Origin of the sequence: Trichococcus patagoniensis, assembly GCF_003051085.1 — a bacterium.
GTDB classification, from domain to species: Bacteria; Bacillota; Bacilli; order Lactobacillales; family Aerococcaceae; genus Trichococcus; species Trichococcus patagoniensis.
Genome location: NZ_QAOM01000001.1, coordinates 172865 through 263392, shown reverse-complemented (window position 1 = coordinate 263392; position 90528 = coordinate 172865). Strand labels below are relative to the sequence as shown.

82 protein-coding genes, 1 tRNA gene, 2 pseudogenes and 1 riboswitch (1 of these 86 running past the window's edge) are annotated in these 90528 nt (G+C 45.7%); of the genes and pseudogenes, 9 read left to right on the top strand and 76 right to left on the bottom strand.

The genetic code is table 11. The features are described from left to right. Positions 1-195 precede the first annotated feature (195 nt). The 19 genes from C8U37_RS01320 to C8U37_RS01230 form a co-directional block, all read right to left on the bottom strand. On the bottom strand, positions 196-858 hold the full coding sequence (locus C8U37_RS01320) for a thiamine diphosphokinase (RefSeq protein WP_170100142.1): 663 nt from the start codon (positions 856-858) through the stop codon (positions 196-198). Continuing rightward, complete coding sequence (rpe, locus tag C8U37_RS01315; RefSeq protein ID WP_108031479.1) at positions 848-1507, bottom strand: ribulose-phosphate 3-epimerase; 660 nt, start codon at positions 1505-1507, stop codon at positions 848-850. The genes C8U37_RS01320 and rpe overlap by 11 nt, the downstream gene beginning before the upstream one ends. 13 nt (positions 1508-1520) lie before the next feature. After that, the gene (rsgA, locus tag C8U37_RS01310) at positions 1521-2423 is read right to left on the bottom strand and encodes a ribosome small subunit-dependent GTPase A (protein ID WP_108031478.1); all 903 of its coding nucleotides are present in this window, start codon (positions 2421-2423) and stop codon (positions 1521-1523) included. Between the two features lie 105 nt (positions 2424-2528). Continuing rightward, positions 2529-4571, bottom strand: a complete 2043-nt coding sequence (gene pknB / locus C8U37_RS01305) for a Stk1 family PASTA domain-containing Ser/Thr kinase (RefSeq protein WP_108031477.1) — start codon at positions 4569-4571, stop codon at positions 2529-2531. Next, positions 4550-5317 carry a Stp1/IreP family PP2C-type Ser/Thr phosphatase gene (locus tag C8U37_RS01300; protein ID WP_108031476.1) on the bottom strand — a complete coding sequence of 256 codons (768 nt, stop codon included), beginning with the start codon at positions 5315-5317 and terminating at the stop codon, positions 4550-4552. Before C8U37_RS01300 ends, pknB begins: the two co-directional genes overlap by 22 nt. Before the next feature lie 27 nt (positions 5318-5344). After that, positions 5345-6709, bottom strand: coding sequence for a 16S rRNA (cytosine(967)-C(5))-methyltransferase RsmB (gene rsmB, locus C8U37_RS01295; protein WP_108031494.1), 1365 nt, complete (start codon positions 6707-6709; stop codon positions 5345-5347). Further along, entirely contained in the window at positions 6699-7652 is a 954-nt protein-coding gene (gene fmt / locus C8U37_RS01290) for a methionyl-tRNA formyltransferase (protein WP_108031475.1), read from the bottom strand. The genes rsmB and fmt overlap by 11 nt, the downstream gene beginning before the upstream one ends. Before the next feature lie 11 nt (positions 7653-7663). After that, entirely contained in the window at positions 7664-10069 is a 2406-nt protein-coding gene (priA, locus tag C8U37_RS01285) for a primosomal protein N' (RefSeq protein WP_281257472.1), read from the bottom strand. A 362-nt stretch (positions 10070-10431) separates the two neighbouring features. Next, positions 10432-10647: a DNA-directed RNA polymerase subunit omega gene (rpoZ, locus tag C8U37_RS01280; RefSeq protein ID WP_086628158.1), complete on the bottom strand. Its 216-nt coding sequence runs from the start codon at positions 10645-10647 to the stop codon at positions 10432-10434. Between the two features lie 6 nt (positions 10648-10653). Continuing rightward, the gene (gene gmk / locus C8U37_RS01275; protein WP_108031474.1) at positions 10654-11265 is read right to left on the bottom strand and encodes a guanylate kinase; all 612 of its coding nucleotides are present in this window, start codon (positions 11263-11265) and stop codon (positions 10654-10656) included. A 242-nt stretch (positions 11266-11507) separates the two neighbouring features. Further along, positions 11508-12143, bottom strand: coding sequence for a V-type ATP synthase subunit D (locus tag C8U37_RS01270; protein ID WP_108031473.1), 636 nt, complete (start codon positions 12141-12143; stop codon positions 11508-11510). A 6-nt stretch (positions 12144-12149) separates the two neighbouring features. Further along, positions 12150-13526 carry a V-type ATP synthase subunit B gene (locus tag C8U37_RS01265; RefSeq protein WP_086628161.1) on the bottom strand — a complete coding sequence of 459 codons (1377 nt, stop codon included), beginning with the start codon at positions 13524-13526 and terminating at the stop codon, positions 12150-12152. After that, positions 13519-15303: a V-type ATP synthase subunit A gene (locus C8U37_RS01260; protein ID WP_108031472.1), complete on the bottom strand. Its 1785-nt coding sequence runs from the start codon at positions 15301-15303 to the stop codon at positions 13519-13521. Before C8U37_RS01260 ends, C8U37_RS01265 begins: the two co-directional genes overlap by 8 nt. A gap of 16 nt (positions 15304-15319) precedes the next feature. Continuing rightward, positions 15320-15631 carry a V-type ATP synthase subunit F gene (locus C8U37_RS01255; RefSeq protein WP_086985312.1) on the bottom strand — a complete coding sequence of 104 codons (312 nt, stop codon included), beginning with the start codon at positions 15629-15631 and terminating at the stop codon, positions 15320-15322. Continuing rightward, positions 15621-16628: a V-type ATPase subunit gene (locus tag C8U37_RS01250; protein WP_108031471.1), complete on the bottom strand. Its 1008-nt coding sequence runs from the start codon at positions 16626-16628 to the stop codon at positions 15621-15623. The genes C8U37_RS01255 and C8U37_RS01250 overlap by 11 nt, the downstream gene beginning before the upstream one ends. Before the next feature lie 12 nt (positions 16629-16640). Continuing rightward, positions 16641-17231, bottom strand: a complete 591-nt coding sequence (locus C8U37_RS01245; protein ID WP_108031470.1) for a V-type ATP synthase subunit E — start codon at positions 17229-17231, stop codon at positions 16641-16643. A 50-nt stretch (positions 17232-17281) separates the two neighbouring features. Further along, positions 17282-17758, bottom strand: coding sequence for a V-type ATP synthase subunit K (locus tag C8U37_RS01240; protein ID WP_425445653.1), 477 nt, complete (start codon positions 17756-17758; stop codon positions 17282-17284). 28 nt (positions 17759-17786) lie between these two features. Then, the gene (locus tag C8U37_RS01235) at positions 17787-19751 is read right to left on the bottom strand and encodes a V-type ATP synthase subunit I (protein ID WP_108031468.1); all 1965 of its coding nucleotides are present in this window, start codon (positions 19749-19751) and stop codon (positions 17787-17789) included. After that, positions 19738-20058 (bottom strand): hypothetical protein, encoded by a 321-nt coding sequence (locus C8U37_RS01230; RefSeq protein ID WP_108031467.1) that lies wholly within the window; start codon positions 20056-20058, stop codon positions 19738-19740. The genes C8U37_RS01235 and C8U37_RS01230 overlap by 14 nt, the downstream gene beginning before the upstream one ends. A 533-nt stretch (positions 20059-20591) precedes the next feature. Here C8U37_RS01230 and C8U37_RS01225 point away from each other — a divergent pair. Then, entirely contained in the window at positions 20592-20936 is a 345-nt protein-coding gene (locus C8U37_RS01225; RefSeq protein ID WP_108031466.1) for a hypothetical protein, read from the top strand. 317 nt (positions 20937-21253) lie between these two features. On the opposite strand, the gene cls is transcribed toward C8U37_RS01225, so the two are convergent. The 8 genes from cls to uvrB all read right to left on the bottom strand — a co-directional run bounded on the left by cls (position 21254) and on the right by uvrB (position 32731). Then, positions 21254-22702, bottom strand: a complete 1449-nt coding sequence (gene cls, locus C8U37_RS01220; protein WP_108031465.1) for a cardiolipin synthase — start codon at positions 22700-22702, stop codon at positions 21254-21256. Between the two features lie 120 nt (positions 22703-22822). After that, positions 22823-23425: an energy-coupled thiamine transporter ThiT gene (locus C8U37_RS01215; RefSeq protein WP_170100141.1), complete on the bottom strand. Its 603-nt coding sequence runs from the start codon at positions 23423-23425 to the stop codon at positions 22823-22825. Between the two features lie 60 nt (positions 23426-23485). After that, positions 23486-25165 (bottom strand): ribonuclease J, encoded by a 1680-nt coding sequence (locus C8U37_RS01210; RefSeq protein WP_108031463.1) that lies wholly within the window; start codon positions 25163-25165, stop codon positions 23486-23488. A 381-nt stretch (positions 25166-25546) separates the two neighbouring features. Continuing rightward, the gene (locus C8U37_RS01205; RefSeq protein WP_108031462.1) at positions 25547-26587 is read right to left on the bottom strand and encodes an aspartate-semialdehyde dehydrogenase; all 1041 of its coding nucleotides are present in this window, start codon (positions 26585-26587) and stop codon (positions 25547-25549) included. 236 nt (positions 26588-26823) lie between these two features. Next, positions 26824-27387: a citrate lyase holo-[acyl-carrier protein] synthase gene (gene citX / locus C8U37_RS01200; RefSeq protein ID WP_170100140.1), complete on the bottom strand. Its 564-nt coding sequence runs from the start codon at positions 27385-27387 to the stop codon at positions 26824-26826. 612 nt (positions 27388-27999) lie between these two features. After that, positions 28000-30108 carry a polyribonucleotide nucleotidyltransferase gene (gene pnp / locus C8U37_RS01195; protein WP_108031460.1) on the bottom strand — a complete coding sequence of 703 codons (2109 nt, stop codon included), beginning with the start codon at positions 30106-30108 and terminating at the stop codon, positions 28000-28002. Positions 30109-30331: 223 nt separating this feature from the next. Beyond that, positions 30332-30601, bottom strand: coding sequence for a 30S ribosomal protein S15 (gene rpsO / locus C8U37_RS01190; protein WP_086628176.1), 270 nt, complete (start codon positions 30599-30601; stop codon positions 30332-30334). A 138-nt stretch (positions 30602-30739) separates the two neighbouring features. Further along, positions 30740-32731 carry an excinuclease ABC subunit UvrB gene (gene uvrB / locus C8U37_RS01185; protein WP_108031459.1) on the bottom strand — a complete coding sequence of 664 codons (1992 nt, stop codon included), beginning with the start codon at positions 32729-32731 and terminating at the stop codon, positions 30740-30742. A 260-nt stretch (positions 32732-32991) separates the two neighbouring features. Here uvrB and rpsT point away from each other — a divergent pair, with 260 nt between their 5' ends. Beyond that, complete coding sequence (gene rpsT, locus C8U37_RS01180) at positions 32992-33246, top strand: 30S ribosomal protein S20 (RefSeq protein ID WP_068562182.1); 255 nt, start codon at positions 32992-32994, stop codon at positions 33244-33246. 502 nt (positions 33247-33748) lie between these two features. Here the strand turns inward: rpsT and holA are convergent. From holA to gdhA, 22 genes are all read right to left on the bottom strand, one after another. Further along, positions 33749-34783 (bottom strand): DNA polymerase III subunit delta, encoded by a 1035-nt coding sequence (gene holA, locus C8U37_RS01175; RefSeq protein ID WP_108031492.1) that lies wholly within the window; start codon positions 34781-34783, stop codon positions 33749-33751. Positions 34784-34806: 23 nt separating this feature from the next. Next, entirely contained in the window at positions 34807-37020 is a 2214-nt protein-coding gene (locus tag C8U37_RS01170) for a DNA internalization-related competence protein ComEC/Rec2 (RefSeq protein WP_170100139.1), read from the bottom strand. A gap of 122 nt (positions 37021-37142) precedes the next feature. After that, positions 37143-37652: a ComE operon protein 2 gene (locus tag C8U37_RS01165; RefSeq protein ID WP_106448737.1), complete on the bottom strand. Its 510-nt coding sequence runs from the start codon at positions 37650-37652 to the stop codon at positions 37143-37145. 60 nt (positions 37653-37712) lie between these two features. After that, positions 37713-38405, bottom strand: coding sequence for a helix-hairpin-helix domain-containing protein (locus C8U37_RS01160; protein WP_211306090.1), 693 nt, complete (start codon positions 38403-38405; stop codon positions 37713-37715). 150 nt (positions 38406-38555) lie between these two features. Continuing rightward, positions 38556-39071 (bottom strand): pantetheine-phosphate adenylyltransferase, encoded by a 516-nt coding sequence (coaD, locus tag C8U37_RS01155; protein WP_108031457.1) that lies wholly within the window; start codon positions 39069-39071, stop codon positions 38556-38558. 4 nt (positions 39072-39075) lie between these two features. Next, positions 39076-39642: a 16S rRNA (guanine(966)-N(2))-methyltransferase RsmD gene (gene rsmD, locus C8U37_RS01150; protein ID WP_108031456.1), complete on the bottom strand. Its 567-nt coding sequence runs from the start codon at positions 39640-39642 to the stop codon at positions 39076-39078. A gap of 44 nt (positions 39643-39686) precedes the next feature. Then, on the bottom strand, positions 39687-40007 hold the full coding sequence (locus C8U37_RS01145; protein ID WP_107995846.1) for a YlbG family protein: 321 nt from the start codon (positions 40005-40007) through the stop codon (positions 39687-39689). 4 nt (positions 40008-40011) lie between these two features. Further along, on the bottom strand, positions 40012-40455 hold the full coding sequence (locus tag C8U37_RS01140; protein WP_108031455.1) for a YlbF/YmcA family competence regulator: 444 nt from the start codon (positions 40453-40455) through the stop codon (positions 40012-40014). Positions 40456-40531: 76 nt separating this feature from the next. Next, positions 40532-41575, bottom strand: a complete 1044-nt coding sequence (locus tag C8U37_RS01135) for a CAP-associated domain-containing protein (RefSeq protein ID WP_108031454.1) — start codon at positions 41573-41575, stop codon at positions 40532-40534. A gap of 183 nt (positions 41576-41758) precedes the next feature. Then, positions 41759-42928: a putative lipid II flippase FtsW gene (ftsW, locus tag C8U37_RS01130; RefSeq protein WP_108031453.1), complete on the bottom strand. Its 1170-nt coding sequence runs from the start codon at positions 42926-42928 to the stop codon at positions 41759-41761. An 8-nt stretch (positions 42929-42936) separates the two neighbouring features. Continuing rightward, the gene (locus C8U37_RS01125; protein ID WP_086628219.1) at positions 42937-43236 is read right to left on the bottom strand and encodes an Fpa/YlaN family protein; all 300 of its coding nucleotides are present in this window, start codon (positions 43234-43236) and stop codon (positions 42937-42939) included. 217 nt (positions 43237-43453) lie between these two features. Further along, positions 43454-45292, bottom strand: a complete 1839-nt coding sequence (typA, locus tag C8U37_RS01120; RefSeq protein ID WP_106448745.1) for a translational GTPase TypA — start codon at positions 45290-45292, stop codon at positions 43454-43456. A gap of 369 nt (positions 45293-45661) precedes the next feature. Further along, entirely contained in the window at positions 45662-46936 is a 1275-nt protein-coding gene (gene icd / locus C8U37_RS01115; protein WP_108031452.1) for an NADP-dependent isocitrate dehydrogenase, read from the bottom strand. Beyond that, positions 46933-48081 (bottom strand): citrate synthase, encoded by a 1149-nt coding sequence (locus C8U37_RS01110; protein WP_108031451.1) that lies wholly within the window; start codon positions 48079-48081, stop codon positions 46933-46935. Before C8U37_RS01110 ends, icd begins: the two co-directional genes overlap by 4 nt. 53 nt (positions 48082-48134) lie before the next feature. Continuing rightward, positions 48135-50846 (bottom strand): aconitate hydratase AcnA, encoded by a 2712-nt coding sequence (gene acnA / locus C8U37_RS01105; RefSeq protein ID WP_108031450.1) that lies wholly within the window; start codon positions 50844-50846, stop codon positions 48135-48137. 468 nt (positions 50847-51314) lie between these two features. Continuing rightward, positions 51315-52088, bottom strand: a complete 774-nt coding sequence (locus C8U37_RS01100; protein ID WP_108031449.1) for an inositol monophosphatase family protein — start codon at positions 52086-52088, stop codon at positions 51315-51317. 48 nt (positions 52089-52136) lie between these two features. Further along, complete coding sequence (locus C8U37_RS01095; protein WP_068562534.1) at positions 52137-52415, bottom strand: UPF0223 family protein; 279 nt, start codon at positions 52413-52415, stop codon at positions 52137-52139. 102 nt (positions 52416-52517) lie between these two features. Further along, a complete protein-coding gene (gene lpdA, locus C8U37_RS01090; RefSeq protein WP_108031448.1) occupies positions 52518-53924 on the bottom strand; it encodes a dihydrolipoyl dehydrogenase in 1407 nt (468 codons plus the stop codon). 9 nt (positions 53925-53933) lie between these two features. Further along, the gene (locus C8U37_RS01085; protein WP_108031447.1) at positions 53934-55577 is read right to left on the bottom strand and encodes a 2-oxo acid dehydrogenase subunit E2; all 1644 of its coding nucleotides are present in this window, start codon (positions 55575-55577) and stop codon (positions 53934-53936) included. Positions 55578-55683: 106 nt separating this feature from the next. Beyond that, positions 55684-56661, bottom strand: coding sequence for an alpha-ketoacid dehydrogenase subunit beta (locus C8U37_RS01080; protein ID WP_108031446.1), 978 nt, complete (start codon positions 56659-56661; stop codon positions 55684-55686). Between the two features lie 2 nt (positions 56662-56663). Next, positions 56664-57773: a pyruvate dehydrogenase (acetyl-transferring) E1 component subunit alpha gene (gene pdhA, locus C8U37_RS01075; protein WP_108031445.1), complete on the bottom strand. Its 1110-nt coding sequence runs from the start codon at positions 57771-57773 to the stop codon at positions 56664-56666. A 614-nt stretch (positions 57774-58387) separates the two neighbouring features. After that, complete coding sequence (gene gdhA, locus C8U37_RS01070; RefSeq protein WP_108031444.1) at positions 58388-59734, bottom strand: NADP-specific glutamate dehydrogenase; 1347 nt, start codon at positions 59732-59734, stop codon at positions 58388-58390. Between the two features lie 220 nt (positions 59735-59954). On the opposite strand from gdhA, the gene def reads away from it, so the two are divergent. Continuing rightward, positions 59955-60515: a peptide deformylase gene (gene def / locus C8U37_RS01065; RefSeq protein ID WP_108031443.1), complete on the top strand. Its 561-nt coding sequence runs from the start codon at positions 59955-59957 to the stop codon at positions 60513-60515. A 51-nt stretch (positions 60516-60566) separates the two neighbouring features. Here the strand turns inward: def and C8U37_RS01060 are convergent, their stop codons facing one another. Both C8U37_RS01060 and C8U37_RS14795 read right to left on the bottom strand, forming a co-directional pair. Then, positions 60567-61304, bottom strand: a complete 738-nt coding sequence (locus tag C8U37_RS01060) for an amino acid ABC transporter ATP-binding protein (RefSeq protein WP_108031442.1) — start codon at positions 61302-61304, stop codon at positions 60567-60569. A gap of 22 nt (positions 61305-61326) precedes the next feature. Then, a pseudogene (locus tag C8U37_RS14795) lies at positions 61327-63005 on the bottom strand (ABC transporter substrate-binding protein/permease). 192 nt (positions 63006-63197) lie between these two features. After that, a riboswitch (Lysine riboswitch) is annotated at positions 63198-63352 on the bottom strand. A 199-nt stretch (positions 63353-63551) separates the two neighbouring features. Between C8U37_RS14795 and C8U37_RS01045 the strand changes: the two are divergent. After that, complete coding sequence (locus tag C8U37_RS01045) at positions 63552-64265, top strand: HAD family hydrolase (protein ID WP_108031439.1); 714 nt, start codon at positions 63552-63554, stop codon at positions 64263-64265. A 3-nt stretch (positions 64266-64268) separates the two neighbouring features. Then, positions 64269-65228, top strand: coding sequence for a lactate/malate family dehydrogenase (locus C8U37_RS01040; protein WP_108031438.1), 960 nt, complete (start codon positions 64269-64271; stop codon positions 65226-65228). Positions 65229-65301: 73 nt separating this feature from the next. Here C8U37_RS01040 and panD read toward each other — a convergent pair whose 3' ends face one another. From panD to C8U37_RS01020, 4 genes are all read right to left on the bottom strand, one after another. After that, positions 65302-65688, bottom strand: coding sequence for an aspartate 1-decarboxylase (gene panD, locus C8U37_RS01035; protein WP_086628237.1), 387 nt, complete (start codon positions 65686-65688; stop codon positions 65302-65304). A 15-nt stretch (positions 65689-65703) separates the two neighbouring features. Next, complete coding sequence (gene panC, locus C8U37_RS01030) at positions 65704-66546, bottom strand: pantoate--beta-alanine ligase (protein WP_108031437.1); 843 nt, start codon at positions 66544-66546, stop codon at positions 65704-65706. Between the two features lie 14 nt (positions 66547-66560). After that, positions 66561-67400, bottom strand: coding sequence for a 3-methyl-2-oxobutanoate hydroxymethyltransferase (gene panB, locus C8U37_RS01025; RefSeq protein ID WP_425445651.1), 840 nt, complete (start codon positions 67398-67400; stop codon positions 66561-66563). Positions 67401-67880: 480 nt separating this feature from the next. Further along, positions 67881-68624, bottom strand: coding sequence for a hypothetical protein (locus tag C8U37_RS01020; protein ID WP_108031435.1), 744 nt, complete (start codon positions 68622-68624; stop codon positions 67881-67883). Between the two features lie 371 nt (positions 68625-68995). Between C8U37_RS01020 and C8U37_RS01015 the strand changes: the two genes are divergently transcribed. Continuing rightward, a complete protein-coding gene (locus C8U37_RS01015) occupies positions 68996-69421 on the top strand; it encodes a hypothetical protein (RefSeq protein ID WP_108031434.1) in 426 nt (141 codons plus the stop codon). A gap of 357 nt (positions 69422-69778) precedes the next feature. Here C8U37_RS01015 and C8U37_RS14725 read toward each other — a convergent pair whose 3' ends face one another. From C8U37_RS14725 to C8U37_RS00990, 5 genes are all read right to left on the bottom strand, one after another. Next, positions 69779-70309 (bottom strand): hypothetical protein, encoded by a 531-nt coding sequence (locus C8U37_RS14725; RefSeq protein WP_146161792.1) that lies wholly within the window; start codon positions 70307-70309, stop codon positions 69779-69781. A 73-nt stretch (positions 70310-70382) separates the two neighbouring features. Continuing rightward, entirely contained in the window at positions 70383-70607 is a 225-nt protein-coding gene (locus C8U37_RS01005; RefSeq protein WP_108031433.1) for a hypothetical protein, read from the bottom strand. A 256-nt stretch (positions 70608-70863) separates the two neighbouring features. Continuing rightward, positions 70864-71442 carry a hypothetical protein gene (locus C8U37_RS01000; RefSeq protein WP_108031432.1) on the bottom strand — a complete coding sequence of 193 codons (579 nt, stop codon included), beginning with the start codon at positions 71440-71442 and terminating at the stop codon, positions 70864-70866. Between the two features lie 4 nt (positions 71443-71446). Then, complete coding sequence (locus tag C8U37_RS00995; protein ID WP_108031431.1) at positions 71447-71908, bottom strand: Panacea domain-containing protein; 462 nt, start codon at positions 71906-71908, stop codon at positions 71447-71449. A gap of 264 nt (positions 71909-72172) precedes the next feature. Beyond that, positions 72173-72499: a DUF771 domain-containing protein gene (locus tag C8U37_RS00990; protein WP_108031430.1), complete on the bottom strand. Its 327-nt coding sequence runs from the start codon at positions 72497-72499 to the stop codon at positions 72173-72175. A 407-nt stretch (positions 72500-72906) separates the two neighbouring features. On the opposite strand from C8U37_RS00990, the pseudogene C8U37_RS14595 reads away from it, so the two are divergent. Beyond that, positions 72907-73023: pseudogene (locus C8U37_RS14595) on the top strand (site-specific integrase); the annotation flags it as partial. A gap of 113 nt (positions 73024-73136) precedes the next feature. On the opposite strand, the gene C8U37_RS00975 reads toward C8U37_RS14595, so the two are convergent. The 4 genes from C8U37_RS00975 to C8U37_RS00960 form a co-directional block, all read right to left on the bottom strand. Continuing rightward, positions 73137-73209 (bottom strand) — tRNA-Ala (locus tag C8U37_RS00975). Between the two features lie 69 nt (positions 73210-73278). Beyond that, complete coding sequence (locus C8U37_RS00970; RefSeq protein WP_245879735.1) at positions 73279-74061, bottom strand: Cof-type HAD-IIB family hydrolase; 783 nt, start codon at positions 74059-74061, stop codon at positions 73279-73281. Further along, positions 74058-75857, bottom strand: a complete 1800-nt coding sequence (locus tag C8U37_RS00965) for an ABC transporter ATP-binding protein (RefSeq protein ID WP_108031427.1) — start codon at positions 75855-75857, stop codon at positions 74058-74060. Before C8U37_RS00965 ends, C8U37_RS00970 begins: the two co-directional genes overlap by 4 nt. Further along, positions 75854-77584: an ABC transporter ATP-binding protein gene (locus tag C8U37_RS00960; protein ID WP_108031426.1), complete on the bottom strand. Its 1731-nt coding sequence runs from the start codon at positions 77582-77584 to the stop codon at positions 75854-75856. Before C8U37_RS00960 ends, C8U37_RS00965 begins: the two co-directional genes overlap by 4 nt. A gap of 371 nt (positions 77585-77955) precedes the next feature. On the opposite strand from C8U37_RS00960, the gene C8U37_RS00955 reads away from it, so the two are divergent. Together C8U37_RS00955 and rnjA are read left to right on the top strand one after the other, a co-directional pair. Beyond that, positions 77956-78174, top strand: a complete 219-nt coding sequence (locus C8U37_RS00955; RefSeq protein ID WP_086628267.1) for a DNA-directed RNA polymerase subunit epsilon — start codon at positions 77956-77958, stop codon at positions 78172-78174. Then, positions 78171-79847: a ribonuclease J1 gene (gene rnjA / locus C8U37_RS00950; RefSeq protein ID WP_108031425.1), complete on the top strand. Its 1677-nt coding sequence runs from the start codon at positions 78171-78173 to the stop codon at positions 79845-79847. The genes C8U37_RS00955 and rnjA overlap by 4 nt, the downstream gene beginning before the upstream one ends. A gap of 60 nt (positions 79848-79907) precedes the next feature. Here the strand turns inward: rnjA and C8U37_RS00945 are convergent, their stop codons facing one another. The 12 genes from C8U37_RS00945 to C8U37_RS00885 form a co-directional block, all read right to left on the bottom strand. Further along, positions 79908-80216, bottom strand: a complete 309-nt coding sequence (locus C8U37_RS00945) for a HesB/YadR/YfhF family protein (protein WP_106448772.1) — start codon at positions 80214-80216, stop codon at positions 79908-79910. 99 nt (positions 80217-80315) lie between these two features. Continuing rightward, positions 80316-80948 (bottom strand): response regulator transcription factor, encoded by a 633-nt coding sequence (locus tag C8U37_RS00940; protein ID WP_086985367.1) that lies wholly within the window; start codon positions 80946-80948, stop codon positions 80316-80318. 44 nt (positions 80949-80992) lie between these two features. Beyond that, the gene (locus C8U37_RS00935) at positions 80993-82063 is read right to left on the bottom strand and encodes a sensor histidine kinase (protein ID WP_108031424.1); all 1071 of its coding nucleotides are present in this window, start codon (positions 82061-82063) and stop codon (positions 80993-80995) included. Next, entirely contained in the window at positions 82060-82794 is a 735-nt protein-coding gene (gene liaF, locus C8U37_RS00930) for a cell wall-active antibiotics response protein LiaF (RefSeq protein WP_108031423.1), read from the bottom strand. The genes C8U37_RS00935 and liaF overlap by 4 nt, the downstream gene beginning before the upstream one ends. Before the next feature lie 292 nt (positions 82795-83086). After that, complete coding sequence (gene greA / locus C8U37_RS00925) at positions 83087-83566, bottom strand: transcription elongation factor GreA (protein WP_108031422.1); 480 nt, start codon at positions 83564-83566, stop codon at positions 83087-83089. 251 nt (positions 83567-83817) lie between these two features. Then, a complete protein-coding gene (gene udk, locus C8U37_RS00920; protein ID WP_108031421.1) occupies positions 83818-84447 on the bottom strand; it encodes a uridine kinase in 630 nt (209 codons plus the stop codon). A 42-nt stretch (positions 84448-84489) separates the two neighbouring features. Further along, positions 84490-85662, bottom strand: coding sequence for an endolytic transglycosylase MltG (gene mltG, locus C8U37_RS00915; protein ID WP_108031420.1), 1173 nt, complete (start codon positions 85660-85662; stop codon positions 84490-84492). A gap of 276 nt (positions 85663-85938) precedes the next feature. Continuing rightward, positions 85939-86271 (bottom strand): DUF1292 domain-containing protein, encoded by a 333-nt coding sequence (locus C8U37_RS00905; protein WP_108031418.1) that lies wholly within the window; start codon positions 86269-86271, stop codon positions 85939-85941. A gap of 85 nt (positions 86272-86356) precedes the next feature. Further along, on the bottom strand, positions 86357-86773 hold the full coding sequence (gene ruvX, locus C8U37_RS00900) for a Holliday junction resolvase RuvX (RefSeq protein WP_086628277.1): 417 nt from the start codon (positions 86771-86773) through the stop codon (positions 86357-86359). Then, positions 86770-87039 carry an IreB family regulatory phosphoprotein gene (locus tag C8U37_RS00895; protein ID WP_086628278.1) on the bottom strand — a complete coding sequence of 90 codons (270 nt, stop codon included), beginning with the start codon at positions 87037-87039 and terminating at the stop codon, positions 86770-86772. The genes ruvX and C8U37_RS00895 overlap by 4 nt, the downstream gene beginning before the upstream one ends. Before the next feature lie 212 nt (positions 87040-87251). Next, a complete protein-coding gene (gene alaS, locus C8U37_RS00890; RefSeq protein ID WP_108031417.1) occupies positions 87252-89903 on the bottom strand; it encodes an alanine--tRNA ligase in 2652 nt (883 codons plus the stop codon). A gap of 315 nt (positions 89904-90218) precedes the next feature. Beyond that, a protein-coding gene (locus C8U37_RS00885) for a DUF7278 family profilin-like fold-containing protein (RefSeq protein WP_108031416.1) crosses the window boundary here: on the bottom strand, positions 90219-90528 show its end. It continues 797 nt past the right edge of the window; 310 of the gene's 1107 nt are visible here — the last part of the coding sequence; its start codon lies off the right edge, out of view — the gene reads right to left on this strand; the stop codon is at positions 90219-90221.

Genomic DNA, 90528 nt, shown 5'->3' with positions numbered 1-90528 from the left:
GACAAATGAAATCACTCCTTAAAATATCTGGCTTAGTCACCTTTATTTTAACAGAGTATTTCATTTGTCCTTTTTTTTGCACTTTTCACAAAAAAGGTGTTGATGAAATTTACTTCATCAACACCATTTATTATAGAACCCTTTTTTTTGTTTACCGTTCAGAAAAATAAGCAAAGAGGCCGCGGCCTCTTTGCTTTATTTGCGTTTGTCAGCACTTTGGATGACGGCCAGAACACCGGTTTCAAAAGAAAAATGCATCTCGGCCTCTTCAAACTCGTTGCTGACCAAAGCGATCGGGTAATCGTAATCTTTTCCGTTCAAAGGATAGACAACTCCCGTCAGGGTCAATTTCTTGATGGGAGTCATGCCAATGAACGACAAATATTTTTTATCCGTTTCTTTTTCCAGCACATAACTGCCGGGCATATAAAACCGCAAGGTGTTATGCCGATCCATTAGGCTGATTCTGCCTGCCATCCCTTTCACGACCGGATGGAACGCCAACCACAAATTGCTCATCAGATGGTCCAAACGCCCTCCGAAGGCACCCAGAAGAATGATTTCTTCCGGATTGAACGTTTCGATCGCATAGGCAATGGCCGCCTCAGTATCCGTTTCATCTTTTTGCGCAGGAAGGATGCGGCAGACGCGGCTTTTCTTTTTGATTTCTTCCATTTCTTGCGGGGTGACGGAATCAAAATCCCCGATGGCCGCATCGAAATGTGTGCGCAGCTCGGCAAGAGTCAATGCTCCGCGGTCCGCACCGATCAACCGATGACTTTCCGAAAAACGGTGGACCAAGGCGGCGACATCCGTCTGGTCGCCGCCGACCACAATCACCACTTTCTCAGACCGCATTATGGCAAGCATCCTTCAATCGGCTGATGGCCGCTGCTGGATTTTCATCGTCATAAATGTAGGAACCGGCTACGAATACATCCGCACCTGCTTTGATGCACTTGACGATCGTCTCATGTGTAATGCCGCCATCGACTTCGATTTCGTAATGATAGCCATGCTTTTCGCGCAAAGAAGCCAGCTCTTGGATTTTGTCCAACGTGCTTTCGATGAAGCCTTGGCCCCCAAAGCCCGGGTTGACTGTCATGACGAGCACCATATCGACATCGCCCAAAACGGGTTTGATGACGTCTACGCTTGTGCCCGGATTGATGACGACGCCGGCCGCAATGTTTTCATTTTTGATCATCTGGATCGCGCCGTGGATGTGCGCCGTAGCTTCCGCGTGGATTGTGATGATGTCGGCGCCGGCTCTGGCGAAAGCCGGGATCAAATTTTCGGGTGTGTTTACCATCAAATGGCAATCCAACGGTAATTTTGTGTGCGGACGGATTGCCTGCACAACATTTGGGCCCAACGTCAAATTGGCGACGAATTGGCCGTCCATGGCATCGATGTGGATATAATCGGCACCAGCTTGTTCGACCAACTTGACATCCCGCTCTAAATTCGCGAAATCAGCACTTAATATGGATGGAGCAATTTTCATTTTCACACACACCTTATCTCTTATTTTTTTTTATGTACATCGGTTTGCGTCCGACGATTTCCTCATGGAATTGCAGATAGTGTTCGTATCTGTATGGGGCAACCTCTCCGGAGGCAACGGCCTCTTTCACCCTGCAATTCGGCTCGTTGATGTGCATGCAGCCGCCGAATCGGCATTGATCGCGCAGCGCTTCAAAGTCCGGGAAAAAGGAAGGCAGATCGACCGCTTCAATGTCGATCAAGTCGATTGTACTGAAACCAGGGGTATCGGCAATCAGAGCCTCCCCAACAGGATGCAACTCGACATGCCGCGTCGTATGGCGGCCCCTGCCCAAGGCGGTCGAGATTTCGCCTGTCAGCAAATCCAATTCGGGCATCAGTTGATTCAACAAAGTGGATTTCCCGGCGCCGGATTGGCCCATAAACACCGCCATCCCTTTGCCCATGGTCCTGACCAGCGACTCCAAAGACGAGGCTCCTTCAGGATAATCCGATAAAATCATTTTGTATCCGATCGATTCATAATAGGCTTTGTACTGAAGCATGTCCGTCTTAGCTTTTTCATCCAACAGATCAATTTTCGTAACGTAGATGATGGGACTGATGTTGTTTGCTTCCAGGTAAACCAAGAAACGATCCACCAGATAGGAAGAAAAATCGGGTTCGATCGCCGACATCACAATGACGCCAAAATCGACATTCGCCACTGTCGGGCGAATCAATTCATTTTTCCTTGGGTAGATGTCCAGCAGAACGCCCTCCGTTAAGTTGTCACTTTCGAAATCGACAAAATCCCCAATAAGCGGAGCCATGTTTTTCACGCGGAAGTTCCCTCTTCCTCTCGTCTGATACGTTTGACCGTCCACATACACATAATAAAATCCGCTTATTGCTTTCCTGACTTGTCCTTTTTGCAAATCGACAACGCCTCCTAGTTTAGTTCTTTCTCTCTATTCTACACTGTTCTATAAAAAAATGACAAACCATTTTGATGTTTGTCATTTTTTGTAGCCTATTTGTTTCTATTGTGTTAGTTCAGAAGCTTCGTTGATGACTTCGCCATCCCTTTCGATCCGGTAGGAAGCGGAGCTGCCTTCCAGAATACGGAAATTCAACGTCACGACCTCATCCGCCGCTATATCGAACTCACGGAATACGTCACTGAGGGCATGATCTTCGTCCCCTATGTAGATGACGATATGGTTCGGCTCATCAGAAGAGCTACCGATGGCTGCATTGCTGTCCGCATTTCCACTGCCTTGACTGTTGCTGCTCTCGGAAACAGGTTCCGACACGGCTGCTGCGAGATAAGGAATCGTAATGGTGCGGCTGAAGGAAACAACTTGCGGCTCTTCAGGACCTATCGAAATCACCACACTCAAGGCATCGCCGGATACAAAAGCCGTCCCACCGGCGAGACTCTGGCTTATCACCAGGCCGGCAGCAATCGTATCTGAATAAGCTTCAGTGACCGTCAATGCGAGCCCGTATTGCCCTGCATAATCCTCGACGCTTTTTCGCGTATACCCCGATAGATCGCGCATCGTATAGGATTCATTTCCGTCGCTCACAAGAAAAGACAGCGTAGTTTCGCTTGGCCTCACTTCCGCGCCAGGCGCTAAGCTTTGGCTGATGATATTGCCTGCAGCGACTTCGCTGCTGAATTCGTGTGTCCTTTCGATCGTAAAGCCTTCTTTACGCAAGTCTTCCAGAACACTTTCATATTCTTGGCCTTCATAGTCGAGAAGCGTGAACAATTCCTCGCCCAGACTGATAATCAGGTCGATTTCAGCGCCGGCTTCAACAGCTGCACCGATTTTTGGTGATGTTTCAATGACTGCATCTTCTTCGACTTCATCGCTGTGTTCTTCCGTTATATCCCCCAAAACCAATCCTGCGTCTTCCAATGCGAGCCGTGCGCTGGCTTGATCCATATTGGACACATCCGGAACAGTCAGCGCATCTGCTTCCTGGTTATTGTAAAAGAAGAGGAAAAAGCTGGCGATCAGGCCCAGCAGCAACACTCCGAAGAGAACGAATGTCCAGTTCTTTCGTTTTTTCTTGCCTCCAGCTGCCTCTCGCCCTGACTCGTATTCGTGGATCGGTTCAGCTTTCACGCTCGGTGGCGGCGAAACGAGCGTATTACCGCTGTCCGCTTTGGCCACTACTTCAGCGGATAGGGGGGTGAGTACTTTAGTTTCCTGCAACAAGGATACCGGCATAAAAGGTGCTTCGTGCAAGCGTTCCTCATTCAGGCAAGTATCGAGATCCGCCATCATTTCTTCACAGGTAGCGTAACGGTCCAGCGGTTCTTTCGCCGTGGCCTTCAGAATGACATTTTCCAAACTTTGAGGAATCTCCGGATGGCTTTCCCGGATGAAAGGCATCGGTTCCTGAAAATGCTTGAGGGCGACGCTGACGGCCGACTCCCCATCGAAAGGAACCGTCCCGCTGAGCAATTCATACAGGACAACCCCTAAAGCGTAGATGTCTGATTTTGAAGTGGCCATGCTGCCTCTGGCTTGCTCAGGAGACAAGTAATGAACGGAGCCCAACAGCGTATTCGTCTGGGTGATCGATGTTTCCGACAACGCAACCGCAATGCCGAAATCGGTAATTTTGATGCGGTCTTGATTATCGATCAGAATATTCTGTGGCTTGATGTCCCTATGGATGATCCGGTTTTTGTGGGCCAATGCCACAGCCGACAAAACTTGGTGCATGATATGGATCGACTTCTCCGGCGAAACCCTGCCTTGAATGTCGATGTATTTTTTCAGATCCGTGCCATCGATGAATTCCATCACGATGTATTGCAAGCCATCTTCTTCATCCACATCATACACACCTACGATGTTGGGATGGATCAATTGGGTGGCTGAGAGGGCTTCACGTTGGAAACGGCGCAGGGCATCCTTGTTGTCGCGGAAGTCAAAGCGCAATACTTTGATGGCGACCGGGCGATCCAGAATCAGATCATGGCCCAGGTAAACGTTCGCCATCCCGCCGCTTCCGATATGCCGGACGATTTTATAGCGGCCGCCTAATTTCTTTCCTGCCTCCACAGCGCTTCCCCCTCTCTATCCGTAAAATCAGCCAAAAGGGCTGTGATGTTGTCCAGACCGCCAGCCTCATTCGCTTTATCGACCAATGAAAGGACTTTTTCTTCAAGAGGAAGCCAATCCTTCAGAATTTGGGCGATCTCTTCATCATCCATCATGTTGGTCAACCCATCGGAGCAAAGCAACAACAGATCCCCCTGCACAAGCGGCATGGCCATGATATCGATATCCAGTTTCCGGGAAACGCCCAAGGAGCGCGTCAAAATGTTCTTTCTTGGATGATGCTGCGCTTCTTCCGGGGTTATTTCCCCTGATTTGATGAATTCATTCACCAAGGAATGGTCTTCCGTGATTTGACGGAGTTTATAATTTCTGTAGACATAAGCCCGACTGTCGCCGATATTGGCAATAATGATTTCCTTGCCCACGACGGCTGCCGCCACCAAAGTCGTACCCATTCCATCCAGGTCGCTGTAATCCAACGATTTTTGAAAAACCAGATCATTGACGCGCTGGATGTTGGCGATCAGCCAACGGGACAGTTCTTCGCTGTTCGTGAAACGGGATCCTTTCCAAGCTGCACCCAGATGGGATACCCCCATTTCGCTGGCGACATCGCCAGCCTTATGGCCACCCATGCCATCGCATACGATCATGAGCGGCTGCTGGGCTTCATTCACGAAATAACTCACATAATCTTGATTGATTGCTCTATTTTTGCCTCTATCACTTTTGAAGGCTATCTGCATTCTTTCCCCTCAATTCTTTCTTATCATTTACCTTTTTACCATACAGCTGATGAAGAATCCATCAGTTCCGTAATCATGCGGATATATCTGCACAAATCCTTCAGGAGTGAAAGATTTTTTATCCAAATAATCGGAGCGTACCGGGACGATTGCAAATTCGGCATGATTTTCAATGAATGTCTGGACAGTCATTTGATTCTCTTCTTTAGTTAGTGTACATGTACTGTACACTAAACGTCCACCTTTTTTTAGCAACGAACTTACAGAGTCCAGTATCCGAAGTTGTTCTTGATGCAAGTCCAAAAAGTCCTGCGCATTTTTCACATATTTGATTTCCGGCTTTCTGCGCATCAACCCCAACCCCGAACAGGGTGCATCCACGAAGATGGCGTCAAAGGATTCCGGTGCAAATGCTTTGCCTGCTTCTTTTGCATCCATCACCCGGGTTTCGATGCGATCGGCTACATGCAGCCGATCGGCATTTTGGTTGATCAAGCTTATCTTGTGCTCATACATATCCAAAGCGATGACTTTGCCGTTTTCCGAAGCCGAGAGATAACTTGCCATGTGCGTCGTCTTCCCACCCGGTGCGGCACAGCTGTCCAAAACCAGAAAATCCTTTTCCAGTTCTCCAACCGGTGCGACCAATTGGCTCGATTCGTCCTGAATCGTAAGGACGCCCTCTTTGAATAACGGGGAGTCAACGATTTTTCCGCCGCGGATCCGGATGCCCGAAGGTGAAACCGGACTTGGGACCACATCATAACCATCTGTTTGCAACAGTTCAAGAGCTTCTTCCCGGGACATTGCCTGTGACTGCAATCTGACCGATACGAATGGATCTTCCAATAAAGAAAAAGCCATTTTTTCGGTCTCCTCGATACCGATTTTTTCAATGAAATAGGCGACGAGCCACTTCGGCAAGCTGGCCCCTACGCTGATGCGTTTCTTGGCATTGCTGATCGATTTCCAATCGCGCAGCCCATTCCGCTGCACATTCCGCAGTACGCCGTTCACATAACTGGCGATGCCCGCATGGCCCTTAGCTTTAGCTATCTCAACCGCATCGAAAAGGACGGCATGATCCGGAACTTTCGTCAAATAGACCATCTGATAGGCGGAGACACGCAATAAATTAGTGACCCAAGAAAGTTGTTTTTTGGGATCCTTGATGTATGCAGAAAGGCCATAATCCAAAGTCATTTTTCGCTGGATGACGCCATAGACAATCTCAGTCAATAAGCCGGCATCTTTTGGTGACAACTTTTCGGATTGAATGACTTTGTTCAGCAGCAGATTGGAATACGCACCTTCATTCTCTACGCTTTCCAATATATCGACAGCCAGATAACGGACTGTGTGCTTGATTTTGTTTTTAAGTTTATTGTCCATCCGCTTCAAACCTTGTGCCTTCATGGATTTCACAGGCGCTGCCGCGCAAATAGTCTGCCGCTGACATGCGTTTTTTTCCGGCAGGTTGCAGTTCCGTCATTTTGAAGACTGTGCCTTCCCCGCATGCCACATACAGAGCTTCCTTGTCTGTTGCAAACACTGTTCCGGGTTCATCGTTCGTAGTAGGTTCGACAGCCTGTCCAGCCCATACTTTGATCCTTTGCCCGTCCAAAAGCGTATGCGCCACTGGCCATGGACGCATGCCCCGGACTTGGCAGGCCACTTGCGCGGCCGTTTTGGACCAATCGATGCGTTCCTCTTCGCGCTTGATGTTCGGCGAAAAAGTGGCTGCAGATTCATCCTGTTCTTGCGGCACAAGTTTGCCTTGGAAAAAATCAGGCAATGTATCGATCAAGAGATTTTTGCCCAGTTCGCTCAACTTCAGAAACATCGTCCCGACATCATCTGCCTCGGTGATGGGTATGGCTTTTTGCGCCAACACAGCCCCGGCATCCATTTTTTTCTCCATGTACATGATGGAGACGCCGGTCTCTTTTTCCCCGTTGATGATGGCGTAATGTACCGGTGCACCTCCGCGATATTTCGGCAACAAAGAAGCATGCACATTGATGGAGCGGAAACGCGGAGCGTTCAGCAGCTTGACCGGCAAAAATTGCCCATAGGCCGCTGTCACAATCAGATCCGGCTTCAAGGCAAGCAGCTCATCCATTTCGGGTGAACCGGAAATTTTTTCCGGCTGATAGACCGGCAGACCATGCTTCAGTGCGGCTTCCTTCACCGGAGAAGGCGTCAATATTTTCTTTCTGCCTACCGGGCGGTCCGGTTGGGTGACAACTGCGATCACATCATACTCATGCTGCAATAAAGCCTCTAAAATGGGCACTGAAAATTCCGGGGTGCCCATAAAAATGATTTTTTTCATTTGTATACCTCCTAGAAGAAATTGACCGGCTCTGAATCGATCGAAATATAGAGACCGCGTGCATTTTCTTTTTGTGACTCATCCAAAATCTGTTTCAATGCCGGATGTAGTTTGGTTTCCTGTTTGTATTTCACTAATATCTGAAAATAATAGCGGTTGTTCACTCTCGCGATGGACCCTTTGGATGGCCCGAGCATGATCGTGTCAGGCTCAAGCTTTTTTTGAAGAATCTCATGGATTTCATAAATTTTCTTCTGCGCTTTCTTTTCGTCGGGGTTGCTTACGGTGATGAGCGCGGTGTAAAAATAAGGCGGATAACCCGCTTTATGCCGGAGCGACATCTCGGTACGGTAAAAGCCTTCGTAATTATGTTGTTGGGCAAACAGGATGGCGTAATGATCCGGATTGTAGGATTGCACGACCACCTCACCGGACAACTCCGCACGACCTGCCCGTCCGCTGACTTGGGTCAGCAGCTGGAACGTCCTTTCCGAAGACCGGAAATCCGGCAGCCCCAATGAAGTATCCGCATTGATGACGCCGACCAACGTGATGTTCGGAAAGTCCAATCCTTTTGCGATCATCTGCGTACCCAGCAAGATGTCGGCCTCTCCTCTTCCGAATGCCGACAGGATAGCCTCGTGGCCGCCTTTCTTGCGGGTGGTGTCCACATCCATACGCAAAATGCGCGCATCAGGGAAGAGCATCTGCAGTTCTTCCTCGATTTTTTGGGTTCCCGTGCCGTAATAACGGAAATTGTGGCCCTTGCATTTCGGACAGGTGTTGGGGATTTCTTCCTCATGGCCGCAGTAATGGCATTTCATCGTTTTGCTGTCCATATGTAAAGTCAGACTGATGTCGCAGTTCGGGCACTCTAGGACAAAGCCGCAATCCCGGCACATGATGAAAGAGGAGTAGCCTCTTTTGTTAAGCATCAGCACAATCTGCTGTTTCTTCTGTAGACGATCCGTGATCTTTTCCTGCAGCACCATGGAAAAACTGCTGCGGTTGTTCGCTTTGAACTCATCACGCATATCGACAATCTCGACTTGGGGCAGCGCGCGCTGATTGAAGCGTCCCTTCAATTCGACCAATGTGTAAACCTTTTTTTGCGCTCTTGCCCGCGACTCCAGCGAAGGCGTGGCGCTGCCCAAGACAACCGGGCAATGGTTGTGCTGCCCGCGCCAGATTGCTATGTTCCTGGCATGATACTTCGGATTTTCGTCCTGCTTGTACGTGCTCTCGTGTTCTTCATCCATAATGATGATGCCGAGATTCTCAACCGGGGCAAAAATGGAAGAACGCGCGCCAACTACGACATCGGCATCGCCGCGGTGGATTTTGCGCCACTCGTCGTATTTCTCCCCCGCTGACAACGCACTGTGCATCACTGCCACGCGGTTTCCGAAGCGGCTCTTGAAGTGGTTGACCATCTGCGGAGTCAAAGCGATTTCGGGGACGAGCATCAAGGCGGTCTTGCCTTGTTTGATCACTTCAGCGATTAATTGAAGGTAGACTTCGGTTTTTCCGCTTCCCGTAACGCCTTGCAGCAGAAAAATCTCATGCCGTTCTTCCCTGATGCTGGCACCCATCGTCTGAAAAGCTGCCGTTTGTTCGTCCGAAAGGGGCAGCGCTTCGGTTTTTTGGAATAGCCTATCCTTAAAAGGATCCCGGAGTATTTCTCGGTCCGCTGCTTTGAGCCAACCCTTCTCTACGCCGGTCCGGATTGCGCTTGAACCGATGTCGAATTGATCCTTGTATTCCTTGGACGTCAACGGGGTTCCGTTCATGGACATGATTGCCGCCAACAAGGCTTGCTGTTGCTTAGCTGATTTTTTCAGGCTGCGGTAGGCGTCTTCCAGACTGTCCATTTCCAGATCGGAATAATAGACCTGCACCGTTTTTGCCTTCGCCTGGTTTTTCAGGATGTAATTGACTTCAATCTTCCCGGCTCGCTTCAATTCGATCAGTTGCGGCAAAATACCACGGTCGACGGCATTTTCCCAACTCATTTTGCTTTTCCCTTGAAAAAGTCCGTAGAAGGTGCCCTCGTCCAATTCATCGACAATCTCAATTTCTTTTTCGTACTTCGCCTTCATCAAAGGCGGCAACATCGTCTGGTAACAATGGATCCGATAGGCATAAACGGTTTCCGCCATTTCCTCGCCCAACAGAAGCAGTTCTTCGGTCAATGCAGGCTCGATATCCAATGGTTGGATGATTTCTTTCAGTTCCCCTTCAAAATCGGTGTGATCAGAAATTTCCGTGATGAACCCTTGGATGATGCGCTTGTTGAAAGGCACCTCAACGCGCATGCCCTTGCCTAATTTATGCTCCATAGCAGGAGGGATCGCATAATCAAAGGGACGATTGGTCTGCATTGCAGGTATATCGACAATCACTTTTGCAATTTGCAAATAAAGCCCTCCCCTTCATATTCTAACCATTATATTACTAAATTATGCCGATAAAGTCTTCCCTGAGATTTTCGGAATCAGAAAAGCTGCACGGGTTCGTTCAGCCCTGAAAGAAATTTAGGAAATCTGGCCCTGAATGAGCATCGTAGAGCGCAATGGGTCAGATTTATCTAATTTCCGAAGGGCTAACCTGTGAAGCTGGACATCATTTTGGGAAGCACGGAACATTTTGCGAACCTGTGAAACACCTACGGTGATGCACTTTTGGTTTAAAAATGCTTTATAATTTGCTTCGGCATCAAAAAAATAAAACTACTGATTTTGAAGTTCAAAAACAGTAGTCTTTTTTCATTCCTATTCTATTATCTTTCAGGGATGATGGATTTTGGATCGATTTCCAATTCGCCGGCAACTACTTCTTCCAGCGCACGTCCGACATTCTTGAATGACTGGTAAGTGTCCAATAAAGGCTCGGAGCGATCATGCAATTGATGCGCTCTTTTGCTTGAAAGAATGACCATTGAATATTTTGAATCCACTTGCTCCAACAATTTATCGATCGAAGGATATAACATCATAATATTTTACTCCCTTTCATCCGCACAGATGGTATCCAGAATCCGTGAAACTTTCAAGTGTTCGCTTTGGATGATGCCAAGCACTTTCTGTACCGCATTCTCTACTGTGTCGTTTTCTACCGCATAATCATAATACCGCATCAAACTAAGCTCTTCAATAGCCTTTTCCATTCTTTGCTTGATGATCGGCGACTCATCCGTACCGCGATTTACGATCCGTGATTCCAATTCGGTCATATCAGGAGGGGTCAAGAAGATGAATATCCCTTCAGGCATCCGTTCCTTCACTTGCATGGCACCTTGAACTTCGATCTCCAGAAAAATATCTTTTCCCGTATCCAACGTTCTTCTTACATAGTCGATTGGCGTACCATAGTAATTCCCAACGTACTCGGTATATTCCAACAGTTCATTATCGGCGATCATTCTGTCGAATTCTTCTCTTTCCTTGAAGAAATAATCTTTGCCATCCACTTCCCCTTCGCGCGCTTTGCGGGTCGTAGCGGAAATTGAATATATGAACTCCCGTTCACCACGAGAAAAAATTGCTTGTCTCACAGTCCCTTTGCCTACTCCCGAAGGTCCGGATAAGACAATCAACAATCCTTTTTCTGTCATTTAATGCCCACCATCCAATTATATTTTTACAGCATCGTACAGCCTAATGCGGCATTCTGTTTATTATTTCATAGTTTAACACAATTTCGTCAAGGTTAAAACCTTTACTGGAGTCTTCCGCCAACATTTTGTTAGTTAACGTTTTCAGCAACGGCACTCCTGAATGGGACGCGGTTGCCTCACAAAAGCGCCGGAAAGACAAAAGAACAAGACAAGGATATCCCTGTCTTGTTCTTGCGGCATCATGAAGCGCCCATGTCTTTGACTTTCATCATTCGGACGATGCTGGAGCGTTCGTTCTCCTCGAGTTTCATTTGGATGTAACGGATCGTCTCCTGCAACTGCGGAATCATTTTGTATTCCAATGCATTTACGCGCCTTCTTGTCTTTTCGATCTCATCGGCAAGCAGTTGGCATGTTTTTTCGATTTCCGATAATTTAAGCAATTTCGGAAGGATGTCTTCGATTTTTTTGATTGCATCATCCAGTTCACCGTTTGAGTTTACGTAGCCGTACTGCAAATCCGTGGATTTATCGTCTTTGTCGGCTATCGAAAAGTTCATTTGGGGAACGACGACACTCATGATGTTTTTTTCTTGGATGTCCAATTCAACCGCCGTAGCGGGTACAGCGAACAATTCTTCAATGAAAGCCTCATTCAGAAGCGACTTCGCTACCACGAAAGAACGCATGGAGGCGGTCAGTTCTTTTTCGACTTCATCCCTCAGGATATTGTTTTCGCGGATCAGATTGATGAATTGACGCATCAGTTCATCTTGCTTATCCTTCAGCAATTTATGGCCGCGGGTGGATAGCACCAGACGCGATTTCAGGTTGGACAGTTCCATCCGGGTTGGCTTTACATTCAATCTAGCCATGGACGATCACTCTCCCTTCGGCATAAACTCATCGATCATATCGCTCTTGATTCTCTTAAGTTCCGTTACCGGCAGGATGGACAACAGTTCCCAACCCAAAGCCAAAGTCTCTTCGATCGTTCGGTTCGTATAGAATCCTTGATTGATGTATTCTTCCTCGAAACGTTTCGTGAACTGCACATACAGTTTGTCCGTCTTGGACAAGGCGGACTCCCCTAGGATGACAGCCAATTCTTTTGCCTGTTTTCCTTTTGCGTAAGCCGCGAACAACTGGTTCATGGTTGGAGCATGGTCTTTTCTTGTCTTGCCTTCACCGGTACCTTTGTCTTTCAGACGTGAAAGGGAAGGCAGCACGTTGATCGGCGGCTTGATGCCTGAGTTGTTCAACTCACGCGAAAGGATGATCTGGCCTTCTGTGATGTACCCGGTCAAATCCGGGATCGGATGCGTAATGTCATCCTCCGGCATGGAAAGGATCGGGATTTGGGTCACGGAGCCTTTTTTGCCGATGATACGGCCTGCACGCTCATACAAGGTGGAAAGGTTCGTATACAGGTACCCTGGATAACCACGGCGACCCGGCACTTCACGACGGGCTGCCGAAATTTCACGCAAAGCCTCACAATAGTTGGTCATGTCAGTCATGATGACCAGGACGTGCATGTCTTTTTCGTAGGCCAGATATTCCGCGACCGTCAAAGCCATTTTTGGTGTGGCAATACGTTCGATGGCTGGGTCGTTCGCCAAGTTGATGAACATGACTGAGCGATCGATCGCCCCTGTCTTGCGGAAATCTTCCATGAAATATTCTTTTTCTTCAAAAGTGATCCCCATGGCCGCAAATACAACCGCAAATTTTTCATCGCTGTTCAAAACCGTCGCTTGGCGGGCGATTTGTGCAGCCAATTCTTTATGCGGCAAACCTGAACCGGAGAAAACAGGAAGTTTTTGTCCTCTTACGAGTGTGTTCAGGTGATCGATGGCGGAAATACCCGTTTGGATGAACTCATCCGGATAGTCACGCGCTACAGGGTTGATTGCCTGTCCGTTCACATCCAAGTTCATTTCCGGGATGATTTCCGGGCCGCCATCAATCGGATTGCCCATCCCATCGAACACACGGCCTACCATATCCTCAGAAACAGCTATGGAAAGAGGTTTTCCTCGGAAGCGGACTTTGGTGTCTTTGATGTTGATTCCGCTTGGGCCTTCAAAGATTTGCACCATCGCTTTATCTTTGCTGACTTCCAAAACTTGACCATGGCGGATTTCGCCGTTTTGCATTTGGATTTCAACCAATTCGTCGAATTTGACTCCCTCGATCTGCTCTACAACCATCAACGGGCCTACAACTTCGGTTACTGTTTTATATTCCTTAAGCATGGTGCGTCATCCCTCCTTCCGCAACGATTTCATGCAATCTTTTCTTCATGTCTGCCTTGATGTTCTTCATTTCGGCAAGGTCTTCTTCCCTGATGTATTTACTTCTTGCGATCCGGTCGCGCAATTCAACTGTGCCCTCAATGATTTCATTGAAGTAAGCGCCTAAACGCATCGCTTCACGCGCTTCTGTTTCGAAGTCCAGAATCATATCCAGCATCGCCAATTGCTTGTTGCGGGAAGTGTAAGTATCGACATCATCGAAAGCGTTCTGCTGCAGATAGTCCTCACGCAGCGATTCCGCGACCGCCATTGTCATGCGGTCTTTTTCGGACAAGGATTCGATACCGACCAAACGGACGATTTCTTCCAATTCCGATTCTTCCTGCAGAAGGTTCATCGCATGTTGAACCATCTCTGACCATTTTGTCTGTAAGGCATTGTTCAGATATTCCCCGACTTCGGTATTGTAAAGGGAATAGGAAGTCAGCCAGTTCATGGATGGGAAATGTCTTTTTTGTGCCAAATTGGCATCAAGCGCCCAGAAAACTTTAACGACCCGCAATGTATTTTGGGTTACCGGTTCAGAGGTGTCACCACCAGGAGGCGATACCGCTCCAATGGCCGTAATGCTTCCTTCACGATCTTCCGACCCCAAAGCCAACACTCGTCCTGCCCGTTCATAATACTCTGCTACACGGCTTCCTAGGTAGGCTGGATAGCCTTCATCACCAGGCATCTCTTCCAGACGGCCCGACATTTCGCGCAAGGCCTCTGCCCAACGGGATGTCGAGTCCGCCATGATCGCTACACTGTAACCCATGTCACGGAAATATTCCGCGATCGTGATGCCTGTATAGATGGATGCTTCACGCGCCGCAACCGGCATGTTGGAGGTGTTGGCGATAAGGATCGTACGCTCCATCAATGATTCGCCCGTGTTCGGATCGATCAATTCCGGAAATTCGTTCAATACGTCAGTCATTTCATTACCGCGTTCGCCGCAACCGACATAAATTACGATGTCCACATCACTGTATTTTGCGATTTGGTGCTGTACGACGGTTTTCCCTGCTCCGAAAGGCCCAGGAACAGCGGCTGCTCCACCTTTTGTGATCGGGAAGAACGTATCGATGACCCGTTGGCCGGTAACCATCGGCGTGTGCGGGTTCATTTTTTGCTTGAACGGACGTCCGCGACGGACTGGCCATGTTTGCAGCATAGTCAATTCTTTCGGGCCTTCTTCGGTTTCGATGACATATGCCGTGTCATCCAAAGTGTAGCTGCCATCCTGGATGGCAGTCAGCTTACCGGAGATGCCGTAAGGAACCATGATCCGGTGCTCGATGACTTTCGTCTCCTGCACGGTACCGACAATATCACCGGCTATGACGTGATCGCCGACTTTCTTCGTGGCTTTGAATTCCCAGACGTTTTCTCTCTTCAATGGTGGGATATCGGTCCCACGCACCAAATAGTTACTTTGGGTAATTTCACGGAACGTATGCAAAGGACGCTGGATCCCGTCAAACATCTGCGACAGGATGCCTGGTCCCAATTCGACCGACAAAGCTTCCCCTGTTGTGATTACCGGTTCCCCAGGACCAATACCGGAAGTCTCCTCGTAAACTTGAATGGATGCGACATCATTACGCATCTCGATGATTTCGCCGATCAATCCTAATTCGCCGACGCGGCAAATATCTTGGATGTTCGCTTCTTCCATTCCTTCCGCCATAACTAAAGGTCCGGAAACTTTTATTATATTTCCATTTTTCAAAAAAGTCCCCTCCAAATTATAAGATATTCTGTCCAACTGCTTTTTCCACATTCTCCTGAATGCGGCTTTTCCCGATATTCAACGTACCTTTATGGTTCGGAATCAGGATGATGGCTGGTTGGACACTGCTGTCATACCTGCTTACTGTATCAGGTATTTCTTTTGCCATTTCTTCCGTCAGATAAATGATCCCATAATTCTCCATCGCCAGGCGATCTACCGTTTCACGGGCAGTCTGGGCATTATGGCATGCAAATACTGCGAAACCCAAAATCTTAAAAGGAAGGATGGAATCTTTATCTCCCACAACTGCAATATTATGAGCCATATACAGGTCGCATCCTCTCTCTCAATATTTGTTCATCTATCTGATTGTCTTTACCCACTAAAATCAGGCGGATATTGGTGACTTCCTTTTCTTTGGCAAACAGATAACCCAACAAGGGAATCGGACCAAATGGCTGGTACAAGCCTTCCGCAACCAATTCATAGGTCAGTTCATCCACGAGTTTATCCAGCTTCTGTGTATCCACTTCATTTGTTGTTTCGGAAATCATATTGGATAAGCGCGTGCCGTATTCTTTACTGAAATAATGCTTGCGCATGACCGCGCTTGGCCCGTTGATCGATTCTTCAATCAAATCGCGTTTCGAAATCGAACCGGAACTGGATAAGACCGTATAGAGAAAACCGCGGGGCTTACTTTGTTTCAGGCTCCGGATCAAAGTCGAAAGATTATAGAGGTCGATTATGCCGTCCACCATTTTCGTGATGCTCGGATGTTGGATCTTGTCGCTGATGGAGCGCAGATGCCTGAAATAATAAGTATCCATAAAGATAGTGGCCGCTTCGATGCGATGACCTTCATCGAAATCGCGGATCGCCTCTTGAACACCTTCTATCAGAATCGGATGTTCGTCGTTGCCGTCGCCGGTTTCGACCAATTTCTTCAGACTGCCGATGGAATATTTGCCGATAGGTATCAACAGCTGCTCCAGATCCTCCCCCGAAAAACGTTGTTTCAATAACACTTTCAGGTTGTGATAGGTATAGCGCAACGCGAATAATTCCACAATCTCAGCAACCGGCGTGATGCTGAACAAGTCCTGATAGACCTCTGCCAGATGTTTCATGAGAAAACCTTCGAAATTTTTGTTCACCAGTGTTTCCTTCTCGTCAAACTCATAACCGGTACCTTTCAGAACATCCAAGGCATCTTTTAAAGAAGAGGCTTTCAGCATCCGATCGTAATCCGCTTCCGCCAATAGTTTTAATTCATAGGTGCGAAGTATCGTATTGACGCCTTTGTAATCAATCTCTTGCATAGTGCCCCTCCTTTACTTTTCGTCTTGGAATGCTAAAGTTGCCAGCTCTGCTGCAAAGTCGTTCTTTACATCTTCGATCAGATCATCGAAGCAATAGTTGTAGTCGACTCCGCCTTCCTGAAGGATGAATCCGGCTTTATTCGGAATGGACTCCTCAGAAATCTTGACAGCCGGATATTTGACCAACAGTTGCTGCAACTCTTTTCCCTTAAAGTGGGCGATCGATTTTGCGCCCGGAACAATGCTGTAGGCCTTCGAATCGCCAGCCTGAGCAAGCACACCGTTCAGGAATTGCGCAAAATGGGTTTCATCCCACGTGTTCATTTTTTCTAAAGCCTGCTGGAAGACCGATTTAAGGATGACCTGTTTCTCTTTCAAAACAGCATTGCGTTCTTTATTCTTCAATGTTTGTTGCTCACGATCAAAATCATTGGCAACTTTTTTCAAAATGGCAGCTTTGCGCGCCTTTTGTTGTTCAACCAGAGTCAATCTGCTCTCTTCTATCTTTGCGACAGAAATTTTTTCAGCATCCTCCAGCTTGTTTTGTCCTTTTGCTTTTGTCTTATTCAGGATCTGTTCAGACAAGGATTGTAGATCTTTCACGCTTTCTCATCTCCTTACTTTTTCTTTCATTCTTCTGGAGCTTTTGAGAATTAAGCGTTCAATACCATCAAGAATGAGATAACGAATCCTAGGATTGCATACGTTTCAACCATGGCCGCATAGATGATCCCTTTTGTATTTTGGTCTTCTCTCTTAGCCAAGATTTGCAAGCCGGCAGTAGATACACGGCCTTGAGCAATACCCGAAGTCAAGCCAGTGATAGCAATCGGCAGTCCGGCCATCAGATAGTACAAACCTTGAGCGACGGTCATTTCAGGTGACATTTGCAGATAAATCAGGAAGCCGATAACGAATCCGTACAAACCTTGGGTACCTGGCAACAGTTGCAAAATCAATGATTTACCAAATTTTTCTGGTTGTTCCTTAATCAGGCCAGCCGCAGCTTCACCTGTCATACCAACCCCTTTAGCCGAACCTGTACCAGCCAATCCAACCGCCAAAGCAACGCCTAAAGCCGCGAACATCATACCACCATTGTTGTCGATGAAATATTGTAACCATGTCATATTTTCCATTTTATAATTCCTCCAGTAACTAAGCTTCTTTTTTATTTTTTAAGTAAATGTATTTTTCTTCTGTCTTCAACGGCTCCAAGGCTTTTCCGCCGCCTTCATAAAATTTCCCGAAAAATTCGACGAACACAAGCCGTGCGCCGTGCACGTATGCGCTCAGCATGGACAAACCAAAGTTGACGCTGTGGAGTAGCACAAACAAAACCGCGCCAATGGTGAATCTTGCCCCTACTGGCAAGAAGTCGATGATCATATTGAAGGCAACCGCAATACTGCCACCAGCCACACCTAGCGCCATCAAACGTGTGTAACTGACCATGTCGCCAATATATCCGGTGATTCCATAAAGATTATACAATCCGGCACCTACGCCCAACGCTTTGTTGTCTGATGCCATAGCTGTAGCAAGCACGATCGCGACCGCACTTGTGATGGCAACTGCAGCACCAACGGTCACAAGAATCTGACTAGGGAAAAGCATCTGTCCGAACAGGATGAAGATAAGGCCCACAAATATACCCAACCATCCGATACTGTCGGAAATCGCGCCCAGCGGATTTTTATCGCGCAAGGACAGATAGGCTTTTATCCCCAAACCGAACATGATCTGAACAATACCGAACACTACCGATATCAACAGGATCGTATTGGCGTCATTACTCGTAGATAAAAGTACAAACGGCAATTGAACTCCGAAGAAAGAGCCGTAAACTAGCCCCCACAGTATGGCTGGATAGGACAGGATGTGAAAGAACAGCAGATTGGTGCGCATACCTTTATTGAAGTTCAGGAACTTCAATGCCAGCAATGTTCCGATAAGGAGCAACAGACCGTATCCGACATCCGCAATCATCATTCCGAAGAACAAGAGATAGAAAGGCGTCAATAGTGGTGTTGGATCTATTTCATCATATTTCGGCAAACTGTACATGGCCGTGATATTCTCAAAAGGAGTGATCAACTTATTGTTCTTCAAAACGGTTGGAATGACCGAAACATCCGAAGCGTCAGCATCATCAACCGTCAATGCATATTCATTCTCTGCGACAGTATCAGTCAACGCCAGCTTGATTTCTTTGACTTTATCTTCCTCAAGCCATCCCTGGATAACGAAGAGATGTTTCTCGTTGACCAATAATTGTTGGCTTTTGATCCGCTGCAGTTTTGCATAATAAAACTCGGACAGTAGCATTAACTGCCACTCTTCTGCTTTCATGTCGGAAAGATCCGCCAACAACTGTTTGTTTGCTCCACGGTTATCCTGAATGCGGCTTTGAACATCTGCCAAGGCCTCTGCAGGCGGCAAATCATACTCATACGTTAAAGGTTGGAAATGATTGCTGTCCAACAAAGCGTTTACATCAATATCTTTTGACGGATCATAGAAAATCACCGCTCCAAATGAATCTTTGTTCTGGAAGATTTCTTCCGTATAGACCAAGGAATTGGAAGTCACGTTTGTGATGTAATCGTTGGAGAGCGTCTGAGGAATCATGCCCACTTTGACCGCGATGTGTTCAAATGCTGCTGTATCTCTCGGATTGAATGATAATTTTTTCCATAAAAGCAGGAAATCCTCTTGTTCATAAAGATGTTTTTTAGCATCTTCGAGTTTCTTCTGTTCGGCTTTCAGACCCAACACTTTATCCAGAACATTGTCGGAAGAAAATTCGCCAACAGCCTTTTCCAGTTCTTCCAAAGACAAGGATTGTCTAGGGGTTGTATACTGTTTGATCAAAGACTCTTTCTTCAGATATGACTTCAAGAAAGATAAGGCTTCCGTGACATTTTCCAGATAACTTTCGGTCTTCTTGATATTTTGCTCAATTGACTCTCGTTCTTTAGGCGATAAGGATTGCAAATTTTCTTTTGCAGCAGGCAAATCGATGACTTCTAAGCTTTGCAATGTCTGGATAGCCGTCAATAGCTGCTCTTTTTTTTCGTGAAAAGAAATGAGAGTAATTTTTTTCATTTTAGCGATTGCCATATTTCCTCATCACCTCCCCAATAACGGCATTCACAAGTTCTTCTTCTTTCGCTTTAAACCGAGTCTGCAACTTCTCGATTTCCGATTTTTCACTTTCTGCGGAAGCGTTCTTGAGAATTGCCAGTTGCTCTGATTTTTTCACAAGTTCTTCGGATTGAAAAGTAGCTAACTCTTTTTCGATATTCCTTTTCATTTCGCCTATTTTATCTTGCGTATTCTGTTCAAGTTTGCGCAGTTTGTTCTGATAATCCATTTCAAGATCAGTTGCTTCCTGCTCAATCTTTTTAACTTCATCAAATATTTGCATCTTTCATTCCACCCCCATCCCTTATTTGATTCTCCTTAGGAAAAAAATTTTTTCCAATCAGTATTTTCATTATACATTTATTGTAACGGCCATTCAAATCTATTTGAACGCGATTTCGAGCGTTTTCAACAATCACTGCAGATTATCTAATAGGAAGAAACTTTCTTAATTTTACTCAAATTGTTAAATGAACATTTTGTGAACAAAAATCCACAAGAAGCATGCATCAATGCATGCCCTCCTCAGAGAGTCTCTTTTGTGGCCTAATTTTTACGGTGATTCCTCGAAGTACTGTCCGTATCTTTTTTCCTCCTTCAAAGTTAATGGGTGGCCAACACGTTCTTTCCATGCCGCTACTTTACTTGATAACGAGGAGTTTTTGGGCCAGTTGCAGCCGAAACAACAAAACTGCAAGCTGAGTTGCACGCCTGCTTTCCTGAAATTTCTTTGCGCGCAAAATAAATAGCTTGCAAAAAAGAACAAATGTTCTTATAATGGGTATACAAGACAAACACACGTTCGGAGGAACCAACATGCAAAACTACATCTATCCGGTATCCAATAATAACGAAACTCCTTCCAAAAAATCATACCTGCGCCCACTGTCGTCCGTCCACTCCATCAATGAAGCCATCCTGGATAAAGTGATGCCGATTCATCAGGTTGTCCGTTTCGCTAATCAAGCCTTTGAAAATAACACCCCTGTGTATGTTGTGATCGAAGAAAAACAGGGACCGAAAGCATATACAAGAACACTGGTATGGGGCAAGTTCAATTCCCGCGTAACCCTGAAAAGACAGGTTATGTTCACAACCGCGGATAAAAAAGTGACTTATCTGCTGAACATCAGCCAAATCTTGGCCATCCAACTTGGTTGATTCCCATCAGCTGATGATATATTCATAGACAAAAAGGAGTACAAGGCATTCCGTTAAAGACGAGATGCCTTGTACTCCTTTTTGTCATAATACTAGGAAAGTATATAATTTTTTGCAATTAAAAGTGCATCACCGCAGGTGTTTCACAGGTTTGCAAAGTGTTTCATGCATCCAAAAATGATGGCTAGCTTCACGGGTTAGCCCTTCGGAAATTAGATAAATCGGTCCTATTGCGCTCTTCGATGCTCAGTCGGACCGATTTCCTAAATTTCTTTCAGGGCTGAACGAACCCGTTCAGCTTTTCTTATTTCAATTCCCTAGAGTATCGGGGACAGCAATCTGGAAAAAGCCTGTTTGAATTTCCGGCCCTTCGATTGTTTTGCGAAGTAATCATGGGTTGCGCGTATACACTTTTCCTGATCTTCTTCAAAATTCGCGATCAATTCTTCGGCCACTTCACGATCATAAATAAAGGCATTGATCTCAAAATTCAGTTTGAAGCTGCGTACATCCATATTTGCCGTACCTAACGATACGATTTCATCGTCAACCACGATCACTTTTGAATGCAGGAAACCGTTCTGGTACATATAGACTTCGGCACCGTACTCTATGATGTCTTTGGCAAAATATTCCGTTGCCCGATAGACGAAAGGATGATCCGGCTTCGAAGGAATCATGATTTTGACGCTTACACCGGATAAGGCCGCGATTTTGAGCATTTCGTGCAGACTCTCGTCAGGTATAAAATAAGGTGTCTGTATGTAGATCGATTCCTTGGCTTGGCTGATCATCTTCAGAAAACCCATTTTGATGGTCTGATCTTCGTCATCCGGCCCGCTTGCCACAATCTGCATGGCTGTATCGCCTTTTTTATCGGCAATCGGGAAATAGGCCTCTGCATAATCTTTCCGATTCTTTGGCTTGGCAACCGCATTCCAATCCATGAAGAATCGGCTTTGAAGCGTCAGGACCGCATTGCCTTCTATCTTCATATGCGTGTCCCGCCATTCACCGAGTTCCCCTTTCCCCAAATACTCGTCGCCGATATTGAAACCGCCAAGGTAAGCAACTTTGGCGTCCACCACCATTATTTTGCGGTGATTACGATAATTCATCCGCAAATTGACGAAAGGTATTTTTGACCCAAAAAAAACTTCCGTCTTTCCGCCTAATTTTTCGAGGTTATTGAAAAATTTTGAATCATTCCCTCTGCATCCCATTGCATCGTAAACGACAAGAACCTCCACACCGGCTGCTGCCCTGTCTTCCAAAGCAGCCAGAATGCGTTTCCCCAGCTCGTCTGAGCGAAAAGTGTAATAAAGCATATGCACATGATCTTCAGCTTTGTAGATGTCCTGAACGAGCGCATCAAACACACCTTCACCGGTCTTGAATATTTCAAGTTTGTTCCCCTTAGTCAAAATGGATTCATCACTTTCCAGGAACAGGATAGCCGTTTTTTGTGCATAGTCGGTTTCGACCAAACCTTGCGCCAGATCTTCATCCTCCAACATCTCAATCTGGACCTTCGCCAACTGGGACATCCCCAAGCTTTTTTGCGTGCGCATATCATAGATGTTTTCTTTTGACATCTTTTTCCCTATAAAGAGATAGATGATGAAACCCGCCACCGGCAGCAGGTTTAAAGTCAGCAACCATGCCCAAGTGGCAGCGACGTCTCTTTTTTCTTTAAAGACGGTGATGATTGCACCGATTGTATTTAAAATGATGATTGCCGTAAATATTATTGACCAAATACTCATATGACCACTCCAAATCAACATAATGACAAAACATGTTACCACCTAATGATAGCACACGAGCCCACAAAAACAGAAAGACGAAGTCCGGATAATTAAAATCCGTCCTTCGCCTTCCATTTTTCAATCATTTAATAGTTTCGATTTTTCTTTTCTGCTCAGGAAACGGCTGCCTTTTGGAATGTACGCTTTAGGAGCGAATTTTGCAAGCAACACCAGAACGACTGCGCTGACGGCAAAAGTTGCCGCAAACGATAGCGCCTGTCCCGGAAGGAAATGTGCAAAATCAGAAACACCGGCAGGAACTGCTTCCTTGCTGAGGAATATGTCCGAAATCAGCGCCCAAACAAAATAGACAAGCGTTCCGAAAAAGGATGCCGTCACTATATTCAAGGCTGCATTCGGGAAACGTTTATTGTTCAATGTGCGTTGCGTAAATTTCGCGAAAAAACCGGCGATGCCCACGAAAACGAACGGTGCCGCTTGGGTCAGGATATCTGCGGCAACATCCGTCCCCTCTCCTTTGAGCGCAAACAAAGCGAGGCCGGTCAGTGTTCCTGAAACCAGTCCAAGCAATATTCCTCTGCGGAGGGAAACGAAAAGCAACGGCAACAAAGCAAAAACAATAGTGTATTCTCCAAATGGCATGGCCACGTATGCCAAGGCGATCGCGAGCCCAGCAAACAGAGCTGCCTCGATCCAAGCCTTCGTACTATTAGAACCCATAAAGATGAATCTCTCCTTTTCAACAACGATCCGTTTCATTGCTTTTCCGGCAAACGGGCATCAGCTCTTCTTCTGATAATTGGATGCTTCCATGATGATCGGTAAAATGACCGGTTTGCGCTTCGTCTTTTCAAAAAGATAACGGCTCAACGAGTCACGTATCTCTTGTTTTAACTTGGCCCAATCAAAATCTTTCGTATGCAGGTTATCTTCCACTACTTCCCTGACGATATTCGAACTTTCCTTGACAAGCTCTTCGCTGGCTTTCATGTAGACGAAACCACGCGAAACGATTTCCGGACCCGACAAAATTTTGTTCAATCTTCTGGAGATCGTCACAACGACAACGAAGATGCCATCTTCCGACAACAGTTTGCGGTCGCGCAAGACAATATTGCCGATATCGCCGACGCCGATTCCATCGATCAGCACATTCCCGGCTGGGACCTGTCCCGTCATATGCATACGTCCTTTCGCATATTCGATGACATCGCCTTTGCCGGGGATGAATATGTTTTTGAACGGAATGCCGACTTCATTCGCCAACTGGGCATGTGCAGCCTGCATCCGGTACTCGCCTTGGACAGGCACGAAATACGTAGGTCTCAGCAGGTTGATCATCAATTTCAGATCGTTCGGCGAAGCATGTCCGGATGCTTTGTATGTTCCCGAAATTTCCCGCACGGACGCACCGGCGCGGTAAATCAAATTCTTGGTTTTTGCGACTGTTGTTTCCATCGCTGTGGAAGGCGTAGTCGTGATGTAAACCAAATCGCCCTCTTTAAGGTTCACTTGCTTGTGTCTGCCTTTGGACATCCGTTGCAATGCTTCCAACGGTTCCCCGCTATTGCCGGTTTCCAGCACCAAGACTTGCCCATCACGGTAATCATTGATGTTTTTTACATTCACAAGCAGATCTGGAGTCGGCAAGACTAGTTTTCCTAGTTTCATGGCGACGTCGACTGTTTCGACCAAAGTCGGTCCTGTCAAAAAGATCTTACGGTTGGCTTGGAGAGCGACATCAAAAACTTGCTGAATGCGCAAAATGTTGCTTGCAACACAGGACACGATGATGCGTCCTTCAGCATTGATGAAGGTATCAAGCATTTCTTCCTCAATCTTGCGGTCACTGACATTTTCCGTAGTTGATTCGGCATCTCCGGAATCGCTCAATAGTGCCAATACTTTGCCTTCGCCGATATCCGTAATTTTGCCGTAATCGGTCCGATACATCGGGGATGCGCTTTGATCAAACTTGAAGTCACCTGTATAGACGACACTGCCTTCTTCCGTCTTCACACAGATCCCTACAGAATCAGGGATGGTATGCGTGGTTCTGAAGAACCGGACGCTGGTATTTTCAAATTCAATTTCAGTGTTTTCATCGATGATGTGGTAATCCTCAAAGCCTGTAGCCAATCCGGTTGATTCAACCGCCAGTTTAGCCAACGCGATCGTCAAACCTGTACCGAACACGGGTGCATCGATATTCTGCAATAAATAAGGCAATGCTCCTACGGCATCCGCATGACCATGCGTCAGGAAAATACCCGCTATCTTATTTTTGTTTTCCTCCAGGTACGTGAAATCAGGGATGACAACATCAATTCCCAACAATTCGTTTTCCGGATAGAGCAGACCGCAATCCAATACAAAAATTAAATCGTCCACTTCCACTAAATACATGTTTTTACCGCTTTCTCTCACACCTCCGAGAGAAATTATTCTTACTTTACTCATTGTACCACCTCTTATTTTTCAGCTTTCTGTGCTGTTATCTATATTGATCGTTTGAATGCCTTTCTCCGTATTTTCGTCCCTGAAAATCAGCACGGCTGCTTTGCCGAGCTTCCTTCAGAGTCTACAAGCGAACGCGTTTTCTTCGCATCCGGCTAAACGTGACCGATATCCTCTCTGTTATATTATACATGATTATCGGCAAAATTGTAGCATTTGCTTCAGTTTCTGTTCCGGTTTTCTGAAAGTGCAAAAAAAGACCTGCCAAAAGGAACGGACCGGGAAGGTGTTTAACCAAACACCCTTCCCGGTCCATCCTTTGACAGGCCCTGTCATATCCGATTCTTCAGTTGACGCGGATTTGCTCATCCGTATTCAAAAATTCTACAGTAGGCCCATTTCGATCATTTTTTCAGCGATCTGCACAGAGTTCCAAGCAGCGCCCTTCAACAGGTTATCCGAAACAACCCACATATGGAAGCCATTGTCGACATCCACATCCTTACGGATACGTCCGACAAATGTTTCATTCTTTCCGACTGATTCGCGGGCGGTCGGATAGACTTGATTAGCTGTGTCATCCTGAAGCACAACTCCTGGAGCATCTTTCAGCACTTCCCAGATATCTGCGACAGAAACGTTTTTATCGTCCACTTCAAAATAGACGGATTCCGAGTGTCCGGACATTACAGGGATGCGCACGCAGGTAGCAGAGACTTTGATGTCCTTGTCTCCCATGATTTTTTTGGTTTCATTGATCATTTTCCACTCTTCATACGTGTAGCCGCCTTCGCTGAACACATCGATTTGCGGTAAAGCATTGAATGCAATCGGGAAATGCTTCTTATCGCCACCACAAGGCAAGATATGCGCGACCGGCTCTTCACCGTTCAGGACAGCTTGGGTTTGAGCTTTCAATTCTTCCAAAGCATGCAGGCCAGCTCCGCTTACCGCTTGGTACGTGGAAACGATGACGCGATCCAAACCGAATTTTTCGCGGATCGGTTGCAAAGCCACCACCATCTGAATAGTGGAGCAGTTTGGATTAGCTATCAGCCCTTTGTGTTTGCGCAAGTCTTCCGGATTCACTTCAGGAACAACCAATGGCGTTTCCGGATCCATACGAAAAGCACTCGTATTGTCGATGACGATGGCTCCAGCTTTGATCGCTGCAGGGGAGAATTGTTTCGTGATGCCGCCCCCAGCGCTGAATAAGGCAATATCGATGCCTTCAAATGAGTCATCAGTCGTTTCTTCAATCTGCAGTTCCTGCCCTCGGAAAGTCTTCACTTTGCCTACAGACCGTTTAGAAGCCAACAATTTCAAACTTTTTATCGGAAAAGAAGCATCCTCCAACAAGCCCAGCATTTTTTCTCCAACAGCACCCGTAGCACCTACAATGGCAACATTATACTCTTTCATCATTGATCCCTCACTCATTCATTTTCTGTACTATCTATTTTTTTAGGATTTGGATATCCTTCACTTAAGCATTTTACCATACTTTATTAGAAATTTTTAATCTATTTTTTAATTATCCAAAAAAACATTCCACGCAGAAACCCCGCCAGGGCTCTCTGTTTGGAATGCTGACTGTTGGCTATTTTGTTTTTTCCGATGATTCCGTGGATTTTCTGGATGCAATAACTGAACTGGGTTTCTTAATCCAAACGGACTCTTCCATCCTCCTGCAGAATGGATTCGATTTTTTTCTGGATTTCTTCCCTGCTGTGCACATTCGCGTTTTCGCATTCGAATGCTTCATCCCCACAAACCATGCACGTTCTCGGTTCATAGCCTATTTCCATTCGCTGCACCTCGATCATCTTGCCTTCTTCCAGATAAAACACGCTGATCGTGAACAGCTGGCCGAGCAAACTGCCGTCTTCTATCATGATGGCGGCTTGCTTCACAGCAGTCGGATAGGTATCGACGACGACAAAGTATTCCGGCCCTGTATCCAAATCCATCAATTTTTCATAGGTGACTTTCCATTTATTTGTTTGGATCGCATTTTTGACTTCTTGGATGCCGATTTCAGAAATCTGCCTTACGATGGCATTATATTTGACTGGTCCAGGAATATTGCATTTAAGGGAAATCAACGTCTGATTTGCGTTTGTCTTGCTGATTTCCTCTTCAAAAAAGGCACGTTGTTCCCTTGAGGCCAACACTTCCTTGAGCGTCGGCATTTGACCTTGCGAGAAAATAGATTCTGGCACCATTGCACTCATCCTTTACTGTTTTATTTTGTTCTCTTCTAAACAAACGGAACCGGAGCAGCCAGATTCGTTGCTGTTTCCGTTTGGTCCTTCTGCGCCTTCGAGCTGCCCGTGTATCCGACGACCTCGTGCTTCTTTATGATTGAACGACAGATTGGTTGCTGATAATGATGATACCATTATTTGTTACAAAAACTTACATGGAAGCTTCGCTATGTCCACAATTTTGCTACAAAAGAGTCCTGGAGGCGAAATCGGAGCCATTATTTGACTTTGCTGCTGATTGGACACAAGCGAATAATGAAACCACAAAAGCGTTTAAAGCGCTTTCATTAACGGAGACGATATAATCAGAAAATATATCCATAAAATGCAACCGTAAAAATTTGTTTCTCTTTACACTATAATAACGCTTTTATGAAAAAAATTCATTGATTTAATATTAAAATCTATTATTAATCAACATTACTCTATTTGTCAGGATTATTAGAATAATTGTGGCAGGCTTTCTTACGAGCGCGGACCTTAACTACCATCCGCAAAAAGAACAGGCATCGCCTTTTTGTGAAGGTTATGCCTGTTCTTTGCGTACAGTATTATTCTGTTATAAGCAGTTTACTTTTCTTCCTTAGTCAATAGTGCTTTACGGGAAAGATTGATTCTGCCTTGTCTATCGACTTCGATGACCTTGACTTTGACTTTGTCGCCGATGGCTAGGACGTCTTCGACTTCTTTGACACGCTCGTTAGCCAATTCGGATATGTGGACCATACCGTCTTTGCCTTTTGTGATTCCGACGAATGCGCCGAATTTTTCGATGCGTTTTACAGTACCCTCGTAGATTTCGCCGACCTTCACTTCATGTGTCAACTCTTCGATGATTTGTTTAGCGCGGGCAATCATCGCCGTATCAGCTGAAGCGATGCTCACGTTGCCGTCTTGATCGATGTCGATCTTCACGCCGGTTTCTTCGATGATGCTGTTGATCGTATCCCCGCCCTTACCGATGACGACTTTGATCTTATCAGGTTTGATTTGCATCATTTCGATTTTCGGAGCATATTGGGACAATTCTTCGCGAGGGGCTGCAATCGTGCTTGTCAGCTCAGCAAGGATTTCCATCCGCGCTTTTTTCGCTTGCATCAATGCTTCAGTCAGGATTTGTTCTGTGATTCCTTGGATTTTGATGTCCATCTGCAATGCAGTGATGCCTTCGCTTGTTCCGGCAACTTTGAAGTCCATGTCGCCCAAGTGGTCTTCAAGTCCTTGGATGTCCGTCAAGACTGTATAGTTTTCGCCTTCCATCACTAAGCCCATCGCGATACCCGCTACCGGCGCTTTGATCGGTACACCCGCGTCCATCATTGCCAGCGTGCTGGCGCAGATGCTTGCTTGTGAAGAGGACCCGTTGGATTCCAATACTTCCGAAACCAAACGGATTGTGTAAGGGAACTCGGCTTCAGTCGGGATGACTTGTTTCAATGCACGTTCACCCAAAGCACCATGGCCGATTTCGCGGCGTCCAGGACTTCCTGCTCTGCCGGTGCTGCCGACCGAGAATTGCGGGAAGTTGTAATGGTGGATGAATCGTTTGCTGTCTACCATGCCCAGGCCATCGATAATCTGATGTTCGCCCAGTGGAGCCAATGTACAAGTGGACAATGCTTGCGTCTGTCCACGCGTGAACAATCCGGAACCGTGTACGCGCGGCAATAAACCGACTTCTGAAGCTAACGGACGGATCTCGTCGATTTTACGGCCATCAGGGCGGATTTTATCGACTGTGATCAAACGGCGCACTTCGTCTTTTTCCATGTCTTCCACGATTTGGCGGACTTCTTTGGAGATTTGTGCAAAGTTGGCGTCATCCAGATACTTTTCTTTGAAGAACACGATTGCTTCAGCTTTCACATCTTCAATAGCGGCCTCACGAGCCAATTTTTCTTCTGTCATGATGGCTGCCGTCATTTTTTCGCCATAAGCAGCGGTAACTTCGGCTACAAGTTCAGGATTCAAAGATAAAAGTTTGACTGTCATTTTTTCCTTGCCGACTTCGGCTACGATTTTATCTTGGAAATCGCATAATTCCTGGATCGCTTTGTGACCGAACATCAATGCCCCAAGCATATCTTCTTCATTAACCATCGCAGCACTGCTCTCAACCATGTTGATGGCAACTCTCGAACCGGCAACGGTCAACTCAATATCGGATGCTTCATTTTGTGGAACGGTTGGATTCAAAACATATTCGCCATCCACGCGGCCAACATTCACTCCAGCGATCGGTCCGTAGAACGGAATGTCGGAAATCGCCAACGCCAAAGAGGAACCGAACATAGCAGCCATTTCAGGCGCGCAATCCTGTTCAACGGACATGACAACGTTTGTGATCTGCACTTCGTTGCGGAATCCTTCAGGGAACATCGGGCGGATCGGACGGTCGATCAAACGCGCCGTCAATGTTGCGTTTTCGCTCGGACGGCCTTCACGCTTGATGAATCCTCCAGGTATTTTACCGACTGAATACATTTTTTCTTCATAGTTCACAGTCAATGGGAAGAAATCGGTATCTTTTGGTTCTCTTGAACCTACAGCAGCCGTCAACACAACGGTATCTCCGTATCTCACCAATACCGCACCGTTGGCTTGCTTAGCCAATTGGCCGATTTCGACTTGCAGCAAACGACCTGCCCAGTCCATTTGGAACACTTTTTTTTCTGACATGTTATCATTCTCCTTTTGCGATGCTTCCCATCTACCAACTACTAAACAAATGTCAACCTACTGATGACTGTAAGCTCACATTTGTATAGTAGCGGTCTGTAGAGCGGGAGCCTCATTCCATTATAGCTGATTGCTCAGCATTTTTGCACTCATTGTCCAAAAAATCCCAAAAAATAAGCGAGATTCACAGTGGAATCTCGCTTCATATATCTTAGCCACGAAATTAACGACGTAAGCCTAATTTTTGGATTAGTTCACGGTAGCGGGGAACGTCTTTGTTACGCAAGTAAGCCAACAAATTACGACGGTGTCCAACTTTTTTCATTAAACCACGGTAAGAATGGTGGTCTTTTTTGTGAACGCGTGCGTGCTCGTTCAAGTGGTTGATTTCATACGTAAGAACTGCGATTTGCACTTCAGGGGATCCAGTATCTCCTTCGTGAATAGCGTATTCTTTGATGATTTCATTTTTAAGTTCTTTTGAAATTGCCATTTTTTTCACCTCTTTCATAAAGTTACCTTTAACTGAGTAAAACGTTGGTGATTCGTTTAACCAAGTTGAAGGTCGTATATATAATACATGGAACAGTTTAACGTAATTCCTTACCGATTGCAAGTGAAAATCACTTTTTTATAAACCTTTGTATTCAGCTTTCAGCTCCAATACCATGTCACGGATTTCAGCCGCTTTTTCAAAATTGAGGGCTTTAGCGGCTTCCCGCATTTCCCTGTCCAGTTGATCGAGCGCTTCGCGGCGTTGTTCCATCGTCATCGCTTTATAGACGCTCAAAATGCTGACGTCCCCTTCTGCATCTTCAGGTGTATGCGAGATGCTGATGCGGTCACGGACTTCTTTGATGATTGTTGTCGGTGTGATGCCATGCTTAATGTTGTAGGCTTCCTGCGTCGCACGGCGCCTGTTCGTTTCAAATATGGCCCGCTCCATGGAATCCGTTATGCGGTCCGCATACATGATGACCTTCCCGTTCTCATTGCGGGCCGCTCTTCCGATCGTCTGGACAAGCGAGCGCTCGCTCCGCAGGAAGCCTTCTTTGTCGGCATCCAAGATGGCGACAAGCGAAACCTCCGGAACATCCAACCCTTCCCGCAATAGATTGATGCCGATCAATACATCAAATTCTCCCAATCGGAGATTGCGGATGATTTCCGCTCGCTCCATCGTTTTGATTTCGCTGTGCAGATAATTGACTTTGATGCCGACTTCCTTCAGATAATCGGTCAAGTCTTCCGACATCTTCTTCGTCAAAGTAGTGATGAATACCCGTTCATTGCGTTCGACTCGCAAATTGATTTCACTTATCAGATCATCGATCTGACCTTTGATCGGACGCACTTCCACAATCGGATCCAACAAGCCGGTCGGTCGGATGATCTGTTGGGCAACATAAGGACTTTGTTCATATTCGTAAGGGCCCGGTGTCGCTGAAATATAAAGGATCTGATTGACCCGTTCCTCGAATTCCTTCAACATCAACGGGCGGTTATCCAAGGTGCTCGGCAGACGGAAACCGTATGCCACCAGCTGTTCTTTCCGAGAACGGTCCCCGTTGTACATGCCGCGTATTTGCGACATCGTGATGTGCGACTCGTCGATGACTGTCAAATAATCATCCGGGAAAAAATCAAGCAGCGTGTATGGTGGCTCTCCAGGAGCGCGGCCATCCATATGTCTGGAATAGTTTTCGATTCCGTTGCAGTATCCCATTTCCATCAACATTTCCATATCGTAGTTGGTTCGCTGTTCCAAGCGTTGGGCTTCCAGCAGTTTGTTTTCTTCGCGCAGCACCTTAAGGCGATCCTTCAGTTCTGCCCGGATCATATCGACTGCATGCAAGGTCTTTTCTTCATTTGCCACGAAGTGAGTGGCCGGGAAAATGGGGAAATGTTCGACGTCGTTCTTGATTTCTCCGGTCAGCACATCGACTTCCCGGATCCGATCGATCTCATCCCCAAAAAATTCGACACGGATAGCCTCATTATCGCGTGATGCCAGAAAAATTTCGACCACATCCCCGCGCACACGGAACGAGCCACGCCGAAAATCGATATCATTGCGTTCAAACTGCATTTCCACCAGCCTGCGCAGCAGTTCATTCCGTTCCATCTCCATCCCTTGCCGCAACGATAAGGTATGCTCTTTATAGTCCAAGGGATTCACCAGGCCATAGATGCAGGATACGGAAGCCACAACAATAACGTCACGCCTTTCCAGCAAGGAACTGGTTGCGGAATGACGCAGTTTGTCGATTTCATCGTTTACGCTGGATTCTTTCTCTATATAAGTGTCACTGGAAGGAACATACGCTTCGGGTTGGTAATAGTCATAATAACTCACAAAATATTCGACGGCGTTATTTGGGAAAAACTCCTTCAACTCGCCATACAATTGCCCAGCCAACGTTTTGTTGTGCGCAATGACAAGCGTCGGCTTGTTCACTGCCTGGATGACGTTCGCTACCGTAAACGTCTTACCGGTCCCAGTCGCGCCCAACAATGTTTGCGCCCGTCTGCCCAGATTCAACCCATCGACGAGCTCTTTGATGGCTTCCGGCTGATCACCGCTGGGCTGGTACGGGGAAACTAATTCAAAATGATCTTTCATGGACGATTCACCTCTTCACTTACTATTACAAGTATTTTACCACCCAAACATACTTTCGTACACTTTAGAGCTTTCGGCATCGCCTGGCCCGATTTTGACCCAAAAATTTCAAAATTTGTATCTCCAAATTCCAGGTCGCTAGGATTAAAAAAGGAATCTCTTGCATTTTTTATTGCACAACCCTCAAAAATTATGTATAATATGGCATGTTGGCAAAACAGCCTAATAGTTATAGAAATAAGGAAAGAGGGGTGAACCCAATGCCAAATATCGATTCAGCAATCAAACGTGTTCGCACTAGCGAAAAAGCTAACCTAAAAAACAACGCTCAAAAGAGTGCTATGCGTTCAGCTATCAAGAAATTTGAAGCTGCAGTAGCAGAAGGCGCTGAAAATAGCGAAGAATTATTAAAGGCAGCAGTTAAATCTATCGATTCAGCAGCTTCTAAAAACTTAATTCATCAAAACAAAGCGTCTCGCGACATTTCTCGTTTAACTAAAAAATTAGCAAAATAATTTTTTGATTTAAGAGACTTCAAAACGTAAGGCCGAAGACAGACCAGTCCAACTGGTCCGTCTTCGGCCTTTTTCGTATGTAAAGTAATTTGTATAAATTATCAAACTAAGAAGCGTATCACCGCAGGTGTTAAACTGATTTGCAACTTATTTCATGCATCCAAAATGATGTCCAGCTCCACGGGTACGCCCTTCGGAAATTATTTATGTAGGAACCCCTTGTCTCTTCGAGCCAAGGATACTGTTCGACTAACCTGCTGACGCAGGAAGTCTCTCAGCATATTGCGCTCTACGATGCTCAGTTGCATGGGACTCTTAGGGATTCATCCCTTAGAGCCCCAGTACAAGGTGACCGTAGGGAACGTTGCAAGGCACGATTTCCTAAATTGTCATGACTCTTGCGATTTCAATCGCTTAGAGGCATGATACACTTGACCGACTAGGTCACAGTGTACCCTTAATTCAGGGCTGAACGAACCCGTTTCGCTTTTCTGCTTTGATTTTATTGTTTGGGCATTGCGTTTGCGTAACGGATCAGAAACAGCTCAAATTGTATCTCCTTCAGCCCTTGCCCTGTCTTCATGTTGTATTCCGTCTCGACCAATCCCTTAAAAGCATCCGCCAAGACCTTTTCGGAAAGGTTCCTCACTTGTTGGAAAGCAAGTTTCACACGATAAGGATGGATCTTCAATACTTTGGTGATGTCGGTTTGTTGATAACCATTTTTTGAGAGCAGCTTCACTTGCAGCAACAGCCGGAATTGCCCCAAAAGGATAGCGTTGATTTTGATCGGTTCCTCTTTTTGGAGCAACAGATCCCGATAAATCTGGATGGCCAGATACGTGTTCTTGTTCAGAACCTGCGTCACCAATTCAAAAATATTTTGTTCCAGATTTCGCGGGATCAAGTCGATCACCATCTGTTTCTTGAGTTTCTTGTCTTCAGATCCGGCGAGAAACAGCTTAGGAAGCTCCCGCATCCCCCGCGAAAGTTGATTTTCGATCCGCTCGTAAAATAGCTCGAGTGCGTCGCGGTCCATCTGATAGCCTTCATTTTTTATCATATCCCCCAAAAATTTGCGGGCTTCTTTTTCCGCTAAAGGAGAGACATCCACAGTGACGGCCTTCTTAGCCAAGAGTTTCGATAATTTTTTTCTGCTGTCCAATTTTTCGTAAGGCGCAAAAATAGCCAGAATCGTTGTGGGCGAAGGGTTCTCCAGATAACTCTCCAGCCAGCCAAGATCATGCTCCAGCCCATTTTTGGCTTTTTCGGCCGTCAAAAACAGCGGGTTTTCGATGATGACCAAACGTCTCTCCCCAAAAAAAGGCAGCGACTCCGCATCTTCAAGAGCCCGATCCAACACTGTCTCATCCATATTGAATATACCGACATTCAAATCCTTGTCGGCTTCGTCAACCACCGTACGCAGCAACAGCTGCTTCGCTTCTTCTATAAAAAAATCTTCTTTGCCCAAAAATAAATAGACCGGCTGAAGCTGACCTTTTTTTATTTTGGACATCTCCGTTGTATAATTCACGTTTGGACCACCATTCATCATTTTTATTTTTTGTTCTCCAAAATGGTTCGCCATTCTGTTTCCCTTGAACCATACAGGAAGTGGATAGCGCCCTGTCGATCCGTGCGAAATATAGGGATATCCCGCAATTCCAGACGTTCCAGTATTTCCGCATCCGGATGACCATACCGGTTCTGTTTCCCTGCGGATATCAAGGCCAATTCAGGTTGGACATGATCCAAGAAGCCTTCCGAACTGGATGCTGCGCTCCCGTGGTGGCCAATTTTCAGGATATCGGTCTTCAAATCAGGATAAGTGCGCATCAGCAAATCTTCCCCTGCTTCTCCAAGATCACCCGTGAACAGCCAATCCAAACCGCCTATGCTTGTTTGGATGACCAATGAATCCTCATTTCCGCCTTCGCCCGGCGCTAAAGGGGCCAGGATATGAAAAACAAAATCAGCATCAATCTGTAGATCAACCTTGCCCAATAAAGGGAATAGATCCACTTGGTGTTGACTTTGCAGTTCAAGGAGCACTGCGGCGAACGCCGCATTCCCTTCCGCTCCTTTAGGGAAATAAACCGCATCAATCGGCAAACCTTCGGCGAGTTCCCGCAACGAACCGACATGATCCTGATCGGCATGCGTCAGAAAGACCCTGTCCAATTTTTTCACGCCTTCGGCTTTTATGATCGACACAAGCTTTTCTCCGGCTGTGGTCGCTGTTTCCCGGACTTGCCAGGCTTCTTTTTCAAAAGTCAGCATGCCTCCCGTATCGATCAGCACGGCCCGACGATGAAAGGGCGTTATGATCAGAATGGCATCCCCCTGCCCCACATCAAGCATGACGACTTTTCCGGAAGGCGCGAGCTGATGGGCGAAGGAAAACAGGCCGACAGCAGCCATCAGGAACCCGAGCACCCGGATATCCCTTTTTTTCTTTTCAACGCTCAGCAAGAGCAGAATCAAGGCGAGCCAGACCAACGCAAAATAAAAGGCGGGCGGTCTTCCTGTAACCAATGACGCAAAATCCAAATCCGCGGCTGCTCCAGCGAAGCTTTCCAATAAGGTGAGCAATTTGTCGGACACGGTGCAGAGCAATCCCAGCAACGGGGTTCCCGGGGAAAAAAGCACGACAAAGAACAACAACCAAAACAGCGGAAAAAGCAACCAAGAAAAAAAGAACGAAAAGATCACATTCACAAAGATCCCGAGCCACGAGACCTCAAAAAAATGATAGGCGACGACAGGAAAGGACGCCAATGTCATCAGGGCCGTCAAACAGATGTCCTTCAATAGCCCGTTCATTTTCCATTCCGAACTGACCGGAGCCACGAAATACAATACCCCGGCCAAAAGATAGCTCAATTGGAAACTTGCCGAATAGATCAGCAGCGGATTGTAAAAAACAGCAATCATCACCGTAAGCGCGAAGGCATCTTTCGCTTCAACCCGATGGCCGGTGATTTTCCCCATCAAAAGGATAAAATGCGTACAGATAGCCCGGAAGACACCGATTCCCCACCCGGTCAACACACCATAAGCGATCAAAAATACAACAAGCAGCTTATCCGTGGTCTCATGGCTGACTTTCATCCGCAGCAGGATAAAGCGCATCTGAGACAGCAACAGCTGGATATGCATACCGGAGATGGAAAAAAGATGCAATAAACCAATCCCACGATAGGCATCCAACGTATCCCCGGCAATAGCATGCGGCTGATTGAATAACATGGTTTGGATGTAGTCGGTAGTCTGGACAGCAGGCAACTTTTCCAACAGCAAAATGATGGATCTCCTGATGCTGCTGGGCCAGGACCAGAAAGAACGATCCTCGCTCCGGAACTGCATCGCTTCGATCGTGACGACCCAATGGATGCTTTTCGCATTCAGATAATCTTCAAAATCAAATTGGTGCAGATTCCGCTCAGCTTCCGGCTCCTCCAACTGGACTGTGGCAACGACCCGTTGGGGAAATCGCTTTTGTTCCCAGTTGAACTTTTCTTCTTCCGTTTCGATCGTGTAATAGAAATAAACTCTTTCTTCCTTGCCTTCCGATTGCAGCAGGGCTTCCCCTGTCAACAAATCGCCGTTGACCCGCATGTCGTTCGGATCCAACTGCAGCGCAGCCGTTCTGATCGCTTCCGCTTCCTGAGCAGAGAACGCAGATGCACTTGAAAAATCGTGGACCAGCAAGCTCAAAAAACTTGCGGTCACTACCGCGGCAGCAATGACGTTCAAAACCTTGGATTGCATAAAGAAAAGGCGCGCAAAAATGGCAACTAGCAGTACCCATGCAAAAACGTTGGTTCCGTCAAACCCAATAAGGGTCATCGGGAAGACGAGCAAGGCAGGCAAAAGCAGATAGCCTTTAATGGTCAGTCGTCATGATGACCGCAACAAGCAGCAGAGCCATCATCTGATTGTTCTTTTCGTTTCAGTAATTGAGAGAAATAATCCGGATCGAGGGGGACTTGTTCATACGGAATGTCCATTGCATCCAAAAGATGGACAGCGTAGGAGTCATTATGATAGTCTTCCAAATAGTAGATTTTCTTGATGCCGGCCTGCAAAATCATTTTTGTGCATTGCAAGCAAGGAAAATGCGTCACATATATTTCCGCATCCTGGGTCTGGGCGCCGAATTTGGCACACTGCAGGATCGCATTCATTTCCGCGTGGATGGTGCGGACACAGTGCCCGTTCACAACATAGCAGCCCTCATCGATGCAGTGGACATCGCCGGAAACACTTCCGTTGTATCCTCCGGCTATGATGCGTTTGTCTCTGACGATTGTGGCACCGACCTCCAAGCGTTTGCACGTGCTCCTCAGCGAGAGCAGCACGCTTTGTGCCATAAAATATTGATTCCAAGGAATTCTTTCCATGCAGTAACCTCCATCCATATATAAAATTAAGTATACAAGAGCCGCTCCCTTGATTCAATTTTATTTTGCGCCGACCGTGATTAGATTTTTAAACCCCTCGAAGGTTTTTTCACCGATTCCTGAAACTTCCATTATTTCCTCAATCGTCTGGAAAGAGCCGTTCTCCTCACGGTACGCGATGATGAGCACAGCTTTTTTTTCACCAATGCCATTCAATGTCTGCAGCAATACCGCATCTGCCGTATTGATGTCCACTTTCTCGGTTCCAGCCACCCCATTTCCGCTCTCTTGTTCGGCCAGCGGATTTTCCGGCACCGCAATCGGCCGCTCCGCTTCTTCCCCGATTGCAGGAATATAGATCACCATCTGATCCGTCACGCGCTGGGACAGATTCACTGTGTCGGCATCAGCCGTTTCGCGCAATCCACCCGCCAAATCAATGATGTCAATGACGCGCATAGCAGCCTCAGCCTGGTATACACCCGGGTTGCTTACGGCACCTTTGATGTCGACGATGATGATTTCCCGGACCGGCTCCGACTCTTCCGGCTGCTCTGGCGACTGATTTGACTCAGCGGAGCTGGCCGCCACATAGGTTTCATCCAACTGCAGCTCCCCTGTGCCGATTTCTTCCGTATTGCCGTATATCAACCTGCCCAAGCCAAAGAGACATACGACGAGAAACAAAAACAAAACAGCAAACCTGATCACTTCCTGTTTATGGCAAGCAAGCCATTCCCGAATAGCATCCAAGCTATCCCTCCTTTCGCATCCATTGACAACATACGCGAAAAGGCGCAGAAACATTCAGCCGTCCGAAAAAATTATCCGCCTGGTCATCAAAATAAAAAGGTTGGGAAAAGAACCAGCGGCTCCTCTCCCAACCTAATGCAAATGCTCGATTCATTCCGATATTTTTTTACCCTTGAACGCGCTGTCCTGGAATTTCTGAAGGATAGCGGCATTGATGTTGGCCGGCACCAAGGTGGATACATCCCCGCCGAACATCGCGACTTCCTTGATCAGACTGGAACTGAGATAACGATAGTTTTCCGAAGACAACAGGATCACCGTCTCCAGATCCGGAGCCTGCAGTTTGTTCATCGAGGCAATGCTGTGTTCATACTCGAAGTCCTTTACGTTTCGGACCCCGCGCAAAAGCGCGCAGGCACCGACATCCCTTGCCATTTCGATCGTAAGCCCACCGGTATGGCGGATGACACGGACCTTTGGAAAGTCACGCAAAGCTTCGGCAACCAACTGGATTCTTTGCTCACCGTCAAATAAAGATTGCTTGGATGTGTTGGTCGACACTGCAACAACGATTTCGTCGAAAACAATGGCTGCACGGGAAATCGTATCGATATGCCCGTTCGTCAAAGGGTCAAAACTCCCCGCAAATAGCGCTGTTTTTTTCATGGAATCAACCTTCCTGATAGTAGTCGAACATTTCGATAGCGATGGTCCCATAAACGGCACGCTTCCACTTTCCGTACGGGCCGATTTGTTCAGGCAACGTGTTCTCCTTTGCCATTTCACAGACAAATACGGTTTCCTCGTTGACCAACTGCAAGGCAATCATTTCAGTGATGTCAGCCACCGTCTTTTCTTCAGCATACGGTGGATCAAGAAAGACCAAAGAAAATTGCGTGTTTGGATTTTCCGAGGCGAAGACACGCAGATTTTTTCGCGCATCCCCTGCATAAAGGCTGAATTTCTCCGCTTCCTTCGTGACCGCGATGTTTTCCTTGATCGTATCAAGCGCTTTTCGGTTCTTTTCGAACAACACCGCTCTGTCGATCCCTCGGGATACAGCTTCGATCGACAAGCCACCGCTGCCTGCAAACATATCCAGGCTGATTCCGCCATCAAAGAACGGACCGATGATATTGAACAAGGACTCTTTGACCTTGTCCGTTGTTGGGCGTGTATTGCTGCCAGGAACGCTTTTCAATCTGCGTCCCTTGTATTCTCCTGCGATAACTCGCATCTGTCCTCACCTACAAACAAATATTTTTTATTTCGGTATGCATTCTAAAAAGAATAAGTCTTCGTTTCAAAAGCGGACACGTTGTATTCCGCTTCAGGATTACTGCGATCTTTTCTGTCAGGAAGAGCATTCTTCAGGGTCATGTCGATTTCAGGACGATGCGACAATTCCACTTTCCTGACAAAATGCAGACTGTTCAATTTTTCTGCCGTAGCCTGTGCCTCTTCCTGATCGACGTACAACAAGACATACTTCATTCTGTTGGAAACATAATGGATATAACCGTATCTTTTCAAATTTTTGATCTGTCTCAAGGTATAGACCCAGACGACGATGCCCTGCCTTTTGGTCACTTCTAAACTCATATGTTTACCCCCTACTGGAAATATGTATCTGACAAGCTGCAGGCATGTTTGATTCCCCTGATTGAAAAAATGGGTCCCCTGCAGAAACCAATATATTCGGTGAAATAGCATGCGCCAATCGCTCGGAAACCTTGTCCAAAAGCAGTTGTAATTCACGTTCCGCTGTCCGAAAGCGATAGACGGATTCATCCAAGTCCATGATCCGCTTCGCCTGGTAAACGCGTTGTTTGATTTCCGCATAACCCGGTGCAAAGTCAGGGTAGGCTTCGACCCGTTCGTATGCCTCTTTTGCTTCATTGAATGCCCTTATCTTAGCGTTGGCCTCTTCATTTTTTGCCAGAAGACGCTTTGCTTCCTTATAAGATGACATTGTTTCTCCACTGCAGATTGCTTCCACAAGCCGGAATGTTTGGTCTTCCAACGCAAAGTACGCTTCATTGATGATCATCTTATTCGCCTGCCTCGTGTGTTGATGATGTCTACTTTGTAGTATAGCTTGAAACAACGGGCGACTCAACCGTTTTTTATGGCGCTATAGGCTGTTCGCTCAAAAGAATCAATTGGTAATGCTCGTTGCCCGCGACAGCGTAGTGCGTCAGATAGTCATCAAAAATCACGTTATCCACTTGCAGCAACTTCAGGAAGAGCGTAGGAACACTGTAGCCTTCGTCATCAAAAACAAAGGCCGTCCGCGTATCCGGGGCAACTTCCGCTAATTTTTTTTCGATGCGTTGATCAGATAAAGTGAAGGCTGCCGTAAAATCGTTGACTCCTGCTTCACTCGGCATAAGTTCGCCCGCAGCCGAAAGCAACTTTTCGGATTCTTGGAACATCGCCAACCCTCTGCGTTCCCGCAGTACGCCCAAAATGCTTTTGATTTGCAGCACATTTTCCTCATCTGCAGCTACGCTTCGTTCCCAGTCGTCACGTCCGACTTCATAGGATTCGTCTGAAACGATGGAATAATATTCCAAATCCAGCAGCGCCTCATTCGAAAGGAAGTACATCCCATAAACCGTTTCTGTCACGTCATCAAACAGCAAAATCACAAAGCTGTCATTCTCGAACTGAATCAACGGCGTCAATTTTTGTTGTTTTTTAGACAAAGCCAGTTCATAGGGCGTATCGCTGACAGTAAGCTGAAAATTCCGTGCCAGGTAGCCCTCATCGAGTACGTTCTCCTGCGTCATGCCGATTGCGTACATGCCCGTTTCAATTTTGTTCCCCAAAATATACAGGGAGCGGATGATATCATCCTTGACGCCTATTTGGATATAGTCCGCAGCATTTGTTCCGAATATCCACCACTCACTGTCTCCGTAGGCTTTGCCTACACGAATCGGCTCCCCGTGCCTAGCCGTGTAGGCGGCAATGGGCTGGCCGATGTAGGATTCATAGCCCGTAACCGGCAAAGGATACCCTTCATTTTCATCAATGGATGTTTGTTCGTTCCTAGCGATGCTTGTAGGCGGCGGTGTTCGTTCCCCATTGTCCACATAGAGGGGGAGCGCATAGGCTATGAAAGTGAACAAAATGAAAAGTGATACTACTTTGATGGAAAAATTCATCCCTATCCCTCCTTGTGATTTCTGAACGTAAGATGGCAAAGAATACCACGATAAATCCTATTATACTCTATTTTTGTTCGATACGAAAAGCTTTCCGGCAGCTGATGCTCCGAGGCATCCGCTGGTTGGGGAATCGATGCATCCATTCAAAAAAAGAGCCGGATTCCCGGCTCTTTTTCCTGCTTATTTTGGTTGCTTGGAAATCTGATCGTTGATGTACATATTGTTGACCAGTCCGATGGAAACGGCGGATACCAACAAACTGGATCCTCCATAGCTGACGAACGGAAAGGTGACGCCGGTCAACGGCATCAGTCCGGTCGCACCCCCAACATTGATGACTCCCTGAACCAGGAACATAGTGCCGATTCCGATACAGACCAGTTGGGCAAACGGATCTTTTATTTTGATCGCATCCTTAAAAATACGATAGACCATATAGAAAAACAGTATCAAAACGAATGCAACACCCATCAGGCCCAACTCTTCCCCGACGATGGACAATATGAAATCGGTGTGGGGTTCCGGCAGATAGCCAGACTTCTGGATGCTTTCACCGATGCCTACACCGAAAAGGCCGCCCCTGCTTAAAGCGTAGTACGAATTCACCACTTGGTACCCGGAATCCTGTATGTCGGCAAACGGATCGATGAATGATGTGATCCTTTCCATCTGATAGGACTGGAAGAATGGGAGGCTGCTTCCGAATGTTTTCACCACGACGATGATCAGACCATAGATCGCTCCGATTGCCCCAAAAATCATTACCCCATATTTGACCTTGACTCCACTGTGAAGGAACAGCACGAGGCAGATGAAAGCAATGATGGCAGCCCCGCCGAGATCGGGCTGCAAGAAGACCATTATCACCGCTGCCGCCGTAATCAGGAGCGGTTTCTTCATCGTATCGTAAAAAACATCATTGATGCGGGACTGGTGTTTGGAAATGAACCAGGACAAGTAGAGGATCAGATTCAATTTCATGAACTCGGCAGGTTGGAATCCGAAAGATCCAATGTAGATCCAGCCGCGCGCCCCTTTCGTTGCCGTACCAGGCCAAAGCAAAAGGTACGCCAAGATACCGAAAAGAATATACAAAACAAGCATCAGCAGCTTTTCATTTTTGAACAGGCGTTTTGATAGGAATGAAACGAACAGGGCACCGAAAAGACCCAGGACGGCGAATAACATTTGCCTGTAAAAGAAGTGTTCCGAATTATTGTAATCCGTCATGGCGCGGTAACTGCTGGAGCTGTAGACCATCAGTATCCCGAAACCCGACAGGATGATGTATGGGATCAGAAGCCGCCAATCCATATAGGAGAGTTTTTTCTTGATTGCATTTTTAATCATGTAGACAACTAAACCCCTTTGTCGGCGGAATCATTTTTCGATTGATCAAAATAGTTCGTGTACATGGCGTTCAAGGAAGCCTCCAAATCACTCAATATCTTGTGCCCCTCTTCTTTCGAGATGATTCCCAATTTCACAGCATACTCGACTTCACGGGAGAATCCGTACATTTGCGTATCCACCACATCCTCAAAGGCTGGACAGTTCGCAAAGCAGAGGTGTTCTTTTTGGCTATTGATTAATTTGTAGATCTTTTCAGCATCCTGCATCAAGATTTCCAAAGCAGTCGTTTTGTTGATGCTATCCATTTTAATTCCTCCCCTCAAAAGTTACTTCATTCTATCTTGAAATACTCCGCATTCCTTGCGGTTGATACAAAAATTGTATGGTCTTTCTAGTATATTATACCAAACAAACAGGCCGACGCCTACCGTCATTCATCCCCCAACGGATTCCAGAGTAATGAAGAGAAAAAGGCCCGTGGCAATGGTTGCCACGGACCCTTCTTCAGAACTTGCTTTCGGATTATTCTGCTTTTTTCTTGCGTTTAGCAGATTTTTCGCGTTCATTTTTGTCTAAGATTTGTTTGCGCAGACGTACACTTTCAGGCGTCACTTCGCAATATTCATCTTCTCCCATGAATTCAAGCGATTCTTCCAACGTCAATGTGCGTGGGCGTTTGATCACGTTTGTAGAATCTTTATTTGCAGAACGGATATTCGTCATTTGTTTCGCTCTTGTGATGTTAACAGCGATGTCGGTGTCGCGGGCATTTTCGCCTACAATCATACCTTCGTAGATTTCCACACCAGGTTCGATGAAGATCGTTCCACGGTCCTCTACGCCCATGATGCCGTAAGTTGTTGTTTTGCCTGTTTCAGTAGAGACAAGCGCGCCTTTGCTACGTCCGCCGATTTTGCCTGGCAACTCTGGCAAGTACGCTTCAAACGTATGAGCCATGATCCCATAACCGCGTGTAATGGATAAGAATTCAGTAGAGTAACCGATCAGTCCACGTGATGGAACAAGGAAGATGATACGGACTTGACCATTGCCGCTGTTTTGCATATCTTGCATTTCAGCTTTGCGTTGGCTGATTGTTTCGATTACGGAACCCATATATTCTTCAGGGGTGTCGATCTGAACACGTTCAAACGGCTCGCATCTTACGCCATCAACTTCTCTGATGATAACTTCTGGACGGGATACTTGCAATTCGTAACCTTCACGACGCATGTTTTCGATTAGGATGGACAAGTGCAATTCCCCACGTCCGGAAACGATCCAAGCATCAGGAGAGTCGGTAGGATCAACACGCAAAGATACGTCTGTGTGCAATTGTTTCATCAAACGCTCTTCGATTTTACGGGAAGTGACCCATTTACCTTCACGGCCTGCGAAAGGAGAGTTGTTTGTAAGGAAAGTCATTTGCAATGTAGGCTCGTCGATATGCAGAACCGGCAAAGCTTCACGATGATCAACAGGAGTCACTGTTTCACCAACAAAGATATCCTCCATACCGGAAATCGCAATCAAATCGCCCGCCTTTGCTTCTTCGATTTCGATACGGTCCAAACCAAAGTAGCCGAACAGTTTTGATACACGGAAATTCTTGGATGTGCCATCCAATTTAAGTAAGGATACTTGGTCCCCAACTTTGATTGTGCCACGGAATACGCGTCCGATACCGATACGGCCAACAAAGTCACTGTAGTCAAGTAAAGCTACTTGGAATTGCAATGGTTCAGCAGAGTTGTCGATTGGAGCTGGAATGTGTTCGATGATTGCATCAAAGACGTTATCCATTGTATCTTCTTGTTCAGTTGGATCATCTGACATGCTTGAAGTACCATGCATTGCAGAAGCATAGACAACCGGGAATTCCAATTGTTCGTCATCAGCGCCCAATTCGATGAATAATTCCAGAACTTCATCAACAACTTCAGCTGGTCTAGCAGTCGGTTTGTCGATTTTGTTTACTACGACGATAGGAATCAGCTTTTGCTCCAAAGCTTTTTTCAATACGAAACGCGTTTGCGGCATCGTACCTTCGTAAGCATCGACAACAAGCACTACACCATCAACCATACGCATGATACGTTCAACTTCTCCACCGAAATCCGCGTGGCCTGGTGTATCCATGATGTTGATGCGCGTACCTTTGTATTGTACAGCTGTATTTTTCGCCAAGATAGTGATTCCGCGTTCTTTTTCAAGATCGTTGGAGTCCATTGCACGTTCCATAAGCTCAGTTCTAGCGTTCAATGTATCCGATTGTTTCAACAATTCATCTACTAATGTTGTTTTACCATGGTCAACGTGGGCGATGATTGCAACATTACGAATATCTTTTCTAAATTCCATTTGTTGTTTTCCTCCAAAATTTTACTTGTTTTTCACTGCTGTTTGATATGCCAACTGCTACTGCCATTATATAGTCGATCACAATTCTGAATTTGAACTTCCCATCAGTTTTCGTTTGCGGAATAGGTGAAAACCCGCTGAAAACTCATGAAGACAACTATCAACTTGTCCAGTCTATCACCTCCGGAACCATTTGGAAAGAAAAAAGTTAAATGTAACGGCTTTCTTGAAAAAGTTTTTCTTGGGGATGTCACTCCGCCTGGGATGCAAATGGCCAGCACGGATTCAGGGCCCAGCCCTCTTTATGGATTTATCCGCAAAAAGAGACATAATCCAGAATGATTATGCCTCTTTTTTTTTGATTGGGTCCTACATGTTTTTGATGACCAGTTCAGCAAATCCGGAGCAGCTGACTTTTTGGGCAGCTTCGTCCTTCATTAGATAATAGAAATCGCGTGTTACTGTTTTGTTGGCAATCGTCTTTTCGATGCCACGGGTGATTAAGTCACTGACTTCATTCCAGCCGATGTACTCGAACAACATAGCACCTGACAACAACACTGAGGAAGGATTCAATTCATCCAAACCGGCGTATTCCGGTGCAGTACCGTGTGTTGCTTCGAAAATGGCATGTCCAGTGTCCTCATTGATGTTAGCCCCCGGTGCAATCCCGATTCCGCCCACTTGAGCAGCCAACGCATCAGAAATATAGTCACCGTTCAGGTTCAATGTAGCGATGACATCATAGTTCTCAGGGTTCATCAAAATCTCCTGCAGGAAGATGTCAGCGATCCGGTCCTTGATGATCAACTTGCCTGCCGCAACAGCTTCTTCATAAGCTTTATCCGCTACCGCTCTGCCGTCTGCAGCTTTTACGGCATCGTATTGGGCCCAAGTGAAGACTTTGTCGCCAAATTCCCGTTCGGCTAAAGCATAGCCCCATTTTTTGAAGCCGCCCTCTGTGAATTTCATGATGTTGCCTTTATGGACCAACGTCACGGAAGTGCGTCCATTTGCCAATGCATACTGGATGGCGCTGCGGATCAAGCGTTCCGACCCTTCAATCGAAACTGGCTTGACGCCGATTGCTGATGTCTCAGGGAAGCGGATTTTGTCCACGCCGAATTGAGTCTGCAGAATCTCGATGATTCGTTTTGCCTCTTCGCTTTGCGCTTCGAACTCGATCCCTGCGTAGCAATCTTCGGTATTTTCCCGGAAGATGACCATATCGGTTTTTTCAGGTTCTTTCAGTGGTGTCGGCACGCCTTCGAAATAACGGACAGGGCGCAGGCAGACGAAAAGATCCAACGTCTGGCGCAAAGCGACATTCAAGGAACGGATGCCCCCGCCGATTGGTGTCGTCAGTGGTCCTTTGATGGCCACTAAATGCTCACGGATGACATCCATGGTCTCATCCGGCAACCAGGAACCAGTCAAATCAAAAGCCTTACCTCCTGCAAGCACTTCTTTCCAGACGATTTTACGGGAATCACCGTAGGCTTTTTCAACTGCTGCTTCAAATACTTTTTTGGATGCTTGCCAAATTTCCGGGCCGATGCCATCCCCTTCGATGAAAGGGATAATCGGAAAATCAGGTGTATGCAACCCTGTTTCGTTCATAACAATTTTTTCGCCTACTGTCATTGTGCAGTACCTCCAATAGTTTCTTTTTCGGACAAAGGGATGTAAGTCAGGTTAACGGATCCCACGTATTTAGAACGAGGACGGATCAAGGTAGCTTCACGCTTTTGCTCAAATACATGCCCTAACCACCCTGAAACACGGCTCATTGAAAACAATAGTGTGAAGAGATCATGTTCTATCCCAAAGCAGTGATACACAGTTGCAGAGTAGAAATCGACATTCGGAATCAAGCCTTTTTCCTTCAATAGATAGTCCTCCACTTCGCAGGAAAGATCATATAAATCTTCTTTTCCGAATTCCTTGGTCAATTCCTTAGCCATGCGTTTCAAATGTTTCTTGCGGGGATCTTCCGTTTTGTAGACACGGTGACCAAATCCCATGATTTTTTCTTTATTGTCCAATTTTGCTTTCAAGTAGCCTGGAACATCTCTGGTGTCTGATTCCGCTATTTCGGAAAGCATATCGAATACGCGCTCATTTGCTCCACCGTGCAAGGGCCCTTTCAGAGCCCCGATAGCTCCTGTGATGCACGAATAGACATCCGTCAGCGTAGACGCTGCAACGCGTGCAGTGAAGGTTGATGCGTTAAGATCGTGATCGGCATGGAGTACCAAACATTGATTATACGCTCTGACCAAATCCGGATTCGCCTCTTCGCCTGTCAACATATACAGGAAATTGGCTCCGAACGATAGGTCCTCGCGTGGCGCGATCGGATCCAAACCTTTGCGTAATCGGGCGAATGCGGCTACAATCGTCGGAATTTTTGCTTGTATCGAGATTGCTTGAATATAGACAGAACGTTCATCCATATCTTCCGCATACGGATCGAATACGCCCAATAGTGAGACTGTCGTGCGTAATACACTCATCGGGTGCAGATTTTGGCGGCACTGTATTTTCAGGCAAGCAATGACACTTTCAGATAAGGCCATATGCGTGTGAAGATCGTGCTGAAACTCCGCAAATTCTTCACGGCTAGGCATTCTTGAATTCCACAATAAAAAGATGATTTCTTCAAACGATGCATCTTTTTCCACTAATTCGTCGATATTATATCCTGAGTAGGATAATTGTCCCTCAACAATTGCGCTTAGGGAGGTTTCTGATACGACAACGTCTGCTAATCCTTTATGTACTTCCATGATTTTTCTCTCCTCTCAAAAACCTCTCTTCAGCAAATTGGATGGCTTGCTGCTTAGTAAGCAAGCCCCATTTTTTTACGGATCACCATCGGTAGGATGCCTCCGTTACGGTAGTAAGTCATATCCACTTCAGAATCAAAACGGGCAATGGTCGTGAATTTGATTTCTTGGCCATCGGATTTGACTGCCGTCACCGGAATTTCTGCATGGATGCCGACACTATCGTTCAAATCGATCGTGATTTTTTCCGATCCGTCCAGTCCCAAACTTTCTGCATCTTGGCCTGTTTGGTATTGCAAAGGCAATACGCCCATCATCACAAGATTCGAACGGTGGATTCTTTCATAGCTCTTGGCGATGACTGCTTCGACCCCAAGCAGTTTGACACCTTTGGCAGCCCAATCGCGGGATGAACCCATCCCATAATCATCACCTGCAAAAATCACTAATCCGGTTCCGTTTTGACGGTATCTTTCTGATGCATCAAAGATACTCATCTCTTCGCCGGTCGGCCAGTAAATAGTGAAGCCGCCGTCTTTGCCGGATACCAGTTGATTGCGGATACGCATGTTCGCCAACGTACCGCGCATCATCACTTCATGATTTCCGCGTCTTGCGCCGTATGAGTTGAAATCACGGACGCCCACGCCTTTAGAAGACAGATATTGTCCAGCTGGTGTGCTGATGTCGATGCTTCCTGCAGGGGAAATGTGGTCGGTCGTAACCGAGTCACCGAATTTACCCAATACCGATAGCCCATTCAAAGATACGATTGGTTTCGGTTCAGGCGATAAATTCTCGAAGAATGGCGGATTTGCGATGTAAGTCGATCCCTCTTCCCACTGGTACAAAGCGTCATCATTCGTTTCGATCGCATTCCATTCAGCATTGTCATCAAACACATGCAGATATTCCTCTTTGAATATCTCAGGTGTCACAAAATCACGGATCATCGCTTCGACAGCGTGTCTTTCCGGCCACAGATCCGCTAAGTAGACAGGTTGACCGTCTTTACCGTTACCGATCGGCTCGGTTTTCAGATCGATGTTCATCGTACCTGCCAACGCATAAGCGACTACCAATGGCGGAGATGCCAAGTAGTTGGCTTTGACCAATGCGTGGATCCGTCCTTCAAAGTTACGGTTTCCGCTCAATGCGCTTGAAACCAATAAGTCGTTGTTTTTGATTGCTTCTTCCACTTCAGGCAAAAGCGGTCCTGAATTTCCGATGCAGGTTGTACAGCCATAGCCGACAGTATTGAAGCCCAGTTCTTCCAGATAAGGCAGTAAACCGGCATTATCCAAATAAGCAGTAACTACTTTTGATCCGGGTGCCAAAGAAGTCTTGACGTATTTCGGAACGTTCAGTCCCAACTCCACTGCTCGTTTCGCCAATAAGCCGGCACTCAACATTACGTATGGATTCGATGTGTTCGTGCAGCTTGTGATGGCTGCGATCGCAATGTCTCCTGTTTTCATCTTCACTTCTTCTCCATCGAGGATCAGTGAAACTTCTTTTTCTGTTTCATCTTCGGATAATCCAAATCCGGCATTGCCTTTCGGGGCAACCAAGGATCTTTGGAAATCTTCTTTCAATTTCGATACCGGCACCAGATCTTGAGGGCGTTTCGGTCCCGCAACATTCGCCTCGATTGTGCTCAAATCGATTTCAACCACTGTGGTATATTCCGGTTCCGGATCCTCAACACGGTAGTAAAGATCATTTGCTTTAACGTATTCTTTTACTATAGCAACATGTTTTTCATCTCTGCCTGTCAACGTCAAGTAGTTAAGCACTTCATCGTCAACCGGGAAGAAGCCGCAGGTCGCACCATATTCAGGCGCCATGTTGGCGATGGTCGCACGATCCGCTAACGTCATGGAAGATAATCCAGGACCGAAGAATTCGACAAATTTTCCGACTACTTTCATTTCACGCAATTTCTGGGTGACTTTCAATGCCAAGTCGGTTGCGGTAGCTGCTTCCTGCAACGAATTGATGAAGCGTACACCTACGACTTCAGGAACAGGGAAGAAGGAAGGCTCGCCAAGCATGCTCGCTTCCGCTTCGATTCCGCCTACTCCCCAGCCCAATACGCCAAGCGCATTTGCCATCGTCGTATGCGAATCCGTTCCCACCAAAGTGTCAGGGAAAACTAAGCTTCTGTTTTCGTCGATTGCTTTTTCTGTGACGACTGATGCCAAGTACTCAATATTTACTTGGTGTACGATACCAGTAGCCGGCGGTACAGCACGATAGTTGTCGAATGCTTTTTGTGCCCAGCTCAAAAATTGGTAACGCTCCTGATTGCGTAAGAATTCCATCTTCATGTTAGCGATTAAGGCTTGCGGGGATCCGAAGTTATCTACTTGTACGGAGTGATCGATGACCAGATCGACAGGCACTTCCGGATTGATGATTGCTGGATCTCCGCCTAAATCATAGACTGTTTTTCTCAAGGAAGCCAAGTCAACGACTGCCGGCACTCCTGTGAAATCCTGCAGGATAACGCGGGAAGGTTTGAAGGGTATTTCGCCCTCGTTCGTTTCAGTTGCACTCCAGTTAGATAAAGTGACAACATGTTCTTCCTTGATGCCGCTTTCTCCCACTTGACGTAACAATGACTCAAGCAATACTCGGATTGAGTAAGGCAGTTTAGCAATTTTTATTTTTTCATTGTTTTCTAATTTTTTTAATTTATAGTATTCATACTGATGACCATTTAAACTAAAAGAAGCTATGGCATTTTGATTAGATTCTGACATTGTATAACCCCCGTTTATCATCTTTTTCACATCCAACTCACTGAATACGAAAATTATAACCATAATTTAATCAAATGTAAATGTTTTAAATAAAAAAAACACCACAACGATGCAAGAACAACCAGAAAAAGCTTACATGGATTTGTAAGGTTTTTCATTAGAAAAAATGAGAACCACGCTTCATCAGCCACAAAAATGAGAGCCTTCCTAATCTAACTCCATTAAAAAAGCTCATTTCTACTCATTTGTTTATCATCTTTTGGAAATTTCTCACATTTATTATTTTTAATCCAATTCTCTTTCTGAGAAAAGGCGTTTTACTTTTAAACGTAAGTTGACAAAACCGCTTATACTCTGCCTTCTCATGTCATAAATACTGACATCTTTCGTGAACCGAAAAAAAATGAACAAAATGCATTTTTCTGCATCTTGTCCACTCTAATTTTAATGTTGAGAAGGTTTGATCACTCATTGCCATTCGTTCTGGATCTCTTGGAAAGCATATCTGTTGGCGACAATCACTGCATTGTTCTGCAGCAGATTTATTTTTTCTCCCGTAACTTGTCTATAGACCAAGCCTACCTCTTCGGCTATGACCAATCCGGCCGCTATGTCCCATGGGGCCAAGGAAGGAGCGATATAAGCTACCAATTTACCGGAAGCAACCCATGCCGTTTCCAACCCGGCGGAGCCGTTCACGCGCAACCCACTGCTGTTTTTGGCGATTCTGCGCGCTTCATCCGCATCCGAGACCACCAATCGGTTACTGATTGCGACCAATCCCTCAGATAGAGGCAGTTCCTCTACCGTAGGCAGTCTCCGATCATTGCAGTAAGCCCCGTTATGCCGGATAGCAAAATAGAGCTCGTCCCGGACGACATCATAAATATAGCCCAAATGACCGACACCATCCTCATAGATACCGATCATGATGGCAAAATTTGCTCTCTGCTTGATGAAATTGAGGGTGCCATCAATCGGATCGATGATCCAGACAATTCCATCCAGATCCTGTATATCATGTCCTACGCTTTCTTCTCCCAAAATACGCTCATCCGGGAAATGTGCAGTGATTTTCTCATACAGGAACACCTCGATTTCCCGATCCATGTTTGTAACCAGATCCGTTCGCGATGTTTTTTCTTTAATTTCAAGCTCCTGGTTGAACGATTCCCGCAGCAAGTCTGCAGCTTCATGCAACCAAGACTTGATCAGGCTATGCCTTCTATCGATCTGATCCATCCGGCTCCTCCCTTCTGCCGCTCCGCTATCTGCGACTTATCCAGTCATTTAACGCTCCCCTAGGAAAATTTTATTCTTTTCGCTTTTCTTTATTTCCTGCAGCACTTTGTACAAAGAATAACCAGATTCTTTCTCGAACTGATTGCCGTATTTCTTTTCCTGACCGACTGAAGGCAGCACCGTCTTAAATTCACGGTAAGCCTGCATAAAGTCTTCTTTGCTGATTCCACTTTCATAAGCACGCTCGACAGCATTCCATAAAGAGATAACTTTAACGATCTCCTCTTTGGACCATTCTACTTCGAACGGATAGTCGTAATGTTGCATCTTGTTCCCTCCATCTGATTCCTGTTTCTACTATATTATACATGATAAAAAAAATAAAGAGAATCCGGATTCGGATTCTCTCTACTTGTGACTATTTTGGAATTAAATGTGGATCGGCATGCCCAAAGCCAATTCGGCAGCATCCATGATTGTTTCGGATAAGGATGGATGACCGTGGATTGTCAACGCAATATCTTCCGCATTCATTCCAGCTTCAATCGCCAAACCAAGCTCAGCGATAATTTCGCTGGCATTTACACCGGCAACTTGCGCGCCAACCAGAACATTATCTTCTTTTGTCGTAACCAAACGGACAAAACCTTCTGTCTGGTTCAATGACAATGCGCGTCCGTTACCTGACAATGGGAATTTAGATGCTTTTACATCCAAACCTTTGTCTTTTGCTTCAGCAGCAGTGAAGCCGATGGTAGCTAATTCAGGATCCGTAAAGGCAACCCCTGGCATAGCACGGTAATCGACTGCAGAAGGATGTCCAGCAATGGCTTCAGCCGCAATTTTAGCTTCGTAGCTGGCTTTATGAGCCAAAGCAACACCAGGAACGATATCGCCGATCGCAAAAATGTGTTTTACATTTGTACGGCCTTGATTATCGACCTTAACCAAACCACGGTCAGTCATTTCAACTCCGACTACTTCAAGGCCCAAGTCATCCGTATTCGGACGGCGACCGACCGTAACCATTACGTAGTCAGCTTCGATAACTTCTTCTTTTCCGTTTGCTTCATATTTGACGGTTACGCTGTCTCCGTTGTCGATGGCTTCTTTAGCCATTGCTTTCGTGACGACTGTAACACCTTTTTCTTGGAATGATTTTTCAACGAATTTAACCATATCTTTTTCGAATGTCGGCAAAATTTGTGGAGATCCTTCAAGAATAGTCACTTCAGAGCCTAGGTTAGCGTATGCTCCGCCCAGTTCGGTACCGATGACACCGCCACCGACGATGACTAATTTCTTAGGAACTTCCGTCAAATTCAATCCGCCAGTGGAATCGATGACGCGTCCGCCAAATTTGAAACCTTTGATTTCGATCGGACGGCTACCAGTAGCGATGATCGCATTTTTGAAAGTATACGTTTGGGCTGCATCTTCAGTGAAGACACGCAATGTTTCTCCGTCATTAAAGAATGCATTCCCAAGGATAATTTCAACTTTGTTTTTCTTCAACAAGTACTCAACACCGGACGTCAATGTTTTGACTACTTTGTTGTCTTTCCATTCTTGTGTTTTCGAGAAGTCCAGTTTCACATTTTCAGTTGTGATACCGAAAACCGAGGAATCCAAAGCTTCTTGATAATGATGTCCAGCAGAAATCAATGCTTTTGAAGGGATACAACCGACGTTCAAACAAACGCCTCCGATCCATTCTCTTTCGATGATTGCTACTTTTTGTCCTAATTGTGCAGCGCGGATGGCAGCTACATAGCCACCAGGTCCCGCTCCAACAACAACTGTGTCTAATTCAACTGCGAAATCGCCTACTACCATTGTCTATTCTCACCCTTCCATCAATAATAATTCTGGATCAGCCAATAATCTCTTAATGTTGTTCATTGCTTTTTGAGCAGTTGCGCCGTCAACGATACGGTGGTCGAAACTCAATGAAAGTTTCATAACGCGACCGACTGCCAATTCGCCTTCTGCATTGACGATAGCTTGTTGCGCAATCGTTCCAACACCTAGGATGGCCACTTCAGGGTAGTTGATGACTGGCGTGAAGAATCCGCCGCCAACAGAACCGATGTTGCTGATAGTAACAGAACCGTTTCTCATATCCGCAGCTGCCAGTTTGCCGTCATGGGCTTGTGCAGCCATGTTGTTGATTTCATCGGCAATTTTGAACATGCCTTTTGTATTTGCGCCTTTAACGTTCGGTACGTACAGACCATTGTCGGTGTCTGTAGCGATACCGATGTTGATGTAGTTCTTCAACACGATTTCTTGAGCTGCATCATCGATGGATGCATTCAGGATAGGGAAGTCGCGTACAGTCGCTGCCAATGCCTTAACGACATACGGCAAGAAAGTAAGTTTTGTTCCTTGTGCTGCAGCAACATCTTTGAATTTCTTACGGTGATCCCATAATTTGGATACTTCTACTTCATCAAACAAGGTTACGTGAGGCGCTGTATGCTTGCTGTTGACCATTGCTTTCGCAATCGCTTTTCTTGTTGGAGACATTTTTTGGCGTGTTTCCGCTTCGCCCATATTGGAAGAGAATGCTTGAGCTGGCGCTGCAGCTCGTGGTGCTTGAGCCGCTGCTACAGGGGCCGCTTGGACTGCCGCTTGTGCCGAAGTTTGAGCTTGGACTGCTGGAGTCACAGCTTTTGCTGCCACTGGAGCTACTCCGCTGAAGTTATCGATATCTTCCTTCAGGACACGACCGCCTTTTCCAGTCGGTGCAACTGAAGTGATGTCGATGCCTTTTTCGCGTGCGTATTGACGGACGGATGGCATAGCCAAAACTTGTTTGTTAGGATTTGCTGCTGCTGCAACCACGCCCGATGACGTTGGTGCACTTGAAGCTGCTGCAGGAGCTGCTGCTGCTTTTGGTGCTGCTGCAGCCGGGCCGTTTTGGCCTGGTGCATCGATTTCCACCAATACATCGCCGATGACTGCCACTGTGCCTACTGGCGCTACGATGCGGACTACTCTGCCTGTAACCGGAGATGGAATCTCTTCAACAGATTTGTCGTTCTGCACTTCAACCAATGTATCGTCTTCATTGATCATATCGCCTTCTTTGATAGGCCAAGAAACGATTTCGCCTTCCATGATACCCTCGCCTAGAGCAGGCAATTTGAATTGGAACAGTCCTCCTGTTGAAGCAGCAGGTGCTGCTGGAGTTGATGCCGCTGAAGTTGTTGCTGGTGCAGGAGCTGCAGAGCCTTCATCTTCATAACCTGGAGCATCGATTTCCACCAATACATCACCGATGACTGCAACAGTACCTACTGGTGCAACGATTTTCAAGACTTTCCCGGTTACTGGGGACGGGATTTCTTCGACTGATTTATCATTTTGTACTTCTAATAATGTGTCATCTTCATTGATGGTGTCACCTTCTTTGATTGACCAAGAAACGATTTCACCTTCCATGATACCTTCGCCTAAAGCAGGCAACTTGAATTTAAAAGACATTTTCTTAACTTCCCTTCATTTGTCTATTTTTGGATTTCCGACGCACAAAAGCGAACAAATACAATTCTATGGGATATGGAATTGTATTTGTTCAAGCTTTCAGCTCTTAGAAATGATAAGTTTCTCTTACTTTATTCTCGATATCAGTAGCATTCGGTAACCAAATGTTTTCTGCTTGACCGAACGGGAAGACAGTATCCGGAGCAGCTACACGTCCGATAGGAGCTTCTAACGATAACACTGCACGTTCAGAAATTTCGGACATGACCATTGCGCCCACACCAGCTTGACGCTGTGCTTCTTGGACTACTACGACACGGCCTGTTTTTCGTACAGAGGCAATGATCGTTTCGACATCAAGTGGAGCAACAGTACGCAAATCGATTACTTCAACCGAAATGCCTTCTTTTTCAAGTGTTTCTGCAGCTTTGATAGCTTCGCGGACCATTGCGCCGTAAGTGATGACGGACACGTCAGATCCTTCTTTTGTGATGGCAGCTTTGCCGATAGGAACAGTGTACGCTTCTTCAGGAACTTCCTCACGGAATGAACGGTACAATTTCATGTGCTCCAAGAAGACAACGGGATCGTTATCACGGATAGCTGAAATCAACAACCCTTTTGCATCGTATGGGTTCGAAGGGATAACCACTTTCAAACCTGGTGATTGAGCCATCAAGCCTTCCAAGTTATCCGAGTGCAATTCAGGTGTATGCACACCGCCACCGAAAGGAGAGCGGAAAACGATTGGCAGATTACGCGTGCCTGCCATGCGGTAACGTGTACGTGCAGCTTGTGCTACAACTGTATCCATTACTTCAAATACAAAACCGAAGAATTGGATTTCCGCAACGGGACGGAAACCTTCCAACGCCAAACCGAATGCCAAACCACCGATACCGGATTCAGCTAAAGGAGTATCAAACACGCGGTCTTCGCCGAAGCTCTCTTGAAGTCCTTGTGTCGCACGGAATACACCGCCGTTTTTACCAACGTCTTCTCCGAAGATCAAAACGTTTGGATCGTTTGCAAGTTCAATTGCAAGCGCATCAGTGATGGCTTGGATCATAGTTAATTGTGCCATGATTATTTAGTCTCCTTTGCTTCGTAATACGCGATTTGTTCTGCCATAGTTTGGTTTGGTTCTTCGAACATGCTCTTCAAGAAGTCAGATACTTTTTGTTTAGGAGCTTGGTCAGCTTCCTTGATGGCATCTTTGATTTCTTCTTTGACTGATTCGATGACTTCATTTTCTTTTTCTTCAGACCATAAACCTTTTGCGGTCAAAAATTTGCGCATGCGGATCAATGGGTCTTTTGCTTGCCAGCCTTCCAATTCAGCAGTGTCACGGTAACGCGTTGGATCATCACCTGATAAGGTATGCGGACCAAAGCGGTAGCAGATTGTTTCGATTAATACAGGGCCATTTCCTGCAACAGCATATTCTCTTGCTTTTTTAGTTACGGCGTATACAGCCAGCATGTCCATTCCATCTACCTGGATACCAGGGATTCCGGCAGCCATAGCTTTCTGTGCCAAAGTTTGAGCAGCGGTCTGCACGTGGCGAGGTGTTGAAATCGCCCATCCATTATTTTGGATGAAGAAGAGCGCAGGTGCTTTGTAGGATCCGGCAAAGTTGATTCCTTCATAGAAATCTCCTTGCGAGCTTCCTCCATCACCAGTATATGTGATGGCTACATTTTTCTTGTTGCGTTTCTTCAAGCCCAACGCGACACCGGCAGCTTGCACATATTGTGCGCCGATGATGATTTGCGGTGGTAAAGCTTTGATGTCGTCAGCGTATTTATTGCCATCCACGTGGCCTCTTGACCAAAGGAAAGCTTGCGTCAACGGCAACCCGTGTTTGACCAGTTGAGGAACATCGCGGTAACCAGGCAACAAGACATCTTCCTTGTCGATTGCTGCAATACTTCCTAATTGGCTCGCTTCCTGACCGGCTGTTGGTGCATAGAAACCTAATCTGCCTTGACGATTCAACGCAGTTGAACGTTCATGTAAAATTCTGGACCATACCATATCTGTCATGAATTGAACCAATTGTTCATCAGAAAGATCTGGCATAAGGTCAGGGTTTACAATATTCCCTTCTTCATCCATGATTTGGACCATGCGAAAATCTGTGTTCGTGCTGCTTAATAATGCGTCAATGTCGATTTTTGTTTGTTTTGTAGCCATGCTAACACTTTCCTCTCTATTCCCTTGATATTTCATCTCTGTCGATGAGGTTTATACAGATGATTTCAACTGTATCAATTCACAGTTGTTACATGAATAATTTACCACGCATCCGAGATATATGCAAGGCAAAAGGAAAGTTTTCGATTTTTGTGCACAAAATATCTAGTGCTACTTAATTGTAAGCGTTTAACATAGGTGTTTTGTTCATTATTTAACGAGCGTTATTTTTGTCTCTATGTTTTATTATTGATTCATTATTATTACGTATGTTTACAGATTGTCGCAATCAGACACAAGGATTCTGTATTAATCCTACATGAAATCTGTTTCTATCAAAATTATGAAGCATTGATGGAATAGGCTTTCATAAGTATAACAGCCAGTTTATTATAACTACCCCTTTTTGGATAACCAGTTTCAGCAATTTTTCATAACCAGTTTGCTATTATTTTGCGGCTTATGGCCTGCCATTCCATTCATTCACGAAATCACAATCTCGCCACTATGAAAATAGGATTAAAACGCGTGGACATTCCGCTCAAAAACAAAGAAAAAAGGTCATTTCAATTAAGAAATAACCTTTTTTATATAAATTTATGCTGAAACTTGTTTTAAACTAAACCCTGATAAATCATAGCATCGGCAACTTGCACAAACGCTGCGATGTTGGCACCTGCCAAATAGTTGCCCGGTATGCCGTATTCTTCAGCTGTTTTTTCAGCTGTCTTAAAGATGTTTGTCATAATCTCCTGCAGCTTGCCGTCGACTTCTTCGAATGTCCAATGACTATGGGCACTGTTCTGAGCCATTTCCAGCGCGGAAGTCGCTACTCCGCCTGCATTGGCTGCTTTAGCCGGCCCATAAAAAATGTTATTGTCTGCATAGATTTCCACAGCTTCCAAAGTGCTCGGCATGTTCGCGCCTTCGCTGACACAATAGACGCCAGCTTTGACTAATCTTTCAGCTTGTTCTTTGTCGATTTCATTTTGCGTTGCGCTAGGCAAGGCAATGTCATAGTTCAGATCGAAGTCCCATACACTTCCATCTTTATATTCTGCAGTCGCTTTTTCAGAAACATAGGCTGTCAATCTTTCGCGACGAACTTCTTTGATGTCCTGAAGCAAAGCGACATCGATGCCTGATTCATCGTAGATAAATCCATTTGAATCGGAACACGCCACAACCGTGCCACCAAATTCATGAACTTTTTGGATAGCATAGATGGCAACATTTCCGCTTCCGGACACTACCACTTTTTGGCCGGCAAACGATTTCCCGTTCGCTTTCAGCATTTCTTGTGTGTAGTAGACCAGACCGTATCCTGTCGCTTCTGTACGGGCCAAACTTCCGTTCATGACGACCGGTTTTCCGGTCAGAACACCTGTCTCAGCGCCGTTCAAGCGTTTGTATTGGCCATACATGTAGCCGATTTCGCGTCCGCCGACACCGATATCGCCAGCAGGGACGTCCAAAGTAGGGCCGATGTGTCTTTGCAGTTCAGTCATGAATGATTGGCAGAAGCGCATCACTTCAGCATCCGTTTTGCCTTTAGGATCGAAATCAGATCCGCCTTTACCGCCGCCGATCGGTAATCCGGTCAGGCTGTTTTTGAAGATTTGTTCGAAGCCTAAAAATTTCAGGATGCTTTCGTTGACGGTCGGGTGGAAACGCAAACCACCTTTGTATGGCCCGATCGCTGAATTGAATTGGACACGGAAACCTTTGCTGACTTGAACGTCCCCTTTGTCATCCATCCACGGAACACGGAAAGAAACGATGCGTTCAGGTTCTACCATTCTTTCAAGGATGTTCCATTTTATGTAGTGAGGATTCTTTTCCAAAGCTGGTTCGATCGTGTCGAACAACTCCCTTACCGCCTGTAAAAATTCTTTTTGATGCGGGCCTCTGTCTTCAACCTTTTTATAGACTTTTTCAATATAATCTTTAGCAACTGTCATAAAAATCATCTCTTCTTTCGCTATAAAGTTAAAAAAACCTCACACCGTCGTGTAATCATTTTTTCATTTTCCTATTTTACACATACCTCTTCTTTATTACAAGGAAAAAGATGAGTCTAGCTTTTTTTTTTCGAAACGTGTACTATGTAACGTGAAGTGTTTTGTAGTTTGCTAGCCCAATCATTTCAATATAAAAACCAGCAAAAGGAGGAATGCATGCATGATCACTATGGATAACATTATCCGGGAAGGTCATCCTACATTGCGGAGGTCGGCTGACTTGGTCACTTTCCCTTTATCTGCGGAGGATCGGAAAATCGCCGCAGAAATGATGGAGTTCCTTTCGAACAGTCAGGACGAAGAAATCGCCGAGCAACTCAACTTGCGCGCAGGTGTCGGTTTGGCAGCTCCGCAAATCGACGTATCCAAGCGCATCGTTGCACTACTGATACCCGGGGAGTATGAAGATGATCCTCCGGAATTGGCTAAAGTGATGTTCAACCCTAAAATCGTCAGCCATTCCATCGAAAGCGCCTGCCTTAAAGGCGGCGAGGGTTGCCTTTCAGTGGATCGCGAAGTACCGGGGTTTGTCGTCAGACACAGCCGGATTACGGTAGCTTACCAGGATGCCGAAGGAGTGACACACAAAGCGCGCTACAAAGGCTATACAGCCATTGTGGTCCAGCACGAAATCGACCATCTCAACGGCGTCATGTTCTATGACCACATCAATGAACAAGCACCCTTTGCAGTTACGGACGATGTCATCATCATCGAATAAGGAATGAAAAAGAAGAACGGACCTGCATTTGCGGACCGTTCTTCTTTGTTTTTATTTTGTAAGATATCTTTCCAGGAATTGCTTCGTGCGAGCCTCGGTTGGATGATTGAAGATATCATCAGGGGCTCCCTGCTCCAGGATGACGCCTTGATCCATGAAGATGACGCGATCGGAAACTTCCTTGGCGAACTCCATTTCATGCGTCACGACAATCATCGTCAAGCCGCTGTTGGCAAGATCCTTCATGACCTTCAATACTTCCCCCACCATCTCCGGGTCCAAAGCCGATGTCGGCTCATCGAACAACAGCGCATCCGGTTCCATCGTCAAAGCGCGGGCGATAGCGACGCGTTGTTTTTGGCCGCCTGACAACTGATCAGGTTTGGCGTTTATGAAGTTCCCCATCCCAACCTGTTCCAGATAACCCATGGCAATCCTTTCGGCTTCCTGCTGGGTTTTTTTCAGGATTTTCACAGGCCCTACCGTGCAATTATGCAGCACGTCCAGGTTGTTGAACAGATTGAACTGCTGGAACACCATCCCCAATTTGCTGCGGTACTTGAAGATATCGTGCTTCGAGTCCAATACGTTCTCGCCGTTGTAGATGATTTCTCCTGCTGTAGGTTTTTCCAGCAGATTGATGCAGCGCAACAGAGTCGATTTACCGGAGCCCGATGAACCGATGATGCACACAACTTCCCCTTTATTCACGCTGAAATCGATGTCCTTCAGCACTTCATGTTGGCCGAAGTTCTTCTTCAGATGCTGTACGTCAATTACTTTTTCCATCAAATGATTCCTCCTGTGGCAATTAATTTGCTCTGTCTCTTCCTGCTTGTTTTTTGCGAGCCATTAATTCGGGTGTAGTCAATTGGTCTTGGCCTGCACCCATCATCTGATAATTATCAGGGCCTTGCATTTTTCTTTCGATGGCACGCAGGATGCGCGTCACCGTGAAGGTCATGACGAAGTAAATGATTGAAGCCACGAAGAATGATTCGAAGTAACGGAAGTTATTCCCGGAAATCGATTTGGTCGTAAAGAACAATTCCGAAACGGAGATGACGTTCAATACGGACGTATCTTTGATGTTGATGACGAATTCGTTCCCTGTCGCCGGCAGGATATTCCGGATCACTTGCGGCATGACGACATTCCGCATCGTCTGCAGATGATTCATCCCAATCGCTTGAGCAGCTTCGAATTGCCCTTTGTCGATGGAAATGATCCCACCGCGGACAATCTCCGACATGTACGCGCCCGTATTGACCGATACGATCAGCAGCGCTGCGAAGATGCGGTTCATGTCGATATCAAATGCCAAAGCCGCCCCATAATAGATGACCATCGCTTGCACGATCATCGGTGTGCCGCGGAAAATTTCAATGTAGCATGACAGCAAAAAATTCACCACATTGTACACGTGTTTTTTCCATCCTGATTCCGCAACCGGGATCGTACGGATGACGCCGATCATAAGACCGATCCCCAGTCCAATGACGGTTCCGATTAAAGCTATATATAATGTTGTCCATGCACCTGACAAAAACTGTCGCCAGTTTTCTTCGATGATTCGGATAACCCAACTAAACTCCATTTAATTTATGCCCCTTTTTGATGTTCCGTCCGCCTTGGTTATTCAGCTGATGGTTGGTTTTTGATTGCTTCATCCATCATTTGGATGCGTTCTTCTTCGGTGATGCCGCTCAAGATTTCGTTGATCTGATCCTTCAATTCGCTTTCTTTGATCAAACCGATTGCGATTTCCGAATCAGCCGCGGACAATTCGAAGGTATCCGCTTCATCCAATGCGATCATTTTGAACGCGGAATTGGCTGCTGAAGCGCTGATGGCTTCTGGGCGTTCCGATACGTAAGCATCGATTGTGCCTGATTCCAAAGCTACGCGCATGGAAGTGAAACTGTCCATCGCTGGTTGCTTTTGCACGCCTTCAATCTGATCGATAACGCCATAGTGCAACGTGTTCAACTGTGCAGTTACTTTTGCGTCCGCGAAATCAGCCAAAGCTGTCGCATCTGCATAAGCGCCATCCGCTTTGACGACAATCACAAGTTCAGTCGTATAGTAGGAATCCGAGAAATCAATCGCTTCTTTGCGTTCCTCTGTCGGCGACATGCCTGCAACGATAGCATCAATTTTGGATGAAATTAACGCTGGCACCAAGCCGTCCCATTCCGTCTTGACGATGACCAATTCTTTGCCTAGGCCATCCGCCACTTTTTGTGCCATCTGAACGTCATAGCCGTTTGCGTAACCATCAGCGCCGTCGATTTTCACCGCACCGTTGCTGTCGTCATTTTGGGTCCAGTTGAAAGGAGGATAGCCCGCTTCCATTCCGACCGTGAATGTTTCAGAATCCGCTGAACCGTTGGCTGCGGATGAATCATCCGTTGCTCCGCTTCCGCATCCCGCCAAAATAAACAAACCTGTCAATGCCGCCAATGTCTTTTTCCATGTTTTTACTGTCATCTCTGTTTCCTCCTAATATTTATAGTCCTTTATTATGCTCAAAAAATTATAAACTTACCCTTCTTATCCGGTTGCTTTTTTGTCCACCTTTCGACCCATAGAGCGTCATAACAATGCTAATTCAGTCCGTTTTTGTGCAAAAAAATAGACTATAAAGCAAAAGGCCCTATAATCCAGCTTCCTTCTGCCCGCAATACCGAAAGTACTCCACAAACGATTTTGGGCAAATCGTTCTGACAGTGTCAGGATTCTTAACCCTGACCCCAACACAGCAAACGCTGCATTTCGGCGAACACCCCTTTCAAACGGGCATTTTACTCTTGATGTTCGCAGCCTCTTCCATTATTGTATGATCGTATGACATTATTGTATGTTATTATACTGTACGGATTTTTAATTTGCAACAAAAAGCGCTTTGCTCCGCCATCCGACACCCTATGCTCGCCGATGGCCACCCGCACGGACTGTGCCTGTTTTTTTAATTTCAAAAACCGGTTGCTGATGCTATACTGACTGCAACAACAAAAGGAAGGAACTACCTCAACAATGCTTACTATTCTATTCGATTTGGACGATACTTTATACGACACAGCAAGTCCCTTTTTCCGAGTGTTGGCAAATTACCGCTTGGAGAACAGCCACAGCGAGGAAGCCACCTTCGCACTTTTCCGCAAGCATTGCGATGCAGCTTTCGACCTGTTCTCCAATGGGGATCTGACCCTGGCCGAGTCCCACATCATGCGCACACAACACACGTTTGCCGACCTGGGTCTTCCGCTCACTGCCGAAGAGGCGATGCACTTCCAGGAAACCTACCAAAAAAGGCAAGCAGAAATCACGTTAAGCCCAGGGATCGAGCAACTGTTGAATGAGCTGAAAAGTCGGCATATTCCGATTGCGGTCTTCACAAACGGTCCTGAAAAGCACCAGATGAAAAAATTTAACGCCTTGGGCCTGGAGAGATGGGTGCCGCCAGCGCGCATCTTCATTTCCGAAACGATCGGTTTCCCCAAACCCCATGCCGAAGCCTTCACGCATGTGCAGAAGGCTTTGAAGGCGAACCCTGACGAACTGCTCTTCATCGGGGATACCTACGAAACGGACATCATCGGCGGCCAGACTGCCGGGTGGACATCGTTGTGGTTCAATCATCGCCGGAAACCGGAGGATGAAAAAGTCGTGCTGGAGCCAATCTTCTATTCTGTAGCGGAAATGCACCAAGCCATTCATGACAACATCTCAAAACGAAAGGAAATGTGACCTATGTTACAGACAAAATTAGCCATCATCGGGGTCGGACATGTCGGTTCGCAAGTATTGACCGACTGCAGCCACCTCAACTTATTTTCTGACATCGTCCTGATCGACAGCAACGAGGACACGGCAAGAGGCGAAGCCCTGGACCACCGCCATGCGCTGGCCGCCAGCTACCGGACAAACAGCAAAATATATGCCGGTGACTATGCGGACTGCGCCGATGCCGACGTCATCATCATTTCCGCGGGCGTCAGCGAAAAGCCGCGCCCAGGTGAGGAGATGCCCCCAAGAGCGTTGATGGGCAGAGAAAATGCCATTGAAATACGTAAAATCATGGCTGGCATCACCGAGCACACAAAAGACGCCATCATCATCCTGATAACGAATCCGGTCGATACGATCACCTATATCGCCGAAAATGAGTTCGACTATCCGAAAGGCAAGATTTTCGGCACCGGAACGACTTTGGATACTTTCCGCTACCGTCAGATTATCGCTGCCCACTATCAGGTCGATCCAAAGAACGTCAGCGGCTACATCATGGGAGAACACGGCAGCACCGCTTTCCCGGCTTTCAGTAGCACGACTGTCGGTGCACTCGCCCTTTCCCAATGTGATGCCTTATTGGACCCTGCGGAACCATTGGACCAAAAATTCGTCAGCCAGGAAGTGGTGCACACAGCTTCCGATGTCTTCAACTGGAAAGGTTGGACCAATTCAGGCATCGGGGAAGTCGCAGCAGCCTTGGCCAGGGCGGTCATGCTGGATGAGAAAAGCATCTTCCCGGTGACCGCAACCGTCGACGGCTTTTACAACTGCCATGGCGAAGCGGCCTTCAGCATGCCTTGCATCATCGGCAGGAACGGCTTGGAGAAACAGATTCCCTTACCGCTGGATGAAGAGGAATACGAAAAATTGCAGCTTTCCATCAAGGATATTCAGCTCACCCTGCAATCCGTGAGATAAGAAAAGCGCAACCGCATCATGGCCGAGTGGCACCGATGCGGTTGCGCTTCTTTTTGTTCTTGTATGGGCTTGGTTACATGCTGAGTCTGCCGTGTTCTTCATATCTTGTTACGGTTGTGATGGCATTCTGCTCATCCACAAACACCACAAGCGGTTTGTGTTCCTTCGCTTCCTGTTCATCCATCATGCAGTAAGCCATGATGATGATTTTATCGGACACTTGCACGCAACGGGCGGCGGCACCGTTCAGGCAAATCATGCCCGAGCCGCGTTCGCCTGCGATGACGTAAGTTTCGAACCGGGCACCGTTGTCGATGTCTACGATCTGCACTTTTTCATATTCGATCAGCCCTGCAGCATCCAGCAGATCCTTGTCGACAGTGATGCTGCCCACATAGGAAAGCTCCGCCTGGACAACGACGGCGCGGTGTATTTTACTTTTTAGCATATTGAGTTGCATTATTTTTCCCCCCACTTATTCCGTGATAAAATTATCGATCAGACGCGTTTTCCCGATATAGACTGCCAAAGCCACCAACACTGGACGCTCGACGCTGTCCACTTGCTGGAGCGTACGCGCATCCACCAGTTCCACATAATCGATCTTCGCTTTTGGTTCTGCTTGGATCGTTTCCGAAATCGCGTTCCGGATTTTGGCAGCATCCTTTTCGCCGTTCGCAAGCAGCTGCTTCGCTCCTTCGAGAGCTCGGCTAAGCACCAATGCTGCCTTGCGCTCATCCGCTGACAGATAGCTGTTGCGCGAGCTTTTAGCCAATCCGTCCGCTTCCCGGATGATCGGACAACCGATGACTGTGACGTCCATATTGAGGTCGCGGACCATCTGCTGGATGACCGCCAACTGTTGCGCGTCCTTCTGCCCGAAATAGGCGTGGTCCGGCTGCACGATGTTGAACAGCTTTGTCACGACTGTGCAGACGCCCCGGAAATGGGCCGGTCTGCTCTTTCCGCACAAGCTCTCCGTTAGGCCCTGCATGTCCACAAAGCTGCTGAAATCGGGATGGTACATCTCCTTCGGCTCGGGATGGAAAATCAGGTCCACTCCGCTGGCTTCACACAAAGCGGCATCCTTTTCCAGATCCCGTGGATAGCTTTCCAAGTCTTCGGAAGGACCGAACTGCATCGGATTCACAAATATGCTGACAACCACCCGATCGTTTTCGCTGACGGCTTTCTGCATCAAACTTTGATGGCCTTCATGGAGATAGCCCATCGTCGGAACAAAGCCGACCGACAAACCTTCTTTTTTCCAGGCCTTCACGGCACTGCGGATTTCTTCAACCGTTGCTGCAATCTTCATCAGTTATTACCCCTCTAATATAATTTTTCGATGACCGCATCGGACAACGCAAAGGTGTGCTCCGCTGCCGGAAACGCGCCGCTTTTCACTTCGGTTATGTATGCTTCGATGGCTGTCTGCATCTGTGGTCCGATTTCAGCATAGCGCTTGACGAACTTCGGTGTGAAATCGGAATAGAGCCCCAGCATGTCCTGATAGACCAACACTTGGCCGTCGCACCCGTTTCCCGCGCCAATGCCGATTGTCGGAATCGAGATACTCTTTGTGATCAGCTCAGCCAACTTGGCCGGAATGCATTCCAACACCACCGCAAAGGCTCCTGCCGCTTCGACAGCTTTCGCTTGCTCGATCAGGTTGCGTGCCGCTTCTTCATCTTTCCCTTGGACCTTGAAGCCGCCGAAGGCATTGACGGATTGCGGCGTCAGGCCGAGATGTGCCATGACCGGGATGGAAGCTTCCACGATCGCCTTGATCTGCGGGCAGACTTCAATACCGCCTTCCAGTTTGACTGCCTGTGCCCGGCCTTCCTTGATCAACCTGCCGGCATTGGAGACTGCATCATATACGGATGTCTGATAGGACATGAACGGCAGATCGCTTACGACCAACGCATCCTTTACCCCTCTCGCGACAGCTTTCGTGTGGTGGATCATATCCTCCATCGTTACCGATAAGGTGTCTTCATAGCCCAGCATCACCATCCCCAGCGAATCGCCCACCAAAACAGCGTCGATCCCTGAAGCATCGATCAGCTTGGCTGTGGAATAGTCATAGGCAGTCAGCATCGTCAGCCGCTCATTTTTCTGCCTGGCATTGCGGAAAGTCAAAACCGATTTCTTCACCCGAACTCTCATCCTCTCTTCATCCAATCTAATATATTATTCACACATTACGTTCTGCAGGGAATAATGTCAACTACTTTTTTAAACTGGAAGCCCTACCAAAAACATTTACTGTCATGACAGCTGGGTATTCTGATGGAAAAGGTCATCAGCAAAGTAGTCCGAACAAAAAAATAACTCTTAGAGAGTTGAGGAAACAGCGTCCTATCAACGATTCTAAAGGTTATTCCAATATTATGATAGGTTGATTTATCAATCATTGTTTATTAAATAAGCCTTTGCTTAGCGTTTGTTATATAGCAGGAAATGAAAGAATAGTTAATAGAATTAAATGTGTTTAACAAATTACATAGTCAAAAAATCCATAAGGTTATGGGTATTACTTATTAAGAAATGGAAAGTTTTTTAAGACCAGCTATTATCAACTGTTAAATTTCATTGTTTCTACCATATATAATAATCCCCAAATAAGCGCGTTGAGTTCTTATTTTATTAATCACCTATAAATAGTTCCAAATTTACTACAATTTTATTTTTATGCTCTTTCCATAAAGCATCAATAAATCGTATAGATTTATATGGCTCAATATTTCGGTACTCAAAATAATCTTGGTTAGTTTTATATAAATGGGATTTATATAAATGCCTTAAATTATCATTAGTACATTTATGAAATTCCGGATCATTCAAAACATACTCTTTGATTTTGCTAAGTAATTCTAATCTTCTTGGTCTACTTTCTTTATATTCTTGTTCCTTCTTTTTATTATATTCATCTCTACTAAAATATTTATTTACTATTTTGACAAGTTTATCATAATAATCTTCTGTATCCAAATAGTCATCATTATACCGTCCTCCAATGAAATAGCCTTGATAAATAGTGAAAAAACAAAGTTCATACGGCTTTGAAATATCTATAGCCGCAGCCTTTTTATTAAATTCCTCAACCTCTTCCCTAAAAGACTTTATTACACTCTCATCATAGGAACACATCCTTCTACAGACTTCTTCATCAATCTTTTCATCAGTAATCATAATATCTTCTTGGTCATAGTTATAGCAGCAGTAAAAGATATTCTTTAAATCGTTACTTTTAACAAAAGTAATTAAACTGTCGATTTTTTCATCTACAAGATTCATAAAGTTATCTTCATATTCAAACCCATTGTAAATTTCTATCGGCAGAATACCCTGTTCTTTGATTTTTGACTCCAATAAAGACTTATCAATCATAAAAAATACCCCCATCTTATCAAATATGCAAGCATAAATAAACATGAAATCAAAACACAACACCATTGACACTTGCTTTTATTATACTCTTTTGTTAGAAAAAAAATGAAATCGTGCTTTATATTTGCCTAAAAAGCAATAAAAAATAAAAGACTAAATAATAAACAAGGTTGCATTAGGTCCGACTCATCTTAGATAGAATTCCCTGAAATAGGGGTTCACCAAGTTAGGTGGTGAATTACCACACTCTTTTTTAGAGGCTGAAATATTTGGAAGCTCTGCTCTTTTTTGATGGTTTACATCGTCTTTAAGATTTGTTTTATACCATTCAAATAACAGATTTGGTATGATTGCAAAAAAGGAGTGAGAACATGAGTGATGAAATTAATTCTCGGAAATCAATTGATAGCTCAAAGATGAACGATTTTAAATTTGATCTTCCCCATCTTAACAATACGTTCAACTTTCATGATATAGGACTTATTAGCAATCCTACCTACGCTTTAATAGAGAAACAAGAAGAAGCAAACGCACTTTTAGGTCGCATAGTAGAAAATACATCGGTATTAAAAGAGTTAGTTGAAATTAACAGAAAAACCCAACTAAATACTGAAGAGTTAACATATGTTATGCGAGCCATATATAAAGTAGCTAAAGCGAAAGATAAAGAAGAATCGAATGCTTTTTTTACACAAGCATTAAAAGCAATTAACGACTCTGGCGAGGCAGTAAGTAATATTGCAAATTTAACTTCATTACTTATGGGAATATATAGTACAGTGAATACTTTATTTTAGGCATCTTCATATATCATCATTAAATACTAAATTCAATTTGACCTTGTTAAGAGGTTCGATAGTACAAAATATAATTAATCAACCAAAGAGCAGTTGCTGATGCTGTAGTGCTTTTCTGATTTTTGGACCTCCTGAACACGCATCTGCGCATTCGCACTAAAAATAATCCACGAGTAACAACAAACCTACTACTAGTTTTTTTCCATAACGGATAGCGATTTTCAGCAAAACATTTGCCCACCGCATCGAAGCGCTTGAGAAAGATAGGCGCACTCGGTATGCGGTGGTTGTCGTACTCGTTTTGATACCGAATCATGCTCGGGTTATCCAATGTGCCTATCCGCTCCATTTCCGTCTTCAGTAGAGCGAATTCATAACATTTAGCGACAATAAAGTAATAAGGTTTACTTCCGTAAAATACGGTATAATATATTTGTTGAAAAGATTCTTTTTAAGGACAAGAAAAGTAGGTGAACAAAGTGGGAAAATATCAATTGGATTACAAAGGTCAGGCAGCTGTGACGAAGTTTCATGAAAAACAGACGCCTGCCAAATTTGATAAAAAGCAGCAACTTGAAAAAATACGTGCGGAGTATTTGAAAAAGAAACAAAAACAAACAGGTGAACTACATCAGCACTGAAGCAACGAGATTCTGGGGGAACATCCAAAATTCGTCTAGCGAGCGTTTCAGCTCCAAGACAGCGGTTTAGGCTGGTTTTACCAAAGCTTGTCCCAAGCCAAATCGAGAGAATATTTTTTGCGGCGTTTACAGCGCGGTCGTGATGCGCGTGGCAGTTTGGAAAGTCCCATTCGCGGATATCCAAACGCTTAAACCTCTCTGTGCCCGCCTCCCCTTTTTGCCTATTATTGTAATATGGGGATGTCATAGATGCTGCTCCACTTTATTTTGAACACAAAAATGAGTACCTAATTTTAAAAATTAGATACTCTTTTTTGTTATTAAATTTGAAAGACGCCGTCATCCATGATTATCTTTTTCGCGCGCTCCTCGGTTATTTCCTCGAAATCTGCAAAGTGATTCATGACGATTTCTTCGTACCAATAATCGGATGCTTCCCAGGTTTTGCTCTCTGGGACGTACTTGAACATCCAGTCGCCGTATTTCAAAAGGAAATTTTTCCGATCCGCCCTCGTCGTTATGTAATATTTTGTCTTTCTCATCATTTCACCTCTTCCTTTTATTGCCTTTTGATACGCGCCTTTACCTCTGCCATTTTCACTCAAAGGTCACGGCTCCAATATGGCAGCAATTTCCATTTCTCAAATTTCGATAGGAAATTTCTATAATGTTTAATAGGATTCCATACCGTTTTTTAATATGGTATTCAATTCGTATTCAATAATCAGCGGGTAACGAGGCTTTTTTTCTCTTTGAACATAATTCGTTTTCCATTGAAAAAACCACACCGAAAGATGTGGTTCAACTGCCATTATAATTAATCAGAGGACAGTAGCAATAGTTACCGTAGTCATCTTGATTATAGTGCTCATTTTGATGTATTAAATGATGAGGATCTATAAACATAGGATAGAAATAGCAGTTTGCCTTATTATACAGCCCTACCAAACGTAGACTGCTTTTAAAACCTATGTACCACCAATCTATCCTATTTTCATTGAGCTCTTCAAAATTAATGCTCTGAATATCTGGACCGTGGATTTCTTTGGAAATAGCCTCTACCAATTTTCGCTTTTCCCCTGGTATCGGATGACAATGGCCGTAGTGTTTACTTGCATCAAATACGTCTAAAAAATTTTGATACAAGTTTGGGAGAACAACTGTAGTTATTTCAGTAATATTATCTGAAAATTCATGTGCATCCCTTAGCCTATTAGTAAATCCCTCTCTCTTGTAGAACGAATCAGTAGTATTAATCCACTTTGGATAGTATGGATAAAAATAAAATTCGCTCTTCTCTTGTAGCGGTTCTTGCCTCGGTATGTTTAGTGGAACTGAAGTAACTTTAGGAACTCGTGCCTGCCCTTTGTTCTTTGCCATTTTGCTAGCTGACCTTTGATCCGTAAAAATTCAAAATAGTAGTGTCCTTAATTTGATTCTGAGATGAATCCAAAGGACCTAATCCTTTTCTTGCTTCAATCCAAGGATCTTCACTATGTGTAAGGTTTTCTAGTTGATTTCCCGAAAATCCTCCGTAGATACTCCAAACTTGCTCCAAAACATCCGCCAAATCCTCGCCAAAGTCAAAACTAATATTTTCTTTCTTTTCGATGTCACGATAACCATAGCTTCTGTACTCATCATAAAGAGTTGCCACTACAGGACCGTGAACCCAAGCTTCAATAGGTTCCTCAAAAATCCTTACTGGCTCATCATTTTCAGATTCAGTTAACAAAGCCATAGCCCAACTGTACGCATAATAAACTAGCTTTTGTAGTTTCTTTGGTGAAACAGAACCCTTGGAGAGAAAGAAATCAGCAATTTGTTTTGCTGAATAAGTTGTCATATAAAATCCTCCTCTTATAAAGTATTTTTACTTTACTTAACTATATTAAACTACATCTCATCTTTTTTTGATACCTTTTTGATTCATTTTTTTTGATTTTTACGGAACATAAATTACCACTTTTAATCGAGCACCTTTTTCAACGCCTTATGAAAAACAGTTTTTGATTAATTGCGCCTCAGCACATATAATACGTTCAGAAAGGCAGTTCTTTTTCAATCCACCTCATTTATGAGCATTTCTATGTCCCATAAATAAAGACGCTCAGATGGCCATTTTTTGTACCCTGAGCGCCTTCTTTTCACTATCTTTTTTCCTTCCAGCAATCTTATCAAAGTTTTTTTCGATCCATTGTGTTGTCAGGTTCTTGTGAAACTTCCAGGGTTCCCTCTTACCGCTTGGATAGCGAACGAATTTCTCAAGCTCTTTTCGGTACGGGTAAAGGATCCGCTCCTTCACGAGTTCGCCATTCTTAATCTTGACCTGCTCCTTAAACCATGCCAGGGTTTCGATTTTGCCTACTTCCACTTTCCGCTTCATCTCTTCAAACTCAACTCGCGTTATTAGGACGTACTCATCTGGAATCTCCATCGCTAAATGTAATTTCTGAACCAGCGGCTTATGCTCTTAAGGTCCTTGGCTTTTTCCAGCTCTTTAGACAAGGTTTCAGCCATCCCTTTGATCGTGCTCTACGGAAGGTTTCCATAGGTCGTGATATCGAAATGGTTATGGACTACCTCGCTAGACGCCTGGTTCGAGTTGCTAACGCTAGTCGAGCTTCCGCTGCCGGATGATTCCTGTTCTTGAAACTTGCGATCAAGCGCTGAGCCTCGGTACTGCCCTGGGCTCCGGTGGCGAAGTGAGGAATCTCTAGCTTAAAGTCCTTGATACTCGGCAATACTTGTGTCCCTCTCGGAAGGTTCTGATAAAGCGTATCAGTACTCCGAAAAAGCCACAATGGGTCAGTCACGGCTCTTCCTTGCCACCGTCACCAAGCACTGCAGGATCGCCTTGGCCAGTCGGATATCCAAACAACCATGAATATCTATGCCCACGTCACCGAAAAGGCCAAAGAAAAAACGGCGGAAAACTTCGCGAGATACGTCAATTTTTAGGCGAAAAATCAATATGGTATTCAATGTGGTATTCAATACAAAAAAAGAGCCCTAGAAACGATTAGGAAATATTGTCCTATCAACGTTTCTAAGGCTTTTTAATTAATGATGTATGGAGACGATGGGGCTCGAACCCACGACCTCTTGACTGCCAGTCAAGCACTCTCCCAACTGAGCTACGCCCCCAAAATAACAGGGTATCAACGACGTTCGGCAAAAACGCCTTATGAATGATATGATACCCTATTTTCGCTCCTATAACAAGCCTAATTTTTCAAGTGCGTAGGCAATTCCGCCTGAATTGCAGTCTTTCGTGACAAATTTGGCGACATCCTTAACAGGATCGACCGCATTTCCCATTGCGACCCCATAGCCGACGCTGGAAATGAGTTCATAATCGTTGTTTCCGTCACCGAAAGCTATGGTGTCTTCATGCGCAAAGCCCAGATGCTTCGCCATCCACAGGGCAGTCTGTGCTTTTGATCCCGGATTCGGCAACACATCGACACCGGCATCGTGCCAGCGCACAAAACGGAATTCCGGAAAAGCGCCGGCTTCATAGATTGCTTTCTCTTCATCTTTATAGAACAAAAGTGCTTGATAAAGCGGATTGTTCAGATAAAAAGACGCATCATGGTCAGGGACTTCGAACTCAATGCTGCGCATCGCTTCGCTTGCGTTGTTCTCGATCGATTCATGGCGACGAGCCAAAGCATGAGCTGATTCGTAGACCATCTGATGGCCACTCTCATCGGAAATCTGCAGCAATTTTTCGAATGCATCCAGATCCAATTTGTTTTCATACTTAAGTTCATGCTTGAAGTAACCTGCAGCGCCGTTGCAGACGATGTAATTGTCCAATTGGAACGTATCGATGACCTCTTGGGCCAGAAACAGATTCCGCCCCGTCGCGATCGCGATTTCGTGCCCATTCTTCTGCAGTTGGCGCAAAGCTTGGACAGTGCTCTCAAGCGGCATCTTTTCATCGTTCAGCAATGTTCCGTCGATATCAAAGAAAATGAATTTTTTGTTGTTCAAATTTTCTGCTCCCCTTTTTCTGACTCGTTTTTGAATTGGCTGGTGTACAAATCGTAATAAAATCCTTTTCTTTCCAACAACTCTGCGTGTTTGCCATGTTCGATTATTTCGCCTTGATCCATGACGAGAATCAAATCGGCATCGCGGATGGTGGAAAGTCGGTGCGCGATCACAAAACTAGTCCTGCCGTGCATGATGCGTTTCATAGCTTTTTGGATCAAAGCTTCCAGTCTAGTATCTACGGAACTTGTCGCTTCGTCAAGTATTAAGATTTTAGGATCTGCGATGAAGGCGCGGGCGATCGTCAGCAGTTGCTTTTGCCCCAATGAAATATTCGAAGCTTCCTGGTTTATGACCGTATCGTAGCCTGCACCCAAAGTCTGGATGAAGTGATGGACATTGGCTGTGGTCGCCGCATCCACCACCTCTTCGAAGGTAGCATCCAGTTTTCCGAAGCGGATATTCCCTGTGATCGTGTCCTTATAAAGCCATGCGTCCTGCAGAACCATACCGAACTGCGAGCGCAAGTCAGCACGGGTCAGTTCTTTCGTGTCATAGCCATCTATTTTGATGGCGCCCGAATCCACCTCATAGAAGCGCATCAAGAGATTGATCATCGTAGTCTTGCCGGCGCCTGTCGGACCGACGATCGCCACTGTTTCGCCGCTTTTTACGTCGATGTTGAAATTTTTGATCAGTGGATCTTCTTTGTCATAGCTGAAGGATACATTTTCAAAAGTGACATCTCCGCGGATTTCCTTCGGCAAACTCATTTTCACTTCTGCTTGCACCTCCTCCTCTTGATCAATGAGATCAAAGACGCGCTGGATGGAAGAAGCAGCCGATTGGATGATGGCCGATAATTGTGTGATCGTCGAGATCGGCTGGTTCACTTGCCAGACGTACTGCACCATGGCCTGCACATTACCGATCGTCATCGCTCCAGCCATCGCTTGCAGAATCCCGAGCACAGCTATGATGATATAGGAAGCATTGGTGACGAGTGCCACAGCCGGTGACATCAGGCCTGAGATGAAGGCCGCCTTGAAACCATTCCTTTTCAGGGATTCATTGATGGAATGGAATTCATCGAAAGCATCCCCTTCTTTGCCGTAAAGCTTGATGATGGAGAAGCCGGTCAGCGATTCCTGAACAAAACCATTCAGCTTCCCGAGATATTTCGCTTGCCCACGGAAATACGGCTGCGACAGCTGCGTGATCTTTTTGGAAAGGATGGTAGCCAACGGAATCAGCACGACCATGGTGAGAGCCAGCTTCCAACTGATCGCGAACATCATGATAAGCGCAAATGTGATCCCCAAAACGGCATTCAGCACCTGCAGCAAGGATTGCTGCAGCGCATTGCCGATGGAATCGACATCGTTCGTCACTTTGCTCAATATGTCACCGAATTGGTTGCGGTCAAAGTAGGCAATCGGCAGCCGGTTCAATTTGTCGCTCAGATCCTTACGCAAATCACGCATGGCATCCTGAACGACATCCGTCATGAACAATTGCGAATAGAGATTCGTAGCTTGGTAAAGCAAGGCCCGAACAAAATAGATGAGCAGCACTTTCGACAAATAATCGTAATTGATGCCGGCACCTTCCACGCCTTTCAACATATCCGAAACATTTCTGCCGATTTCCGTGATGGCAAATCCGATTATGAAAGGCTCCAGTACGTTCAGTATCGTCATCGTTATGGTCAAAAGGATGGAGCCGAAGAACTTCATTTTGTAAAATTTGAGGTAATCCCATACCCGGAGCAACGTTTTTTTGTCCACTTTTTTCATGAGAGTTCCTCCTTGCTCATTTGCGAGGATGCAATATCATAATAGATTTCACAATTCTGCAACAGGTCTTTGTGGGTCCCCTGACCGACGACCTCACCTTCATTCATTACAATGATCTTGTCTGCATGCATGATCGTGCTGACGCGTTGGGCAACAATGATGACTGTCGCTTTTCCGGTCTCTTTTTTGAGTCGGGCACGCAAGGTCGCATCCGTCTTGTAATCCAAGGCCGAGAAACTGTCATCGAAGATATAAATATCCGGTTTACGGACGATTGCCCTGGCAATGGATAACCGTTGCTTTTGCCCGCCGGAAAGATTGCTTCCCCCCTCAGCCAAATGTTCATCAAAACGTTTTGGTTTGCGCGCTATGAATTCCTTGGCTTGGGAAATATCGGAGGCTTCTTCGATTTCTTTTTTTGAGGCATCCCATTTCCCGTAACGAAGATTTTCGGAGATCGTTCCGGTGAAAAGCAAGGCTTTCTGCGGAATAAAGCCGATTTTCTTGCGCAAAGCTTTCAGATTATAATCGCGCACATCATGCCCATCGATAAGAATGCGCCCTTTGGTGACATCATAAAAACGCGGAATCAATTGGATCAACGTCGATTTGCCGCTCCCTGTGCTGCCGATGAAAGCGATCGTTTGCCCGGGTTCAGCCGAAAAGGAAATATCTCTGATCACCGGGGTATCTGTGTTCCCTGGATACGCAAAACTGACCGCTTCAAACGTCAGATAACCATGAGTCAGGGTTTCCGTGATCCCTTCTTCGTTCTGAGATATGCTGCTGGTTGTTTCCAACACTTCCTGGATCCGCTTTGCGGAAACCGAGGCCCGCGGATACATCATGAAGACGACCGCAAAGTTCAGAAACGAGAACAAGGCATGGAAACTGTATTCGATGAAGGCTGTCATGTCCCCTAACTGCAGGCTGCCCCCCTCAATCTGCTCGGAACCAAACCACATGATGGCGATGATGATCAGATTGATGACATGTGAAAATACAGGTTGATTCCAGGCCATCAGACGAAAGAGTTTTTTTGAAACCACGCTGTAGGCGTTATTGACTCCCTCAAAACGTTCAGCTTGAAAAGCTTCCTGGACAAACGCCCGGATGACGCGCATGCCGGAAAGCGATTCCCTTAAATTCCCGTTGATGTCATCAAGATTTTGCTGTTGCGCCTCGGATAATGGTTGCGATTTTTTGCCGATCACAATGATCATCACAAGCAGTGCCGGAAAAGCCGGCAACAGGATAATCGATAAGTCCGGACTCGTGCGCGCTATCATAAAAGCGCTGGCGAACATCATGATGAAGGTCATCAACCCCATCCGCAACAGCATCTGGGCGAATTGCATCAGGATGAAGGCGTCATTGGTGACCCGCGTCACCAATGAGGAAACGCCGATGCGGTCATACTCTTCGTGGGAAAACGTCTGGATATTTTGGTACATGTCATTACGCATATCCGCTACCATGTTGGTAGTGATTCTGCCGGTTGCATAGGCGACAATGATTCTTCCCACAAAACCGACCAAGGCCAATCCGACCATGACCGCAGTCGTGCGCAGAATATTCTCTTTTCCGCCGCCTGCAACCGTCTCGTTGATCAAGCCTGCAAGCATCGTGGGCAATCCCAATTCCACAAGCACAAAGCCGAAAGCTCCCAACACATTTAATAAAAATAATTTGTTATACCGACTGATATAACGCCAAATTAAAGACATTTCGATACACCTACCTTAAAGGAAACGATTCGTCGGGTTTCTTCAGGACAAAAAAAAAGAACGTTATTATTTTTCTGCCCAGACTTCCAAACCCGCTGTATCCAGTCTAGCCAATTACTGTGTTTAAGTCTACAAAAATATTGATTGCTATCGTTAAAAAAAACAAAAGAGAATTGCCTTACTATTGGAAAGGCTTGCACCTCTGCAAAAATGATTTTACCAGTCATTTCTATACTAACTGCCTTAATTGTGGTAAACTTATAGTACCGATTGTATGAAAAAATACAACTATTGACCAAGTTAACAAACTAAGATTGTAATTTTTAAGTACAGTACTATCAAAAACAAATAAGAAAAATGGAGTGAACTATATGATATTTAAAGTAACATACCAACCAGCAAAATTTGATGCACCTACCAGAGAGAACACGGAATCTCTTTATGTGGAGGCATCCGATATCGTAATAGCCAGAAGATTAGTTGAACAAAATACCCCCTACAACATTGAATTCATTCAACCTTTGGAAGGCAGCCATTTAGAATACGAACAAAAAGATCCTAATTTCAAAATCACGGAGTTCAATGTATGAAACCTAACATAAAAAACAATGAAGTCGGTGTATTTGCTCTCGGGGGTTTAGGGGAAATCGGCAAAAATATGTATGGCATACAATTCCAGGATGAAATCATCATTCTTGATTCCGGGATCATGTTTCCGGAAGATGACTTGCTTGGCATTGATTATGTGATACCCGACTACAGTTATTTGGTGCAAAACCAAACCAAAATCAAAGGATTGTTCATTTCTCACGGACACGAAGATCACATCGGTGGTGTCCCGTTTCTTTTGAAAGAATTGAATGTCCCTATCTATGCAGGCAAACTTGCGCTCGCCATGATCCGCAACAAACTGGATGAGCACGGCTTGCTCAGGGATGCCATCCTGCATGAAATCAATGAAGATTCTGTCATCAAATTCCGTAAAACCAGCATCAGCTTCTTCGGAACAACGCACAGCATACCGGACACCATGGGGATCGTGGTCAAGACTCCACCAGGCAATATTGTGTTTACAGGGGATTTCAAGTTCGATTTCACACCTGCAAACGGCAAACCGGCAAATATCCATAAGATGGCGAAAATCGGGGAAGAAGGCGTCCTTTTACTTCTGAGCGACAGCACAAATGCAGAAATACCTACATTTACGCAATCAGAGCAAATTGTTGGTCAATCCCTTAAAAACATCATTCAAAAAGTTTCGGGAAGAATCATATTTGCTTCCTTCTCATCAAACATTTACAGATTGCAGCAAGTCACTGAAGTCGCGCTTGAAACGGGTCGGAAGATCGCTATATTTGGCCGCAGCATGGAGACGAACTTCCGTACGGCCAGAGAGTTGGGCTTCATCGTGGCACCGGATGATCTATTCATCGACACACGCGAATTGAACAGTCTTCCTGCGGATAAAGTGCTGATCATGTGTACGGGATCTCAAGGCGAACCGATGGCTGCATTGAGCCGGATTGCCAATGGTACGCACAGACAGATTTCTATCCACCCAGGAGATACGGTTATTTTCTCGAGTTCGCCGATTCCGGGCAACACAACCAGTGTCAACCGCGTCATCAACTTGCTTTTGGAAGCAGGCGCAGCCGTAATTCACGGTAAAGTAAACAACGTCCACACTTCCGGACATGGTGGACAACAAGAGCAGAAACTGATGTTGACATTGATGAAACCAAAATACTTTATGCCCGTTCATGGCGAGTACCGGATGTTGAAGATTCATACAGAATTAGCAGAATCAGTCGGAATCCCTGCCGAGAACTGTTTCATTTCCGATAACGGGGAAATTCTTGCTTTGACGGCTGACTCCGCGAGACGCGCCGGCAGCTTTACGGCAAACGACGTTTATGTCGATGGAAAAGGCATTGGGGATATCGGAAACATCGTTCTGCGCGATCGTCGTGTCCTTTCTGAAGATGGACTTGTAGTCGTGGTGTTGACCGTCGATTTCCGCAACAAGGATTTATTGGCAGGACCGGACATCCTTTCCCGCGGATTCATCTATATGCGCGAATCAGGCGATCTGATTAATGAAGCACAAGCAATCGTCCGCCAAGATGTTATTTCTTTGCTGAAGGGAAGCGACGCCATCACCGAGAAGAAATTGAAGGACACCGTCACGAACGCCATTCAGCCTTACCTTTATGAAAAAACGGCGCGCCGTCCTATGATTGTTCCCGTCATTATGGGCGTCTGAACCTGAAAACCTGAACTGAACACAAAAAGAGGGCCTGGATAAAAATCCAGCGCCCTCTTTTTATTTGTCCTCTTTATTTTGTGCGATGAAGTTATACTCCGGTTCGCGTTGTTTTTCATCGAATCCAACATGCAGATCATAGCCATTAAAGAACCAATCATCCGCATCCTCTACATAATATAAAATGCCATTGTATTCGGCTTTTCCGATCGGAGATACTGGCTCATCCACATCAAGCCCAACGGAGAACCCTTCATGTATTTGGCTGCTGCCGTAGACTTTCCCAAGGAAACGAACCCCTTTTTTGCCTGAAATGCCCATTTCCTGTTCAAACCACTTTTGTGCGCGTTCACTGATTTCTATTTTCATCTAGTCGCTGATCGGATAATCAGCCTGCCCCCTCTCACTGCTATCTATCGTATTCATCTTATCATAAGGAAGCATCATTTTATAACACTTTGCTCAAAGTCATTGAATCAGATGATGCTTGAAAGCATAGATCGTAGCTTGGGTCCTGTCATCCACTTCCAACTTTGTCAGAATGTTCGACACATGCGTTTTGACTGTCTTCAGTGTGATGAACAGTTGATCGGCAATGTCCTGATTGGAGTAGCCTTGCGCGATGAGCAGCAACACTTCCCGCTCTCTGGCGGTCAGCTCTTCATGCAACGGCCGGATATTCCTTTTCGAGAAGCGCTCCAGCATTTTATCGGTCACTTCTGGCTCCAGGACAGACTCACCATGGTAAGTGGAACGGATTGCGTCGGCAATTTCATGAGCTGAAGAGGTTTTCAGCATGTAACTGGAAGCCCCAGCTTCCAATGCCGGGTAAACCTTCTCGTCATCGATGAAACTGGTGACGATGATGATTTTCGCTTTGGGCCATTCATTCAATATCGCTTTCGTCGAGGCAATGCCGTCCATGACTTCCATGACCAGATCCATCAAAATGATGTCCGGGCGCAAATCCAGGGCCATTTCATAGCCGATCAAGCCGTTTTCCGCTTCCCCTATTACTTCAATGTCATCTTGGATGGATAAATAAGCCGAGTACCCCAGCCTCACCATCTCGTGATCGTCGATAATCAATACACGTATCAACCTAACCCCTCCTAAAGGAACTTATTTCTGAAACTTCCGTCATCCTATTCAGCACTTGCATCATTTGTATTCACATTGGTATTCGGGATGCGGATTTCGATCACGGTCCCTTTTTTGGGGAAACTGATGATCTTACAGCTCCCGCCCATCCCCTGCACGCGTTCTTTGATGTTCATCAGGCCATAGCTGCCGGATTTTTCAATCGAGGTATCGAAGCCGACGCCATCGTCGTAAACGCGGAGACTGATTTCCTGCAAGGTTTGTTTCAGATACACTTCCAGATGGCTTGCCTTTGCATGCCTCAAGGTATTCGAAAGCAACTCCTGCACAATACGGAAAAAATGATCCTCGATGCCGCTCATCGTGTGGACATCGTCGATTTCCCATTTAATCGCGATTTGGACTTTCGACTTCAATTCCACCAACAACTGTTCGATCCCTTTTTTCAGGGTTTTGCCTTCGAGTTTGGTTGGACGAAGATGAAGGAGCAAAGCTCGCATCTCCGACTGGGATTCATTGATGATGCCTTCTATGAGACGCATCTGTTTCTGGATTTTTTCCGGAAAATCATCGGCTCGTTCATTGACCGCCGACAACATCATCATTGCGGCAAAAAGTTGTTGACTGACGGAATCATGCAGCTCCCTCGCGATGCGATGCCTTTCCTGCTCGAGAATTTCTTCTTTTGTTTCATTGCCGACCTGCTGCGGATGTGCACTCAGGTGCTGCACTTCCCGGGACAGGCTGAGCATCTTTTTCCTGAGCATTTCGATCTCAATATGGATTGCGTTGCAGTACTGGTCCATAAATAATGATTTATCCCGCTTTTTTGTGAATGCCGTATGCTCATAATTGCCAAGATAAAGCCAATGCAACTTATCCTTGATGCGGTTTTCTTGATTTTTCAAATAAAAGTGGGCAATCCAAGTTACAACGATCGCAGCAAAAAGCAGCAATACGATGATGTAAAGGAATGCCGGCACATAAAAACGATCCACCTCGAGCAGTTCCTGATAACTTAAATAAGGCCTCAGGGCAAATAAAACGCTGGCCGCGATAAAAGCAAAGACGCCGAGTATCGTGCCGAACAGAATCAAGATCGCGCTTCTCCTCATAGGTAGATCACCTCCAGATCACCCAGCAGGCTGTTGGACACGATTTTGATTTTTCGGTTTGCCTCATCGTAGTCCCGGCTGTATAATTTGACAGTTTCGTTGGTCAAGTCTATTTCGTCTTCATCGAACAGAAGCTGGCCTTTGATGGTGGAATGATGGACAGCCACTCCGATCCCCAACGGCACGATTACCCTGGTCTTTCCGAATCCTTTGCGGATCAGAATGATATTTTCCTCTTTCGGCAACAACGTATTTCCCAAATCGATTATCGTATCCCCCATGAATACGGTCAGATTGACATCATCCCATTCGTAGACATCCGACCCGATACTGGTGTTTCCGATCCACTTCTGGCGCTTTCTGGAACCGTTCCGCTGTTCCGGTTCTTTCGTTTTGACCGTACGAAACGCTTTTTCTTCCCAAGGAACGTCCACAAAAGTATCCAGCTTCAACTCAGACCAGATCCCTTTTCCATTGATGACAACGAACAGTATGAAAAGAATCAACATCAGCCACACCGAGAAAGTGGAGAGTATGCTCATGCCTACCATAAACCATCCGATCAAGCCCAGAATCTGACGACGCTCGCCTTTTCCGGTGCCGAATTTGATGAATATCAATCCGAGCACAAAGACCAGCAGCAAATCTGTGTCCTGCACCAATTGAAACAGGACAGCCAACCCCAATAGGCTTTCAATGAGCATAAATAGTTTCAAGGCCCTCTTTTTCATCCCAGGCCCTCCTTTCTCTTCGATGTTTCATAAATTTCCGCTGAACGCTGGCTTACAGGCGCGCCAAGCAGGAACGTAAGTATCTGTTTCCATTATAGATTAACTGGATCGCTTTGACAGTGCGCTAAGGGTGGATAATAGGCTAAGACTAAAGTCGTACAGTCCAATTGATTGCATGTACCCTGTCATTCATTATACCCGCTGAGCCAAAAAGAAACATAAACAAACAGAGGATAGGACAGTAAAATCATTCTGAATGATTTTTGTCCTACCCTCTTCTTGAATGCTTTTTTTAAGCTTGTTCCACTCTGACGATTTTCACGTTCATATCGCCGCCCGGTGTGCCAATGGCGACTTCTGCGCCGATTTGCTTGCCTAACAAGGCTTTAGCGATCGGAGAATCGTTTGAAATTTTGCCTTCAAGCGGATCTGCTTCTGCACTGCCGACAATAGTGTACGTTTCTTCATCGCCATCCGGTAATTCTACGAATGTCACTTTCAGTCCAATCGAAACCACATCGCTGTCGACGTTTTGTACTTCAATGATTTCCGCAAAACGGATCATTTTTTCCAACGTTGTGATGCGGCCTTCGACGAAAGCTTGTTCGTCTTTTGCAGATTCATATTCCGAATTCTCGGATAGATCTCCATAGCTTCTGGCAATCTTGATGCGCTCAACGATTTCTCTTCTTTTGTTCACTTTTAAGTCTTCAAGTTCAGCTTCTAATTTGGCTTTACCTTCAGCTGTCATCGGATATGCTTTTTCAATCATAAGAAATATGCCCCTTTTAAGTAATGATTCAATATTCAATATTCAGCACAGGACTGCAGTTCCCTTTTTTTATTGATAGCTGTCCTCGAAAGCCGCACGGATCTGGGACAGGTAGCACGTCATCCAAAGAGAAATAATCATTTCCTGTGGCTCTACATCGTTTATTGGCTGCCTAATTAATAGTGAATTTAAAATACCATTTAATTCCAGTAAAAGCAATTATATTTTTAAAATATTACAGGTATCTATTATTATTCCGCATTTTCAGACAAAATTGAAGCAATTTTGGTAGTCATCAGATCGATTGCGACTTGATTTTGTCCACCTTCAGGAATGATGATATCCGCAAATTTTTTGGTTGGCTCGATGAATTGCTGATGCATCGGCTTGACCACTGTCAAATATTGGTGGATGACAGAATCAAGTGTCCGGCCTCTTGATTCCATGTCGCGTTTGATTCTTCGGATGATACGGATATCATCATCCGTATCCACATAGACTTTGATGTCCATCAGATCGCGCAGGCGTTGATCCTCTAAAATCAGGATTCCCTCAACGATTATGACTTCTTTCGGCTCACGATGGATCACTTTGTCGCTGCGCGTGTGCTTGGAGTAGTCGTAAACAGGTTGCTCGACGCTCTTGTATTGTATCAATTTTTTAAGATCTTCGATGAACAGATCCGTATCAAACGCAAACGGATGATCGTAGTTTGTTTTCAGACGCTCCTCAAACGGCAGATCGCTCTGATCTTTGTAATAAAAATCCTGTTCCAACAGCAAAATGGAAACATCGGTAAACTTGTCTAAGATGGCCCTGCTGACACTGGTTTTCCCGCTTCCCGATCCCCCTGTCACCCCAATAACGATAGGTTTTTTCACTGGTGTATTCTTCCTCTCTTCATGCAGCTCACTTTATTCGTCTTATTCGCTGTCTACGTATTGGCTTTGCAATTGCAAATGTTCTTCATATGTTTCGGAAAAATAAACGATGCCCGTTGTTGTGTCCGCAACGAAATACAGATAGTTCGTGTCAGCTGGTGACAGAGTCGCTTGAATGGATCCTTCGCTTGGGCTATTGAATGGCCCAGGCCCCATGCCTGTGTTTCTGTACAGGTTATACGGCGAATCTATTTCAAGATCCTTGAAAGTCACTAATTCCTTGTGCTCATTCAGCGCATACAAAATACTGATGTCCGATTGGATCGGCATATCGATTTCCAGACGATTAAAGAATACGCCAGCAATGTTCGCACGATCTTCCGGAGTAACGCCTTCTTTTTCGACAAGTGAAGCAATCGTCAGAATTTCATGAAGGGTATGGCCTGAAGAAGCAATCTGTTCTGCATAGGGCGTTAGCACTTCATTCGTCTTCTGCAACATCTGTAAAATCACTTCATCCAAACTATTTCCGGTCATATGATCATAAGTCGCCGGGTAGAGGTATCCCTCCAAACGATAACGCGTATCGGTGCGTTGGGATGCTTCAGTCAAAATATCAGGGTACTGTGCAGCTGCATTCGTGAGGAATTCCGGTTCATTCACTTTCGCCAAAAATTCCTCAGCTGTGAAATCCGTCTTCCCTTCGACTTCCGCTGCGATTTCTTCGATCGTATTGCCTTCTCTTACGATGATTTTGTGCTCGCTCGATTGTGGCACAGGACTTCCGCCCGCTTGAAGCGTCGCAATGATGTCATTAAGGCTCATGGAAGGCGATAATTCATAAAAGCCTGCTTGGAAATCAGAAACATTTTGCGTCTTGATGTAGTAGTTGAAGATGGTTGCGTTTTTGATGACGTTTCCTTCTTCCAACAGTTGAGTGATTCCTTTTGTGGACGTCCCTATCGGAATTTCCACTTCGACGACTTCCGTACTTTCTGGCTCTAATGGCTGAAGTGCGTCTGTTATATATTTGTAGCCGGCAAAGCCAACGATGACTCCTAGAAGGATCCCTATCGTTACGATTGCAAAAACAATTTTCCGCACGAGTGACCGTTCTTTTTTGCGTATTTTCATTTTGTCTACGGCTTCTTTTTCCAACGTAGGACGAATGAGTTTTTGTTGCCCTTGAGGTTCTTGCTGATCATTTTGTGACAAAGATAAGGCCCTCCTTACTTGAGTATATGGCTATTTGTGGATTATTAGCCATTCGACTTCCGTAATTATACACGAAAACCCATATAAATTGAATCTTTTTCGTTATTTGCATAGACATATAGAGCATATTGGACAGTTTTCTCATTATTTTATCAGTTCGGATCCGTTTGGATGCCAAAAGCTCAAAAAGGCGATGCAACAGTCGCAAAACAAAAGAGGATCCAGACAATGATTGCCCCGATCCTCCCTTATTATCCTTACAAGTCACTTACAAATTTATTGAAGGTCTTCGTCTTCCATAAATGTGTTCAGGACTTCTTCGATCATATCCCATTCTTCATCCGATTCGATCGGCTCTAAATCGCCTTCTCCGCCATCTTCGGTTTCAACATAGGAATAAGCCTGCAATTCGATTTCTTCTCCTTCAGGAGCTCCTGCTGGATAAACCAGCACGTAAGACTTTCCGAAATCTTCTGATTCGAAAGTGAATAAGATTTCGAATAACTCTTCATTTCCGTTCTCATCCACGATTGTGATGTGCTCGTGGTTATCTTCGTGGTCATGATCGTGGTCGTGATTATGGTCATGATCGTGATTATGTTCAGTCATGGTATGCACCTCTTTATCTAATTATTATTTTCATCGTTCAAACAAAGGATATTGTAACGCAAACAGGACAAAAAAACCACTCTCTTTACTGGCTGTCCAAATAATTCTGAAGAAGTATGACAGCAGCAAGTTTATCGATTACCTTTTTCCTTTTTTTGCGGGAAACATTTCCTTCATTGATCAACATTTTTTCTGCTTGAACAGTGGTAAGTCTTTCATCAACGTAATCGACCGGCAAACCTAGCTCTTTTTCAAGCAAATTTCCATAGGCGATGGAAGCCTCCGCCCGGAAACCAATGCTGTTGTCCATATTCTTTGGCAAGCCGAGTACAAACTTCTCAACTTCATACTCCTTAACCAATTCGGCAATCCGTTCAAGACCAAATATTCCGTTGGCTTCGTCGATTTTGACGATTTCTATCCCCTGCGCCGTCCATCCCATCGGATCGCTGATGGCCACTCCCACCGTTTTGGACCCGACATCCAAGCCCATGAGCCTCATTGGATGATTCTGCCTGTTCCAGAAAGATAGCTCTTCACTAATTCCTCCATTATTTCATCACGTTCGTGACGGCGGATCAGGTTTCTGGCATCGTTATGACGCGGGATATAAGCTGGATCGCCAGAAAGCAGGTAGCCTACAATCTGGTTGATAGGGTTGTATCCTTTTTCTTCCAATGCGTCATAAACAAGGGCTAATGTCTCTTGGATATTCTTTTTCAGATTATCATCAAAATTGAATAACATCGTTTCATCTTTCGAACTCATAGCGACACCCCAGTTTTCTTTAGTATATTTACCATTTTACAAGAAATGACTAAAAACTACAACAAAGAAATACCGCCGCCCTTTTGCGGATCTGCATCGCGGCTTATCTGATTATCCCTCCTGTTTGTATATTCCGCATTTTATTTCATGCGGATTGACCCAACAAACAGGGACCGGCATCTTTTTGGATGCCCGTCCCTGGGAGAGGATGCTTATTTTGTATTTTCAGCGATCCAGGCCGCAACGTGTTTCAGGGCATCCGGGATGCCTGCTGGGTTATTGCCGCCTGCTTGTGCCATATCCGGACGTCCGCCCCCTTTGCCTCCAGCAAATGGAGCGAGCGTTTTGATCAGATCACCGGCTTTCAGGCCTTGTTCCAATTTATCTTTGGAAACGGCAGCAAGCATATTGACTTTGCCGTCTGTGGCCGAAGCTGCCACGAAAAGATCAGAGACTGCCTTTTTACGCCATTGGTCAGCCAATTGACGCAAAGCATTCATATCCTGATTCTTCGTTTCATAGGTGATGTACGTGACGCCGTTGACGGTCTCCACATTCTCAAACAGATCTTTGGCTTCGGCATTCATGATTTTGGCTTTCAAGGACTCATTTTCGCCTTGCATTTCCTTCATTTCTTGCTTGAGCTGATTGATTTTACCGGCAACTTCTTTTGTTTGTTGGGCTTTCACAAGCTGTGCCGCCTCGCTCAACTCAGCCTCTTTTGTACGGAAATACTGGTAAGCTGCCTGTCCGGTCACTGCTTCGATGCGTCGGACGCCTGCTCCGATTCCGGATTCCGACAAAATCTTGAAGACGCCGATGTCCTGCGAATTTTGTACATGAACCCCGCCACATAGTTCGACAGAGTAGCCGCCGACAGCAACGACTCGGACTTCTTTGCCGTATTTTTCACCGAACAAAGCCATGGCGCCCATTTCTTTCGCTTTATCGACGGTTGTTTCAACCGTTACGACTGGCAATGCTTCCCAAATCTTTTCATTCACGATTTCTTCCATCCGCACTAGCTCTTCTGCTGTGACTTGCCCGAAATGGGTGAAGTCAAAACGAAGTTGATTCGGATTCACAAGTGAACCGGCTTGATTGGCATGATTGCCCAAAACATCCTTCAGCGCTTGGTGCAACAGATGCGTCGCCGTATGGTTCTTGGTGATGCTTCTTCTGCGCGCTTCATCCACGTGCAGGACATATGTTTCGTTCGAATGGATTTCCGTCAGGACACGCGCGATGTGCATCGTTTGGCCATTAGGGGCGCGTTTGACATCTTCGATTTCTGCGATCACTTCACCAGCTTCGGTTTCGATCGTTCCTTTGTCCGCGACCTGTCCACCCATTTCTGCATAGAAAGGTGTTTCGCGGAAAATGATTTGAACGCGATCATCTGCAGCTGCTTTTTCGACGATTTCGTCATTCGCAACCATCACTGAAAGCTCGGACGAAATTTTTGTTTCTGCATATCCGGAAAACGTGCTTGGAACCAGTACTTCAGCCCAGACCGGAGATTGCACGGAGAAAGAGTCTTCCACTTGTCTTGCCGCACGGGCGCGGTTGCGTTGCTCCTGCATCTCTTGGTTAAAGCCTGCTGTGTCGACTGTGAAGCCTTTTTCTTCGGCGTATTCGCTCGTCAATTCCAATGGGAAGCCGTATGTATCATACAGTTTGAAGGCATTCGTGCCATTTACGACTGTTTCGCCCTTTTTGTTCATCTCTTCAAAGACGCTGTTCAGGATATCCATCCCTTCATGGATCGTTTCCTGGAAACGTTGCTCTTCATTCGTGATGACTTTGATGATGAAATCTTGATCCGCTTTGACTTCAGGATAATAAGATTCCATGATAGCTGCCACAACCGGAACCAATTCGTTCAGGAACAGTTTTTCGATACCCAATTTTTGGCCATGCATGACAGAACGGCGGATCAAACGGCGCAAAATGTAGCCGCGGCCTTCATTTGATGGCAAGGCACGGTCCCCGATCGCAAAGCTGACGGCGCGGACGTGATCAGCGATGACTTTGAAGGAAATATCCAATGTTTTGTTTTCACCGTATTTCTTTCCGTCACTCAACGTTTCGATTTTTTCGATGATCGGCATGAACAGATCCGTTTCGAAGTTGGTCGGTGTGTTTTGAACTACGCTCGTGACACGTTCCAGACCCATCCCCGTATCGACGTTCTTGTGCGGAAGCGGCTCATAGGTGCCATCCGGTTTGTGATTGAATTCGGAGAACACTAGGTTCCAGATTTCAAGGTAGCGTTCATTTTCACCACCCGGATACATTTCAGGGTCTCCGTCAGGCAAATCCTGGAAGGACGGTCCACGGTCATAGAAAATTTCCGTATCCGGTCCGCACGGTCCTGCTCCGATATCCCAAAAGTTGTCCGCGATCGGAACGATATGATTTTCCGCCAAACCGACTTTTTCTTGCCAAATACGTTTCGTATCCGTGTCTTCCGGATAATAGGTGACGTAAAGCAGCTCCGGATCGAACGCCAACCATTTTTCATCAGTCAGGAATTCCCAAGCCCAAGGGATCGCTTCTTCTTTGAAGTAGTCCCCGATCGAAAAATTCCCCAACATTTCAAATAAAGTATGGTGTCTTGCCGTCACGCCAACATTTTCGATATCGTTTGTGCGGATGCTTTTTTGAGCATTGGTGATGCGCGGATTTTCAGGAATCAAGGTGCCGTCAAAATATTTTTTCAATGTCGCTACACCTGAGTTGATCCATAATAGGGTAGGGTCGTTGACCGGTATCAGCGAAGCGCTCGGTTCCACTTTTGATCCTTTCGTTGCCCAAAAATCAAGATACATTTGACGGATGTCACTGCTTTTCAGATTCTTCATTATTACCTTCCTTTTCTCTTCATTGTTTTTTGGAGTGGACAAAAATAAAAAACACCCCACTGCATACAAGGACGAATCACGCGGTACCACCTTGTTTGCAATGAAATGTTTTGATCATTCATTACCTCTCGGATCCGTTAACGCTGGAAGCGATAGTATTTCTACTATATTCATGCAAAGGGAGCACAAACGGATGCGTTTCCTTTCACCAAACGGAAACTCTCTTTTGTTATCCATTTCTATAATCCTCTGCTTCAATCAAAAACTAGTATAACCAAAATACCGCCCGCATGCAAGCACGAAAAGCTGCCCAAATCACATTTCTATGCGGATGGAACGTCTTGCGCAGTAATAACCGGGTGACAATGGCTCTTGCTGCTTCTCATTCAAAGCATCGGCATGGTTTTCATAATAGGTAGCGTATGGCAGGAGTTTCTCCAGTATATTCTCGGCTTGAATGAAAATCCAGCCGCCTTTGGCCAACAGCCCATCTTCGACGAGTTCCGGTCCCCAGCCCATATTCGCGATTTCCAGACCGAACATGTTTTTTTTGTAGAGGTAGCTTTCATCCGGTTCGAACAGGTTGCGATGCAACTGATTGCCCCAACGGAAAAGCCTACGGGTG

Bases quoted from the DNA above. Each gene is read 5' to 3' on its own strand.
- cls (WP_108031465.1), bottom strand. From the start codon at position 22,702: ATGAGTATTTGGTCAATAATATTTACGGCAATCATCATTTTAAATACA.
- C8U37_RS01085 (WP_108031447.1), bottom strand. From the start codon at position 55,577: ATGTCTTTTAAATTCAAGTTGCCTGCTTTAGGCGAAGGTATCATGGAA.
- uvrB (WP_108031459.1), bottom strand. From the start codon at position 32,731: ATGAAAGATCATTTTGAATTAGTTTCCCCGTACCAGCCCAGCGGTGAT.
- rpoZ (WP_086628158.1), bottom strand. From the start codon at position 10,647: ATGATGTTATATCCTTCGATCGATAAATTGTTGGAGCAAGTGGATTCA.
- C8U37_RS01060 (WP_108031442.1), bottom strand. From the start codon at position 61,304: ATGGAAAAAGTAATTGACGTACAGCATCTGAAGAAGAACTTCGGCCAA.
- C8U37_RS00995 (WP_108031431.1), bottom strand. From the start codon at position 71,908: ATGACAACTTATTCAGCAAAACAAATTGCTGATTTCTTTCTCTCCAAG.
- ruvX (WP_086628277.1), bottom strand. From the start codon at position 86,773: ATGAGGCTCATGGGCTTGGATGTCGGGTCCAAAACGGTGGGAGTGGCC.
- C8U37_RS14725 (WP_146161792.1), bottom strand. From the start codon at position 70,309: ATGACATCCCCATATTACAATAATAGGCAAAAAGGGGAGGCGGGCACA.
- rpsO (WP_086628176.1), bottom strand. From the start codon at position 30,601: ATGGCAATTTCAAAAGAACTTAAAAATGAAATCATCAAAGAATACGCT.
- acnA (WP_108031450.1), bottom strand. From the start codon at position 50,846: ATGTCAGAATCTAATCAAAATGCCATAGCTTCTTTTAGTTTAAATGGT.
- gmk (WP_108031474.1), bottom strand. From the start codon at position 11,265: ATGACAGAAAAAGGATTGTTGATTGTCTTATCCGGACCTTCGGGAGTA.
- C8U37_RS01080 (WP_108031446.1), bottom strand. From the start codon at position 56,661: ATGGCACAATTAACTATGATCCAAGCCATCACTGATGCGCTTGCAATT.
- C8U37_RS00945 (WP_106448772.1), bottom strand. From the start codon at position 80,216: ATGAAAATAGAAATCAGTGAACGCGCACAAAAGTGGTTTGAACAGGAA.
- C8U37_RS00965 (WP_108031427.1), bottom strand. From the start codon at position 75,857: ATGAAAAAAGTGGACAAAAAAACGTTGCTCCGGGTATGGGATTACCTC.
- C8U37_RS01020 (WP_108031435.1), bottom strand. From the start codon at position 68,624: ATGATTGATAAGTCTTTATTGGAGTCAAAAATCAAAGAACAGGGTATT.
- C8U37_RS01230 (WP_108031467.1), bottom strand. From the start codon at position 20,058: ATGCAAATATTTGATGAAGTTAAAAAGATTGAGCAGGAAGCAACTGAT.
- C8U37_RS01015 (WP_108031434.1), top strand. From the start codon at position 68,996: ATGAGTGATGAAATTAATTCTCGGAAATCAATTGATAGCTCAAAGATG.
- ftsW (WP_108031453.1), bottom strand. From the start codon at position 42,928: ATGATTAAAAATGCAATCAAGAAAAAACTCTCCTATATGGATTGGCGG.
- C8U37_RS01145 (WP_107995846.1), bottom strand. From the start codon at position 40,007: ATGAGTTTAGAAGTGACCAAAAGGCAGGGCATCGTCGTCTGGGTCTAT.
- rpe (WP_108031479.1), bottom strand. From the start codon at position 1,507: ATGAAAATTGCTCCATCCATATTAAGTGCTGATTTCGCGAATTTAGAG.
- rnjA (WP_108031425.1), top strand. From the start codon at position 78,171: ATGAAACCTAACATAAAAAACAATGAAGTCGGTGTATTTGCTCTCGGG.
- lpdA (WP_108031448.1), bottom strand. From the start codon at position 53,924: ATGGTAGTAGGCGATTTCGCAGTTGAATTAGACACAGTTGTTGTTGGA.
- C8U37_RS01170 (WP_170100139.1), bottom strand. From the start codon at position 37,020: ATGCAATCCAAGGTTTTGAACGTCATTGCTGCCGCGGTAGTGACCGCA.
- C8U37_RS01270 (WP_108031473.1), bottom strand. From the start codon at position 12,143: ATGGCTAGATTGAATGTAAAGCCAACCCGGATGGAACTGTCCAACCTG.
- C8U37_RS01140 (WP_108031455.1), bottom strand. From the start codon at position 40,455: ATGATCATCAATGAAGCGTACTTTGCGTTGGAAGACCAAACATTCCGG.
- C8U37_RS01320 (WP_170100142.1), bottom strand. From the start codon at position 858: ATGCGGTCTGAGAAAGTGGTGATTGTGGTCGGCGGCGACCAGACGGAT.
- C8U37_RS01005 (WP_108031433.1), bottom strand. From the start codon at position 70,607: ATGATGAGAAAGACAAAATATTACATAACGACGAGGGCGGATCGGAAA.
- coaD (WP_108031457.1), bottom strand. From the start codon at position 39,071: ATGAAAAAAACAGCGCTATTTGCGGGGAGTTTTGACCCTTTGACGAAC.
- C8U37_RS01125 (WP_086628219.1), bottom strand. From the start codon at position 43,236: ATGGATAGCATCAACAAAACGACTGCTTTGGAAATCTTGATGCAGGAT.
- C8U37_RS01240 (WP_425445653.1), bottom strand. From the start codon at position 17,758: ATGACATGGTTACAATATTTCATCGACAACAATGGTGGTATGATGTTC.
- C8U37_RS01040 (WP_108031438.1), top strand. From the start codon at position 64,269: ATGTTACAGACAAAATTAGCCATCATCGGGGTCGGACATGTCGGTTCG.
- C8U37_RS01000 (WP_108031432.1), bottom strand. From the start codon at position 71,442: ATGGCAAAGAACAAAGGGCAGGCACGAGTTCCTAAAGTTACTTCAGTT.
- icd (WP_108031452.1), bottom strand. From the start codon at position 46,936: ATGACAGTAGGCGAAAAAATTGTTATGAACGAAACAGGGTTGCATACA.
- C8U37_RS00990 (WP_108031430.1), bottom strand. From the start codon at position 72,499: ATGGAGATTCCAGATGAGTACGTCCTAATAACGCGAGTTGAGTTTGAA.
- C8U37_RS00955 (WP_086628267.1), top strand. From the start codon at position 77,956: ATGATATTTAAAGTAACATACCAACCAGCAAAATTTGATGCACCTACC.
- C8U37_RS01300 (WP_108031476.1), bottom strand. From the start codon at position 5,317: ATGCAGATAGCCTTCAAAAGTGATAGAGGCAAAAATAGAGCAATCAAT.
- C8U37_RS01215 (WP_170100141.1), bottom strand. From the start codon at position 23,425: ATGGGTTCTAATAGTACGAAGGCTTGGATCGAGGCAGCTCTGTTTGCT.
- C8U37_RS01235 (WP_108031468.1), bottom strand. From the start codon at position 19,751: ATGGCAATCGCTAAAATGAAAAAAATTACTCTCATTTCTTTTCACGAA.
- C8U37_RS00895 (WP_086628278.1), bottom strand. From the start codon at position 87,039: ATGAGTTCGAAAGATGAAACGATGTTATTCAATTTTGATGATAATCTG.
- C8U37_RS01255 (WP_086985312.1), bottom strand. From the start codon at position 15,631: ATGGCTCATAATATTGCAGTTGTGGGAGATAAAGATTCCATCCTTCCT.
- C8U37_RS01045 (WP_108031439.1), top strand. From the start codon at position 63,552: ATGCTTACTATTCTATTCGATTTGGACGATACTTTATACGACACAGCA.
- pdhA (WP_108031445.1), bottom strand. From the start codon at position 57,773: ATGGCTACAAAACAAACAAAAATCGACATTGACGCATTATTAAGCAGC.
- C8U37_RS01095 (WP_068562534.1), bottom strand. From the start codon at position 52,415: ATGCAACATTACGACTATCCGTTCGAAGTAGAATGGTCCAAAGAGGAG.
- fmt (WP_108031475.1), bottom strand. From the start codon at position 7,652: ATGAAAAAAATCATTTTTATGGGCACCCCGGAATTTTCAGTGCCCATT.
- C8U37_RS01165 (WP_106448737.1), bottom strand. From the start codon at position 37,652: ATGGAAAGAATTCCTTGGAATCAATATTTTATGGCACAAAGCGTGCTG.
- C8U37_RS01225 (WP_108031466.1), top strand. From the start codon at position 20,592: ATGCAAAACTACATCTATCCGGTATCCAATAATAACGAAACTCCTTCC.
- C8U37_RS00935 (WP_108031424.1), bottom strand. From the start codon at position 82,063: ATGAGGAGAAGCGCGATCTTGATTCTGTTCGGCACGATACTCGGCGTC.
- C8U37_RS01250 (WP_108031471.1), bottom strand. From the start codon at position 16,628: ATGCAAGAGATTGATTACAAAGGCGTCAATACGATACTTCGCACCTAT.
- greA (WP_108031422.1), bottom strand. From the start codon at position 83,566: ATGATTGAAAAAGCATATCCGATGACAGCTGAAGGTAAAGCCAAATTA.
- alaS (WP_108031417.1), bottom strand. From the start codon at position 89,903: ATGAAGAATCTGAAAAGCAGTGACATCCGTCAAATGTATCTTGATTTT.
- C8U37_RS00960 (WP_108031426.1), bottom strand. From the start codon at position 77,584: ATGTCTTTAATTTGGCGTTATATCAGTCGGTATAACAAATTATTTTTA.
- gdhA (WP_108031444.1), bottom strand. From the start codon at position 59,734: ATGACAGTTGCTAAAGATTATATTGAAAAAGTCTATAAAAAGGTTGAA.
- panB (WP_425445651.1), bottom strand. From the start codon at position 67,400: ATGAGAGTTCGGGTGAAGAAATCGGTTTTGACTTTCCGCAATGCCAGG.
- C8U37_RS01210 (WP_108031463.1), bottom strand. From the start codon at position 25,165: ATGAGTAAAGTAAGAATAATTTCTCTCGGAGGTGTGAGAGAAAGCGGT.
- panD (WP_086628237.1), bottom strand. From the start codon at position 65,688: ATGCAACTCAATATGCTAAAAAGTAAAATACACCGCGCCGTCGTTGTC.
- typA (WP_106448745.1), bottom strand. From the start codon at position 45,292: ATGGAATTTAGAAAAGATATTCGTAATGTTGCAATCATCGCCCACGTT.
- C8U37_RS01205 (WP_108031462.1), bottom strand. From the start codon at position 26,587: ATGATGAAAGAGTATAATGTTGCCATTGTAGGTGCTACGGGTGCTGTT.
- C8U37_RS01135 (WP_108031454.1), bottom strand. From the start codon at position 41,575: ATGAATTTTTCCATCAAAGTAGTATCACTTTTCATTTTGTTCACTTTC.
- rsmB (WP_108031494.1), bottom strand. From the start codon at position 6,709: ATGGACAATAAACTTAAAAACAAAATCAAGCACACAGTCCGTTATCTG.
- C8U37_RS01100 (WP_108031449.1), bottom strand. From the start codon at position 52,088: ATGGATCAGATCGATAGAAGGCATAGCCTGATCAAGTCTTGGTTGCAT.
- liaF (WP_108031423.1), bottom strand. From the start codon at position 82,794: ATGAAAAAGAGGGCCTTGAAACTATTTATGCTCATTGAAAGCCTATTG.
- C8U37_RS01265 (WP_086628161.1), bottom strand. From the start codon at position 13,526: ATGCTTAAGGAATATAAAACAGTAACCGAAGTTGTAGGCCCGTTGATG.
- C8U37_RS00905 (WP_108031418.1), bottom strand. From the start codon at position 86,271: ATGACTGAACATAATCACGATCATGACCATAATCACGACCACGATCAT.
- citX (WP_170100140.1), bottom strand. From the start codon at position 27,387: ATGGTGCCAGAATCTATTTTCTCGCAAGGTCAAATGCCGACGCTCAAG.
- rsmD (WP_108031456.1), bottom strand. From the start codon at position 39,642: ATGCGAGTTATCGCAGGAGAATACAAGGGACGCAGATTGAAAAGCGTT.
- C8U37_RS01110 (WP_108031451.1), bottom strand. From the start codon at position 48,081: ATGGAAGTACATAAAGGATTAGCAGACGTTGTCGTATCAGAAACCTCC.
- def (WP_108031443.1), top strand. From the start codon at position 59,955: ATGATCACTATGGATAACATTATCCGGGAAGGTCATCCTACATTGCGG.
- panC (WP_108031437.1), bottom strand. From the start codon at position 66,546: ATGAAGATTGCAGCAACGGTTGAAGAAATCCGCAGTGCCGTGAAGGCC.
- rpsT (WP_068562182.1), top strand. From the start codon at position 32,992: ATGCCAAATATCGATTCAGCAATCAAACGTGTTCGCACTAGCGAAAAA.
- pnp (WP_108031460.1), bottom strand. From the start codon at position 30,108: ATGTCAGAAAAAAAAGTGTTCCAAATGGACTGGGCAGGTCGTTTGCTG.